Source organism: Streptomyces europaeiscabiei (genome assembly GCF_036346855.1).
GTDB classification, from domain to species: Bacteria; Actinomycetota; Actinomycetes; order Streptomycetales; family Streptomycetaceae; genus Streptomyces; species Streptomyces europaeiscabiei.
Map to the genome: position 1 here is coordinate 8,326,420 of NZ_CP107841.1, position 115,343 is coordinate 8,441,762.

99 protein-coding genes and 3 pseudogenes (2 of these 102 only partly in view) are annotated in these 115,343 nt (G+C 70.8%); 47 read left to right on the forward strand and 55 right to left on the reverse strand.

Annotated features, from left to right (window positions below; genetic code table 11):
* The 7 genes from OG858_RS36215 to fxsT all read left to right on the forward strand — a co-directional run.
* Positions 1-1,040, forward strand: the 3' portion of a protein-coding gene (locus OG858_RS36215; RefSeq protein ID WP_327748244.1) for an ABC transporter permease. 37 nt of this gene lie to the left of the window's left edge; 1,040 of the gene's 1,077 nt are visible here — the last part of the coding sequence; its start codon lies beyond the left edge, outside the window; the stop codon is at positions 1,038-1,040.
* Between the two features lie 8 nt (positions 1,041-1,048).
* Entirely contained in the window at positions 1,049-1,999 is a 951-nt protein-coding gene (locus tag OG858_RS36220; RefSeq protein WP_319064250.1) for an ATP-binding cassette domain-containing protein, read from the forward strand.
* A 344-nt stretch (positions 2,000-2,343) separates the two neighbouring features.
* Positions 2,344-2,499, forward strand: a complete 156-nt coding sequence (fxsA, locus tag OG858_RS36225) for an FxSxx-COOH cyclophane-containing RiPP peptide (protein ID WP_063649857.1) — start codon at positions 2,344-2,346, stop codon at positions 2,497-2,499.
* Between the two features lie 33 nt (positions 2,500-2,532).
* Positions 2,533-4,992 carry an FxsB family cyclophane-forming radical SAM/SPASM peptide maturase gene (locus OG858_RS36230; RefSeq protein ID WP_319321958.1) on the forward strand — a complete coding sequence of 820 codons (2,460 nt, stop codon included), beginning with the start codon at positions 2,533-2,535 and terminating at the stop codon, positions 4,990-4,992.
* A gap of 175 nt (positions 4,993-5,167) precedes the next feature.
* On the forward strand, positions 5,168-5,818 hold the full coding sequence (locus OG858_RS36235) for a TIR-like protein FxsC (RefSeq protein WP_086751870.1): 651 nt from the start codon (positions 5,168-5,170) through the stop codon (positions 5,816-5,818).
* Positions 5,819-5,837: 19 nt separating this feature from the next.
* The gene (gene fsxC, locus OG858_RS36240) at positions 5,838-7,163 is read left to right on the forward strand and encodes an FxsC protein (protein WP_256960873.1); all 1,326 of its coding nucleotides are present in this window, start codon (positions 5,838-5,840) and stop codon (positions 7,161-7,163) included.
* Positions 7,160-11,149 (forward strand): FxSxx-COOH system tetratricopeptide repeat protein, encoded by a 3,990-nt coding sequence (gene fxsT, locus OG858_RS36245; protein WP_319064247.1) that lies wholly within the window; start codon positions 7,160-7,162, stop codon positions 11,147-11,149. The genes fsxC and fxsT overlap by 4 nt, the downstream gene beginning before the upstream one ends.
* 67 nt (positions 11,150-11,216) lie before the next feature.
* On the opposite strand, the gene OG858_RS36250 is transcribed toward fxsT, so the two are convergent.
* Positions 11,217-12,155, reverse strand: coding sequence for an alpha/beta fold hydrolase (locus OG858_RS36250; protein WP_086751867.1), 939 nt, complete (start codon positions 12,153-12,155; stop codon positions 11,217-11,219).
* An 827-nt stretch (positions 12,156-12,982) separates the two neighbouring features.
* On the opposite strand from OG858_RS36250, the pseudogene OG858_RS36255 reads away from it, so the two are divergent.
* Positions 12,983-14,320: pseudogene (locus tag OG858_RS36255) on the forward strand (hypothetical protein).
* Positions 14,321-14,385: 65 nt separating this feature from the next.
* Here the strand turns inward: OG858_RS36255 and OG858_RS36260 are convergent.
* Complete coding sequence (locus tag OG858_RS36260; protein WP_319064245.1) at positions 14,386-16,131, reverse strand: serine/threonine-protein kinase; 1,746 nt, start codon at positions 16,129-16,131, stop codon at positions 14,386-14,388.
* Positions 16,132-16,645: 514 nt separating this feature from the next.
* On the opposite strand from OG858_RS36260, the gene OG858_RS36265 reads away from it, so the two are divergent.
* Positions 16,646-17,077 carry a PPOX class F420-dependent oxidoreductase gene (locus tag OG858_RS36265; protein ID WP_086752336.1) on the forward strand — a complete coding sequence of 144 codons (432 nt, stop codon included), beginning with the start codon at positions 16,646-16,648 and terminating at the stop codon, positions 17,075-17,077.
* 54 nt (positions 17,078-17,131) lie between these two features.
* Positions 17,132-19,555, forward strand: coding sequence for a SpoIIE family protein phosphatase (locus OG858_RS36270; RefSeq protein ID WP_328544050.1), 2,424 nt, complete (start codon positions 17,132-17,134; stop codon positions 19,553-19,555).
* Positions 19,556-19,773: 218 nt separating this feature from the next.
* Here OG858_RS36270 and OG858_RS36275 read toward each other — a convergent pair whose 3' ends face one another.
* Together OG858_RS36275 and OG858_RS36280 are read right to left on the reverse strand one after the other, a co-directional pair.
* Entirely contained in the window at positions 19,774-21,285 is a 1,512-nt protein-coding gene (locus tag OG858_RS36275; protein WP_328544049.1) for an MFS transporter, read from the reverse strand.
* A gap of 122 nt (positions 21,286-21,407) precedes the next feature.
* The gene (locus OG858_RS36280; protein ID WP_328544048.1) at positions 21,408-22,604 is read right to left on the reverse strand and encodes an oxygenase MpaB family protein; all 1,197 of its coding nucleotides are present in this window, start codon (positions 22,602-22,604) and stop codon (positions 21,408-21,410) included.
* A 149-nt stretch (positions 22,605-22,753) separates the two neighbouring features.
* Here OG858_RS36280 and OG858_RS36285 point away from each other — a divergent pair, with 149 nt between their 5' ends.
* Positions 22,754-23,419: a TetR/AcrR family transcriptional regulator gene (locus OG858_RS36285; RefSeq protein WP_319064242.1), complete on the forward strand. Its 666-nt coding sequence runs from the start codon at positions 22,754-22,756 to the stop codon at positions 23,417-23,419.
* 258 nt (positions 23,420-23,677) lie between these two features.
* Here the strand turns inward: OG858_RS36285 and OG858_RS36290 are convergent, their stop codons facing one another.
* Positions 23,678-24,541 carry a PaaX family transcriptional regulator gene (locus tag OG858_RS36290; protein ID WP_319064241.1) on the reverse strand — a complete coding sequence of 288 codons (864 nt, stop codon included), beginning with the start codon at positions 24,539-24,541 and terminating at the stop codon, positions 23,678-23,680.
* A 396-nt stretch (positions 24,542-24,937) separates the two neighbouring features.
* Here OG858_RS36290 and OG858_RS36295 point away from each other — a divergent pair, with 396 nt between their 5' ends.
* From OG858_RS36295 to OG858_RS36310, 4 genes are all read left to right on the forward strand, one after another.
* Complete coding sequence (locus OG858_RS36295; protein WP_086750520.1) at positions 24,938-25,606, forward strand: SDR family NAD(P)-dependent oxidoreductase; 669 nt, start codon at positions 24,938-24,940, stop codon at positions 25,604-25,606.
* 265 nt (positions 25,607-25,871) lie between these two features.
* On the forward strand, positions 25,872-26,684 hold the full coding sequence (locus tag OG858_RS36300) for a VOC family protein (protein ID WP_319064240.1): 813 nt from the start codon (positions 25,872-25,874) through the stop codon (positions 26,682-26,684).
* A gap of 190 nt (positions 26,685-26,874) precedes the next feature.
* Positions 26,875-27,807 carry an alpha/beta hydrolase gene (locus tag OG858_RS36305; RefSeq protein ID WP_086747736.1) on the forward strand — a complete coding sequence of 311 codons (933 nt, stop codon included), beginning with the start codon at positions 26,875-26,877 and terminating at the stop codon, positions 27,805-27,807.
* Between the two features lie 322 nt (positions 27,808-28,129).
* A complete protein-coding gene (locus OG858_RS36310; RefSeq protein WP_319064238.1) occupies positions 28,130-28,825 on the forward strand; it encodes an alpha/beta fold hydrolase in 696 nt (231 codons plus the stop codon).
* A gap of 103 nt (positions 28,826-28,928) precedes the next feature.
* Here the strand turns inward: OG858_RS36310 and OG858_RS36315 are convergent, their stop codons facing one another.
* The 3 genes from OG858_RS36315 to OG858_RS36325 form a co-directional block, all read right to left on the reverse strand.
* On the reverse strand, positions 28,929-29,714 hold the full coding sequence (locus tag OG858_RS36315) for an MBL fold metallo-hydrolase (RefSeq protein WP_086747734.1): 786 nt from the start codon (positions 29,712-29,714) through the stop codon (positions 28,929-28,931).
* A 356-nt stretch (positions 29,715-30,070) separates the two neighbouring features.
* Entirely contained in the window at positions 30,071-31,057 is a 987-nt protein-coding gene (locus tag OG858_RS36320) for an amylo-alpha-1,6-glucosidase (protein WP_328544047.1), read from the reverse strand.
* Positions 31,058-31,284: 227 nt separating this feature from the next.
* Positions 31,285-31,497, reverse strand: a complete 213-nt coding sequence (locus OG858_RS36325) for a hypothetical protein (RefSeq protein ID WP_086747740.1) — start codon at positions 31,495-31,497, stop codon at positions 31,285-31,287.
* A 381-nt stretch (positions 31,498-31,878) separates the two neighbouring features.
* On the opposite strand from OG858_RS36325, the gene OG858_RS36330 reads away from it, so the two are divergent.
* The 3 genes from OG858_RS36330 (at position 31,879) to OG858_RS36340 (ending at position 33,095) form a co-directional block, all read left to right on the forward strand.
* Positions 31,879-32,157: a hypothetical protein gene (locus tag OG858_RS36330; RefSeq protein ID WP_037692413.1), complete on the forward strand. Its 279-nt coding sequence runs from the start codon at positions 31,879-31,881 to the stop codon at positions 32,155-32,157.
* A 181-nt stretch (positions 32,158-32,338) separates the two neighbouring features.
* Complete coding sequence (locus tag OG858_RS36335) at positions 32,339-32,695, forward strand: PRC-barrel domain-containing protein (RefSeq protein ID WP_086747731.1); 357 nt, start codon at positions 32,339-32,341, stop codon at positions 32,693-32,695.
* A gap of 40 nt (positions 32,696-32,735) precedes the next feature.
* Positions 32,736-33,095 carry an ANTAR domain-containing protein gene (locus tag OG858_RS36340; RefSeq protein ID WP_086747730.1) on the forward strand — a complete coding sequence of 120 codons (360 nt, stop codon included), beginning with the start codon at positions 32,736-32,738 and terminating at the stop codon, positions 33,093-33,095.
* Between the two features lie 102 nt (positions 33,096-33,197).
* Here OG858_RS36340 and OG858_RS36345 read toward each other — a convergent pair whose 3' ends face one another.
* The 8 genes from OG858_RS36345 to OG858_RS36380 all read right to left on the reverse strand — a co-directional run bounded on the left by OG858_RS36345 (position 33,198) and on the right by OG858_RS36380 (position 40,155).
* On the reverse strand, positions 33,198-33,914 hold the full coding sequence (locus OG858_RS36345; protein WP_086747729.1) for a GAF and ANTAR domain-containing protein: 717 nt from the start codon (positions 33,912-33,914) through the stop codon (positions 33,198-33,200).
* A gap of 79 nt (positions 33,915-33,993) precedes the next feature.
* Positions 33,994-34,755, reverse strand: coding sequence for an ANTAR domain-containing protein (locus OG858_RS36350; protein ID WP_327745249.1), 762 nt, complete (start codon positions 34,753-34,755; stop codon positions 33,994-33,996).
* Positions 34,745-35,317 (reverse strand): hypothetical protein, encoded by a 573-nt coding sequence (locus OG858_RS36355; RefSeq protein WP_328544046.1) that lies wholly within the window; start codon positions 35,315-35,317, stop codon positions 34,745-34,747. Before OG858_RS36355 ends, OG858_RS36350 begins: the two co-directional genes overlap by 11 nt.
* A 95-nt stretch (positions 35,318-35,412) precedes the next feature.
* Positions 35,413-35,862 carry an STAS domain-containing protein gene (locus OG858_RS36360; protein WP_328544045.1) on the reverse strand — a complete coding sequence of 150 codons (450 nt, stop codon included), beginning with the start codon at positions 35,860-35,862 and terminating at the stop codon, positions 35,413-35,415.
* Positions 35,863-37,085: 1,223 nt separating this feature from the next.
* Positions 37,086-37,433 carry a hypothetical protein gene (locus OG858_RS36365; RefSeq protein WP_319064235.1) on the reverse strand — a complete coding sequence of 116 codons (348 nt, stop codon included), beginning with the start codon at positions 37,431-37,433 and terminating at the stop codon, positions 37,086-37,088.
* A complete protein-coding gene (locus OG858_RS36370; protein WP_328544044.1) occupies positions 37,430-37,612 on the reverse strand; it encodes a hypothetical protein in 183 nt (60 codons plus the stop codon). The genes OG858_RS36365 and OG858_RS36370 overlap by 4 nt, the downstream gene beginning before the upstream one ends.
* Before the next feature lie 142 nt (positions 37,613-37,754).
* Complete coding sequence (locus tag OG858_RS36375; protein WP_328544043.1) at positions 37,755-38,834, reverse strand: fatty acid desaturase family protein; 1,080 nt, start codon at positions 38,832-38,834, stop codon at positions 37,755-37,757.
* A gap of 520 nt (positions 38,835-39,354) precedes the next feature.
* Complete coding sequence (locus OG858_RS36380; RefSeq protein WP_319064233.1) at positions 39,355-40,155, reverse strand: hypothetical protein; 801 nt, start codon at positions 40,153-40,155, stop codon at positions 39,355-39,357.
* A gap of 163 nt (positions 40,156-40,318) precedes the next feature.
* On the opposite strand from OG858_RS36380, the gene OG858_RS36385 reads away from it, so the two are divergent.
* The 6 genes from OG858_RS36385 (at position 40,319) to OG858_RS36410 (ending at position 43,281) form a co-directional block, all read left to right on the forward strand.
* Positions 40,319-40,753, forward strand: a complete 435-nt coding sequence (locus OG858_RS36385) for an Asp23/Gls24 family envelope stress response protein (protein WP_319064232.1) — start codon at positions 40,319-40,321, stop codon at positions 40,751-40,753.
* A 37-nt stretch (positions 40,754-40,790) separates the two neighbouring features.
* Positions 40,791-41,018: a hypothetical protein gene (locus OG858_RS36390; protein WP_086747721.1), complete on the forward strand. Its 228-nt coding sequence runs from the start codon at positions 40,791-40,793 to the stop codon at positions 41,016-41,018.
* Entirely contained in the window at positions 41,015-41,461 is a 447-nt protein-coding gene (locus tag OG858_RS36395) for an Asp23/Gls24 family envelope stress response protein (RefSeq protein ID WP_319266830.1), read from the forward strand. Before OG858_RS36390 ends, OG858_RS36395 begins: the two co-directional genes overlap by 4 nt.
* Positions 41,458-42,147 (forward strand): DUF6286 domain-containing protein, encoded by a 690-nt coding sequence (locus OG858_RS36400; RefSeq protein ID WP_319266828.1) that lies wholly within the window; start codon positions 41,458-41,460, stop codon positions 42,145-42,147. Before OG858_RS36395 ends, OG858_RS36400 begins: the two co-directional genes overlap by 4 nt.
* A 10-nt stretch (positions 42,148-42,157) precedes the next feature.
* Positions 42,158-42,751, forward strand: coding sequence for an alkaline shock response membrane anchor protein AmaP (gene amaP / locus OG858_RS36405; protein WP_319064229.1), 594 nt, complete (start codon positions 42,158-42,160; stop codon positions 42,749-42,751).
* A gap of 359 nt (positions 42,752-43,110) precedes the next feature.
* The gene (locus tag OG858_RS36410) at positions 43,111-43,281 is read left to right on the forward strand and encodes a hypothetical protein (protein ID WP_179200908.1); all 171 of its coding nucleotides are present in this window, start codon (positions 43,111-43,113) and stop codon (positions 43,279-43,281) included.
* Positions 43,282-43,688: 407 nt separating this feature from the next.
* Here the strand turns inward: OG858_RS36410 and OG858_RS36415 are convergent, their stop codons facing one another.
* A complete protein-coding gene (locus OG858_RS36415) occupies positions 43,689-44,930 on the reverse strand; it encodes a PP2C family protein-serine/threonine phosphatase (RefSeq protein WP_327748231.1) in 1,242 nt (413 codons plus the stop codon).
* 1,243 nt (positions 44,931-46,173) lie between these two features.
* Here OG858_RS36415 and OG858_RS36420 point away from each other — a divergent pair.
* A pseudogene (locus OG858_RS36420) lies at positions 46,174-46,407 on the forward strand (ECF transporter S component); the annotation flags it as partial.
* Between the two features lie 34 nt (positions 46,408-46,441).
* Here OG858_RS36420 and OG858_RS36425 read toward each other — a convergent pair.
* The 10 genes and pseudogenes from OG858_RS36425 to OG858_RS36470 form a co-directional block, all read right to left on the reverse strand.
* Positions 46,442-46,975: a GNAT family N-acetyltransferase gene (locus OG858_RS36425; RefSeq protein ID WP_086747717.1), complete on the reverse strand. Its 534-nt coding sequence runs from the start codon at positions 46,973-46,975 to the stop codon at positions 46,442-46,444.
* Between the two features lie 356 nt (positions 46,976-47,331).
* Positions 47,332-47,523, reverse strand: a pseudogene (locus OG858_RS36430) (CorA family divalent cation transporter); the annotation flags it as partial.
* 374 nt (positions 47,524-47,897) lie between these two features.
* A complete protein-coding gene (locus OG858_RS36435) occupies positions 47,898-48,347 on the reverse strand; it encodes a hypothetical protein (protein WP_086747716.1) in 450 nt (149 codons plus the stop codon).
* Positions 48,348-48,365: 18 nt separating this feature from the next.
* Complete coding sequence (locus tag OG858_RS36440) at positions 48,366-49,448, reverse strand: hypothetical protein (protein WP_327748230.1); 1,083 nt, start codon at positions 49,446-49,448, stop codon at positions 48,366-48,368.
* On the reverse strand, positions 49,445-51,442 hold the full coding sequence (locus OG858_RS36445) for a hypothetical protein (protein ID WP_086747715.1): 1,998 nt from the start codon (positions 51,440-51,442) through the stop codon (positions 49,445-49,447). Before OG858_RS36445 ends, OG858_RS36440 begins: the two co-directional genes overlap by 4 nt.
* Positions 51,439-52,194 carry a TIR domain-containing protein gene (locus OG858_RS36450; protein ID WP_086747714.1) on the reverse strand — a complete coding sequence of 252 codons (756 nt, stop codon included), beginning with the start codon at positions 52,192-52,194 and terminating at the stop codon, positions 51,439-51,441. Before OG858_RS36450 ends, OG858_RS36445 begins: the two co-directional genes overlap by 4 nt.
* A gap of 13 nt (positions 52,195-52,207) precedes the next feature.
* Positions 52,208-53,500 carry a helix-turn-helix domain-containing protein gene (locus OG858_RS36455; protein WP_086747713.1) on the reverse strand — a complete coding sequence of 431 codons (1,293 nt, stop codon included), beginning with the start codon at positions 53,498-53,500 and terminating at the stop codon, positions 52,208-52,210.
* Positions 53,501-54,239: 739 nt separating this feature from the next.
* A complete protein-coding gene (locus OG858_RS36460; protein ID WP_179200907.1) occupies positions 54,240-54,908 on the reverse strand; it encodes a nucleotidyl transferase AbiEii/AbiGii toxin family protein in 669 nt (222 codons plus the stop codon).
* 5 nt (positions 54,909-54,913) lie between these two features.
* A complete protein-coding gene (locus OG858_RS36465; RefSeq protein WP_086747711.1) occupies positions 54,914-55,306 on the reverse strand; it encodes a hypothetical protein in 393 nt (130 codons plus the stop codon).
* A 721-nt stretch (positions 55,307-56,027) separates the two neighbouring features.
* Positions 56,028-57,209, reverse strand: coding sequence for a magnesium and cobalt transport protein CorA (locus tag OG858_RS36470; protein ID WP_319064225.1), 1,182 nt, complete (start codon positions 57,207-57,209; stop codon positions 56,028-56,030).
* 434 nt (positions 57,210-57,643) lie between these two features.
* Between OG858_RS36470 and OG858_RS36475 the strand changes: the two genes are divergently transcribed.
* Positions 57,644-58,861 (forward strand): winged helix DNA-binding domain-containing protein, encoded by a 1,218-nt coding sequence (locus tag OG858_RS36475; RefSeq protein WP_328544042.1) that lies wholly within the window; start codon positions 57,644-57,646, stop codon positions 58,859-58,861.
* A gap of 124 nt (positions 58,862-58,985) precedes the next feature.
* On the opposite strand, the gene OG858_RS36480 is transcribed toward OG858_RS36475, so the two are convergent.
* The 3 genes from OG858_RS36480 to OG858_RS36490 all read right to left on the reverse strand — a co-directional run bounded on the left by OG858_RS36480 (position 58,986) and on the right by OG858_RS36490 (position 64,144).
* The gene (locus tag OG858_RS36480) at positions 58,986-59,786 is read right to left on the reverse strand and encodes a S1 family serine peptidase (RefSeq protein ID WP_319064223.1); all 801 of its coding nucleotides are present in this window, start codon (positions 59,784-59,786) and stop codon (positions 58,986-58,988) included.
* Between the two features lie 352 nt (positions 59,787-60,138).
* Entirely contained in the window at positions 60,139-62,997 is a 2,859-nt protein-coding gene (locus tag OG858_RS36485; RefSeq protein ID WP_086752219.1) for a helix-turn-helix transcriptional regulator, read from the reverse strand.
* A gap of 274 nt (positions 62,998-63,271) precedes the next feature.
* The gene (locus tag OG858_RS36490; protein WP_406199884.1) at positions 63,272-64,144 is read right to left on the reverse strand and encodes a response regulator transcription factor; all 873 of its coding nucleotides are present in this window, start codon (positions 64,142-64,144) and stop codon (positions 63,272-63,274) included.
* Positions 64,145-64,245: 101 nt separating this feature from the next.
* On the opposite strand from OG858_RS36490, the gene OG858_RS36495 reads away from it, so the two are divergent.
* Both OG858_RS36495 and OG858_RS36500 read left to right on the forward strand, forming a co-directional pair.
* On the forward strand, positions 64,246-65,925 hold the full coding sequence (locus OG858_RS36495; protein ID WP_086752215.1) for an AMP-binding protein: 1,680 nt from the start codon (positions 64,246-64,248) through the stop codon (positions 65,923-65,925).
* Positions 65,922-67,511 (forward strand): AMP-binding protein, encoded by a 1,590-nt coding sequence (locus tag OG858_RS36500; protein ID WP_086752213.1) that lies wholly within the window; start codon positions 65,922-65,924, stop codon positions 67,509-67,511. Before OG858_RS36495 ends, OG858_RS36500 begins: the two co-directional genes overlap by 4 nt.
* Before the next feature lie 21 nt (positions 67,512-67,532).
* Here the strand turns inward: OG858_RS36500 and OG858_RS36505 are convergent, their stop codons facing one another.
* The gene (locus tag OG858_RS36505; protein WP_319064221.1) at positions 67,533-68,237 is read right to left on the reverse strand and encodes a hypothetical protein; all 705 of its coding nucleotides are present in this window, start codon (positions 68,235-68,237) and stop codon (positions 67,533-67,535) included.
* A gap of 259 nt (positions 68,238-68,496) precedes the next feature.
* Here OG858_RS36505 and gcl point away from each other — a divergent pair, with 259 nt between their 5' ends.
* A complete protein-coding gene (gcl, locus tag OG858_RS36510) occupies positions 68,497-70,281 on the forward strand; it encodes a glyoxylate carboligase (protein ID WP_086754528.1) in 1,785 nt (594 codons plus the stop codon).
* A gap of 1,385 nt (positions 70,282-71,666) precedes the next feature.
* Here the strand turns inward: gcl and OG858_RS48305 are convergent.
* From OG858_RS48305 to OG858_RS36525, 4 genes are all read right to left on the reverse strand, one after another.
* On the reverse strand, positions 71,667-72,023 hold the full coding sequence (locus tag OG858_RS48305; protein WP_406199889.1) for a catalase: 357 nt from the start codon (positions 72,021-72,023) through the stop codon (positions 71,667-71,669).
* Positions 71,962-72,852: a 2-hydroxy-3-oxopropionate reductase gene (locus OG858_RS36515; protein ID WP_319064219.1), complete on the reverse strand. Its 891-nt coding sequence runs from the start codon at positions 72,850-72,852 to the stop codon at positions 71,962-71,964. The genes OG858_RS48305 and OG858_RS36515 overlap by 62 nt, the downstream gene beginning before the upstream one ends.
* A 49-nt stretch (positions 72,853-72,901) precedes the next feature.
* Positions 72,902-73,741, reverse strand: coding sequence for a TIM barrel protein (locus tag OG858_RS36520; RefSeq protein WP_086752858.1), 840 nt, complete (start codon positions 73,739-73,741; stop codon positions 72,902-72,904).
* Between the two features lie 714 nt (positions 73,742-74,455).
* Positions 74,456-75,376 (reverse strand): hypothetical protein, encoded by a 921-nt coding sequence (locus tag OG858_RS36525; RefSeq protein ID WP_319064217.1) that lies wholly within the window; start codon positions 75,374-75,376, stop codon positions 74,456-74,458.
* 775 nt (positions 75,377-76,151) lie between these two features.
* On the opposite strand from OG858_RS36525, the gene OG858_RS36530 reads away from it, so the two are divergent.
* The 6 genes from OG858_RS36530 to OG858_RS36555 all read left to right on the forward strand — a co-directional run bounded on the left by OG858_RS36530 (position 76,152) and on the right by OG858_RS36555 (position 80,487).
* Entirely contained in the window at positions 76,152-76,403 is a 252-nt protein-coding gene (locus OG858_RS36530) for a hypothetical protein (RefSeq protein ID WP_086752862.1), read from the forward strand.
* Positions 76,400-76,798 carry a helix-turn-helix domain-containing protein gene (locus OG858_RS36535; RefSeq protein ID WP_086752864.1) on the forward strand — a complete coding sequence of 133 codons (399 nt, stop codon included), beginning with the start codon at positions 76,400-76,402 and terminating at the stop codon, positions 76,796-76,798. Before OG858_RS36530 ends, OG858_RS36535 begins: the two co-directional genes overlap by 4 nt.
* 384 nt (positions 76,799-77,182) lie before the next feature.
* The gene (gene uraD, locus OG858_RS36540) at positions 77,183-77,707 is read left to right on the forward strand and encodes a 2-oxo-4-hydroxy-4-carboxy-5-ureidoimidazoline decarboxylase (RefSeq protein WP_086752866.1); all 525 of its coding nucleotides are present in this window, start codon (positions 77,183-77,185) and stop codon (positions 77,705-77,707) included.
* A complete protein-coding gene (uraH, locus tag OG858_RS36545; RefSeq protein ID WP_086752868.1) occupies positions 77,704-78,117 on the forward strand; it encodes a hydroxyisourate hydrolase in 414 nt (137 codons plus the stop codon). Before uraD ends, uraH begins: the two co-directional genes overlap by 4 nt.
* A gap of 5 nt (positions 78,118-78,122) precedes the next feature.
* On the forward strand, positions 78,123-79,025 hold the full coding sequence (gene pucL / locus OG858_RS36550) for a factor-independent urate hydroxylase (protein WP_086752870.1): 903 nt from the start codon (positions 78,123-78,125) through the stop codon (positions 79,023-79,025).
* Positions 79,026-79,107: 82 nt separating this feature from the next.
* Complete coding sequence (locus OG858_RS36555; RefSeq protein ID WP_086752872.1) at positions 79,108-80,487, forward strand: 8-oxoguanine deaminase; 1,380 nt, start codon at positions 79,108-79,110, stop codon at positions 80,485-80,487.
* A 140-nt stretch (positions 80,488-80,627) separates the two neighbouring features.
* Here OG858_RS36555 and OG858_RS36560 read toward each other — a convergent pair whose 3' ends face one another.
* The 4 genes from OG858_RS36560 to OG858_RS36575 all read right to left on the reverse strand — a co-directional run bounded on the left by OG858_RS36560 (position 80,628) and on the right by OG858_RS36575 (position 85,084).
* Positions 80,628-81,509, reverse strand: a complete 882-nt coding sequence (locus OG858_RS36560) for a chitosanase (protein ID WP_408059449.1) — start codon at positions 81,507-81,509, stop codon at positions 80,628-80,630.
* 96 nt (positions 81,510-81,605) lie between these two features.
* On the reverse strand, positions 81,606-83,804 hold the full coding sequence (locus OG858_RS36565) for an alpha-N-acetylglucosaminidase (RefSeq protein ID WP_328544041.1): 2,199 nt from the start codon (positions 83,802-83,804) through the stop codon (positions 81,606-81,608).
* Between the two features lie 175 nt (positions 83,805-83,979).
* Entirely contained in the window at positions 83,980-84,594 is a 615-nt protein-coding gene (locus tag OG858_RS36570; protein WP_086749385.1) for a 3'-5' exoribonuclease domain-containing protein, read from the reverse strand.
* A 43-nt stretch (positions 84,595-84,637) separates the two neighbouring features.
* On the reverse strand, positions 84,638-85,084 hold the full coding sequence (locus tag OG858_RS36575) for a helix-turn-helix domain-containing protein (protein ID WP_319266811.1): 447 nt from the start codon (positions 85,082-85,084) through the stop codon (positions 84,638-84,640).
* Positions 85,085-85,310: 226 nt separating this feature from the next.
* On the opposite strand from OG858_RS36575, the gene OG858_RS36580 reads away from it, so the two are divergent.
* Positions 85,311-86,999 (forward strand): peroxidase family protein, encoded by a 1,689-nt coding sequence (locus OG858_RS36580; protein ID WP_319064214.1) that lies wholly within the window; start codon positions 85,311-85,313, stop codon positions 86,997-86,999.
* An 83-nt stretch (positions 87,000-87,082) separates the two neighbouring features.
* Here the strand turns inward: OG858_RS36580 and OG858_RS36585 are convergent, their stop codons facing one another.
* The 5 genes from OG858_RS36585 to OG858_RS36605 form a co-directional block, all read right to left on the reverse strand.
* Positions 87,083-87,505, reverse strand: a complete 423-nt coding sequence (locus OG858_RS36585) for an acyl-CoA thioesterase (RefSeq protein WP_086750437.1) — start codon at positions 87,503-87,505, stop codon at positions 87,083-87,085.
* A gap of 61 nt (positions 87,506-87,566) precedes the next feature.
* Positions 87,567-88,217, reverse strand: coding sequence for a hypothetical protein (locus tag OG858_RS36590; RefSeq protein ID WP_086750436.1), 651 nt, complete (start codon positions 88,215-88,217; stop codon positions 87,567-87,569).
* A 47-nt stretch (positions 88,218-88,264) separates the two neighbouring features.
* The gene (locus tag OG858_RS36595) at positions 88,265-88,864 is read right to left on the reverse strand and encodes a histidine phosphatase family protein (RefSeq protein WP_319064211.1); all 600 of its coding nucleotides are present in this window, start codon (positions 88,862-88,864) and stop codon (positions 88,265-88,267) included.
* Positions 88,865-88,908: 44 nt separating this feature from the next.
* Entirely contained in the window at positions 88,909-89,442 is a 534-nt protein-coding gene (locus OG858_RS36600) for an HAD domain-containing protein (protein ID WP_086750434.1), read from the reverse strand.
* 581 nt (positions 89,443-90,023) lie between these two features.
* A complete protein-coding gene (locus tag OG858_RS36605; RefSeq protein ID WP_037703889.1) occupies positions 90,024-91,232 on the reverse strand; it encodes a pyridoxal phosphate-dependent aminotransferase in 1,209 nt (402 codons plus the stop codon).
* Between the two features lie 85 nt (positions 91,233-91,317).
* Here OG858_RS36605 and OG858_RS36610 point away from each other — a divergent pair, with 85 nt between their 5' ends.
* Positions 91,318-91,959, forward strand: a complete 642-nt coding sequence (locus OG858_RS36610; RefSeq protein ID WP_328544040.1) for a winged helix-turn-helix transcriptional regulator — start codon at positions 91,318-91,320, stop codon at positions 91,957-91,959.
* A 331-nt stretch (positions 91,960-92,290) separates the two neighbouring features.
* On the opposite strand, the gene OG858_RS36615 is transcribed toward OG858_RS36610, so the two are convergent.
* From OG858_RS36615 to OG858_RS36625, 3 genes are all read right to left on the reverse strand, one after another.
* Positions 92,291-93,085 (reverse strand): hypothetical protein, encoded by a 795-nt coding sequence (locus OG858_RS36615; RefSeq protein WP_408059503.1) that lies wholly within the window; start codon positions 93,083-93,085, stop codon positions 92,291-92,293.
* Positions 93,086-93,156: 71 nt separating this feature from the next.
* Positions 93,157-94,425, reverse strand: a complete 1,269-nt coding sequence (locus OG858_RS36620; RefSeq protein ID WP_328544038.1) for a VWA domain-containing protein — start codon at positions 94,423-94,425, stop codon at positions 93,157-93,159.
* 123 nt (positions 94,426-94,548) lie between these two features.
* The gene (locus OG858_RS36625; protein ID WP_328544037.1) at positions 94,549-96,057 is read right to left on the reverse strand and encodes an IucA/IucC family protein; all 1,509 of its coding nucleotides are present in this window, start codon (positions 96,055-96,057) and stop codon (positions 94,549-94,551) included.
* 321 nt (positions 96,058-96,378) lie between these two features.
* On the opposite strand from OG858_RS36625, the gene OG858_RS36630 reads away from it, so the two are divergent.
* Positions 96,379-98,019, forward strand: a complete 1,641-nt coding sequence (locus OG858_RS36630) for an IucA/IucC family protein (protein ID WP_328544036.1) — start codon at positions 96,379-96,381, stop codon at positions 98,017-98,019.
* 279 nt (positions 98,020-98,298) lie between these two features.
* Here OG858_RS36630 and OG858_RS36635 read toward each other — a convergent pair whose 3' ends face one another.
* Both OG858_RS36635 and OG858_RS36640 read right to left on the reverse strand, forming a co-directional pair.
* Positions 98,299-99,027 (reverse strand): polyamine aminopropyltransferase, encoded by a 729-nt coding sequence (locus OG858_RS36635; RefSeq protein WP_086750899.1) that lies wholly within the window; start codon positions 99,025-99,027, stop codon positions 98,299-98,301.
* Positions 99,028-99,131: 104 nt separating this feature from the next.
* Positions 99,132-100,817, reverse strand: a complete 1,686-nt coding sequence (locus tag OG858_RS36640) for a ribonuclease J (protein WP_086750898.1) — start codon at positions 100,815-100,817, stop codon at positions 99,132-99,134.
* 482 nt (positions 100,818-101,299) lie between these two features.
* On the opposite strand from OG858_RS36640, the gene OG858_RS36645 reads away from it, so the two are divergent.
* Both OG858_RS36645 and OG858_RS36650 read left to right on the forward strand, forming a co-directional pair.
* Positions 101,300-102,214, forward strand: coding sequence for a HipA family kinase (locus OG858_RS36645; protein WP_086750897.1), 915 nt, complete (start codon positions 101,300-101,302; stop codon positions 102,212-102,214).
* A complete protein-coding gene (locus OG858_RS36650) occupies positions 102,211-102,522 on the forward strand; it encodes a SelT/SelW/SelH family protein (RefSeq protein ID WP_086750896.1) in 312 nt (103 codons plus the stop codon). The genes OG858_RS36645 and OG858_RS36650 overlap by 4 nt, the downstream gene beginning before the upstream one ends.
* A 9-nt stretch (positions 102,523-102,531) precedes the next feature.
* On the opposite strand, the gene aceB is transcribed toward OG858_RS36650, so the two are convergent.
* Both aceB and OG858_RS36660 read right to left on the reverse strand, forming a co-directional pair.
* The gene (aceB, locus tag OG858_RS36655; protein ID WP_319266803.1) at positions 102,532-104,157 is read right to left on the reverse strand and encodes a malate synthase A; all 1,626 of its coding nucleotides are present in this window, start codon (positions 104,155-104,157) and stop codon (positions 102,532-102,534) included.
* 283 nt (positions 104,158-104,440) lie between these two features.
* Positions 104,441-105,166: a nucleotidyltransferase family protein gene (locus OG858_RS36660; protein ID WP_086750894.1), complete on the reverse strand. Its 726-nt coding sequence runs from the start codon at positions 105,164-105,166 to the stop codon at positions 104,441-104,443.
* Positions 105,167-105,403: 237 nt separating this feature from the next.
* On the opposite strand from OG858_RS36660, the gene OG858_RS36665 reads away from it, so the two are divergent.
* On the forward strand, positions 105,404-105,718 hold the full coding sequence (locus OG858_RS36665; RefSeq protein WP_037703899.1) for a DUF5955 family protein: 315 nt from the start codon (positions 105,404-105,406) through the stop codon (positions 105,716-105,718).
* 209 nt (positions 105,719-105,927) lie between these two features.
* Here OG858_RS36665 and OG858_RS36670 read toward each other — a convergent pair whose 3' ends face one another.
* Complete coding sequence (locus OG858_RS36670) at positions 105,928-106,731, reverse strand: IclR family transcriptional regulator (protein WP_319064205.1); 804 nt, start codon at positions 106,729-106,731, stop codon at positions 105,928-105,930.
* A 272-nt stretch (positions 106,732-107,003) separates the two neighbouring features.
* Here OG858_RS36670 and allB point away from each other — a divergent pair, with 272 nt between their 5' ends.
* On the forward strand, positions 107,004-108,344 hold the full coding sequence (gene allB / locus OG858_RS36675; RefSeq protein ID WP_086754128.1) for an allantoinase AllB: 1,341 nt from the start codon (positions 107,004-107,006) through the stop codon (positions 108,342-108,344).
* 52 nt (positions 108,345-108,396) lie between these two features.
* On the forward strand, positions 108,397-109,530 hold the full coding sequence (gene alc / locus OG858_RS36680) for an allantoicase (protein WP_328544035.1): 1,134 nt from the start codon (positions 108,397-108,399) through the stop codon (positions 109,528-109,530).
* Positions 109,531-109,770: 240 nt separating this feature from the next.
* Here alc and OG858_RS36685 read toward each other — a convergent pair whose 3' ends face one another.
* Positions 109,771-110,574, reverse strand: coding sequence for an SDR family oxidoreductase (locus OG858_RS36685; RefSeq protein ID WP_319064203.1), 804 nt, complete (start codon positions 110,572-110,574; stop codon positions 109,771-109,773).
* Positions 110,575-110,815: 241 nt separating this feature from the next.
* Here OG858_RS36685 and OG858_RS36690 point away from each other — a divergent pair, with 241 nt between their 5' ends.
* The gene (locus OG858_RS36690) at positions 110,816-111,442 is read left to right on the forward strand and encodes a dihydrofolate reductase family protein (RefSeq protein WP_086754596.1); all 627 of its coding nucleotides are present in this window, start codon (positions 110,816-110,818) and stop codon (positions 111,440-111,442) included.
* Between the two features lie 150 nt (positions 111,443-111,592).
* Positions 111,593-111,790 carry a hypothetical protein gene (locus tag OG858_RS36695; protein WP_319064301.1) on the forward strand — a complete coding sequence of 66 codons (198 nt, stop codon included), beginning with the start codon at positions 111,593-111,595 and terminating at the stop codon, positions 111,788-111,790.
* Positions 111,791-111,940: 150 nt separating this feature from the next.
* Here the strand turns inward: OG858_RS36695 and OG858_RS36700 are convergent, their stop codons facing one another.
* Positions 111,941-112,144, reverse strand: a complete 204-nt coding sequence (locus OG858_RS36700) for a hypothetical protein (RefSeq protein WP_086753050.1) — start codon at positions 112,142-112,144, stop codon at positions 111,941-111,943.
* Between the two features lie 179 nt (positions 112,145-112,323).
* Between OG858_RS36700 and OG858_RS36705 the strand changes: the two genes are divergently transcribed.
* Together OG858_RS36705 and OG858_RS36710 are read left to right on the forward strand one after the other, a co-directional pair.
* The gene (locus OG858_RS36705; protein WP_179201407.1) at positions 112,324-113,589 is read left to right on the forward strand and encodes a sensor histidine kinase; all 1,266 of its coding nucleotides are present in this window, start codon (positions 112,324-112,326) and stop codon (positions 113,587-113,589) included.
* Between the two features lie 406 nt (positions 113,590-113,995).
* Positions 113,996-114,841 carry a hypothetical protein gene (locus OG858_RS36710; protein WP_319064202.1) on the forward strand — a complete coding sequence of 282 codons (846 nt, stop codon included), beginning with the start codon at positions 113,996-113,998 and terminating at the stop codon, positions 114,839-114,841.
* A 74-nt stretch (positions 114,842-114,915) separates the two neighbouring features.
* Here OG858_RS36710 and OG858_RS36715 read toward each other — a convergent pair whose 3' ends face one another.
* On the reverse strand, positions 114,916-115,343 hold the 3' end of the coding sequence (locus OG858_RS36715) for an aldo/keto reductase (protein WP_086747503.1). It continues 601 nt past the right edge of the window; only the last 428 of its 1,029 coding nucleotides appear in the window; its start codon lies beyond the right edge, outside the window; the stop codon is at positions 114,916-114,918.

Here is a 115,343-nt window from a genome sequence, read left to right on the forward strand (position 1 = left end):
CGCCGGCTCCGCCGGCCGGCACGCAGAAGGACGGGCGCACCGTACAGCGCTCGCTCGGGCGTCGGCTGATGGCCCGCCCCGAGGTCGGCGCGCTGATCGCCGCGATCGGTGTGTACGTCTTCTTCTTCTCGGTGGCCCCGTCCTTCCGTGAGGCCAGTTCGCTGGCGACGGTGCTCTACCAGGCCTCCGTCATGGGCATCATGGCGATCCCGGTGGCCCTGCTGATGATCGGCGGGGAGTTCGACCTGTCCGCCGGTGTCGCGGTCACCACCTCCGCGCTGACCGCCGCGATCATCAGCTTCCAGCTGACGGTGAACGTGTGGACCGGTGTCTTCGTCGCGCTGATCATGTCCCTCGCCGTCGGCGCGTTCAACGGCTGGCTGCTGATCAGGACCGGGCTGCCCAGCTTCCTCGTCACGCTCGGGTCGTTCCTGATCCTTCAGGGCTCGAACCTGGCGGTCACGAAGATCTTCACGGGCAATGTCGCGTCCGACTCCATCAGCGACATGGACGGCTTCGACCAGGCCAAGAGCGTCTTCGCCTCCGAGATCGGCATCGGCGGTGTCGACGTCAAGATCACGGTCTTCTACTGGCTGGCGTTCGCGGCGATCGCCACGTGGCTGCTGTTGCGCACCAAGTTCGGCAACTGGATCTTCGCCGTCGGCGGCAACAAGGACTCCGCCCGTGCGGTCGGTGTGCCCGTGAACTTCACGAAGGTCGCCCTGTTCATGGGCGTCGGCGTGGGTGCCTGGTTCGTCGGTATGCACCTGCTGTTCTCGTTCAACACGGTGCAGTCCGGCGAGGGCGTGGGCAACGAGTTCCTGTACATCATCGCCGCCGTGATCGGCGGCTGTCTGCTGACGGGCGGTTACGGCTCGGCCGTGGGCCCGGTGATCGGTGCCTTCATCTTCGGCATGGTCTCCCAGGGCATCGTCTACGCCAACTGGAACCCCGACTGGTTCAAGGCCTTCCTCGGCGTGATGCTCCTGATCGCCGCCCTCGTCAACTTGTGGGTCCGCAGCCAAGCGACCCGGAGGTGAACCACCCCATGACCAACACCAACGGATCAGCAGCAGACGGTGCGCCCGCGAAGGACGCCGGCGACGCCGAGAAGGACGTCGTCCAGGACGCGGCGGCGCCCGGCCAGGACACGCCGATTGTCGAGCTGCGCGACGCGGGCAAGGCCTACGGCAACATCCGCGCCCTGCACGGTGTGAACCTCACCGTCCACCCCGGCAAGGTCACCTGCGTGCTCGGCGACAACGGCGCCGGCAAGTCCACCCTCATCAAGATCGTCTCCGGCCTGCACCAGCACACCGAGGGCGAGTTCGTCATCGACGGCAGGCCCGTGCGCTTCTCCACCCCGCGCGAGGCCCTCGACGCCGGTATCGCCACCGTCTACCAGGACCTGGCCACCGTGCCCCTGATGCCGGTATGGCGCAACTTCTTCCTCGGCTCGGAGATGACCAAGGGCCCCTGGCCGATCCGCCGCCTCGACATCGAGAGGATGAAGAAGACCGCGGACGAGGAACTGCGCAACATGGGCATCGTCCTGGACGACCTGGACCAGCCCATCGGCACCCTCTCCGGCGGCCAGCGCCAGTGCGTGGCCATCGCCCGCGCCGTCTACTTCGGCGCCCGCGTCCTGATCCTGGACGAGCCCACCGCCGCCCTCGGCGTCAAACAGTCCGGCGTGGTGCTGAAGTACATCGCCGCCGCCCGCGACCGCGGCCTCGGCGTCATCTTCATCACCCACAACCCCCACCACGCCTACATGGTCGGCGACCACTTCAGCGTCCTGCGCCTCGGCACCCTCGAACTCAGTGCCGCCCGCGACCAGGTCAGCCTCGAAGAACTCACCAACCACATGGCCGGCGGCACCGAACTCGCCGCCCTCAAACACGAACTCGCCCAAGTACGCGGCGTCGACGTCGACGAACTCCCCGAAGCGGAAGACCTCACCGCATCCGTGGTCACCTCGAAGGACGGGGCCGCGTAACACCGGCGGCCGCTCCCCGCGAGCGGCTCACACCGCCGACGACGGCCGGGTCGTCAGGACGACTCTCCTGGCACGACGGCCCCTTCGACCGAAGGGGCGTCCAGGAGGGGCATCCTGACGACCCCGGCCGTTGGCGCCGAGCGTGCTCCGGGCGGCGGATCCGTCGCCGATCACTGCGGCTCAACAGCTCAACACCTCAACACCTGCGTATCAGCGCATGCCGCCACGGTCTTTGACGGTGGCTCTTTGACGCACGGACTTGGCTGGTGATGGCCTTGCCGTTCGGTTACCGGGCCGTCACCATGAGGTGTGCCGCCCGGAGCCGTACGCTCGAGGAGACGCCTATGGACAGGTACGAGCAGCCCTTCGCCACGAGCGTCGTCAGGGACTTGCACGACACCTCACTGGACGAGGTGCCGGAGTCCGCTCAGGAGTCGGCCATGGCAAGGACGCTCGCAGGTGGCGGAGAGCCGGTGGCCGCCTTCCAGTCCTCGCTCTGACCGGCCTGGCCGGAACGACGAGGGATCGTACCGGTGACGGTGACGGTGACGGTGGCGGCGCGGCCCTTCCGCCAGTTCGTGATCAAGGTGCACAGCCGCTGCGATCTGGCCTGTGACCACTGCTACGTCTACCAGCACGCCGACCAGAGCTGGCGCGGGCGTCCCGGGACGATGTCCGAGCGGACGTTCCGTCGTACGGCCGACCGGATCGCCGAGCACGCCGCCGCCCACCGGCTCACCCGTGTCCATGTCGTGCTGCACGGCGGCGAACCCCTGCTCGCCGGGAGGGAACGGCTGCGCGGCTTCGCCCGCGCACTGCGCTCGGCGCTGCACGGCGTGGCCGAACTCGATCTGCGCATGCAGACCAACGGGCTCCGACTGGACGACGAGTTCTGCGCCATGCTCGTCGACGAGTCCATCGTCACCAGCATCTCGCTCGACGGGGACGAGACGTCCAACGACCGCCACCGGATCAGGCGGGACGGCTCCGGCTCCTACCAGGACGTGGTGCGCGCGGTACGCCTTCTGGGTGCACCGGCCCACCGCGGCGCCTTCGGCGGGCTGCTCTGCACGATCGACGTCGAGAACGACCCCGTGGAGGTCTACCGGGCGCTGGCCGAACTCCGCCCGCCCGCCATCGACTTCCTGCTGCCGCACGCCACCTGGGAGTACCCGCCGCCCCGCCCCGGCTCAGAGACCGGCTCCGAATACGCCGACTGGTTGATCGCGGTGCACAAGCAGTGGACCGCGGACGGCATGCCGATGCGGATCCGGATGTTCGAGTCGATCAGTCGGCTGAGCCGAGGCCGCGGCAGCCTCACCGAGGCACTGGGGCTGGGCAGTTCGGACCTGCTCGTGGTCGAGACCGACGGCGCCGTCGAGCAGGCGGACTGGTTGAAAACGGCCTATCCGGGAGCTCCCGAGACCGGCATGCACATCACCACCCACCGTCTGGAGGAGGCCGCCGCACACCGGGGCATCCAGGCCCGCCGCGCCGGACTGGACGGGCTGAGCGCGCAGTGCCGCGCCTGCCCTGTCGTATCGGTGTGTGGCGGCGGCCTCTACGGACACCGCCACCGTGGGTCCAACGGTTTCGACAACCCCTCCGTCTACTGCGCGGACCTGTTGAAGACCATCGAGTACGTCCAGGCCACGGAACGCGACGACGCCGACGTCCGCCACGGTTGGCACGGCCTGTCCTGGACACACTTCGACGAACTGGCCGCCGGACACGGCAGTACGGCGGCCGTCCGGTCGCTGGCCGCGGCACAGAACAGCCAGCGGCGGGCGCTGCTGGCGGCTGCCCGCCGCGCGGACATCCAGGGCCCGGGCCCCGACCCCGGGCTGGGGGCAGGTACGGCCACGGGGCCGCGCCCGGATCCGGGGATCGGCCCGGGGCTCGGCGGCTCGGCGGATTCGGCACCCGGCTGGGAGGCGGTCCTCGCCCTGCCCGCCGCCGCACTGGACGTGCTGCTGGCCGACCCCTATCTACGCGTGTGGGCCCTCGCCTGCGGCCAGTCGGTGCGCCGACGGGCCGAGGGCCATCCGGCCGAGGCCGCGCTGGCGGCCGTCGCGCGCACCGGCGGCCGGCTGACCCTGGCCGTCCCGTTGCGCCACGGGCCCGAGGGCGCGGCGGTCCATCTGCCCGGCATCGGGCGGCTGTTGCTGCGCGGCGACAGTGGCGACCGGCGGTCCGGAACGCTCACCCTGACGGCCGCGGACGGCGCGCTCACCGTCGAAGGGCGCACCCTGGGCCGGGAGCAGCCACCCGACGGCATGACCTGGCAGCCGCTGCGACACCTGTCCACGGACGGGCCGGAAGTTGCCCTGGACGACCTCGACCCCGCCCGTGACTGCTACGGATACAAGCCCCTGCCCCGGCTGCCCGAGGCCGAATTCCGACGCTGGGAGGCGATGTTCGCGGAAGCCTGGCAGCTGATCCGAACCGAGTACCCCGACTACGCCCAGGGGATCGCCGCCGGCCTGACCACGGTGACCCCGCTCGCCCCCGCACCCTCCGGGGACGACGTCAGCGCCACCTCCCGGCACGCCTTCGGGGCCGTCGGCATCGCGCTGCCCCGCTCGGCCGAGGACCTGGCCATGCTGCTCATCCACGAGTACCAGCACGTCAAACTGGGCGCGATGCTTGACATGTTCGACCTGCTCGACGGCCTCGACGACCGCCGCCACCGAGTGCTGTGGCGGCCCGACCCCAGGCCGCTCGACGCCATCGTCCAGGGTGCGTACGCCCACCTCGCGGTCGCCGATGTGTGGCGGATCAGGGTCCGCCGCGGTGCGGCCGATGTCGGCACCGCCCTGTACGAACGCTCCCGCGTGGAGGCGGACAAATGGCGTACGGCGGTGCTGGACGCCCTCGACACCGTGGCCGGAACCGGCTCCTTGACCGCCCTGGGGCACCGCTTCGTGCGCGGGCTTCGGGGCGAGGCCGAAACACTGGGCGGAGTGGCTGAAAGCGGCCCGATCGCGGTCTAATGGTGGGCCAACTCCCGTTGTCCGTACCGGTGTCCGATGCAACTTGCTCTGGCCCGACCCCTGGCACCCACAGTGGTTTTCGCGTTCCAATGGATCCTGGAGAAGATCCAGCTGTGATGTTCGGGGCCTGGGAGGGGGCCCGCGGTGGGCTACGGGGGAGGGGAAAGGCGAGTCCATGGTTCAGGCGGCTTCTCAGGCGACCCGGTCGACGGTCTCCTCCAATCCTTATGTGTTCTTCATGAGCTATGCCCGGACGCCGCTGAAGGGGGCGCGGGGCATGAAGGACGAGTCGGATGTGGCGCTGGAGTCGTTCCACGCCCAGTTATGCAGCGCCATCATGCAGTTGACGGACCATGACGGCTTGGAATCGCCCGGTTTCCTCGACAAGGGAATGGACCCCGGCGACGACTGGGAGAGCAGGCTCAAACATGCTCTGGCCACCTGCCGGGTCTTCGTGCCGATCTATAACAGGCGGTACTTCGGAAGAGAATGGTGCGGAAAGGAATGGGACGCCTTCGCACGGCGTCAGCAGCTCCGTACCAGGCCGTACACGGGCAACGCGATCATCCCCGTCCTCTGGGTGGGGGAGCAGCATCTGACGCTGCCGTCCATGGCGGCCAAGGTGCAGTACGCCCACCCCGATCTGGGTAAGGATTACCTGCAGTCCGGCCTCTACGGACTGAAGCAGGCGGGCCGCCACGCCAAGTACCGCAGCTCCGTGTGGGTGCTCGCCCAGATGATCGTCAAAGTGGCTCAGCAGACCAGCCTTGAACCGTGTGACGTGGAGCTGTTCAGTGACCTCCGGAATGTCTTCGAGGGGGAATAGCGGGATGCCGATGTTCTTCATGAGCTATGCACGGGTTCCTGCTCCCCGGCACCGGGACATCTCGCAGGACCCCAATCGCCTGGTTTTCCAGTTCTTCGACGAACTGTGCGGGAAAGTCGCGCGCCACGCGAGAGTGTCGCGGGAGGAGGCCGGTTTCGTCGAGCGGCCCGGGGCACCGGGAGAGAAGTCGATCAAGGCGCTCCTCGACTGCCAGGTCTTCGTCCCGCTGTACTCGCAGCGGTACTTCAGCAATCCGCAGTGCGGGCGTCAGTGGACCGCCGTCACCCAGGCAACGGCTCAGGGGGCCCGGCCCGGCATCGTCCCGGTGCTGTGGACGCCGTATTCGCCCACGTCGCTCCCCGAGAGGGTCAAGGAGCAGTACCCCGAGATGCCGGAAGGCTTCGGAGAAGCCGCCGAGAACTACGCCTCCATGGGACTGCACCGGCTGCTCGACCAGGTGCTCGACCTGACCGAACGGCCGGACCCGGAGGACGAGCACACGGCGGCGCAGTTCTCCGCCCAGGTCGCCCAGATGACCGACTGGCTCGCCAGGCGCATAGTCGACGAGGCGGCCACCGTGCCCAGGCAGTCCCGTCCGTCCTCCGGCGGAGGACGGACGGCCGAACCCACGACACTGGCCGGGCTGGACGACGCCTTCGCCGACCCGCCCTTCGCCTCCCCGCTGCACATCACCGTGCTCGCCCCGACCGAGGAACAGTTACCGGTCGGTCGTGACAACACGCGCTACGGACCCCGTGTCGACGACTGGCGACCCTACGGCCAGGCGGTGGGACCGCTGGTCGAGCAGATGGAGGCCCTGGCCCGCAACCTCGGCTTCGAGCCCACCGTGCATCCCTTCCACAAGCACCAGGCAGAACTGAGGAGCACGGAGATCCCGACGGCTCCCTGGATTCTGGTGGTGGACCCCTGGGCCCTGGAGAATACCCAAATGGCCGGCCAGGCAAGGGAGTTCGACAGGGCCCGGCGACCGTGGACGGCGGTGCTGAGTACCCTGGCGGGGGACGATCTGCAGACCAAGGAGCAGTCCGATCGACTGCGTGGACTGCTGCTGACGCACTTTCCCCGCTTCCTCAGCGAGGGGCGGGCGGGAGAGCAGGACGCGGTGCGTGGTCTGGCCGGGGCGGATGTCTTCACCCGCTGGTTCAGCGAGCTGGCCGAGGCAACCAAGATCCGGTATCTACGGTACATTCATTCGCAATTGTCCCGGAGCGGCGCTGACGCCCGGGATGTTCCGGAATCCGGTGCGGACCTGCCCCGACGGCCCGACGCCGGCAGGGACAACGGGGCACCTAGCGACGGACGTCGCGTGGAGGGCAGGCCATGACCGGCGACGACGCGGGCAGGATCATCACGTTCTACTCGTACAAGGGTGGTACGGGACGGACGATGGCGCTCGCCAACACGGCCTGGATCCTGGCCTCCGCGGGCAAGGCCGTCCTGGTCGTCGACTGGGACCTCGACGCTCCGGGCCTGGACCGCTTCCTGCATCCCTTCCTCAGCGAGAGCCAGCTGCGCTCCACGCCCGGGGTGCTCGAACTGGTCAGCCGTTCCACCCAGTCCATGCGCCAGTCCACCACCATCGCGGAGCAGAAGCGCCAGGGCGAACCGGACTCCGAACCGTCGCTCTCGGTCGACATGTGGGCGGCGGACGGCATCCCCCTCAACAGCTGCCTGATCCAGGTCGACTGGGACTTTCCCGAAGGGGGTCAGCTCTACTACCTCCCGGCAGGAACGAAGAACAAGGGCTACCTGTCGGCGTTCTCGCAGTTCGACTGGAAGCCCTTCATGGACGGGCCGCTGGCCACCAGGTTCCTGGAGGCGCTCAAGCGTGAGTTCGTCGGGAACTTCGACTACGTCCTCATCGACAGCCGCACCGGGCTCAACGACATCTCCGACATCTGCACCGTCAACCTGCCGCACACGCTGGTGACTTGCTTCACCCCGAGCAGCCAGAGCATCGAGGGCGCGGCCGGCGTGGCCGAGCGCATCGACGGGATGTACGGCAACCGGGACATCCGGATCCTGCCCGTCCCCATGCGGGTCGAGAACGCCGAGGCCGATCGGCTGGACGCGGCCCGAGGGCAGATCCAGTACCGCTTCGACCGGATCGTGCGCAAGCACATCGCTCATCAGGACCCGGAGGACTACTGGGGGCGCGTGGAGATCCCCTACCGGCCCATCTACTCCTACGAGGAGACACTGGCCCCCTTCCGCGAACAGCCAGGGGACCCCAAGAGCCTGCTCGCCGCCTACGAGAGACTCACCGAAGTCATCACGGAGGGCCAGGTCGACTCGATGCCGCGCATCGACGAGCCGCTGCGGCGCAAGACCCTGGAGCGGTACACCCGGCACCGGCCCCCGCGCATCTCCGATGTGTACGTCAGCTTCGTTCCACAGGACCGGAGTTGGGCCCACTGGGCGGGCGCGGTCCTGGAGCAGGCCGGTTTCAAGGTGCACCTGGCGCAGGAGGGAACGGTCGAGAGCACGCTGCGCAGGGACGAGATCGAACGCGGCGTCGAGTCGGCCTCGCACACCCTGGTCATCTTCTCCGAGGCCTATCTGAGATCGTCCCGATTCCGCACGACCTGGGAGGCGGTATACGCGGAGGGAGACCGCCGTGCCCACCAGCTGGTCTCGATGCAGGTCGACCGCAAGCTGTCGTTGGACGCGCCCTTCACGGAGCAACTCGCCGACATGACGCGTTGCGACACCGGAGAAGCAGGTCGCGAGGCGTTGCTGAGCAGCTTCGGCCGGTCGGTGGAGTCGCTGACCCGTAACCACTTCACGGGTGCCGAACAGAAACTGCCCCGCTTTCCGGGGGCGGAACCGCCGATCTTCTCGGTCCCGCTGCGCACCTCGTCCTTCACCGGCCGCACGGAACTGCTGGAGGGCATCCGCGGCAAGCTGTGGAGAGAGGACACCAGGGCCCTCGTCCTCAAGGGCATGGGCGGGGTGGGGAAGACCCTGCTGGCCCAGGAGTTCGCGTACCGCTACAGAAGCGACTACGACGTCATCTGGCACATCCAGGCCGAGCAGCGGATTCTGGCGGTCGAGCGGTACGCGGGCATGGCCGAGTCGCTGGGTCTGCCGGAGCGGACGAATCCCACGGACACGGCCAAGACGGTCTACGAGGCACTCAACCACGGTGAGCCCTACGGAAGTTGGCTGCTCATCCTGGACAACGTGACGGAGGCCGACCACCTCCCCGAGTTCATGATGGACGGCCGGGGCGGCCACATTCTGATCACCAGTCAGCGCTCCGAGGGCTGGGGACGGTTCGTGGACACCGTCGACGTCCCCGTGTTCGAGCGGGACGAGAGCATCGCCCATCTGCACAGCCGCCTGCCGGACTGCGGCTGGCCGGAGGCCGACCAGATCGCGGAGGCGCTGGGCGACCTGCCGATCGCCATCGAACGGGCCGCGGCCTACATCGAGCAGACCAGGGTCGACGTCCGTGGTTACATCAAGCAGCTCCAGCCCCAGGCCACCGGGGCCCCCGCCGACAACACGGTCGGGGAGGTAGTCAAGTCCAGCACCAACACCTGGGAGTTCGCCCTCGGACAGCTCAAGGAGAACTTCCCGCCGGCGGTGAAGCTCCTGCAGATCTGCTCGTACTACAGTCCCGAGCCGATCTCCATGGACCTGCTGGAGGGCGTCGAGGTCTCCCGGGCCCTGGGCGGGGCCCGCACGGTCTCCCGCGCCTACAAGGAGCTGAGCCGCTTCTCGCTGGTCACGGTGGACCGGAAGGCCCGCAGCCTGACGGTGCACCGGATGATGCAGATCGCCATGCGGGAGGAGATGACCGAAGCGGAGCGCGAGGACGCCCGTGAGGTGGTCTATCGCTCGCTGATCGCCGCCAGGCCCAACGGGGACGACCCCGAGAACCCCAACACCTGGGAGAAGTACCGCATCATCTGGCCGCACCTCGGTACACCCTGGGCCGAGACGTCGTCGGACGAGGGCATCAGGGAACTCTTCGTGGACCGGGTCCGCCAGCTGCGCCGCAGGGGCGAGCTGACCCAGGCCATGGACTACAGCGTGCGACGGGTGGATGCGTGGACCGCGCAGGGTTCGCCGGACGAACGCTGGACGCTGCACATGCGCTTCCAGATCGCCAACATCCTGCGGGCGCAAGGAAGATACGAGGAGTCGCTCTCGCTGGACCAGGAGATCCTGGAGCGACAGCTCGCCGTGCTCGACGACGAGGACGACCAGCACATCCTCATGACCACCAGTAGCATCGCGGCCGACCTGCGCGGTCTGGGCCGGCTGACGGAAGCTCTGCGGTACGACGAGGAGACGTACCAGAGATACGAGCTGATCTACGGAGAGGACCACGCCCGCACCCTCAGCGCGGCCAACAACCTCGCCGTCGCCCTCAGACTCTCCGGCGACTACTACAAGGCTCGTGAGCTGGACCGCAGGACACTGGAACTGCGTGAGGCGATCCAGCTCCACGACCATCCCCTGACCATCGAGTCGGCGGTCAATCTGGGCCGAGACCTGCGTGACTGCGGGGACTACGAGGAATCCGTCACCCTGCTGAAGCGCGCCTACGAACGCTGTCTGCGCAACCCGCGCCTCACCCAGGGCTCACCGACGGTACTCAACACGGCCAAGGGCCTGGCCGGTTCACTGCGCCGGGCGGGCCAGCCGGTGGAGGCCGAGGAACTTGTGCGCCATGTGCTCAGGAGCATGCCCGAAGGAGAGAAGGGATCGTCCTCGGAACGATCGCTGCTGGAGATGAGCCTGGCGGGCGACATGGCCGCCCAGGGCCGCGTCGATGATTCGCTGAGCCTGATCCGCAGGGTTCTGGACGACCTCAGGGACAACCTGGGAGACGGGCACTCCCAGACGGTGTCCTGTTCGGTCAACTACGCGGTCCTGTTGCTCGACGACATGGCCTCCATCCGTCCGGAAACGGCGTCCAGGGCATGGGAGTTGCTGCTCCGGGCCCGGACGGCGTTCTGTGAACTCAACGGCGACCACCATCCCTATGTGCTCATCTGCCGCGCGAACCTCGCCGTCGCGGAGGCGGCGCTCGGCAAGTGGGAGGAGGCCAGGCAGACCAGCCACGACGCCTACGAACTGCTCAAGGAGGTTCTCGGACCCACGCATCCCTCGACGCTGACCTGCGCCGGGAACCTGGCCGTCGTCCTGAGCCACCTGGGCCGGGCCGACGAGGCCCGCACCAAGCACCATGACACTCTGGCAGCGCTGAGCAAGCGCATCGGCCGGGAGCACCCCCGCGTGGTGGCCCTCCAGGAGTGGAAACTCAGCTGTCTCGACCTGGAGCCCCACCCGATCTAGGAGTCACGAGCCCCGTATGTGCGGCCGGTGCCGGTATCGGCAGCGGCCGCAGGCACTGCGGGGAGTATCAGCGCCCGGCCGTGTCCCGAGCCCAGGCGAGCACCTGGGGCAGGGCCGGCAGCGCCGCGAAGTGGGCCGCGGACGGCTGCAGTACGGCCTTGGCCGCGGGGATCTTCTTGGCCAGGTAGTGGAAATGGGCCACGGGGGCGAAGACGTCGTGCTCGCCGTGCCAGAGCATCACGGGCACGGAACCGTCGATGGCCTCGAGGTCGAACCCCCAGTCCGAGCGGAACGCGACCAGGTCGTCGACCCAGCCCATCGGGGCACGTGGATCGACCGTGGCTCCCTCGCCCTCCTCGGCCTGGCCCACCGCCGACAGATAGTTCCTGAGGAGATGCTGGCGGATTCCGGCGTCCTCCACGATCACCCGGTCCACGCTCGGCATCTCCTGGCGCAGGGACGCGAGGAACACGGTGGGATCGCGCCGGATGGTCTCGGCGTTACGGGCCAGCAGCGCACCCAGCTCGGTCACATCGGGGGCATGGCGGTCGAGCAGGTCATAGGTCGACACATTGGACTCGGACATCTCCTTGTGCCAGTCCAGTCCGTCGCGCTCGGCCTCCCGCGGGGCGAGCGAGACCAGCGCGGCGACGCTCGCCACCTGGCTGCCGATGTTCCGGGCCGCGCAGGCCAGGGCGTGTGGTGCGCCACCCGACCTGCCGACCACGGAGTACTTCTTGAGATCCAGGTCCTCGGCGATGGCACCGACGTCCTCGGCGGCGTCGACCACCGTGCGATTCTCATGGCGGTCGGAGTCGCCGTACCCCGGTCGGTCGTACGCGATGAGCCGTACGCCGAGCTTGTGGAGGTCGAAGGTGCGCAGTCGGGGCCCGAGTCGGCTTCCGGGAGTTCCGTGCAGCAGAAACACCGGGTGTGCGTCCGGATCGCCCCAGGTCTCGTAGGCGATCGTCCGTCCGCCGGACGGCGTCTTCACTGTCTTGACCACCCGATGCCCTCCCGTGCCAGCGGCTGTGGAGTGAAGCGCGGGACCTCCCAGCATTACGCATGGGAAGCCCCGCTCCTAGTAGCTGCTCAGCCGTTCTGGCTTCATGTGGCAAGAATTGGGTAAATGTGGGCCGCTCGGCTGTTCACGCCCCAAGGTAGTGCACCGGGGCACGGGTCGCCGGATGAGGATGGAATTCGTGGTGACCGAGTGAGTCATGGGGTATGCCACCTCATCGCGCTTCCGACAACCGTTCCGCACCTTCGTGATGCCCGGCACCTGGGCGAAAACACATCCACCCGTTCGGAGCAGGACGGACGCTGACGTTCCGGAAAGTGGCGCGCGTCACGCCTCTCCCGCCGGTTCGACACCGTGCGCACCACGCGGCCGACGGCCCGGGAGGCCGGAGCGGCCCGGCGGATCGGCCGGCAGCCGGCCGATGGCCGATTGACGGCCATCCGCATCTCCGTCTCCCGCAACCCTGGTTCGGTGCCCGGCCCCGCCGTACCCGGTCCGAATTCGAACACCGTGCAGTACGGGGGTGCCCGGGAGAACGTCTGCGATGTATGCGGGCCGACTGGGCCGGGTGGGTGGGCAAGGGCGGCCGCGCGGTGCGTCGTGGCGTCCGAGTCCTGGTCGGCGCCTCATCCTTTTGTCTCTTTAGAGGCTTATCGTTATCGCTCCGGGATGGGTTCACGCGTATGAGTTCGAATGCCGCTCCCGTCGTCACGCGGGTCCCCGTTTCCGAGCCCGTCACGCCGGTCCTCGGCCCCCTCGCCGTGGTGGCCGGGGCCTTCGTGCTGGCCCAACTTCTTCTCGTACCACCGGGGATGGGGCTCGGCTGGGACGAGACGGTGTACGTCAGTCAGGTCAGCCCTCATGCGCCGGCGGCGTTCTTCAGTGCGCCACGGGCGCGGGGGGTGCCGTTGCTGGTGGCGCCGGTCGCCGTGTGGTCGTCGTCCACCGAGCTGCTGCGGGTGTATCTGGCGGTGCTGTCAGGGGTGGGGCTGTATCTCGCCCTGCGCGCCTGGCGGGGGCTGTTCCCGGTGCGGGTGACGGCGGTGGCGGGAGCGCTGTTCGCGTCCTTGTGGGTGACCCTCTTCTACGGGCCGCAGGCCATGCCCAATTACTGGGTCGCGGTCGGAGCGCTCGGCTGAGTGGGGTGCTTTCTGCGGGTCCGGAACGATCCCGGGGACCGGGCGGCGGTGTGGGGCGCGGGCGCCGGTACCGCGCTGATGGCGTGGATGCGGCCCACCGACACCGTGTGGGTGACTCTCCCGCTGTTCGTGCTGCTGGTGGGCGTAAGGGAGTGGCGGCGGCCACGGCTCCTGGGGGCGATGGCGGTCGGGCTCGGCACCGGGGCGGGGGCGTGGGTCGTCGAGGCGTACGCCCAGTACGGCGGGCTCGTGCGGCGCCTGGCCGACGCGTCGCGGGTGCAGGGCGGGCTGGGCTGGAACATCGCTGTCGACGACCAGTTGCGGAGTCTGGTGGGGCGTACGTTGTGCCGTCCGTGCACAGGTGACATGCCTCATCCGGCGATCACCGCGTGGTGGTTCGTGCTGCCGGTGCTGGCCGCGATCGGGCCGGCGGTCGCGGTCAGGGCCGGGCGGGCGACGCCCACGGTGGTGGCGCTGGTCTGCGCCGCCACGGCCGCCGTTCCGTATCTGTTCCTGATCGGGTACGCCGCTCCGCGCTTCCTGCTGCCCGCGTACGCCCTGCTCGCGATCCCCGTCGCCGACGTGCTGCTGAGTCTCGTCAGGGGGCCGGGCGGGGCCTGGCGGCCTGTTGTGGGAGCCGCCGTGGTGCTCGGAGCCGTCGGGCATCTGGTGGTGCAGCACGCGGTGCTGGCGCGCACCGTCGAGCGCACCACCGCCTCCCACCGCGACTGGGACCGCACCGCCGCCGAGCTGCGGCGCCTCGGCGTACGGCCGCCCTGTCTGCTGACGGGCGACTACGCCATCCCCATCGCGTACTACGCGGGCTGTGCCTCCGCCCACACCCGCGGCAACAACGCCAACACCACGCGTGAAGGCATCCTGGAGACCGCCGAGCGCATCCCGGTGGCGGCCCTCGTCGCACCGGGCGGCGGCCCGCCCGAGTACGCCCGGACGTGGCCCGCGCACGAAGTCGCCGGGTTCCGGCTGCACGTGGCACCGGCTGGGCGCTAGGTGAGGAGCCGGCCGGAGGTGCGGGCCGCCTTCCCGTACGGTCTCGCGGGCTCCACGCTAGGACGCTAGGAGCGGGGGGACACCATGAAGCCGTCCCTGACCTTGTCGAAGGTGGGGCGGTAGGTGTCCCAGTCGACGTCCGGGGCCGAGAGGTAGATGTCGTACTCGCGTTCGCCTTCCCGGCCGTAGCCGAGGTCGATGGCGCGGAAGGCGCGGGCCCGTCCCTGGAAGGTGAACTCCCACACCGCGGCAGGCTGCCCACGGAAGGTGGTCTTCTGCATGCGGAGCTTCCGGTAGGAGGTGGGGTAGTTGACCTTCGTGTTCGCTTCGATGTCCTTGAAGTGGGCCATGGGGTGCGAGCCGGCGGGGTCCACGATGCCGATCGTGAGTTCGACCAGTCCTGTCTCGTCGGTGTAGGTGACCGACTCGGCCGTCCGCTTGCCGGCCTTCCAGCCGTCCGGGACGGGGAAGGAGATGCCGAGGGCCTCGTCCGTGACCAGGTGGAAGCCGTCGGGGAGGGGGGAGGGGGAGTAGGAAGGGGTGGCGGAGGTTCCGCTGCCCGGTGAGGCGGTCTCCCCGTCGGGGTTGGACGTCACGTAGAGCGCGACCCCGACGACCAGGGCGGCCACGGTCACGGCGGCCGCGACCGGCACGAGGATCCGGCTCTTCTTTCGGCCCTGGCGGGACGGTTGCCCGCCTTCGGCGCCCGCGCCTCCCGGGGAACCGGGGAAGCCACCTCGGCCGCTGTCGGGGCCCGTCCTCGGGAGCGTCACCCGGCCCGTGTGCCGGCCAGTTGGTCCCCACCCGTCGGACGAGCCCGCGGTGGGCGAGACCTCGACCGACAAGCCCGCATCGATCGCATTCCGGTTGACCGTGTCCCCGTCGAACGGCCTCGCGGCCCCCGGCATCGGCAACTCGGTCGTCGCCTCTCCCGACACCACGGCCCGCAGTGCCCGTTCCGCCTGTTCGGTGGTGGGGCGGTCGGCGGGGTCCTTGGCGAGGAGGGCCTCGATGAGGGGTGCCAGGGCGCCACCCTGCTTGAGTGGCTCCAGGGGGTCCACGGCAATGGCGTACGCGGCCTCCATCGCGGTGAGGCGGCGGAACGGCGGGCGCCCCTCGACCGCCTGGTAGAGGGTCGCGCCCAGGGCCCACAGGTCCGACGCGGGGCCGGGCTTCTGGCCGCGGATCCGCTCCGGTGCCATGTAGTGGATGGAGCCGACCATCTCACCGGTCTTGGTCAGGGTCGAGGCGTCCGCGGTCATCGCGATGCCGAAGTCGGTCAGGACGACCCGGCCCTCGGCGCCGAGCAGGACGTTGCCGGGCTTGACGTCGCGGTGCAGTACGCCGGCGGTGTGCGCGGCGCGCAGCGCGGCGACCATGCCCAGACCGATCCGGGCCGCCTCCTCGGGCGGGAGGGTCCGGCCGTCCGTGAGGCGATCGGCGAGCGTGGGCGCCGGGACGTACTCCATGACGATGCAGGGCCGGCCGTCACCGGTGCCGCTCTCGTGGCCGCCCCGAACACCGTCCACGTGGCCGTCCGCACGGTCGTCACGGTCGTCGACGACGTCATGGACGACGATCACGTTCGGGTGCGCGATCCGGGCCGCGCTGCGCGCCTCGCGGCGCGTGCGCTCGTACAGGGTCACGAGGTCGTCGGGGGACAGATGGGGCTGGACATGCAGCCGCTTCACCGCGACCTGGCGGTCGAGGACCTCGTCCCCGGCCCGCCACACCGTGCCCATGCCGCCGCGGCCTATCTGCTCCGTGAGCCGGTAGCGCCCGGCGACGAGCCGCCCTACGTCCGACACCACGTGCCCTCCGCCAGCCCTGCGTACGTTCGATTCGCCCCGTCACAATAACCGGCCCCGGGTAAGGGACAGGGAGGAGGCCGGTCCGGGGACGCGCGGTGAGCGGCAGAGCGCCGTTCCGAGCACCAGCCCGGTCGGGAAGTGAGCAGTCGGCGGATTCACGGTGCGTGCAGTGGTGACCCGGGCGGGCCGAACCGTCGGGTGACCTGCTGATGGACACGCCGGTGCGGCCACCGGAGATCCGGTGCAGCGGCCGGACCCGCGGGGTGCAGCGGCCGGACCCGCCGGTGCGGCCACCGGAGATCCGGTGCGGCGGCCGGACCCGCGGGGTGCAGCGGCCGGACCCGCCGGTGCGGCCACCGGAGATCCGGTGCGGCCGCCGGACCCGACGGCGCAACCGCGTCGCCGAGCCACATCGCCTCAGGAGAGAGTCAGGGGCCGTGCACCGCAGGACGGTCCGCCGGTGCGTGCACCGCAGGACGGTCCGGCGGTGACGGAAGAGGCCGATGATGTTCGTATGACCACCACACCGTTCAACCCGCATGCCCTGTTGGCCAAGAGCCGGCTCGGTGTCCTCGCCACCCTCAAGTCGGACGGCCGCCCCCAGCTGTCACCCGTCATGCCCGCCTACGACGAGGAGGCCGGAGTCATCCGTATCTCCACCACCGAGGCGACCGCCAAGACCGCCAACCTGCGCCGGGACCCGCGCGCCGCACTGGAGGTGACCAGCTCCGACGGCAGGTCCTGGGCCACCGCCGAGGGCACGGTCCACCTCACCGGACCGGGCACCGACCCCGAGGGCCCGGAGGTCCAGGCCCTGGTGGACTACTACCGCGCCGCCGCCGGGGAGCACCCGGACTGGGACGAGTACCGCTCGGTGATGGTCGCCGACCGCCGGGTCCTCATCACCCTCACGGTCGACCACGTGTACGGCGCCGCGATCGGCTGACGACGACCGGCCAGCGGTGGGGCGTAAGCGGTTGTTCGGCGTACCGTCGTGACTGTGGACTCCACGGCTGACGGTCTCGTGTCCCGAGTCGCGCGTGAGCTCGCCCCCAGGGCGGACGAGCTGATCGCCGAGGTGGAACAGTGCCTGCGCCGCGAAATGCCCGAACTGTGGGAGCGCCCCGACGCCAGGGTCTCGGACAGCGTTGCCGAGCACGTCGTCGCGGTGCTGTCCGCCCTCCGGCACGGCGTCGACCCGGGCGGCATCCAGGTACCGGCCACCGAGGTGGAACGCGTCCGCCGCGTCGCCCGGCACGGCATCCCCGTCAGCGCGGTGCTGCGGGCCTTCCGGCTCGCCCAGGGCATCCTCCTCGACCGCCTGCTCGAAGAGATGGCCCGGCGCACCGACGACGCGGCCCTGATCAGCGAGGCCACGCGCAGCCTGATCGCCACGGCGACCGGGTATGTGGACCGCACCTCCGAGCAGGGCGTCGTGGCGTACGAGGAGGAACGGGACCGGCGGCTGCGGTGGCGGCTGTCGATGGTGAACGAGGCGAGCATGCGCATCGGCACCACCCTCGACATCGCCCGCACCACCCAGGAACTGGCCGACTTCGCCACCGAGCACTTCGCCGACCTCGTCACCGTCGACCTGCTCGATTCCGCGCTGAACGCCCATGACACCCCGACGGGCGACCCGACCTCGTCACCCGTACTCCGCCGGGTCGCCCAGCGATCGGCCGCCCACCCCGACAGGGCGCCCGCCCGTCGGCAACGCCACAGCTTCCCGCCCGGTTCACCACCGGACCGCGCCCTGACGACGGGCCAGCCGACCAGGCACCGCCTCGACGGAGGCCGCCGGGGGCGCCACGAGGCGTCGGAGCATGCGACCGGTGGGTGCGCCGAGAAGGGTGGCCGGGACGCGAGCGGCGCCGGCGCCGTGGGCGGTGGCCTGCGCGGTGGCCGGGCGGCCCCGGACGGTGGCCGGGCGCCCGTGGACGGCAGTCCCGACGCCCGTGCCCGCCCGGTCCACTCCACGCTGGTGGTGCCGTTGCGTGCCCGGGGCGCCACGCTCGGTGTCGCGCAGTTCTGCCGGGACCGCGACCCCGACGCGTTCGACGACGAGGACCTGCTGCTGGCCCAGGAGATCGCGGCGCGGGCGGCGGTCGCCGTGGACAACGCCCGCCGCTACACGCACGCCCGCGCCACCGCCCTCACCCTGCAGCGCAGCCTGCTCCCGCGCCGTACCCCGAGGCAGTCCGCCGTCGACGTCGCCTTCCGCTACCTTCCCGCCGACGCCCAGGGCGGTGTGGGCGGCGACTGGTACGACGTCATCCCGCTCTCCGGGGCGAGGGTCGCCCTCGTCGTGGGCGACGTCGTGGGCCACGGCATCCACGCCGCCGCCACGATGGGGCGCCTCAGGACCGCCGTACGCACCCTGGCCGACATCGACCTGCCGCCCGACGAACTCCTCACGCACCTGGACGACGTGGTGATCCGCCTGGCCGCCGAGGCGGAGGAGAACGACGCGTACGACGAGGCCGGGGCCGGCAGGGGCACGGGCACGGACGCGGGACCTTCCGGCGCCCCGGACACCGATTCCGCCACCTTCGCCGACACCGGGCCCGCCGATGCCACCGCAGCCGCCGCCACCGGAGCGGCCGGTGCCGACGGAGGCGGCGGGGACATCGGTGCCACCTGCCTCTACGCCGTGTACGACCCTGTCTCGCGTCGCTGCACTCTCGCCCGCGCGGGGCATGTGCTGCCCGCCGTGGTGACCGTGGACGGTGCCGTCGACCTCCTGGACCTGCCCCCGGGCCCGCCGCTCGGCCTGGGCGGGCTGCCGTTCGAGACGGCGGAGGTCGAACTGCCCGAGGGCAGCCTGCTCGTGCTCTACACCGACGGTCTGATCGAGGCACGGGACCACGACGTCGGCGCGGGCCTGGACCGGCTCCGCGACGCCCTCGCCCGGCCCGCCCCTTCTCTGGAGGCCACCTGCGACGCCGTACTCGAAGCCCTGCTGCCCGACAGGCCGCCCGACGACGTCGCCCTGCTCCTGGCCCGGACCCGAGCCCTCGGCGCGGGCCAGGTCGCCACCTGGGACCTGGAGGCCGAGCCCGCCGCCGTTGCGCGGGCCAGGGCGGACGTCACCCGGCAGCTGAGCGACTGGGGCCTGGCGGAGCTGGAGTTCACCGCCGAGCTGGTGGTCAGCGAGCTCGTCACCAACGCCATTCGCTACGGCCGGCCCCCCATCCGGCTGCGCCTCATCCATGACCGCACCCTCATGTGCGAGATCTCCGACTCCGGCGGCACCACCCCGCACCTGCGCCGGGCCCGCGTCTTCGACGAGGGTGGCCGCGGTCTCCTCCTGGTCGCCCAGCTCGCCGAACACTGGGGCACCCGCCGCGCCCGCCAGGGCAAGACGGTGTGGGCCGAGCTGAACGACTCCGCCGCCGCGTTCCCGGCCCTGGCCGGCCTCTAGCCCACGCGCACGGCCACCTTCCGCCGACGGTCACCCTCCACCCACGGCCACCGCCACCGCCGGCCCGTGTCGCCGTGTCGCCACTGAGCCCTGCGCCTGCCGGAGAAGGTGCTCGCCGGCAGAAACCGAAGCGGCCCGCCGGGGTGTCCGGCGGGCCGCTTCGGGGGTGTCAGGGCAGGGGGAGGAGGCCGCCCCGACGGGCTTGGGGAGCCGGCACCTCACATGTGGACCACGGGGGCGGCGTCCGGGTCGTGGACGGGGGCGCCGCGCCGGTAGAGCAGAAAGCTGACGACCAGGCCGGCGACGAAGAAGACGGCGGACCACCAGTAGGCCGTGGAGTAGGCCTCCAGCCCGGCCTGCGCGACTACGGCGGGGTCCTTCGGGTTCCTGCCGACCAGGTAGTCCGCGGCGGCGCTGGTGGAGAGCGTGTTGAGGAGGGCGGTGCCGAGGGAACCGCCGATCTGCTGCATCGTGTTGACGGCGGCGGAGGCGACACCGGCGTCCTCCGCGGCGACACCCTCGGTGGCCAGGCTCATGGCGGGGGCCATGATCAGACCCATGCCGAGTCCGGCGAGAACCAGCGGCGGCAGGATGCCGGTGGTGTAGGAGCTGTTCATGTCGAGGGCGGTCAGCCAGACCATCGCGGCGGCGGCCATGCCCATGCCCAGCGGGACCACCGGCTTGGGACCGATGCGCGGGACGAGTGTCGTGGAGGCCAGCGTCGAGGTCAGCATGAGTCCGGTGATCATGGGCAGGAAGGCCAGCCCGGTCTCGATGGGCGTGTAGCCGAGGCTCTGCTGCAGGTAGTAGGTGAGGAAGAGGAAGACGCCGAACATGCCCGCGCCGATGATCAGGACGGAGACGAACGACGCGCCGCGGTTCCGGTCGAGCAGGACGCGCAGGGGCAGCAGCGGATGCGGGGAGCGGGTCTGCCACACCGTGAACGCGGCGAGCAGGACGGCCCCGGCGAGCAGGAAGCCCCAGGTGGCAGGCGAACTCCAATCGTGGCTCTCGGCGTTGGAGAACCCGTAGACCAGGCAGAACAGTCCGGCGGAGACCAGGAGGGCACCGGGCACGTCGATCTTGGCGGTCTTGTCGCGGCTGCTGCGGCCGAGCAGGATCATCCCGCCGACGAAGGCGACGGCGGCGAAGAAGAGGTTGACGTACAGGGTCCAGCGCCAGTCGAGGTGCTCGGTCAGTACGCCGCCCAGCAGCAGGCCGACGGCGCCGCCGGCCCCCGCGATCGCGCCGTAGACGCCGAAGGCCTTCCCGCGTTCCTTGGGGTCGGTGAACGTCGTGGTCAGCAGCGACAGCGCGGCCGGCGCGAGGAGCGCCCCGAACAGGCCCTGCCCGGCCCGGGCGGCGACGAGCATCTCGAAACTGCCGGCCGCGCCGCCGATGGCGGAGGCACCGGCGAAGCCCACCAGGCCGACCAGGAACGTCAGCTTCCGCCCGAACAGGTCCGCTATTCGCCCGCCGAGCAGCAGCAGACTGCCGAAGGCGAGCGCGTAGGCGGTGACGATCCACTGCCGGTCGCCGTCCGAGAAGTCCAGGTCCTGCTGGGCCGAGGGCAGCGCGATGTTCACGATCGTCGCGTCCAGCACCACCATCAGCTGCGCCAGGCCGATGACGGCGAGGATCCACCAGCGATGGCGGTGCGGTGGGTCGGTGGTCGGCAGCGGTGCTGTGGGAGCCGTGCCGGTCGGTGTGTCGGAGACGGTGGAAGACATGACGAAACTCCGGAGAAGGTGCGGAAGTGGCTGGGTGCTTCGGTGGTGCGGGGTGGACGGCTGCGTCGATGGAGCTCGTCACGAGTGGGGGGAGGCAAGAGCGCGCGAGCGGCGCGGGTGGGTCAGGCCGCCGGAACCCCGGACCGATCGGCGGCTTCCCGGTTCCGGCGACCGACGGGGAGAACGGCCGCGATCAGTTCGGGGCCGGGTCCCTGGAGCGCTCGGCGTCGGGCCTCTCCCGCCGAGGCCGGGGAGAACGTCTGCCAGTACCGGGACTGGCGGTTGAGCTTGCCGATCAGCGGCATCAGGTGGGTCGCGGCGGGGACGGGGATGCCCAGCCGGTCCGCGGTCCCGTCGCCGAAGGTCTGCCGGAGCACGCTGTGGATGAGGTAGCGCAGTTGCTCCTCGGAGAGGACGGCACCCGGCGCCCCGGCCATCGCACGGGCCTGCGCGTCGACCATGGCGGTGGTCAGCACGCGTGAGTTCTCGTCGGGCGCTGCCGTCCTCGCGTCCAGCAGGCCCCGGAGGCGCTCGGCGTCGGTGTGGTCGAGCACGTTTCCGTAGAGGCTCTCGTCAAGGCCGAGCAGATGGGCGACGTACGACCAGTAGCGGTAGAGGTAGCGCTCCTCCTCGGGACCGATCTCGATGCCGACGGCGGCCAGGGCGCGGAAGGACACGAGGGTGAGACCGAGCCACGTACGGGCCAGGTCGTCGTCCTGCGCGAGCGGGGATCGCCGCCGGGCGAAGGAGGGCCGGCCGGACGCGCCGCCCTCGGCGGATTCGGTGGGTTCGCGGTCGCGCTCGAACGCCGTGATCCGTATCCGGGCCTGGAGCAGCCGCAGTTGGACGGTGGCCAGGTGACCCGGGGCGCCGCGCAGCAGTCCTCCCGGTCGCATGGTCTGACGTGCCCAGACGCCGGTCCCGGCGAGTCGGCGTGGGGCCATGGCCGCCGGAGTGCCCGCGCGGGCGAGGCGGCCCGCGACGGCCGGGGACGCGTAGGTGTGGGCGAGCGTGCCGGTGATGGAGCAGAGCCCGAACCACAGCGGAGGCACGGACAGGCTCACGACATCACCGCGGTGCAGCATCAGAGGGTCCACGCCCGAGGGGGCGGATTCCAGCTGCCGCAGCAGCGCGGCCACCGCCCGGGGCGGCGGCTCGTGCAGGCTCGCCAGGCCGTTGCGCAGGCCGGCGTCGAGGGCCTGGCGAGCCGGTGTGCCGAGAAGGTCCAGTTCGGCGACGACGGCGTCGGCGAGCGCGTCGCCGGCCGTGGGGCCGATCGCCCGCTCGGTGGTCGTGGGGGATGTGTGGGGTGCGGTCATGGGGGTTCTCCATGCGAGAGAAACGCTCTGACACCTGTCAGATTAGCGGTAATCTGACAGGTGTCAAATAAGATTCCGTGGGTCCTTAGACTGGGCCCGGGACCGCCCGCAGGGCCGGTGGGCGCGCATCGGAAGTGATGGAGGCAAGCGTGGGAGCAAGAGCCGAATCCACTCGAAGGCCGGGGCGCCCCGGCGCGGACACTCCCGCGGTGCCCGAGGAGGAGAGCGTTCTGCAGCGCGGCCTGGAGGCCTTCGCGGAGCTGGGCTACGACCGGGCGTCCGCCCGCGAACTGGCCCGCCGCCTGGGCGTCAGCCACAACTTCATCAACGACCGCTACGGCTCCAAGGCGGCGTTCTGGCGTGCGGTGGTGGACTCCGCCCTGGGGCCGCAGCTGGCCCGCCTGTCCGAGCCCGACCCCTCGGCCGACGACGCGGAGAACCTGCGGCGGCTCATCACCGCCTTCTACCGGTCCTCCGCGGACACCCCGCTGGTCGGCCGGCTCTTCGTCGACGAACTCAACCAGGACACCGAGCGGTTGGACTATCTGTACGACAACTACATCGGCGTCGTCGTGGGGAGGATGGCGTCCAGTGTCGACCGGCTCGTCGCCGCCGGACGCATGGCCCCCGTCCCGATGGACGTGCTCTTCTTCGCCATCGTCCCGACCGTCTCCGGCATGCTGGACGTCCCCCTCGCCCGCCGCCTCGGCCGCACCGAACACTCCTCGCCGGAGCGAACCGCGGCCAGGGCGGAGTCGCTGGCGGCACTCGTGCTCGACGGGTTGCTCGGGACGGGCCGGGAGGCCGGGGCCTGAACCGGAGGATGTGACGCGGCTCGTCGAGCGCGTGGACCGTGGGCTCGTCGAGCGCGTGGACGCCGAGCGGCGGACGGCGCGGACTCCCTCGCGGCCGTCTTCGCGACCCGCTGTGATCCCGCCTCTTCCGCCTCTTCCGCCTCTTCCGTTCCGCCTCTACCGTCGCTTTCGGCGTCACGGAGCGGCTGCTCGGCAGGGACACCGGGTCCGTGGAGCGGCTCCGTCGGCCGGTGCCGCCGCCCCGGCCGGGATTCGGGATCAGCGCAGCGGCACCGTGTCGAGGTGCTCGCCGGCCATCCGCCGGGCGGGCGTCGCGGTCTGTTCGGCGACGTGGCGGAAGGTGTCCTCGGCGGGGCGGGCCGGCCAGGCGGCGGGAAGGTGGCGGGCGGGGAGGCGAGGGTCGGCGCGGATGGTCCAGAGCCACTCGCTGACGAGCCGCAGACGGGTCCCGATCGGGTCGTCACCGCAACCGGCTCCCAGGTGGGCGGTCCAGCGCTTGTCGAAGGTGACGTAGCGGGCCGCGACGCTCTCCAGGTCCCAGGTGTCGCGGATCATCAGCTCGATGTCGGTGGCCACGTCGGCCCGGGCGTGGAAGACCTTGACGTGGTCGGTGAGCCCGAGCTCCGCGACGACACCGGTGATGTCGACGTTCCCCGGGGCGATCCACAGCCCGCTGTACAGGGCCCCGAACCCGGACCACGTCAGCCGCGAGCGCAGGTCGTGGCGCTGGCGTTTCCAGGAGTCGGGGAGGGAGAAACCGAGCAGGGTCCAGGTGCCGTCCCAGTCGTCGTTGACCGCGCCCTGCTTCCAGATGCGGGTGCGGCCGTCCCCCAGGACGCGTGTCGCCTGCGGGGTGAGACCGAAGTACATCCTGCGGCCCTCGCGCTGGCGCCGCAGCAGACCGCGGTTGACCATGCGGGTCAGCGTGGAACGTACGGCCTGTTCACCGACGCCGACCCGGCCCAGTACGTCGATGATGCTGCCCGAGTACACGCACAGATCACGGTCGCCGTCCTCCAGCACGTGGTTGCCGAAGAAGGCGAGCATGAGCGACTGCGGGCGCGGCTGCGGGCCGTCCGTGGCGTCGCTGTCCGGGGTGTCCAGGATGTCGTAGTCCTCCACAGGGGCAAGCGTACGGCCGCCCGTCGGCACCCCGGCGGGCGGCCGACCAGGTCAACGGCCGTCGGCGGGGTGGGCGAGGCCGTACGGCCGCGGGCAGGGGTCGGTCGATACGGCACGGAGCGGGCGGGGGGTCGTGGAATCGGCAGCCGCCGCACGGGCGTTGAGGGGATCCGCGTCCGTGTCGCCCCACAGCGCTCCTCCAGGGTGTCCTTGTGTGACCACCGTTGACAGGTGCCCACCACGGACCGTCGCGGAGAGACGCGGCCGAGGTGGCCGAGGCGGCCCGGAACCTTGCCGTCGCCGACGCGCGTTACGTCACGATGAGGACCGTCAAGCACGTTGCGCGGGGCCGGACTCGCACGAGGCCGCCCCCTCCGCCAGGAAAGCTGGGAAGCCATGACCACCATCGCCGTCATCGGAGCCGGGCCAGGTCTCGGCGCGGCCGTCGCCCGCCGCTTCGGCCGTGAGGGGTTCGCCGTGGCGCTCGTCGCCCGCGACCCCGAGCGCACGAAGGCACTCGCCGCCGATCTGACCGACCAGGGTGTCACGGCCCAGGGGTTCGCCGCCGATGTGCGCGACCCGGAGGCCCTGACCGCCGCACTCGACGCGGCGCACACGGCGCTGGGGCCGGTCGAGGTCCTGCAGTACAGCCCGCTGCCGCACCGGGACTTCATGCTGCCGGTGCTGGAGACCGGCCACACCGACCTCGTCGGCCCGATCGAGTTCTCCGTCTACGGCGCGGTCGCCGCCGTACGGCAGGTGCTGCCCGGCATGCGCGACCTCGGGCGCGGCACCGTCCTCTTCGTCAACGGCGGGACGGCCGTGGTCCCGCACCCCGACCGGGCCGGCACGTCCATCGCGTTCGCCGCGGAGAGCGCGTACGGCCACCTGCTCCACGACACCCTCGCGGCCGAGGGCATCCATGTCGCCCAACTGGTCGTCCCGGGCGCGATCGTCCCCGGACACCCCAGGAAGGACCCGGCCGTCCTCGCCGACACCCTGTGGGACATCCACCGGGACCGCCACGGCTTCCGGCACTTCGCCGACGACCTCGACGCCTCGTAGGGGGACCCGCGACGCGGCCGACCTGTGATGGTGCCCGGGTCCGCGACGCGGCCGTCGGGTGGTGCCCGGGTCCGCGACGCGGCCGTCGGGTGGTGCCCGGGTCCGCGACGCGACCGTCGGGTGGTGGTTGCCCGGGTCCGCGACGCTCCGGCCCGCGGCGGCCCGACCTCCGGCGTGGCGCGCTCGGGCACCGCGCCGACGCGCGGTCGTCCGGGGCGGGTGTCACGCTGAGATCACCGGATCCGCGAACGCGAAGGGGAATCCAGTGATCACCACCGACCTCACTCCCGGCTCCCCCTGTTGGCTCGACCTCGGCGTCCCCGACGTGCCGGCCGCGGCGGCCTTCTACCGCGCGGTGCTCGGCTGGGAGTACGAGCCCATGGGCGACGGTGACGGCGGGGAGGATGCGCAGGGCGAAGGCGGAGCCTTCCGGAAGGACGGCAAGATCGTCGGCGGGCTCGGCGAACTCACCGAGAAGGGTGCGCGTCCGGCCTGGATGATCTACTACACCGTCATGGACGCGGACGCCACGACCCAGGCCGTGGAGCGCGCCGGCGGCACGGTGCGGGTGGCGCCGAGGGATCTTGGCGACTGGGGCCGGATGGCACAGTACAGCGACCCGCTGGGCGGCCAGTTCGCCGTCTGGCAGCCGGGCCGGAACGAGGGGTTCGAGCTGGCTGACGAGCCGGGCTCACTGTCCTGGACCGAGCTGTTCACCACCGACACCGCGGCCGCCAAGGAGTTCTACGGCACCGTCTTCGGCTGGCAGTTCGGAGACATGTCCCTGCCGGGCGACGCGGGTACGTACAGCCTCGTCACCCCCGCAGGGCTCCCCGAGGAGCGGATGCAGGGCGGCCTGATGGAACTCCGCGCGGACGACCTCACCCTGACGGACGGACGGCCCTACTGGCACCCCGTCTTCGCCGTCACCGACTGCGATGCGGGGGTGGCCGCCGTCACGGGGCACGGCGGCAGCGTCCAGATGGGACCCGAGAACGTGGAGGGTGTCGGCAGGCTGGCCGTCTGTCTCGACCCGTCGAACGCGGATTTCGTGCTCCTCGCGCCGGCCGAGAGCTGACCCGCGCCCCGCGAGGCTCCGTCCCTTCACCACCCTTCACCACGCCTCACCGACCCCTGCCGGACGCCACCGGAAGCCGTCCCGTTCGGCGGTGGCGCGCTCACCCATTGCGCAAAACAGGATTCGAGTCCATCATCCAACCAACAGGAATCCTGTTAATTCAACGTTGTAGCGATGGGCGGGGCCGATCATGCCGTTCAGTGCCAATATCCAAGCCAGAGGGGTCAAGCTGCTGCTCAGCGGCGTCATGACCCGTGTCCACAAGGACCTGCGCTTCACCGACATTCCGAAGCGGACGGAAACCCTTCGGGTCGAGACCGGCGCCGGGCCTGTCGACTGCACCGTCTACCGCCCGCCGGTCGGCACCGCCACCCCCGCTCCCGTGTACATCAACTTCCATGGCGGCGGCTTCATCGTGGCCCGCCCCGAGCAGGACGACCACATCTGCCGCTACATAGCCGCCAAGGCCGGCTGTGTCGTGATCAACGTGGACTACGCCGTCGCCCCGCAGCGGACCTTCCCCACCGCCGTCACCCAGGCGTACGACGTCACCGCGTGGGTCGTCGAGCACGGCGAGGCCCACGACTGGGACGGCTCACGCGTCGCCGTGGGCGGACACAGCGCGGGAGCCAACCTGACCGCCGGGGTCTGCCGTACGGCCCGCGACCGGGGCACCTTCACACCACGACTGCAGATCATCGACTCAGCGCCGCTCGATCAGGTCGCCGACCCGGGCACCAAGCAGTCCCGCATCGCCAAGCCGCTGCTCAGCCCCCAGCTCATGCGGATCTTCACCGCCGCCTACGTCCCGGACCCGGCCGACCTCGCCGATCCCCTGGCCTCGCCGGGACTTGCCGACGACCTCGCCGGACTGCCGCCCGCCCTCGTCATCACCGCCGAGAACGACCGCCTGCGCGACGAGGGCGACGCCTACGCCAAGGCCTTGGAGGCCGCGGGCGTGCCGGTCACCCACCGCGTCTTCGAGGGCGTCGACCACTACTTCACCCACACCGGCCCGGTGCCGGCAGGCAAGGAAGCGATAGGGCTGATGGCCGACGCCCTGCGCACCGCCCTCGACACGGCCGTCAGCACGCCGCCTGACAGCGACGTGGCGGGGCGCTGACGCCACCCGAAGGCGACGCGCAGGCGCCGACACAGGGCGCGGCGACGGCGACCTCCTGGGCGGAGCGGAGGAGCGGGAGCGGACGGTGGGAGTGGTCGGCGAGGTCGACGGTGGCAGCGGACGGTGGGAGTGGTCGGCGAGGTCGACGGTGGCAGCGGACGGTGGCAGTGCGCAGCGAGGTCGACGGTGGCTGGGAAGGGCGTCGAGTGCGCAGCGAGGCCGAGGTGGCTGGGAAGGGCTTCGAGAGCGCTCGCCGCCGCCGATAGTCTTGGGCGAAGCACGAGACCGACACCCTGATCACCACACCGGCGAAAGGCGCGACGTGCAGCTCAGCACCCGCGAATGGGGCGCAGGTGACCGGACGGCTCTGCTCGTCCACGGCATCATGTCCGACTCCCGCACCTGGCGACGGGTGGCCCCGGCGCTCCTGGAGCGCGGCTACCGCGTGATCGCCGTGGACCTGCGCGGCCACGGAATCTCGCCGCGCGGTGAGTACAGTCCGCAGCTCTTCGCCGACGACCTCGTCGACACGCTGCCCCGGCAGGCCGACCTGGTCATCGGCCACTCCCTGGGCGGGCTCGCCCTCTCCCTCGCCGTGGAGCGGCTGCGGCCCGCGCGCGCGGTCTACTCGGACCCGGCATGGTCGTCGGCCGACCCCGGCCGGCGCATCGGCCCCGAGGTCTTCGCCTCCTTCAAGCGTGCCACCCGCAAGCAGACCGCCGCGCTCAACCCGCGCTGGGACAGCGAGGACGTCGACATCGAGATGGCCACGCTGGCCGCCTGGGACGCCGCCTCCGTGAACTTCCTCGGCGGCCGCCCCCTCTCGGGCTTCGTTCCCGACCGTCCGGCCGTGCCTTCCCTCGTCCAACTCGCCGACCCCAGCTCGCTGGTGGGGACGCAGGACGCGGACCGGCTCCGGGCGAGCGGCTTCGAGGTCCGTACGGTCACCGGCGCGGGACACACCATCCACCGCGACGACTTCGACGGCTTCATGAAGTCCCTGGACGGCTGGGTCTGACATCTTCGCCGCCGACTGGCAGGTGCCCCCGACTCGTACGCGACTCCGACTCGTACGCGACTCCGACTCGTACGCGACTCGGGCTCCTACGCGACTCCGGCTTCTATGCCGTACCGCGAGCCCTCTCGTACAGGACGGGGTCGTGCGCGTTGACGACGGTCAGGTCGGTGTCGCCACGCCGGTGCAGCTCGGCCAGGCGGGCGTGGTTGTCGCGGACCATCCTCAGGTCGTACGCCACCAGGTTCTCCATGGTGCGAAGGGCGCGAGGTACCGGGGAGTGTCCGTCGAGCGTGCCGCGGTGGTAGAAGGCGTCGCCGGCGTGCAGGATCCAGCGGGTTCCGGTGTTCACCGCGACGCAGGCGTGGCCCCGGGTGTGTCCCGGCAGGGAGACCAGGACGATTCCCGGGGCGATGGTGTCGAGTTCCCTGGCGGCGGCGAAGCCGCGCCACGCCTCGCCGTCCGGGGTGTGCTCGACGATCTTCGGTCCGTGGGCCCACTGGGCCGGCCGGTAGCGGATCCGTTCCCGCCGGGACGGGGAGATCACGGACCCCAGGGCCTCGGCCGCGGTCGTGTGGACCTGGGCCTCGGGGAAGTCGGACAGCCCTCCGATGTGGTCCGAGTCGAAGTGTGTGACGACGATGTGGCGGACGTCGTCGCGCTGGAACCCGAGGGCCTCGATCTGACGCGCGGCCGTCTCCTCCGCCCGGAGTACGGGCCTGATCAGCCGCCGGGCCGGCCCCACACGGCGCCCGGGATCGGCGATGTCGTGCAACCCGAACCCGGAGTCCACCAGAACCAGTCCGCCCGGCGCCTCGACGAGCAGGACGTGGCAGACCAGCGCGCCGGTGGGCGGGAGCATGGTCCCGCAGTTGAGGTGGTGGACCTTCAAGGCAGTACCGCTTTCGGGGTGTCGACGGCAGAAGGACGCGACGCGCTCCCGGTCCTCCGTCCAGGAGGCCCGGCGGACAGCGTACGGCCAGCATCCCGCTCTTCGACTGCCGAGGGCCGGACCACCGACGAGCAGCCTGAACCGAGCCGCCCGTTCCGCACGGTGGAGACTGTCGATTCTCCGGGCGGCAGGTGGGCGACGGGGAACCCCTTCGCCGGGCGGCGACCGGAACCCTGGATCGCTCAGCCTGAGTCGTCCGAGGTGATCGCTGCTCAGGCTGAGCAACTGGCCGTCGGGCCGGCGGGGCTGACGCCGAGTCGCCGCCGGCTTGTCGGACAGGCCGCCCGCAGTGGTTCTCAGGCCCGCAGCGCCGCGTGTTCTTCGACGGCCAGTCCCGCAGGGGCTGTTACCGACTCGACCCGGCCTCCGGAGTCGATGGTGAGGTCGAGCCGTTCTCCAGCGACGGTGAGCCCTGCGACGCTGAGCGCGCCCACGGGGAGCGGACCGGTCGGCCGGAAGCGGAGGCGGCCGGCGGGTACGTCGGGATCCAGGCCGGTCATCGCGGTCACGAGGGCGATGGCAGCCGCCGCCGACCAGGCCTGTGGGCGACACGCGGCCGGGTAGGGGACAGGTGCGGGGGTGTCCGTGCGGGCGTCGCCGCCCCAGAGTTCGGGCAGTCGGTGGTCGAAGGCGGGTGCGGCGGCGAGGACGCCCTCGATGAGGCGGGCGGCGGCGTCGGAGTGGCCGCTGCGGGCGAGGCCGGTGACGGCGATGGCGGTGTCGTGGGGCCAGACGGTGCCGCAGTGGTAGCGCAGGGGGCCGTAGCCTCCGGACTTCGACGACATGGTCCGCAGGCCGTAGGCGTCGGACGTGTCGGGGGCGGCGAGCCGGGCGGCGACGGCGGAGGTCTCGTCGGCGTTGAGGATGCCGGTGGCCAGGAGGTGGCCCATGTTGCTCGTGACGGAGTCGGCGGGGCGTCCCGAGGCGTCGAGTGCCATGGCCGGGTAGGGACCTTGCTGGTCGGAGACCCAGAAGCGGGCGCGGAAGCGGTCGGCGAGGTCGGACGCGAAGGTCCGCCGGTGTTCGCCGTCCGGCAGGGCGAAGGCGTCGAGGAGCGCTGCTCCGGCGAGGGCCGCCTCGTAGGCGTAGCCCTGTACTTCGGCGAGTGCCAGGGGCGCTTCGGCGAGTCGGCCGTCGGTGAAGCGGACGGCGTCGGCGGAGTCCTTCCAGCCCTGGTTCGCCAGGCCGGTGCCGCGGTGGTCGATGTACTTGAGGAACCCGTCTCCGGCCTGGGCGGCGGTGTCGATCCAGCCGAGCGCGGCCTTGAGCGCGGGCAGCAGCACCGCTGGACAGAGCCGGGCTACTGTCCCCCGGCACCACGGCCCTGCTGCACCGGGACTGGCGCTCGGCAATCGGGCATCACTCCGGCCCACCTCCCCGCGCCCCGTCGCGCCCATATCCGCCGGGGCCTGTCCGGTGTTCCTCCCGGCCGATCGGACAGGCCCTGGCCCCTGTCCAGGAGCCCGGTGGAATGGCCGCAGACGAGGACGGCCCTACGTCGTGCTGCCGGTCAACGCCCGGCGACGTCCCGTGTCGACGCGGTGTCGACACGGACGGGTTCGGGGAACTGGGCAGGGGCCGTCGGGGTGAGCGGAGCTTCGGTGGGGGCTTCGGCCGGCTCGGCCGGTGGCGTCGGCAGGATGCGGTCCTCCCACCAGGACAGGGCCATCACGACGCCAAGCAGCACGAAGGGGGTCGAAGTGGAAAGGATCAGCGCGTACATGGGTTGCCGCCTGCGGGAAACGTGCGACGCGGCGGGCAGCAGATCGGTGCCCGCTCGGAGCACATCGGGAGCGCGTCAGGATCACATGACGACGGACGCGTGCGGGAACGGCTCACTCGTGGCGACGCGGCTTCCGGCACCGATGCGCAGGGTGCGCCCCCTGGGGAGCGCGTGGGCGGTGCGACGCTGCCGGGGGCACGGGCGGCATGTCGCACGCTAGCCCTCGCGGCGGTTTCCCGACAGGCGTCAAGCAGCCATTCACGCGAGGCAGGACGCGTTGACACCGCACGGTATCCGCAACCCTTGGGCAGGACTACGCTGTGGGGTGAGGCCCCAGTCCCCGGTATCGATGCTGTGTCCCGTTCCCGGGGGAGGCCCACCATGTTCGTTCCGCTCCTCGTCCTCAGCGCGGCCCTGTTCGGCCTAGGCTTCCTCGACCCCCTCTGGTGGGTGGCGGCGGCGGTGCTGGTCTTCGTCGCCACCCGCCACGGTCGCGATCGCGGGGGAGGCTGGATCCGCGGCGACGGTTCCGATCTCGGTGACTATCGGGACTACGAGAACCGCCGGGATCGTCAGGACCGCTGGGATCGCCGCTACAGCCGTCAGCACCGGGCGCGTTGGCGGCGCGAGGACCGTCGAGACCGCGAACGCCGCGGATGACCCGTCAAATGGCCGGAGCGGCGGGATCTGCGGGCCGAGGCCATGCGGGGGACGCGCCTGCGGCACCGGACGCCGGGTGCGGATGCAGCGGGAGCCGCATCGTGCGCTGCGGAGCTTTCCCGGGCGGGACCTGGGGCGCGACGCACGACCCCCACGCAGGTCGTCCAGGTAGGGAGAGACCATGATTCACGCAGCCGACGTCCGAGAATGGCGCAACCGCGATGTCGTTGACGCCGAGTCGCGCAGGATCGGTGTCCTTGAGGCGGTCTATGTGGACACCACCACCGACGAACCGGCCATGGCCACGGTACGGACCGGACTGCCCACTCGGCACCGTCTGCTCTTCGTCCCCATCGAGAACGCGATCGTCGGGCCGGACTATCTCAGGGTCGGCTATGTCAGAACGCTGGTGAAGCGGGCCCCTTCGATCGGAACCGACGACGTACTGCCGGCCGAGCAGGAGGAAGCGATCTTCAACCACTACGGACTGGCCTACCAGCCCGGTGCGGCCGGAGAACGGCAACTGGCGCGTCGCTGACCACCTATGGACGGGATACCCGCTCTGTGAAGTACGGACCATGCGCCAGATGACCCCGCCCGGTGTGGAACACCGGTTGTCGAGGACCGCGCCGTCAGCGGGCCATGTGGCTCTGCTGGCCGAGGTCGTCGAACTGCGCGCCAGAAACCAGCAGTTGGGGCAAGCGATGGAGAGCCGGGAGGTGATCGACCAGGCGCGCGGCATGCTCATGGCCCTGGCGCCGTGTTCCAGCGAGAGAGCCTGGGACCTGTTGGTGGGCGTGTCGCAGCACAGCAACACCAAGCTCCGGGACGTGGCCGCCGCTCTGGTCGCCACGACGAGGGACCGGACGCTCCCGGAACCGATACAGCGGGAGCTGCGCCGAGCACTGCGGCGCTTGCACGAGGCGGACCGGAGATGACGGCGTACGTGCCCGGCGGACGGCACCGGGAGCTTGTCGGCCCAACTCTCCGGTGCCCTCGTCACTCGTCCAGGACAGCCGTCGGCGTGTCTGCCGCGCGGGTCAGGACCCCAGGCCTGCGAGGGGTTCGGAGTTGTCGATGAGGGCGCGGGCCACGTCGGCCAGGCGCCGGTTGTGGGCTCGGGCGTAGCCGCGCAGCGCGCGGAACGACTGCTCCATGTCGATGCCCTGCCGTTCGGCGAGTTTTCCCTTGGCCTGTTCGATCAGCACCCGGCTGTTCAGCGCCGTCTGCAGCTGCTCGTTGAGCACCGTGCTGCGCTGAGCGGTGCGTTGTTGCAGCAGGCTGATGGTGGCGACGTCCGCCAGCGCCTGGGCGATGAGTGTGGCGGCCGGGTCGAAGGGGCCGGGGGCGGCGCGGAAGAGGTTCAGGGCGCCCACGGTCTCCGCCCGCAGACGCATGGGCAGGGCCTGGACCGCCCCGAAGCCGCTGCGGTGGGCCGCCGTGGCGAAGCGCGGCCAGCGGTCGATCTCCCGGGTCAGGTCGTGGACGATCACCGGTGTGTTGGTGCGGAAGCACTCCAGGCAGGGGCCCTCGTCGTTCTGCAGCTGGAAGAGCTCCAGCAGGCGCACCTGTTCGTCGGAGGCGGCCATGAGGCGGAGTTTGCCGTCCTGGTCGGCAAGCAGCACGCCGGCGGCGCTCGCGTCGAGAATGCCGACGCAGCGGTCGGTCAGCAGGCACAGGAAGTCGATGAGGTCGAAGTCGGCGACGAGGTTGTCGGCCAGCTCGACGAAGGTCTTGGCCAGAAGTTGTTGATCCATGGTGGGCACCCTCGATTGAGACTGTTCCCTGCCTGAAGGGGCGGGAAGGACGGCACGTTCCTGGGTCGGCACCGATACGTCAGATTTCCTCATCGGACTGCTCCGGCTCCGTGTCCGGTGAGAAACGAAGCCGACGGGCCACCACATCAGCCGCCACGTCGGCGAGTCGGTGTCCTCGTGCGTAGGCGTAGGCGCGGAGCCGGACGAAGGCTTCTTCGATGCCGACTCCGAGCTGGACCGTGAGCATCCCGCTGGCCTGGTCGATCTCCGCCCGGTACGCGCCCAGGTCCTCGAAGCAGTGGTCCGGCATCGGCCCGTCGGCGGGTGCGCCCGTCTCGTCGATCCTCGTATCGAGCAGGAGCAGTGTCGCGAGATCGGCGAACGCCAGCGCGTCGGCCAGTTGCTCCGTGTCCAGCACGGTCGGAATGTCGGCGTACAGGTCCAGGACTCCCGGGCTGATCGCGCCCTTCTGCAAGGGGAGGGAGAACACCGCGCGGGCTCCTGCTTTCAGGGCCGCATCGGTGAACACGGCCCAGTGATCCTGAAGTTCAGCGGTGAGCAGATCGGGTGCCAGGACGGCCGAGCCGCTTGCGAAGGCGTCCACGCAGGGCCCCTCGCCGAGCGTGAGCTGGAGCTCTTCCAGTTGCTCGCTGATGTCGTCGGTGCTGCACAGAGGATGGCTCGCCGCGGTCCGTGACATCGCCGACAGCCCGGCCCCGCCGACCGGCAGCGCGGCCACGGCCGCGGTGCACACATCCACGACACCGACCCGGGCACCTCGTCGGGCCGCCTGCTCGGCCACCAGCAGCCGTATCCGGTCCGACCGCCTGTCAGGTCCCACCCGGGTCACCGCCCCCGGGCATCGTGACGAGGCTCTCCGCCGCGCCGTGGCGTGTTCCCGGAGGGGGATGGACAAGCGCGCGGAACGTGGTGGTACCCAGTGGCCTGCGAAGCTCTCCGATGTCCAGCCACCCCCAGGAGCGGAGCGCGGCGAGAGTCGGGCGATCGGCCTGGTCCACCAACGTCGCGCCGAGCGATGCCTGACGGTCGGTCAGCAGTCGCTCCTGCACACGACGGGCGATCCCCCGGTCCTGCGGCTGTGGCCGGGTCATGATGCCGGCGAACGCGAAGACGCCGCCGGACACGGTGAGTTGCCCGACACCGCGCGGCAGTGTTCCCTCGAAGCCGAGCCACCAGGGGCCGTCGCCGCCCACCGGGAATCCGAAGGCGCACCCCGTCAGGCCGTCCGTCTCGGCGACCACCATGGCGAATCCCGGTCGGTGCATGTCCGTGGTGAGACGGTCCGAGAAGTTCTGACGGCTGGGACAGCGGTACGGATCACCCGGCGCCGTCGCGCGGGACTCCCCGTACAGATCCATCAGATCCTCGCGAAGGCTCTCCACCAGCCAACGGTTCAGCCGGCGCGGCCGCGTCGGAGCCATGGCGGAGGGCTCGCCGACCCTCGGTTGCCGTGACTGCCCCTGCCCGGGTTCGGCCGTCATCGCGCATCGCCCGAGAGAACAGGCACAAGCGGGCCAGAGCGGTGCGGCGGGGCCGGCCGGGGCACGGCCGCGGTGTCGCATCCGGGAGGAGTGTCGTCGCATTCGCGAGGAGAGGGCAGGTGGCCGAACGGAAGGCCGAGGAGCAGGGTCCCGCAGTCGGCGAGGTCGAGGATCCGAGCCAGGCCGGTCGGCGGGTGGTGCAGTCGAAGGGTCCCGCCGGCCAGGGCGGTCTGCCGCGCGGCGTGCAGGAACGCGCTGAGTCCGCTGCAGTCGCAGAAGGCGACGGGGGTGAGGTCGACGTCGATGGTGCGGATACCGTCTCGCAGGCATCGGGCCAGGGACACGCGCACCAACGGCGCGGAGGCGAGGTCGATCTCACCGGCCAGGGTGATCAGCGTCCGTGTCCTTCGGTCGTGACGGTGGACGGAGAGCTGTGGCAGGGGCATGACGCCTCGGTTCGGAAGGCCATCCGGCGGCGGACGCCCGGGTGCCACAGTTCCGGCTCCCGGGGCGCGCTCCCGGCAGGGGCGAATTTCGGCGGAGGCAGAGCAACGGCCGGCCCGGCAGCCTGCGCAGCAGGGCAGTGGACCCACCCGGTTCCCTCCAGGGATGCCGCCGGCGACGGACGAAGTCCGCATCCCGCAGCCATCTGTGTTCAGCAACAGCATGCCGCCGGGGTCTGGGGCGTCTCCATACCAGCGTATGCCTCGCGTCGAGTGACGGACGGTCCGAAGCAGCCCGATCCCAGGATGCGGACGGTGCGGAGGACACGGTGACGCGTGTATGCCCGAGGAACCGCACGGCACTCGGACACGAACACTCCTGACTGCCCGCCCGCGCACGGCACTTCGTGCACCGACCCGGGATGCGGCTCGAACGACCGAGCGGTGGGCGGGGCGGGCCGGGGCGGTGGCGCGGTGCGTGCGCCGGGCTACGACGGTCAATCCGGAGCGGCGGCCCCGACGAGGGCGGATCCCTCGCACCGCAGAAGCCACGCGCGACCGGATCCCGGGCGGGCTCCCGAGCCTGAGGGCACGGCGTCAAGGCGGAGGCGGTCGGTCAGAAGTGGACAGCCGCCGACCTCCAACTCGCCCCTGGAACACGGGGCGAGCATCGTCGACGTCGCCGCAGAGGTCCGCGAGAACATACCGTGCCTCGTCCACGGCGATGAGCGCGCCCGCGGTCGGTGGCGGGCCGTCGTGGTCGGACGCGGCTGTCATGAGCCGATCCACCGACTTCGCCCGGTCTCGGGCGGGATGACCAGCAGGTCTCAGCGGCAGGGGCCGTGGGGAGAAGCAGCAGCGGCTTGTGCGGGTCGATCTCCGGGTGAACCGACCGACTTTGGCGAAGTGGCCGTCCACGGGAACCCTGCCGGGGATGACGGCCGGTACATCGGGTTGACGGCGGTGCGGGTGATGCGGCGCCGGCCTCACGCAGGGCGGGCCCACCAGGGGCCAACACGTCGGTCAGCGGGGGCAGTTCGACCAGAGGATCTCGGGAGCGGGGTCACCAGGGCACCGGCATGATGCGTACCCGTCTCCGGCCCGGCTCCGCGGCGGCCCGGTTTTCATCTCTCGCCGAGAACGCCCCGGCGGAAGCCGGTGTGCGAAGTGCCCTCGGTGGTGTCCACGCTCCTCCGCGCCCCGCCGGGACGTGGACCCACGGCCGCCTAGAGGTGGAGCAGCCGTTGGGTGATCTCCCGGTACTGCCTCAGCGCCTGCCGGAGTTCCTCGGGCTGTGTCTCGGGGTCTCGGTCCTGCCACCCGGCGCGCAGGACACGCCGCCGTGCCGCGAGGGCGCTCACGAGCTGTTCGGTGACCTCGTCGTAGGCGCTCTCGGCCTCTTCCAGCGCCTCGCGCGGAGTGTCGGCGAAGGTGTTGAGGACGTGTCGGAGGCGCAAGAGGATCTTGTCCTTCTCAGCCGACGGGAGCAGTGGCTCCGTGCCGGGGGTACGACGTTCGGAGGGGGCCGGCGTCTGGTCCGCGGGCTGCTGGGCGCGAGTCTGGTCGTACATCATGGGGTGCCGCTTCCGTCTCGTCCGAAGGCGTCCTTGGTGTTGTCGGCGGCCTGCCCCAGGCTCTCGGAGCCCTGGCCGATCCTGTCCCGGCACCGCGGTCGCCCGTGGCGGGCGAGCCGGTCGAGGTCTTCGGCGATCCGCCCGTCCAGCGTCCCCGCTCTGTTCCCGGTCCGGTCCACTGCCTTGGTTTCGCGGTGCGTCCGAGCCGGTCCACGGCCGGTGATCGCAGGGGTGTTCCATCCACGTGTCCCAGGCTGTGGCGACGCCGAGCCGGCAGCGTCGCCTCCTACGGCTCTCGACCGGGCGGGTGTGTGCCGTCCGCTACACATCACTGCCACCGATGGGCGCCGGACGTCCCTGGGCCGGAACGCGGGCGTGTCGGAGCGGTGCTCCGGCCTGGTGGAGACTGGCGAGGGCCAGCCGGTAGGAGGTGAGCAGCCCGGTCTCCACGTAGTCCAGACCCAGTTCCTGGCAGTAGCGCCGCACGATGGTCCGGGCCTTGCGCAGGTTGGGGCTGGGCATGCTGGGGAACAGGTGGTGCTCGATCTGATGGTTCAGCCCGCCCAGCGCGATGTCGGTCAGCCTGCCGCCGCGTACGTTGCGTGAGGTGAGCACTTGGCGACGGAGGAAGTCCGGGCGGTCCTCGCCCGTCAGGATCGGCATGCCCTTGTGGTTGGGTGCGAAGAGGGAGCCGAGGTAGACGCCGAACAGGCACTGGTGGACGGCGAGGAAGGCGATCGCCAGGCCGGGCGGCAGCAGCCAGAGCAGGGCGGTCAGGTAGAGCGCGAAGTGCGCGAACAGCAGGGTGCCGTCGAGCCTTCGGTGCTTGAGCGAGGGATTGGCCAGCGCCATCACGCTCGACACGTGCAGGTTGAAGCCCTCCAGTGTGAGGAGCGGAAAGAACAGGAATGCCTGCCAGCGGCCGATCAGACGGGGGAGCCCTTTGGCGGCCCGGGCCTGCTCCTGGGACCAGACCAGCAGGTTGGGGTCGAGGTCGGGGTCGAGTTCCTCATGGTTGGGGTTGGCGTGGTGGCGGGTGTGCTTGTCCTGCCACCACCCGTAGCCCATCCCGATACCGGCGCCGGCGATCCGTCCGGACACCTCGCTGGCCCGGCGTCGCCGGAACACCTGACGGTGGGCCGCGTCATGGGCGAGCAGGGCGACCTGCCCGAAGACCACGGCCAGGAAGGCGGCGGCCGCCAGGGTCCACCAACTGTCGCCGACGAGTGCGACGGCGGCCCACCCACTGACGTAGAGCCCGGCCACCCCTGTGATCCGCAGTGCGTAGTAGCCGGGACGGCGTCCCAACAGGCCGGCATCAGCGATCTTTCTCGACAATCGGGCGAAGTCACTGCCGGACGTCTGCGAGGGCGGGGGACGGACTGGCGAATTTCTGCTCATGACGATGAAACTCTCTCCGAAGGAGGCAGTGGCTCGGCGTCGCCTTGAGAGCCGCTGAGACCGGGCCGCAGCCGGGTATGCGCTGCCTCCACCGGGGAAGCGCATCGCGCGACCGCGGAGCGAGGACGACGTCTGCTTCGTCGACCAGAGGCCGCGCAGACCTCCTGTCGGGCTGCGAGTTCCCTGCCGGGCAGGTCTCACACCGTGACAGGGCAGGGCTTCTGGAGCGATCCGCGCGCTTTCATGGCAGAACGACACCGGCCGGGTCCGTGCGGTCCGCACGGACCGGTACAGGTCCGTGCGAGTCCTCTCCCAGCCGACGGACCGGAGTCGAGGCCGTTCGGGCCGTTCGTCGTCGAGGACACCGCCGCCTGGCACCGGCGGCCGTTGCGGCCCGGCCGGCCAGGGCGCTTCTGATGGCTCTTGGCCGGAGACCATCCGGCCGATCGGCGCCGCCCGAGGTGACTCGTGAGGCGCCGGCCGCCTCACCGGACTCGTCCGTGACCGCTCACCGAACGGTTCAAGAGCTGTCGGAAACGGCCTGGGTCGCGGTTTCCGTGATGAGGACGGCGACGGTGACCGGGCCCGCGGTGCCGGTGGTGGCTGCGGCGCCTACGGCCTCCCGGACGGCGCGGGCGACTTCCCGCGGATGGTGTCCGGCGGCGACCGCGAACTGGATCTCGACGTGCCGGCCGGGCGGATCGTCATGGTCCTCCATCCTGACCGGGCGGCTTCCCAGCGCGGCGGTGAGGCGGGCGACGCCCGGAACGCCCGCTGCGACGTCCGCGAGCTCTCCGACGAGCCCCTGCATGGACCCTGCTCCGGTCGCCGGGGGTGAGCTTCGCGCGGCTGCGGACGCGGCTGCGGCTTCCGACGCAGGCCTCATGGGCCTCGCCGCGGTCCGCGACTTCGCACCTGTCTCAGGGCCCTCATGAAGATCCGTCACCCGCAGGTCAGCCGTCACGGTGGCCAGGCCGAGCCGTTCGGCGGCCGTGTGGAGCAGTGTGCTCCTCAACTGGTCGGCGGTCTCGGGCAGCGGCTGCCCGAGGGGCGCCGTGAAGGCGGCTTCGATCCTGAGCGGGCCGGGCGGCAGCGCGCTGACCGGCGGAGGGACGGCCGGCTCGGACACGGGCTCGTGCGGTGCCGAACCGATGCGCAGGGTCCCCAGCCGGACGCCGGGAATCCCTGCGGCCGCGTGCCCGAGGGCCCGGACGGCCGCTTGCTCGGTGATCCATGTCCCGTCGTCGGGGCCACCGAGCGGGAGCAGTCTGCCCAGGCCGAGCCGGTGCCGTACTGCCTGCGTCCACGCCTCGGTCGTCACCGTCCTCTCACCCTCCTTCTTCCGTGGGATGAGCGGGGCAGGGGCGCTCAGGTCGCTCGTCCGACCACTCCACCTCGCGATCCGCAATCCTGTCAAAAGGTACTAAAACGACTATACTTTCACTGGTGAGTGCTGTGTGAGCCTCAGAGGGAGGAATGTCCCGATGACTGAGAACACCGGCGTAAGGGGCGGCGGCGCGCCCGGCTCTCGTGGCCGGACGTCCATCGCCGATGTGGTGGTGGAGAAGATCGCCGGAATGGCGGCACGGGACGTGCTCGGCGTCCATGCCCTGGGCAGCGGATTCGCGCGCTCGATGGGATCCATGCGGGAGCGGATGCCCGGCGCCGGTAGTGGCAAATCCGTCACGCGCGGGGTGGGCGTCGAGGTCGGAGAGCTTCAGGCGGCCATCGATCTGGAGATTGTCGTCGACTACGGCGTCTCGATCACGGACGTGGCCGGTGAGGTGCGGGAGAACGTGATCTCCGCGGTGGAGCGGATGGCGGGTCGGGAAGTCGTGGAAGTCAACATCACGGTCAGCGATGTGAAGCTGCCCGACGACGAGGAGGACGAAGGGGTGGAGCGGCAGCGGATCCAGTAGTCGGGTCGGAGCAGCCCGCTGAGCGAAGGAGCGCGTGATGAGCAGGGCCGTGGTGGGCTTGACAGCCGGAATGGCACTGGGTTTCGCCGCGTATTTCGGTGACTTCTGGGCTTTCTTGCTGGTACTGGTGCTGGGCGTCGTCGGTCTCGTGATCGGGCGGCTCTTGGAAGGTGATCTCGAACCGGGCGACTTCGTCCGCCGCCGGGACCGACAGGAGCGGATCCGCGATGATCGGCGAGGGGCTCGGGGAGACTGGCGGCAGTGACCGGTGAAACGGATCGGCGTCCGGGCATCCCCCGCGGGGAGCGCGGCGCGATCACCGTCGCCGACCGGGCCGTGGCGAAGATCGCTTCCCGGGTGGCGCGCGAGGCGCTGAGCCGGTTCACCGAGTCGACCGGCCACGTACCACCGGGACGCCGGACACCGCGCGTGACCACATCCGTGCGGCGGGCACCGGAGCGGAACACCGCAGGACCGGATGCCGAATCCGCCGCCGGACGGCAGGCGGTGCTCGGCGAGGCATGGATGCGCATCACCGTCGAACTCGGCTACCCGTCGGACATCGGGGCGCAGTGCGCCGCAGTGCACCGGGAAGTCACCGAACGACTCAGGACCTGGGCCGGCATGGAGGTGTACGACCTCGTGGTGTCGGTCGAGAGGCTGCACTCGGTGCACGCGCGGCACACGGACCAGGAGAGGGTGAGATGAGCGCGAACACGACGCGGCAGCCGACCGGCGACAGCGCCCCTCCCCCCGATTCCGGACCGGCAGCGCCGTCCGCCGACGGCACCCCGGGGGCGGGCGCGGGTGCGACGACGGCGAGGGACGAATCAGGCCGGTCGGAGCGCCGCTCCTGGTCGGCGCGGCGGATTCCCGCGGCCTTGGTGGCCCTGCTGTCCGCCGCTGCCACGGGACTGCTCCTGTACGACGTGATCGCGGTGCGGGCAGGCCGTACCGCGATGGGCTGGAGGAGGCGGCTCGCCGAGGAACTGGCCACACGGCCACTGGACGACACCTGGATGATCGTCGGGGCCGCAGTGGCGATGGTCCTCGGCCTGTGGCTTTTCCTGCTGGCGGTGACGCCGGGTCTGCGCAGGCTGCTGCCCATGCGCCGGCCCACCGGTATCCCCGGGACGGAGGAGGTCCGGGCCGGGCTCGACCGCCGCGCGGCCGCCCTGGTTCTGCGCGACCGGGCCGTGCGGGTGCCCGGTGTCCGGTCGGCACAGGTCGCTGTCGGCCGCCGGAAGGTCAAAGCCCGGGCACGGGCCCATTTCCGCGATCTGGAGGAGGTCCACGCGGACCTGGACGCCTCGCTGGGGGAAGCCCTTACGTCCCTGGGTCTCGCCCGGCGACCCAAGCTGACCGTGCACGTCCGGCGCCCGAAGAAGGGCTGAGGTGATCCTGATGCTCAAGACGGTGAACCGGGTGCTGCTGGGGCTTCTCGGCCTTGGACTGTTCGCCCTGGGCGGCGGCGTACTGCTGGGCGGGCTGGATCTGCAACGCCACTGGGATTTCGGCATGCCGGGCTGGTGGCCCTTCCTGGGGCCGGACGATGTGGTGCTGGGCGTCGAGGGACGCACCCGGTGGCGGGAAGAGGGCTGGTGGTGGCCGACCGTCATCGCGGTGCTCGCGGTGCTGCTGGCCCTGCTGCTGTGGTGGCTCCTCGCGCAACGCAGACACCACCTGGGCCAGGTCCTCGTCCACGGCGAAGACGGCGTGGCGGCCCGGCTCAACGGCCGCACGCTGGAGGATGCCATCGAGGAAGAGGCGCAAGCCCTGGACGGGATCGCGCGGGCTCATGTCCGGCTGACGGGCCGACGTACCGCTCCCACCGCACGCGTACGGCTGCTGCTGGAGCCTCACGCCGATCCGGCGCGGAGTCTGGGGCGGCTGAGCCGGGAAACGCTCGCACACGCACGAGACTCGGCCGGCCTGGACCGCCTCCCGTCGAAGGTCCGACTCCGGGAAGTCCGCCACCGCGCCCAACGCGCCGCCTGAGACCCCCGGACCGAAGCCCCACAGGGGTACCGGCTGCGGGGCGTCCGGATCCCGGAACCCGAACGTCCTGGCATGCAGAAGATCAAACGAACCGCACGCCGCCCGGTGGCGCACCCGCTTCGCCGTCGGCGGGTTCGAAGGCACCGGCCTCGGTTGTCGTCGGCATCATCCTGAAAGCCCCGGGGCCGGTGGGCCCGCCCTCGGCGGACGCGGCAGCCACAGGCAGCGGCCCTTGTGCGCCCGCGCCGTCGCCCACCACTCTTCGGTCGACGCGAGATCGAGCACGGGCACAGCGTGTCCCGCCATAGCCGGGAGACCACGCGGATCCCGCACGGTTCCTTCCCAGGAGGCATCCCGTCATGATCGTTTTCCTGATCCTGGCCATCGCCGGAATCGCTCTGGTCGTCATCGGCGCGGCCGTCGACGGCCTGCTCCACCTGATGTCCGTCGGCGTACTGCTTCTCATCGCGGATCTGCTCTACCTGGCGGCCCGCTCCTTCTGGCGCTCCCCCCGGCGCCCAGCCCGCTGACCGGCTCCCGAATGCCCCGGACCCGTCCGGGCCCGATCCGTTCCACACGTCACCGGCAGGCCCTGAGCGGTTCGACGACCACCGAGGCCTGCCCGCCCACGGCTACCGATTCCTCAGCCTGACGGCCAGGACACGTCCCATCCGCCGCCGGCTCCCGCACTCGGGAGATCGCCGCGCGCCTGTCCGCCCGACCGCCGTCCCATCGGGATCCCGCCGCCTCGGTTCGGTACACCGTGACGGCCCCGCCCCCGATTCCGCCATCGGTTCGGCACCACGAGGGAGTGCTTCCCGAGCCGGAGACGTAGCACGCTCGACCGGAGGCCGACGCCTGCGGCATGTGCGACCTCGGGTACGAAACCCCAGGTCGGAGGCAGGCTTCAGCGAGGGGGCGGGTGCATTGTTGCGGCTCAGTCGAGGATGGTGAGGTGATCGGCGTCGCCCCCTCGCCACTCGACGAGGAAGATGGTCGCGTCGTCGGTCGTGGCGCCGCCGCGTTCGTGTTTCAGGGCGTGGGAGAGCGCTCGCACCACCGCCCGTACCTCCGCGCGCTCGCGGAGGATCCGGTTGGTCCACTCGATGAGCTGCTCCTCGCCGAACTGGTCCCCGCCGGCCTGGTGCTCCTCGATCAGGCCGTCGGTGAAGCACAGCAACCGGTCGCCGGGCCGCAGCATCCGCTCGCTGACCACCGGCTCCTCACCGCCGAAGCCGACCGGCAACGTGGTCGGGCTCTCCAGCCGGTCCACCACGGCGCGGTCCCGGATCAGGAGCGGGGCCGGGTGACCTGCGTTGACCCACTGCAGCCGGCCTGTGGTGATGTTCAGAATCATCATCTGCGCGGTGACGAAGTGGTCGGGGCCGAACTGCTCATCGATGGCCCTGTCCATGAACGCGTACACCTGGGACAGATCGGTGTGGGCCCGTCGCGTGTGGCGATAGGCGCCGATGGCCACCGTCGCCATCGTCGCCGCGTCCAGCCCGTGGCCCATCGCGTCGATCATGGCCACGTGCAGGATGTCACCGTTGAGGGCGTAGTCGAAGCTGTCGCCGGCCACGTCGTAGGCGGGCTCCAGGATTCCGGCCACCTCGACCTGCGGAACAGTCATCGACAGCGGAGGCAGCAGCGACCACTGGATCTCCGCGGCCACACTCATCGGGGCGCTGCGGCGGGCCTGGAAGAACTGGTCGGTGTAGGCGTCCTTGGTGACGATCATGTCCGCGACCAGACCGGCGAGTCTGCGGAGCAGTCGCCGGTCGTCGTCATCGACGCTGTCCAGGGTGACGGCCATCACCCCGATCTGGTCGCTTCCGTCCAGCAGCGGCAGATACATCCGCACACTGCCGTCCTTCGGCACCTCCACCGTTCTGCGGCCCAGGAACGCCTCGCCGGCGGGGGAGCCCTCGACCGGCTCGGGGCCGCCGACCCTCAGCCTCCTTCCCGGCAGCGGCACCAGCAGCACCTGCTCGTAGTCCTGCAGGAGGATGGAGACCTCCCGCCCCCCGACCCTGGCCACCTCTTCCGCGACGAGCGGGGCGATCAACTCCGGCGGCATCTCGTGGGCCCGGTCCAGCAGTACGCCCAGCAGCCGTTCGCCGAACCCCTCCGAGCGGTCCACCCCGACCCTGTCCGTCCTACCTCCGCCGTCCGTCATGGCTTCTGCTTCCCTTCGGCCCCTGACATGGGGAACTCAGCGGGGTGGCGCGTCCACGCGGTGTTCGCCGGGCGGCCCGGTGCCCCGGCCCACCGCAGCCGATGCGGGGCGGCGCCGGCCGGAACGACGCCGCCGGCACCGCGACGACGTATGCGGACGTGGTGCCCCGACGCGACGCACACCCTGTCCCTCTCGGATCCACCAGCAGGCGACCGCGATCAGCGTGGGACGACGCCATCGACCGGCACAGGCTCGCATCGCCGACCGGTCGGACGAGCCGATTGCGCCATGGGCAGCATGTCGCCCCCGAGGCCGTTCACCACAAGGGGCTTGGGTCGACGGAGACAGGGGGGCCGACCGGCCGGCGGGGCGGGTCCGGGCCACCGGTCCTGATCACACGGGGCCGACGAGGGTCATGGCCGGCCGGTCGGTCGCGGTGTTCGTGACCGCTTCCGGAATGCCGGTCCTGCGCCACTTCGGGTCCACGACGTCGTGGTCGCGCCACTTCGGACATCGGGGGAACGGGTCACGCCGATCTTCGGGCGGCCGCGTCCGCCGTACGCCAACGACCCCGGCGTATCCATACACCGGGGTCGCCCTTCCGGGCCGGTCGCACGTGAGAGTGTGCCGACCCGTTTTCATGCTATGCCTGGCGCACATTTCGGGCATCCGGTGTTTCCCGGTTCGCACCCGTGCCCGTGTCGCCACAGGACGCGGCCGGGAGCCGGCCGGACACGGCAGAAGTACTGGTCCGAGAAGCTGTCATCGACCTGTCCGACACCGGCATGGCCCGGATGATCCTTACCGAGATCCACCGCCGAGGAGAGGGCCGACAGCGGAAGTGCCGTCGGGCCGGGCTACGACCACGACCTGGCTGACCTCGTTCGCGGCCACGGAGTTGACGTCGCCGAATGACCGACGGGCCCGGTGAGGGAGGGGCCGGCCCTCAAGGAGCTGTCATTCGTACGTCTCTGTACAGGGTGCGACGGAGCGGGCGCGGTGGGGGAGGGCGTCGAGTACGTCGTCGGCGGAGCCGGCAGCAGACCCATACGGACGGGGACGCCGGCATGCCGGTCGCGGTACTCCTCGGCATCGCTGCGGGCGTCCATGTACTCGGCGGTGGGGCGTGGTGGTTCAGGTGGCTTCGGGCCGGGACCGCCTGAGCCCCCGGGCGGCTGACGTCGGGGCCGGTGGGTCACATGGGAAGCCGAGGCCCAGGAGCACCCCCCTCCTTCCGGCCCTTTCCCTCGCCCCCGACAGTTCCATCGCCGACCTGCCCGGTCTGCCCTGCACCCAGCAGCGGCAGCGCTGCATCGCCTTCGACCTCGCGACCTCCCTGGGCCGGGACACCGGCCGCGCGGCCACGAGCCTCGTCTGCGTGACGCTCGCCGGCCCGGCGGCCCTGACCACACTCCGCCGAGCGGCCCGCCGGGCCTGCTCCCGGGCCCCGGTGCGCTTCGGTGCATCCCGGACGGGGGAACCCGAACGCCACCGACCGGGCTTCCACAGGATCAGCCCGGTGTCCGGAACACCACGATGTCGGTCTCGGAGCCGGGAAGCGGGTCAGGCTCCTGCCAGCCGAGGCGGCGGTAGAACGCGAGGGTGTCGAGTGCCTCGCTCCAGGTCAGCAGCCACGCCCGGCCGTGGGGAGCGGTGCTGGTGATGGCGGACAACAGGCGTCGTCCCAGACCTGTGCCCCGGGCCCGCGAACGGACACCCAACTCGTCGATTTCGAAGGCGCCGACCAGAAACTCCTCCACCCGGTCCGCGCCGAGTCGACGTGTCACCTTTCCGTAGGCCCGATCGGTGGGGAACGGGGCTTGGGTGAGCCAGCCAGTGGCGAAACCGTCCACCTCGCCGTCAGCCGATACAGCGAGAACCGCCCGGAATCCCGAGCGGCGGGCATCTTTCTCCAGACGTTCCCGGAACGCCGAGCGTGTCGCATCGGGATCCCGCTGATGCCAGGGCGGGGCCGTGAAGATCTCGACATACGCGTCGGTGAGCTCGTCGGCCACGGTGAGGATGTCCGAGTCGAAGTACCGCATGGGTCAACCTGTCTGCCGATGGCACTGTCCGTGCCGGGCAGAGTATGCCGAGCGACGAATGTGGAGCCGACGCCCTGTTCACTGTGCCTGGACAACCTGACGATCGTCATGATCGGCTGGAGGGCGAAATGACAAGTCACACGGTCCAAGGCTCCCCAGCACTCCGATGCGTTTCTCCCTGGATTCTCCCCAGCGCTTGCCGACGCCCAAAAGACCTGGTCACCGGCTTGTCGGGGGCAAGGCGAGGAGACCACCCGCATCCCTTCTCCCCAGGGACTCCCCACGGCCGTTCCTGGCGCGATCTGCAAGGGATGCGCGAGCAAAGCGTGAACAAGAACTGAGCGTCACGCGAGGGCCTAGAGCCAGTCCCGCCGCTTGAAAATTAGGTACAAACTGACGCAAACCACCCCCATCAAGCCGATGGCGAAGGGGTATCCGAAGCTCCAGCCCAACTCCGGCATGTGCTCAAAATTCATGCCGTAAATGGTTCCGACGAGTGTGGGAGCAAACAAAATCGCCGCCCACGACGAGATCTTCTTGAAGTTGTCTACTGGGTGGCGCTGACCTGCGGCAATGCGGTCATCCACGTCCCTGACCTGCCCGGATGAGCCTTTCGGCGTCTTTCAGGACCGTGCCGCGTTACGCAGCAGATTCTCCCCACGCGCTTCCCAGCACCGCCCGAAACTCCCCAGATTCTCCCCAGAGGAGGCCCGTCTTGCTGCCAGAGGGCGGAGTGGTAGGCCGTCCGTTCCAACACCCCAGTGGGCACGCCGTTTGGCTGTAGGGGGCGGGCCCCTGGTGGGTCGCGGGCCGACAGCCTCGTCGTCGGCGGAGCATGGACGCCGTTGTCTCGGCAGCTGCGGGACCACTTCTGGCACCTCGGCCTGCTCCAACTTGCCTGCACCATCACACCGTCCCGGCCTCAGCCCGGCTTGGACGCTGGGGGGTGGTGGACGTGGAAGGTGAGCCCGGTGATTCGGCCTGACTGGATGACGGGACCGTGCTGAACGCCGCCGTTGATGTCGTTGCGCACGGTCTCCCGACGCGTCGCTGGGGCAGCGTCGAGCCGGTGCAACGAGGTGAGCAGGACGCGAAGGTCGTCGCTGGTGAGAGATCCGGCTTCGACGAGCTGTTGCAGGTGGACATGCCACCGAGCTCTGACGTCGGAGGCGGCCTGCTCGTCTTCGGTGGTGGTGGCGGTGAGCAGCCGGGTCCGTGCACTGTCCAGCTCGGCGATTGCGGCGGCATCCGAGCCGGTACGAGCCAACAACCGTCCGACAAGTTCACGGGCGTGCGTCCAGGAGTCGGTGACCATGAGGGAAACCAGGGCCGTTGCTCCTGACGCGGCGAGAGCGGCCAGCTCGCTGTCCATCGATTCCTCCAAGATGTGTCAGGAACCCGATGTCTCATCGGGCGCACTGGTGGTGAGATCCGGCCCGTCGCCGTTGTTCGGCGTGAAGGTCGCAGGAGGGTCGAACCGGCGTCGCAGGTCCTCGGCCGTCTCGTGGCGGTCCTGCGTCTCGATGATGTCGGAGATCTGTTTGGCCAGCATCGCCCGTCGGACGTCTCCTTCCGTGAGGCCCATGGCGTCGAAGAAGCCCGAGAGATGATCCGCAGCCGTCCGTTCCTGTGTGGCGGGAGCGGGGCGCTCCTCCAGGAACTCGGGAGTGGTTCGTTCGCCGGGCTGCTGGGGAACGAGGTTCTGAAGTCGCTCGGGAATGTCGGTGTCATTGGCTGCGGACGTGAGCTGCGCGAGGAGGGCAAGGTCTGCCACTGTCCGTTCCACGTGCTCGTCGTTCTTGGCGAGCCACCAGACCACCGCACTGCCGGTGTCCTTCAGTACGTCCTCCCCTAGGTACTGGCGCTTGCTCTGCTCGTATTTGCGCTGGTGCTCCCAGACGGCCTTGTCCTTGCGCACCTTTGCGAGTCTGTCCAAGCGCTCCTGGTCCTGCTCGAGCAAGGTGAGGCTGATGTTCTCCGCCATGGCCTGGAGGTGTCCTGTGGCGTCGGGACACATACGGCCGAGGACACCGCTGATCTCGTGCTGGACGAGTGAGGCTCGGTCCGGCTCCCGCTTCTCGGTGATGGCGCGGGCACGGTTCAGGACTGCTTCGACGGCGACTCCGGCCGGGTTGAGGACGGAGCCGCTTCCGGATGGTTCGACGAGGTACCACCGCACGGTCGCCGAGAACATGAAGCTGTAGTCCTCCCAGTGGCTGGGTAGCGCCACCTGGCTGACGTGGCACTCCGTGCGTTCCACGGGGGAGGCTGTGAGTTGTTCCTCGAAACTGACCGGCATGGAACCGCGGCGCAGCGAAGCGATCCGGAAGGCCGCTGCGGGGACAACGAGGAGGAGCACGGCCAGCGTCGGCCATATCCACGTAGGCCACCGCTGTGTCAGGCCGACGATGGTCAGCAGTAAACCGCACAGGATGGTGAGGAAGACGGTTGTCGTCTTTCGTGCGGTCGTCACGGTTGAGCTCCCTTGGCTGGTGCCGGCGGCGGGGTGGCATGGCCGAGGCCCTGGGCCACGCTGATCTTCTGGAGTAGCAGCTCAGTGATTTCGGCGGAGCGCGCGGGACCTCCCGGAGCAGTGCGCTCGGCTTCGCGGGCACTCGCGTACAGCGCGGCGAAGACCGCCCCCCGCCTGTTGTCGCACCGCTCAGCGGCGCGGACGAGGACGTCGAGCAGAAGTTCACCCCGGTGTCCGGTGTCGTCGGCCGCCCAGTGGAGCCAGCGTTCCGCGTGTGGCTGCCACTCTGCCCGCGGCATCCGGGCCAGTACCGCATGCCAACAAGTGGTCAGGGAACGCTGAACACCGTTCGTCTCCACCAGCGCGCATGTGATGTCGAAGGCATCCGTCAGCGGCACAGGATCGCAGACGCGCAGGAAGATGCCTAGGTCGGGCGGCGAGAGGTTGGATCGTGCGAGGCGGTCGAGCAGCCTTCGGCGTAGCCGACGACTGCGTGCCACCAGGTCGCACAACGCTTGCACGGCGCGGACGGTGTCGCGCTCGCGCTGAGCCAGGTAGTACAGCCGGATCAGGGCCTGGTCGGGATGGCTGGACGCGAGGACATCGGCGCAGAGTTGGACGAGGACCTGCGCGAACTCTCCCTTGAGGCGCCGGTATGCGCACCACTGATAGATCCGTTCGCGGAACTCCCTGCCGTGAGCGGGATCGTTGAGAGCACAGGTGAGTGCGTGTACAGCGGCTTCCAGCCGCGCCCTGCTCGCGGCCTCGGAACTCCATCGTTCGGCGAGAGACGCCAGACCGTCCCCGCGCCTGGTCCGCAGATACTGATCGGCTATACGCGCCACCAGATCGTCACGAACGGCAGGGATGAGGTGCGGATCGTTCAGATCCACGACCCTCGCGGCCCAGGTGCCGAGGTGGTGGCGTAGGTCAGGCATGTGATCCCAGAAATGTGCGCGGACGGCGGAGTCGTAGTCCAGCTCCCTGAACTGGATGTGCCCGTCCGGTCTTGTTTCGGCTGAGATCTCTGCGAGCCGCTCAGCGAGGTCCTTGTGTTGGAGCAGAGGGAGCCCTTCGGACGGAGAGTCGAGAGTGCTCAGCAATAGCTGAGCCGCTCGGTGGACGACGTCGGCGTGCGCCCCATGGAGCATGGAGACGGCGATCAGCAGTGCCCGCTGAGGTGCCTCGCGCAGTTCGGCGACGCGTGCGGCGACTTCCTTCCGCCGGTCGTTCCGTGCTCTCTTGGCTGCTGCGCACCACTGCGCGAACCCTTCGTCCCGTCGAGCGGTCTCGCGGGCGCGGCGCACCAGGTCGGCGAAGTCCGCGATCTCCCGCATCGGCCTTTGGCCAGGCCGGAACTCGGTGACGGTCACGTCGGGCTGGATGTATTGCTCGTACGGTACGCCGTGCACGCGGAGGTGCCGCCGGAGAACGTTCAGGCCCGGAGGGGGCTCGATTTCGACCCGGTAGTACTGGAGGTCGGGATCGACGGCGCCGCCGCGCGGCATGACGACCACCAGATGGGCGTGCCGTTCGTGGACGGCCCTACGGAGGGCAGGGAGGTCGGCCCTTGCCGCGGACCACTGGCGGTCGTCCGCGGCAGACAGGTCCAGCAGCAGGCGGTCACCGGTTTCGACCAGAGCCGGGTCGTGGAGGGACAGTTCCCCTTCCTCGCCGGGAAGAAGTTCGTGGAAGACGCCGCTGTCCCGGTGGTACTCGCGCAGGAGTACCCGGGCCGCAGCGGTGCGGCCGCTGCCTGGGGCACCGTCCAGGATGACGGTGCCAGTGTCGGCGAGCGTGGAGCGGGCCTTGCCCATGTTGACGGGGTCGACCAACACACGTCGCAGCCAACGCAGTTGGTCTTCAGCGACGCGCCGGAAGGCCGGCTTGTCCGAGTCCTGTAGTTGGGCGCCGACGTTGACGTAGATGTTGCCCGGCCCTGTGTGCGTGAACCCGTGTGGGTTCTCGACCCGTGTGCTGCTGTGCTGGTTCACCGGCTGTCGTCTGCGGAGCGATCGGGTTCGCCGAACCGATGCTGGACGGTGCCGTGGTTGTCGCCTTCGAAGTACGTCATCCCGTTTCCCGAGATGTGCCGGTCGCCCGACACATGACGGGAGTTCTGGTAGATGTGGCCGTTGCCCGTGTGGACGGGGCCGTGGGCGCCTTTCACGATGGTGCCGCCGACGTCTCCGGTGAAGTCACGGCTCTGTACGGCTGTTCCGCTCACGTCCCCGATCGAGTTGGTCACGGTGTCCGACGCGGGCGACGTTTTGTCGGCTTGGGTCAGGTCGCGCAGCCCGGGGACCATCTCGGCCACCAGATCACCGATGCGCCTGACACCCGTCTCGGTGTCGTGGGTGTCGAACGGAATGGTTTGGAGGTCGGCGAGCCGTGCCAGTTCGGTCGGCAGGTCGATTTTGCTCAGCCGGTTCGTCTTCCGGCCGTCCAGGATGGGAACGACCGGAAGTTCACACGTGAACGCCTCCTCGATCTCCCGGCGCACCCAGTCCTCCGGATCGTGCAGCCGGGTTTGGAAGTTCGTCCAGTCGGGTCCGACGACGGCCAGGAGGAGGGAGCTGTGTCGCAGTGCCGCCAGCAGGGCGTCGGGGTAGGTCTCACCGGGGGTGATGGACCTCGAGGCGCGGAAGATGTGCTCCGGGCCGAAGCGACGCGACAGTTCCTGGTCGATCAGGGCGGCGGTTTTTTCCCCGTCGCCCGTACGGTAGTTGATGAAGACCTCGCGCATGGTGACATCTCCTTCAGAAAGTGGACAAGCGCGATAACGTGCCGAGCCGCGGCCCCAGCCGACGTACCGATGGGTGATCCGAATGGCGAGCCAGGACCCGGGCGAGGCGCCGCAGGTCGGTCGTGACGGTCGCTGAGCGCACTGCCGCCACGCCGTCGAGCAGTGGTGTCGTCAGCGCACATGCATGGTCGATCTCGCCGGCCGAGGCATAGGCGAGGGCACGGCGTACGCCGTATCGCACCTGTGTACGCACCGCCTCCTGGCCTACCAGGGCAAGTTGCCGATCGAGTTCCTCGCTCGCCTCCCGTGGCCGACCGAGATCGACCAGGCACCAGCCCGTGACCATGCCGACTGGGTCGGGAAGGTGCATTGTGCCGATCACCGGCTGCTCGGAGCCGTCGTCCTGGCGGGCGAGGAGCGTACGAGCGCGCTCCAGGGCACGCTGACAGGCATGACGATCGCCTGCGAGGGCGTGCCCTTGCGCTTCGCGCTGTGCGGCCAGCCCGCGGATCCGCGGTGGCAGCGTGCCGCTCTGCGCGCGACGGGCCAGCGCGATCGTCTGCTCGGCGTCGTCCCGGTACAACGTGACCAAGGCCCTACGGACGAGTGCGTAGCCGGCCAGCGCCGGGTCACCGCCGGCGGCTGCCAGATCGACCGCACGCTGTGTCCACCACAGTGCCGCACGTTCGTCCCCGGTTTCCTGCACCAGCCAGCCGACATACTCGGCGTACCGGGAACCGAGTGCCAGCAGTTGTCGGCGGGTGCCGGTGTCGGTTTGAGCGGACAGTTCCCGCAGGGTGTGCGTCTGAGCGATCAGAACGGGCAGGAGCAGACCCGGTTCCACGGTTTGGCCGAGTCTCCGGTAGTGCGTGAACAGTGAGCGGGACGCTTCCAGCATGCCGACGCCCGCGGTCGGGGACGCCGTGCCCGTTCCGTCCGACCGCCAGGACATCAGCGATGCGGCGCCGGCGCTCATCACTTCTCGTCGGCCCATGGGCTGGAACCGGTTCGGGCCGTCCGGCGACAACTGCATGATCCAGTCCTCCTCGTTGGCTTGGGACGACGCTGGTTCGGAATGGGGTTCAGCAACGACCTGGGTGACCAGGGCGATCAGTGATCCGTCGGCACCGAGGGCGGCGTCGCACAGCCGAACGAGATCACGGCTGGGTGCCTTGATACCTCGCTCGACTTTGCTCAACTGCGCCTTGCTGTAATGCACGGCGCAGGACAAGGCCGTCAGGCTCAGTCCGGCCTCCAGGCGACGCTTCCTCAGTTCCTCGCCGAACTCGGTGGACGGCAGCGGCACGTAAACCTCCAATGACCATCCGTCCAGGCCGAGGTGCGCTGCACGAAAGAGTGCGGCAATCCCGCCCGGACGGACAAGGCGATCGATGCTGTTTCCCGTTTCCTTCTCCTACGGCGGGGCGCAGCATTCGCGGGGCAGGAAGTTGTGCCAGTCACAGAGCCAGGCCAGCCTGCTTCACCATGTTGGGGCCGAGCCGCAGGGCTCCTCGCCGGCAGGCCGGACTCACCCGGTGTGATGTCGGCCCATACAGGGCTGAGGTTGCCGGTCGAGCGCGGGCCGGAAGCGGGCGTCGGTAGCGCTGGCCTGGCCTGGCCTGTTCCGGTGACCGCGGACGTATAGCGGCTCCGGCCGCACCGATTTGGACAGTGGCGGGCAAGAGGTGCTTGCCGGAAAGGGCACCAGCCACGGTGAGCTGGTCGTTGGCGGGTGACGAGCGCACCGTGCGCTGTGGATGATCTTCTGCCAGCAGCTGTCCGAGGGGCCGGCCGTGCGGTGTGCGGCCGTGGCCGGCCTCCTGGCGCCGGTCACATGGCGCCAGGGCACCGTCGGTGGTGAGAATGAACCCGGCATCGGCGGGCCGCAATGCTCCAGGCCGCCGGGGCGGCCCACGCCGCATCGCGATGGTGCTGGGATCCGCCCTTCGCCCGGTTGCTGACCTCCTTCCTACCTACTGGTTTCCTGGCTCCTGCCCTGGTCGGCATCCCCGGCAGTTTGGAGATCCGGTTCCGAGCGGACGTGATCAGTCGATGTCCGGATCATCGGATGCTTCGAGGAGGCGGGTTGCGAGGTCGTCGGCCCACTCCACGGCCCACGTGCGGAGAGCGGCGATGGTGGCATCGTCGAGACCGTAGGCCGCGAAGGCTTCGTCGTCGGTCCACTCGGCGCCCGTAAGGTTCGACTGCAAATCCTCGCGCTCAAAGCGGCCGCGGGCGTGGCGGCGGCCGAACTCTTCGAGCTCGGTATTGGTCCAGCGGCGGGAGGCTGCGAACACGTCGATCAGGTCGCGGGGCGCTCCGCGGTCGGCGAGAGCGCGGACCTTGGTCCCGATCACGTCCTCCTCCGCGAGGACGGGCCCGTACGGGCTTTGGGTGACTGGCCGCCAGAAGATTTCCTTGAGGATGTCGACTTCGCATTCTTGCCCGGTGGCCGGGTCGGACACGGTGAAGCGGGCGGACAGCGGGGCGGTCTCCAGCGCGTGCACCTTCCAGCCGCGGGCTTCCAGGCCGGCGCGGAGCGTGGCGGCGATGTCGGCCATGGGAGCCGGGTTCTCGGTGGCGACGTCGAGGTCCTGGCTGGGGCGGTTCACAAGGCGGTGGGCCCGCACGGCGTATCCACCGGTGAGAACCAGTGGATACGGGGAACCGAGCGCGATCACATCCGCCAGGAGCCGCGTGTGCAGCTCCGGCATGTCCGTCACGCGGCTGCCCGGGCGCGGGAGGCGAGCTGGGGGAAGGCGTCTTCCCATACGGCGCGCACCGTGCGACCGACGAGGGTGCGCAGCACCGGCCACAGATGGACGAGCAGGTCCTGGTCGAGGTAGCGGGGCAGGTCGTCGTGCAGGCCCTCGTGCAGGACAGTGCGGTACAGGCCCATACGCTGGCGCGGCTTGCCCAGGTCGTATGAGGTCATCCCGGACCAGGCCATGTGCAGCGGCAGATCCACGACACCGCGGGTCGGCCCGCGCAACTCGTCCAGCGACTCCGGCAGACGGCGGCGGAACTTCTCCCGGTACAGCGCGAGGTCCTCGGCGTCCGCGCCCGAGACGTCCGTCGGGGTGGGTGCGGGGGGCTGTGGGCTGGAGGGCATGACTCCATTATGGCGGCCGGGGAAGTGGTGCGGGTCATGATGTGCGAGCCGGCATCCGGAGTGAGCGGGGCGGACCCTGCTGAGTGAGCTGGTTGGGGCAGCCTGATCCGCCCCGAGCAGGAAGGACGGACTGTCGCTCATGACGCTCTCAACGCCCGCACGCGGGACAGCGAGCCGAGAAACCGTTTCTGACCTGTGCTTTTCCGCGCCTTGCCTAGGCCGACATTTGGAGAGTTACTGAAGCCCTCGCGACGGGCGTCGCTCGCACGGACGACGTTTGCGACAGTGCAGGACCGGGCGTTCAGGACGGCGCGCCGATGATCCCGCGGGCCGCGAGTGGTCGCGGCAGGACCGGGAAGCCTCCGCCCAGGTGCGTTCCCATGCCGGACGGTACGACCTCGGGGCTGCTGGGGACGACAAGCACATGGATGTCACTGTCGGTGATCCACCGCAGGGTCGGCGGGCTCTGCAGGGAGCGCTGAACAGGAAGCCAGGCGGGCTCGTTGTGGCGGGCGCAAGGCGCGGGATGCCATTTGTTTCTCCCTGGATTCTCCCCAGTGCTTGCCGACGCCCAAAAGACCTTGTCACGGGCTTGTCGGGGGCAAGGCGAGGAGATCACCCGCATCCCTTCTCCCCAGGGACTCCCCACGGCCGTTCCTGGCGCGATCTGCAAGGGATGCGCGAGCAAAGCGTGAACAAGAACTGAGCGTCACGCGAGGGCCTAGAGCCAGTCCCGCCGCTTGAAAATTAGGTACAAACTGACGCAAACCACCCCCATCAAGCCGATGGCGAAGGGGTATCCGAAGCTCCAGCCCAACTCCGGCATGTGCTCAAAATTCATGCCGTAAATGGTTCCGACGAGTGTGGGAGCAAACAAAATCGCCGCCCACGACGAGATCTTCTTGATCTCCTCGTTCTGTTCGAAGCCCGCCTCCGCCAACGCCCGCATCTCCGCGTTCTGTTGCTGGGTGACGAGTGTGGCGTTCACGGTGAGGATGTCGGTGAGGGCCTGGCGGTAGCCGTCGACGCGTTCGCTGGTGTGGGTGACGTGGTCGGCGACGTCGCGGAGGTAGCGCTGGAGCTCGTCGTCCGTCTCGTACTTGGCGAAGCCGGCCATGAGGCCGTGGAGCATGCCTACGAGGGGGCGGGTGGCGCGCTGGAACTCGACCATCTCGCGGGAGAGTTCGTAGATGCGGCGGGAGACCTCCGGGTCGCCGCGGAAGACCTCCGTCTCGATCTCGTCGACGTCGTTCTGCACACCGGCGACGACGGGTACGTACCCGTCGACCACCGCGTCGAGGATGGCGTAGAGGACCGCCTCGGGGCCGAGCTTCAGCAGCTCCGGGGTCTCCTCCATCCGTCGGCGGACGGCCGACAGGTCGGGTGCCGCGCCGTGCCGGACCGTGATGACGAAGTCCGGCCCCACGAAGACGTGCAGCTCGGCGAAGTCGACCTCCTCGGAGGCGTCGAGGTAGCGGGCGGCGCGCAGGACGACGAAAAGGGTGTCGCCGTAGCGCTCCAGCTTGGGGCGTTGATGGGCCTCCATCGCGTCCTCGACGGCGAGCGGGTGGAGGTCGAACTCGGCGGCCAGGGAAAGGAGTTCGGCCTCGGTCGGGCGGGCCAGCCCGATCCACGCCATGCCGGCCGGTGCCTCCCGCAGCTCGCGGAAGGTGTCCGCGAGCGTGGCGGGGGAGGAGACGCGTACGCCGTCCTGGTACAGGGCCGCCTCCACCACGCTGGCCGCCCGCTCGGCCGTGGTCGCCGCCGGATCCGGGTTCGGTGCCGTGGGCTCGGCGGGTGGTGTCGACGGAGGTGGCAGGGCGCGGCGCCAGCCGGACTTCCGGCCGCCCTTCGAGGCTGGACCGGCGCTCTTCGCGGCCGGGCGGGCGCGTCGATCGGCCATCGTGGATGCCTCCCGAGTTGCGCGTACACGTACGACTGTGTGATCACCGAGCAGGATATACGGGGCAAACGCCGCGGGAGTCGGTGAGGGGTGGACGGGAAGTCGAGGGGTGGGGAAGCAGGGGAGGCGGGGAGTTGGGTGTCCGACCGGATCGGAAGTGGGGCCGGATCGGAAGTGGGGCCGGGCGGGAAGTGGGGCCGGATCGGAAGTGGGGCCGGATCGGAAGTGGGGCCGGGCGGGAAGTGGGGCCGGATCGGAAGTGGGGCCGGGCGGGAAGTGAGGCCGGACGGGAAGTGGGGCCGGGCCGGAAGGGAAGTACGGAGCGAAGGGAATCGCGGGCGGGAGGCGCCGTGGCGCTCCCGGCGGTGGGAACGCGGACCGAACAGGACTGTCGCGGACAGAACCTGTCCGCAATCCCCGCTAGCGTGCGCACCATGACGAACAAGGCGAACCAGACCGCTCCCCGGCTCGGCACCCACGCCCTCAACCGCGCGACCCTGGCCCGCCAGCTCCTGCTGCACCGGGCGCCCATGTCCGCACCCGCCGAGGCCGCCCCTGCCAAGGCCACCTCCACCAACGCCACCCCCACCAAAGCCACCGGCTCGGCGCCCCCGCCCATGTCCGTGCACGCCGCCGTCACACACCTCCTCGGGCTCCAGGCGCAGAACGTACGGCCGCCGTACTACGCGCTCGCCGCCCGGCTGGACGGCTTCGCGCCCGAGCAGTTGTCGGCGCTGATGGCCGACCGGGACGTCGTACGCATCGTCACCATGCGGTCCACGATCCACACGCACACCGCAGAGGACTGCCTCACCCTGCGGCCGTTGGTGCAGCCGGCCCGGGAACGGGAACTGAACCTGTTCCGCAAGGGGCTGGCCGGGGTCGATCTCGACCGGCTCGAAGTGATCGCGCGGGAACTGGTCGAGGCCGAACCGCGCACCCTGAAGCAGTTGCGTGAAGCGTTGATCGTGGAGTGGCCGGGCGCGGACCCGTTCGCCCTCGGTGTCGCCGCGCGCTGCCGGCTGCCGCTCGTCCAGGTCACCCCGCGCGGCCTGTGGGGAAAGAGCGGGCAGGTCGCCCTGACCACCGCCGAGCACTGGCTCGGCCGCCCCGCCGAACCCGCCCCGGCGCCCGAGACCGTCGTCCGGCGCTATCTCGCCGCCTTCGGGCCCGCCTCCGTCAAGGACATGCAGACCTGGGCCGGACTGACCCGCCTGCGCGAGGCGTTCGAGCGGCTGCGCCCGGAGCTGCTCGTCTTCCGCGACGACAGCGGCACCGAACTCTTCGACCTGCCGGACGCGCCCCGCCCCGACCCGGAGACCCCGGCCCCGCCCCGGCTGCTCCCCGAGTTCGACAACCTGCTCCTCTCCCACGCCGACCGCTCCCGCGTGGTGCCGCCGGACCTCAAGGGCCGTTCCTGGCAGGGGAATCAGGCCCACCGCACCTTCCTCGTCGACGGCTTCCTGGCCGGCCTCTGGAAGCTCGACGCCAAGGTCCTCACCCTCGAACCCTTCGGCCGCCTCACCCAGCGGCAGCGTGCCGATGTGGTGACGGAGGCGGAGCGCACGCTCACCACGCTGCACGGGGACGAGGGCGGCGCCCACGACGAGGGCGGAGCGTACGACATCTGGTTCGGCACCGTGGCCACGTGACACCCGGTGTCCGCCCCGACATTGGAGAGAGGGCGCCGCGAACCGCTCGTGGCAGGTTCGCGGCGCCCTCTGGCAGTTCCTGAGGGAGTACCTCAGGAGTCTGTCGGCTCGCGCCCGGCCTCGGCTACGAGGCGATCTGGGCGGCCACCGTGTTGGAGAAGGTGGTCAGCCGGGTGTAGATGCCGGGGTACTGCGCGTCGGCGCAGCCGTAACCCCAGGAAACTATGCCTGCCAGGACGCCCCCGATCATCAGGGGACCGCCGCTGTCGCCCTGGCAGGTGTCAACGCCGCCGGAGGAGTAACCGGCGCAGACCATGGAGCTCGCGACGAACTCGGAGCCGTACGAGCTGGAGCTGCCGCAGACCGAGTCGGCCACGACCGGAACGGTCGCGGTGCGCAGCTGGTTGGAGGAGGAACCGCCCGAGGACGTGGTGCCCCAGCCGATGATGCGGGCGGTGGTGCCGGCCGCGTAGACGCTCGTCTGCGAGGCGCTGACGTAGGACGCCGTGGTGTACGGCTGCGCGACCGCGAGCGTCAGCACGGCCACGTCGCTGGTCATCGTGGAGCTGTTGTAGCTCGGGTGGATCCAGATCTTGCTGAGCGTGCTGACGGTGCCGTTCGTGCCGTTGCGGTAGGTACGGCCACCGACGACACGGGTGTTGGAGGTGGTTCTGCCGACCATGCAGTGGGCGGCGGTGATCACCTTGGTGGGGGACACGAGGGTGCCACCACAGAACTGGCTCTGCGAGGCGTTCGTGATCTGCATGACGTACGGGTACGCGCTCGCGGTGGTGGTCGTACCACCCACGATGGGCTGGGGAGCGGCGACGGCGCCGGGGGCGGTGAGCAGCGCGGCTGCGGCGGCGGCAGCGGTGGCCGCCGCGGCGGTGATCATCGACTTCTTGACGCGGTTGAACCCGAACATGGTTCTCCTTGTGGGGGAGTTGCCGGTGGGGGACGCGCGGGTGGGGGGTTCGGTGCACAGAGCCTGCGGTGCAGCCCCCGCTCGGGGGAGCCGAGCGGGGGCTGCGGGCCGGTCTGTGTGCCCTGGCGTGCGGCACGTCACAAAAAATAGGAGCCGGAGTGATCCTCTCCCAAGGGGGGATCCCCCTAGGCGAGTTGGGGAGGGAAAACCCTCGATGACCCGGGCCGGGGTTTGAGCCTAGGCTGGAGCCGCAAGGTCGCTGCGCGCACTTGGTCCGTCGAAGCGTGACGGACGGGAATGTGACGACAGGGCCCAGGTCCCGGGAGGGGCTCGTCAGCCGGTCCCGGGGAGGTCAGTTCGTACGGTGTCCCGCCGCCAGACGCACGATGTCCACACGCGACCGGATGCCCAGCTTCCGGTAGACGCGGGTGAGTGTCGCCTCGACCGTCTTCACGCTGATGTACAGCCGGCCGGCGATCTCCCGGTTGGTCGCCCCCTCCATGACCAGCTCCGCGACCTGGCGTTCGGTCGCCGCGAGCACGGCGAGGGCGTCCAGTGCCGACGGAGCGATCGCGGGCTGCTGCGGGGGCGCAGGGGTGATCGAGGCCTCCTCCACCTGACGCAGCCACGGCAGCGCACGGCAGCGGCGGAACAGCCGCGACGCCTCGTCGTACGAGCCCGGACCGGACACGGGCGTCGCTCCCGGACGGGCGAGACCGAGAGCCTGCGGGGGTGTGCGCAGCCCCGCCAGGGCGTACGCGGCCCGCGCCTCCTCCAGGCCGTAGCCCAGCTTCGCCAGCCGGTCCTGCGCCGACATCAACTGCCGTACGGCGGCGTCCTGTTCACCTCGCGCCGCCCGCACCAGCGCCTCGCCCCGATCGAGGACGGCGAGCACGCTCTCCCGCCCGAGCCGCAGCGCCTGCTGCCGGGTGACGTCGATGACGTCCTGCGCCTCCGCCAACTCGCCCACCCGCACCAGGGCTTCGGCGAGATCGCCGTGCCACCGGCCGCGCGCGGGGTCGTTGATGCCGAGTCCTTCCTCCAGCTCCCTCACCCGGCGCAGGGACTGCACGGTGCCGGGTGCGTCCCCCGCCACCAGCTGGGCGTGCCCCAGGGCGCCCAGGGCGCGGGAGAGGTACATCAGGTCGCCGTCCTGCTCGGCGCGGTCGGCGGCTTCGCGGGCGAGCGCCCGGGCCTGCTCCACGTCACCGCCGGCGGCCTCCGTGAGCGAGGTGAGCATGGCGGACGCGCCCTCGCCGATGCCGGAGTCACGGGCGAGGACATAGCCCTCGCGGGCGAGGTCGAGGGCCCGGCCGCAGTGCCCGGAGCGCAGTTCGGTCTCGGCGAGGAAGCGCACGTAGTGCACCTCGCTCTCGACCATGCCGCGCCGCCGCACCTCACGCAGCAGCGAGGTGATCGTCGCGCGGGCCTCGCCGAGCTGGTCGCTCATCATCAGCCAGCGGAAGCGGGTCGCACCCGCCCCGTTGTGGTGGCACGCGAGCTGCGGATCCTGCGGCTCCTTCAGGGCGCGCTTGATCGTCATGGGGGCGTCCCGGTGGCCCATCAGTATCTCGGCCTGTGCCTGGAAGGCGAGCGCGAGCAGCTCGGTGCGCCGGTCCTCGGCCCGGGACGCCAGCTCCGCCGCCCGCGCGGCCTCCTCCCGGCTCTGGGCGAAGTCGCCTTCGAGGACCAGGGCGCGCCAGGCCAGCTGGTAGCGGACCAGGCCGAGCAGCCGCGGGTCGTCGCCCGCATCGGCGAGGACCTGCGGGTAGACGGCGTCGACCTCGGCGAGCGACTGCCCGGCCGCGTCGATCACCACCATCCAGGCCCGGACCCGCTCGGCCGGGTCGGCGGCCCGGCTCAGCACGTCACGGGCGAGGTCCCGGCCGAGGTCGTTCTCCCCGGCGGTCAGCGCGTCCTCGGCGGCCTGCAACCGCCGCTCGTCCGGGCCCGGCGTCGCGTCCGCCGGAGTGTGCCGGGCCGAGAGCAGCCCCAGCTCGGCGGCGACCGAGGGCGCGCCCCGGTCCCGGGCCACGGCCGCGGCCTCGCCCAGCCGCGCGGCGACCAGGGGATCGGTGCCGTGGGTGGCCAGCGCCAGATGCCGGGCCCGCTCGATGGGGTCGACGGCGGCGGTGGACAGCGCGGCGTGAGCGGCCCGCCGCTCCTGGGCGGTCGCCTCGGCGTACAGCGCGGCCGACACGAGGGGATGAGCGAACCGTACGTACGGTCCCTCCCGCTCCGGTGCGAGCAGCCCCAGCTCGACGGCCTGCGCGGTCTCCGCCTCGGCGTTCTCCCGCCCGGCGGCGTGCAGCAGCGCCCCCGTGGGCCGGGCACCGGCGCTGGCGACCAGCAGGGTGCGGCGGGCCTCGGCCGAGAGCATGTCCAGCCGGTTCAGCACCAGGGTCCGCAGCGAGGTCGGCACGGGCAGCGGTTCGCCCGGACGGGGCGGCGTCGGGCTGTCGGCGAGGGCACGGCCGAGCTCCAGCGCGAACAGCGGGTTGCCGCCGCTGGTGCGGTGGATGTCCCGCACGGTCGAGCGGGGCAGACCGGTGTAGCCGCGGTTCTCCAGCAGCTCGGCGACGTGCGTCCTGGACAGCGGGGTGACCCGGAGGGCCAGGGTGTCGGGAGGGGACGCGCGTAGATACCTGTCCTGCTCGTGACCATGGGGGTCCGTCGAGGTACGTACGGCGCACAGCATGCGCACCGGCAGGTCGCCCAGCCGCCGCGCCGCGAAGCCGAGCAGCTCGACACTGGCCGGATCCAGCCACTGGAGGTCGTCCGCGACGATCAGCACCGGGCCCTTGGCGGCCAGGGCGCGCAGGGTCGACAGGACGGCCAGCCGGAGCGCGAGCCCGTCGCGCTGGAGGGTGGACTCACCCCGGCCGGTGAGCGCGGACTCCAGCGCGGTGCGCTGCGGGGCGGGCAGCTGGTCGGACACCTCGTCCAGGACCAGCCCGAGCAGATCGGTCAGGGCGAGGAACGGCAGGTGCGACTCGGACTCGGTGGCCGAGCAGCGCAGCACCGTCCGTGCCGACTCCTCGTATTCCGCGGCGAGAGCCCGCAGGACCGTCGATTTTCCGATACCGGCGGAGCCGTGCACGAGCACGCTGCCGCCCCGCGCGAGCTGCTCACGCGCCCCCGCGAACAGCTCCTCCCGGCCTATGACCAGGTCGGGGCGGGGTCTCCCAGGCTCCTTGAACTCCCGCTGCACGGGCCACCGCTCCCCTCGAGTGTCGTGTCCGGGCCAATATTAGGCGTCCAGTCTTTGAATTTCGGAACGTAGGCCCGGTGTGGGAAATAACAGGAAGGGTACGGCATAAGGAATTTCACATGCCCGTTACATGAAACTCGTTGTCCGTCGCGCCCCGGTCGGGGTGCGCGGCCTGTGACGTCTGCGGTTCCGCCGCCTGTGCACGACCAGCCCCACAGGCCGGCAGTGCGAAGGAGGCCCGTGCGGATCGCTAGGGGGAGGCCCGTGCGGATCGCTAGGGCAGCAGCCCCGCCCTGCGGGCGGCCACCACCGCCTCCAGACGCGTATGCGCCCCGAGCTTCCGCATGGCCGAGCGCAGATAGGCCTTCACCGTCTCGGGGCGAAGCCCCAGACGATCCCCGGCGACGGTGTTGGTCGCACCCGTCGCGACGCAGGCCAGCACGTCCGTCTCGCGCGGTGTGAGGGCGACCCGTGCGACGCCGTCCGGCCCGGTGTTCTCCCCACCGGCGACGCCGGCCAGGCGTCCGCACACTCGCAGCAGCTCGGCCCGCAGATCCGGATCGTCGATGCGCGGGGCGAGCGCGCGGAGTGCCCCGTGCGCCTCCCGGACCTCCTCCCATGCCCCGGCCGACTCGCCCTCGGGCGCCCGGGCCGCGGCCAGCAGGTTCCGCGCCTCGTCCCGCACCACCAGCGCCTGTTCCATGTCCCGCGCCGCGTCCAGCGCGGCTCCGACCGTGCGGTCGCCCAGTGGCTGGGCCGTGCGCAGGGCGCCGTACAGCACCCCGCGCACCCGACGCCGTACGACGACGGGAACCGCCAGGACGGAGCGGATGCCCTCGGCGGCGACCGCGGCGTCGTACTCGTGGCTGATCTGGCGCGATGCGGAGTAGTCGGTCACGCAGCACGGCCGGGCAAGGGCCACCGTCTTGCCGCCGAGGCCGTTCCCGGAGTGCACGGCGAGCCCTTGGAGCGCGGTCGTCCGGTTGCCCTGGAGTTCACTGATGCGCAGTTGCCCGGCGCCGGGCTCGACCAGCCCCGCGAAGGCGAGCGGCAGCCCGGTGGCCCGGCGCAGCCGGGCCAGCGCGCCGCGCATGTCCGCCGGTCCGGACAAACCCGCCCCGACGGAATCCGAGGGATCAAATGCCACGAACTCGCCCCTTCCGTGCGGCGCACCCCCGTTCGGGGGTAGTGAGACGTGTATCACGCATTACACGATGTCAGGCAACGGTCCGGCAATGAGGAGGACACATGTCGGCGAGGACGAGCGCCACGGACGAGTTCCGGGCGGCCCGGGACTTCCTGTTGGCTCATCGTGAGGACTACGCCACGGCCTACAAGGGCTTCACCTGGCCGCGCCCGGAGTACTTCAACTGGGCGCTCGACTGGTTCGACGTGATCGCACGTGGGAACGACCGCACAGCGCTGCACATCGTCGAGGAGGACGGCACCGAGGCCGTGGTCTCCTTCGCCGAGATGTCCGAGCGCTCGTCCCGGATCGCCAATTGGCTGCGGGACCGGGGCGTCCGCGCCGACGACCGCATCCTCGTCATGCTCGGCAACCAGACGGAGCTGTGGGAGACCGCCCTCGCCGCGATGAAGCTGCGCGCCGTCGTCATCCCCGCGACCCCGCTCCTCGGCCCCGCCGACCTGCGCGACCGGGTGGAGCGCGGCCGGGTCAAGCACGTGATCGTACGGGCCGAGGACGCCCCCAAGTTCGAGGACGTGCCCGGCCGTTACACCCGCACGACGGTCGGCGGGACGGTGGACGGCTGGCGGCCGTACGAGGAGGCCCGCGCGGCTGCCGCCCGTTTCGAACCGAACGGCGCGACCAACGCCACCGACCCGCTGATGCTGTACTTCACCTCGGGTACGACCGCCCGGCCCAAGCTGGTCGAACACACCCATGCGTCGTACCCCGTCGGCCACTTGGCGACCATGTACTGGATCGGCCTGCGACCCGGCGACGTCCATCTCAACATCTCCTCGCCCGGCTGGGCCAAGCACGCCTGGTCCAACCTCTTCGCCCCGTGGAACGCGGAGGCGACCGTGTTCATCCACAACTACACCCGCTTCGACGCGAGCCGGCTGCTCTCGGAGATGGAGCGCGCGGGCGTCACCACCTTCTGTGCCCCGCCCACCGTGTGGCGGATGCTCATCCAGGCCGATCTCACGCAGCTGAAGACCCCGCCCCGTGAGGTCGTCGCGGCCGGTGAACCCCTCAACCCCGAGGTCATCGAGCAGGTGCGCCGCGCCTGGGGCCTGGACATCCGCGACGGCTTCGGCCAGACCGAGACCGTCGTCCAGGTCTCCAACAGTCCCGGCCAGCGACTGAAGACGGGCTCGATGGGCCGGCCCGGCCCCGGCTTCAAGGTCGTCCTCCTCGACCCCGTCTCGGGCGCCCCCGACGCCGACGAGGGCGAGATCGCCCTCGACCTCTCCAACCGCCCGGTCGGCCTGATGACGGGCTACCACGGCGACCCCGACCGTACGGCGGAGGCCATGGCCGGCGGCTTCTACCGCACCGGTGACATCGGCGCACGGGACAAGGACGGCTACATCACCTACGTGGGCCGCGCGGACGACGTGTTCAAGGCGAGCGACTACAAGATCAGCCCGTTCGAGCTGGAGAGCGCCCTGCTGGAGCACGAGGCGGTCGCCGAGGCGGCCGTGGTGCCCGCGCCGGACGAGGTGCGGCTCGCGGTGCCGAAGGCGTACATCGTGCTGGCCGCCGGCTGGGAGCCGGGCCCCGACACCGCGAAGGTGCTCTTCGAGCACTCCCGGACCGTCCTCGCGCCCTACAAGCGTCTGCGCCGCCTGGAGTTCGGCGACCTGCCGAAGACCGTGTCGGGCAAGATCCGCCGCATCGTGCTGCGCGAGGCCACGGCCGCGGGCTCGGACGCGGAGTACCACGAGGAGGACTTCCGGTGAGTGAGCTGTCCTATACGCACGGCACAGGCGGGACTCCGCTGCTCGGCGACACCATCGGCGCCAGTCTCGACCGGGCCGTCGCGGCCTGGCCGGACCGCGAGGTCCTCGTCGACGTGCCGTCCGGCAGGCGCTGGACCTACACCCGGTTCGCCGCCGACGTCGACGAGCTGGCGTACGCGCTGCTCGCGAGCGGCGTCGCCAAGGGCGACCGGGTGGGCATCTGGGCGGTGAACTGCCCCGAGTGGGTGCTCGTCCAGTACGCCACCGCCCGCATCGGCGCGATCATGGTGAACATCAACCCCGCCTACCGCACCCACGAGGTCGAGTACGTCCTCGACCAGGCCGGTGTCTGCCTGCTCTTCGCCTCGCTCAGCCACAGGACGAGCGACTACCGGGCGATGGTCGAGCAAGTGCGCGCCCAGTGCCCGAAGTTGCGAGAGGCCGTCTACATCGGGGACCCGAGCTGGGACGCGCTGATCGCGCGCGGCACACCGGTGCCGTACGAGGACCTGTCCTGCGACGACCCGATCAACATCCAGTACACCTCGGGCACCACGGGCTTCCCCAAGGGCGCGACCCTCTCCCACCACAACATCCTCAACAACGGCTACTTCGTAGGGGAGTTGCTCGCCTACACCGAGCAGGACCGGATCTGCGTGCCCGTGCCCTTCTACCACTGCTTCGGCATGGTGATGGGCAACCTCGCGGCGACCTCGCACGGCGCCTGTGTCGTCATCCCGGCCCCGTCCTTCGACCCGAAGGCCACCCTGGAGGCCGTCCAGCGGGAGCGCTGCACCTCCCTTTACGGCGTACCGACCATGTTCATCGCGGAGTTGAACCTCCCCGACTTCGCCGCGTACGACCTCTCCTCCCTGCGCACCGGCATCATGGCGGGCTCGCCCTGCCCGGTGGAGGTGATGAAGCGGGTGGTCGCCGAGATGCACATGACGGAGGTCTCGATCTGTTACGGCATGACGGAGACCTCGCCCGTCTCCACCCAGACCCGGCGCGACGACGACCTGGAACACCGCACCGGCACCGTCGGCCGCGTCCTCCCGCACATCGAGGTGAAGATCGTCGACCCCGCGACCGGGGTGACCCGGCCGCGCGGAACCGCGGGGGAGTTGTGCACCCGTGGCTACAGCGTGATGCTCGGCTACTGGGAGGAGCCCGAGAGGACCGCCGAGGCCGTCGACGCGGGGCGGTGGATGCACACCGGGGACCTGGCGACGATGCGCGAGGACGGGTACGTCGAGATCGTCGGCCGGATCAAGGACATGATCATCCGGGGTGGCGAGAACATCTACCCGCGCGAGATCGAGGAGTTCCTGTACGGCCACCCGAAGATCGCCGACGTCCAGGTGGTGGGCGTTCCGCACGAGCGGTACGGCGAGGAGGTGCTCGCCTGCGTCATCCCGCGCGAGGCCACCGAACCGCTCACGCTGGAGGAGCTACGGGCCTTCTGTGACGGGCAGTTGGCGCACTACAAGATCCCGAGCGCGCTGCGCGTCCTGGACTCCTTCCCGATGACGGTGTCGGGGAAGGTGCGGAAGATCGAGCTGCGGGAGCGGTACGCCGCCGGGTAGCGGTTTCGCGCGACTGCCGTCTCAGGCCCCCGCACCCAGGGTGACCAGCTCCGTCGCCGCGCCGTTCACCGGCTGCGGGGTGCCGGTGAGGTCCAGGACGAACAGGGAGACGCCCAGGCCGTCGGCGCGGCCGCGGGCGTCGTTCGCGTACCCGGCGAGGGAGAAGTAGACGCAGTCGGTGGCTTCCGTCATGGCGGTCAGCCACAGGCACTCGACGTCGCGCAGCGAGGCCGGGCGGACCGACGGATCAACCTGGGCCAGGACGCCCCGCGCGGCGAGGCCGATCCCGGTCGGCTGGCGCTGGTCGGCACGGCGGATCTCCCGGTAGCCCAGCCAGCGCAGGTAGAGGGCGACGGCGGTGACCGCGTCGCGGGCGGTGCGGATGGTGACGGGCCTGAAGGTCGCCCGGGGGCCGGCGGGCGCCACGGGTGCGTGCGGGGCGTCGCCGGGACCCGCGGGCCGCAGGGCGCCGGACACGGGCACGCGCAGCACGGTCCCGCAGGAGCAGCCCAGCTCCGGGTGGGGCCACTGGTCGGCGCGACCGCAGCCTTCGCAGCGGACGGTGACCCAGTCCTCGTCCCAGGTGTGGTGGGTGACGGAGGTCGGGGCGGCGCGGCGGTTCAGGGGCGGGGCGACCGGGGTGCCGCACACACAGGGGTAGGCCGGCGGGGCGTACTGATGTTCGCGCCCGCAGTCCGGGCACCGCACCGCCATGCTCTCGCCCATGCTCCCCACCCCACCGTCGAGCCACATCGAAAACGCCTTCTCATCGTCCTCCAGTCAGGGCTGTTCCGGCAGGCAAACACCCTGAGACGCCCCGGTGGATTCCGCTGCCCACGCCCTTGACGCCCCCTACCTCTCTCCCTACGCTGATTCCAGATAGCAGAAAAGAATATCCACAATACGGAAATGTCTGACGGGATGACGGAAGGCTCACCGCGGGGCGCGACGGGAGCGAGTCCGGCAGCTGAAGCAGGAGTACGCAATGGCCCGTATGACCGCTGCCCGCGCGGCAGTCGAGATCCTCAAGCGTGAGGGTGTCCGCGACGCGTTCGGTGTCCCCGGCGCGGCGATCAACCCCTTCTACGCGGCCCTCAAGGCCTCAGGCGGCATCCAGCACACCCTCGCCCGGCATGTCGAGGGCGCGTCGCACATGGCCGAGGGCTACACCCGCACCCACCCCGGCAACATCGGTGTCTGCATCGGCACCTCCGGCCCCGCCGGGACCGACATGATCACCGGGCTCTACTCGGCCATCGGTGACTCCATCCCGATCCTCTGCGTCACGGGCCAGGCACCCACGGCCGTGATCCACAAGGAGGACTTCCAGGCGGTCGACATCTCCTCCATCGCCAGGCCGGTCACCAAGATGGCCGTGACCGTGCTGGAGGCCGCGCAGGTTCCCGGCGTCTTCCAGCAGGCCTTCCACCTGATGCGGTCCGCGCGACCCGGCCCGGTCCTCATCGACCTCCCCATCGACGTCCAGCTCACCGAGATCGAGTTCGACCCGGACACGTACCAGCCGCTCCCGGTCTACAAGCCGGCCGCCGGTCGCGCCCAGATCGAGAAGGCGATCGGGCTGCTCAACGCGTCGGAGCGGCCACTGATCGTCGCGGGCGGCGGGATCATCAACGCCGATGCCGCCGAACTCCTCGTCGAATTCGCCGAGTTGACCGGAGTCCCGGTCGTGCCCACCCTCATGGGCTGGGGCGTCCTGCCCGACGACCACGAGCTGAACGCCGGCATGGTCGGCCTGCAGACCTCGCACCGCTACGGCAACGCGACCTTCCTGGAGTCCGACTTCGTCCTCGGCATCGGCAATCGCTGGGCCAACCGGCACACCGGCAAGCTGGACGTCTACACGGCCGGCCGGACGTTCGTCCACGTCGACATCGAGCCCACCCAGATCGGCAGGATCTTCGCCCCCGACTACGGCATCGCGTCCGACGCCAAGGCCGCGCTGGAGCTGTTCGTCACGGTGGCACGGGAGTCGAGGGCGGCCGGCCGACTGCCCGACCGCTCCGCGTGGGCGGCCGACGCGCAGGACCGCAAGGCCCGGCTCCAGCGCCGTACGCACTTCGACGACATCCCGATCAAGCCGCAGCGCGTCTACGAGGAGATGAACAAGGCGTTCGGCCCCGAGACCCGGTACGTCTCCACCATCGGGCTCTCGCAGATCGCCGGCGCCCAGATGCTGCACGTCCACCACCCGCGCCACTGGATCAACTGTGGCCAGGCCGGCCCGCTCGGCTGGACGATCCCGGCCGCGCTCGGCGTGGCGAAGGCCGACCCGGAGGCGTCCGTCGTCGCCCTCTCCGGCGACTACGACTTCCAGTTCATGATCGAGGAGCTGGCGGTCGGGGCGCAGCACCGCATCCCGTATATCCACGTCCTGGTCAACAACTCCTACCTGGGCCTCATACGCCAGGCCCAGCGCGCCTTCGACATCGACTTCCAGGTCAACCTGGAGTTCGAGAACGTCAACTCGCCCGAGCTGGGGGGCTATGGCGTCGACCACGTCAAGGTCGCCGAGGGCCTGGGCTGCAAGGCGATCCGGGTGACCGACCCGGCCGAACTGGGCGCCGCCTTCGAACAGGCGAAGAAGCTCGCGGCGGAGTACCGGGTGCCGGTCGTCGTCGAGGCGATCCTGGAGCGCGTCACCAACATCGCGATGTCCACGACGAACGACATCGGCAACGTGGTGGAGTTCGAGGAGATCGCGACGGAACCGGGCCACGCGCCCACGTCGATCAAGACGCTGCGGGTCTGAGACGTACGGCGTCGGCGGCGGCCCATGGCGCCGGCGGTGCCCTACGGCAACCGACGGTGACGTCGGCGTACGGACATCAGGGGCGGTTCATCCGGGGGGTGAGCCGCCCCGTCCCCGCGCCCGAAGCCGTCGCGCCGCTCGGGCATGCTCGGAGGCGTGCACCGCGTTGTTCCAGCGGGAAGAGCGGGAAGAGCGGGCGGGGGAGGGGAGGCCCTGCGGCAGCGCGACCTCGCTTGGCGCGAGCCGCTTTGTCGCGCTGCCGCTCGTGGCCTCCCCCGTTTCCCCCGCTTCCCCGGTTCTCCCCCGATCACCGGGCCCCCGTTTCCCCCGATCCCGCGTTCCCCCGTGCCCCCGTGTTTCCCCCGTGGGGGCTTCCCCCGTCGAGGCCCGCCGCCCCCGTGTCGGCGGGCCTCGTGTGTCGAGAATGTGCCCTGACCCAGGGGTAGTTGAAGCCCCCACGCACTGGTTCAGAGGTTGATTTGAGGGTTCCGTAGACGGTCTACGCACGCTTGCGTAGGCGGGAAGCCGTTTCGGTAGCCGTCGATCAAGTTGTCAGACCCTGATCGCGCTCTCTCCAGAGCAGCCTGATGCGCAGGCCGCAGCGCCCGGGGGGCGGCGAGTGGAACGCGGTGCGCACGCTCCAGGACTCCCCGGGCCCAGGGAAGGGATTCGCTCCCCAGGCCGTATCGACATCGAGTACCGCGCCGCAGCGCCGGGCACATCGCCACCTCCCCGGCGGCCTCGCCCTGCTCGCCACCGACGCCAAGGGCCAACTCTTCGGCCGGTCGGCCGAGTCGTGTCGCCGTTCCGTCGGTCCCGAAGAGCTTCGCGCGGTCGTCGAGCACCCCGAACGCCCTGGAACGGTACCTCCAGTGCGCGGCGGAGGGGGCGGCGCCCGATCTTCGGTGGTGGTTCCGTCGGCGAGGCCGCGCACCGCAGGCTCGTGCCCGGCACGAGAGCAACCGCGCTGACACGCGGCGACGGTGCCCTGCACACAGCTCGTCGCGGATGCGGTACCGGCCCTCGTCGAGCCCACCAGGTCGTTGACGGCCGCCCCGGGCCCTGTGAACCCCTCAACGGGTCGGACCGCGGCGGATGCGACGGCGCCGGTTCCGCGTCCCTCACGTCGAGACGCGGGCCGGAGCCTGCACCACCGCACTGGCGCGCACGCCGCCGCGGTCCGTGCCCTGCCCGCTCGCGCCGACGGCCACCTCTCATCCGGGTCGGTCGGCGGCGGTCGCGGGCGGTGCGTCCGGTGGCTGATGGGTGTCACCAGGGACCGGACGCGGCTCGGGGAGTGTGTGAAGTCAGGAACTCGATCAGGAACAGGAACTCGATCAAGGAGCTGATCAAGGAGCTGATCAGGGAATCGGTCCGGGACCTGGTCAGGAGATTGGTCGAGGTCTTGATGAAGACGACCGGGGTGTGGTTCCGGCGAGGCTGTAACTGACCTCTTCTGTGCAGAAGTTGATCGCCGGTCCGGACGGGGCGCGCACGACGTCGGCGTCGGCCAAACCCTCACCCACCGTCGACAGGCGTACGAACATCGTGGTGCGCCCGCCGACGCCCCTCAGGAAGTCGGCGTACCCGGAACGGCGGTTCCGGTCCGTGGCGGTGCCTGGGCGCGACAGGACAGATGTCAGCGCCGCCACGGACCGGAAGTTCGGGAGGCGATCCGCCTCAGACCTGGGCGCCGGAGAGGCGGTCCACGGCCCGCAGCAGGGCCGAGTGGTCGAGGCCACCGTCGCCCTGGGCGCGCAGCGAGGCGACCAGCTGGGCCACCACGGCGCCTACGGGCAGGGCGGCGCCCACGGTGCGGGCGGCGTCGGTGACGATGCCCATGTCCTTGTGGTGCAGGTCGATGCGGAAGCCCGGCTTGAAGTCCCGGTTCAGGAAGTTGTCCTTCTTGCGGGTCAGCACGGTCGAGCCCGCGAGGCCGCCGCCCAGCACGTCGAGCGCCGCCTTCAGGTCCACACCCGACTTCTCCAGGAACACCACGGCCTCGGCGCACGCCTGGATGTTCACGGCGACGATCAGCTGGTTCGCCGCTTTCACGGTCTGCCCCGAGCCGTGCGGACCGCACAGCACGATGGTCCTGCCGAGCGCCTCGAAGACCGGCTCGGCCCGGTCGAAGTCGGCCTGCTCGCCGCCGACCATGATGGACAGCACGGCCTCGATCGCGCCCGCCTCACCGCCGGACACGGGGGCGTCGAGCACCCGGATGCCCTTCTCCTTCGCGGCTTTCGCCAGGTCGACGGAGGTCTGCGGGGTGATGGACGACATGTCGATCAGCAGGGCGCCGGGCCGGGCGTTCTCCAGGATGCCGTCGGGGCCGTACGCGATGGCCTCGACCTGCGGGGAGGCGGGCACCATCGTGATGACGACGTCGGCGTCGCGCACGGCCTCGGCGACGGAGGTCGCGGCGGTACCGCCGGCGGCGGTCAGCCGGTCGAGCTTGTCCTGCTCCAGGGTGTGCCCCGTGACGTCGTAACCCGCCTTGATCAGGTTCTCTGACATGGGGGAACCCATGATGCCGAGGCCTATCCACGCGACCTTGGGAAGATTGCTCATGGTGAGAGTGCCTCTCTGACTGCTCTGCTACGTCGGTGGGGTGGGGCGCTCAGCGCGTCGCGCGGGCCTCACGGGGGAGCCACTCGAACGCTTCGGCGCTCGGCCGGTCGCCCGGCTTGTACTCCAGGCCGACCAGACCTTCGTAGCCGGCCTTGCCCAACTCGTCGAGGAGGTCCTCCAGCGGGACGGTGCCGGTGCCGGGCGCGCCGCGGCCGGGGTTGTCGGCGATCTGCACATGGCCGGTCCGGCCGGAGTACTCGGTGATCACCCGCGGCAGGTCCTCGCCGTTCATGGACAGGTGGTAGAGGTCCATCAGGAAGCGCGCGTTGCCGAGGCCCGACGCCTCGTTGACCTTGTCGACGACACCGACGGCGGCCGGGGCCGACACCAGGGGATACAGCGGCGATTCCACCTTGTTCAGGGCTTCGATCAGCAGGATCGCGCCGATCCGGTCGGCGGCCTGAGCCGCCAGGACCAGGTTCCGCAGCGCGAGCGCGTCCTGCTCGGCCGGGTCCGCACCGGCGACGCGGTTGCCGTACAGGGCGTTGAGCGCCTTGCAGCCGACGGACCCGGCGAAGTCCGCGGCCACGTCGATGTTGAGACGGAACCTCTCCGACTCCTCGCCCGGGATCGACAGGGCGCCCCGGTCCGGGCCCGGTAGTACACCGGAGTAGAAGTTCAGCCCGGTCAGTTGCACGCCCGCGCTCTCCAACGCGCCTCGCAGGGCGTCGAGTTCGGACTGCGCGGGGGTGGGGGAGTCGACCCAGGGCCACCACAGCTCGACCGCGGTGAAGCCCGCCGCGGCGGCGGCCGCGGGGCGCTCCAGGAGCGGGAGTTCCGTGAAGAGGATCGACAGGTTGACGTTGTAGCGCTGCTCCGCGAATCCCATGGGGCCTCAGGCGCTCCCTTCCCTGTATTTCCGTATTATGGAACTTGTTTTCTGCTTAATGGAAGACTGCCGTCGACTGTCGGAGCTTGTCAAGAGGGCTCGGTGAAAACGGCACGCGCGTTGGGTTGTGCCCGTGAGATCGCGTGGAAGCCCTGCGGCGCGGCCCTGACCTGCGGGAACATGCGCGAATCCGCACTGACCTGCAGAAACGCCCCTCGTCCGGTCGTGTGGCGACGGCCCGACTTGATGCAGGTTGCAACGGCCGTCCAGGGGCGTCCGGCCGATCCGGGGCAGGGGTTCGATGCCAGGGCAGGGCCTCGCGGTCTGGTGAAGTCCGCGCGGTCGATGAGGCCTGTGGGGGGAGTGCGGGAAGCGGTGAGCCCCGCTGGGATGCTCCGGCGGGGGTTCGTGCGCGCGGTGGGCTACGGCGGCGTGCGATGTCCGGCGCGGATGCCGCCGCGCTCGGTGCTCTGCAGCGATTCCGCACGGAGAAGCTGGGCCTTGGTCATGCGGTTCGACCCCAGCCGGGACCCATCAGGTACTGACGGCGAGACCCGGCAGGCAACGTCGCACGGAGGAAGGGGTCCGGGATCACCCGGACCCCTTCGGCGGCTCCTGCCCCCTCCCCCCGATCGAAGCCGGGCGTCGCCTTCTCCTTGCCTCCGCCCCGCAACGACTCCGAACTGATCCCGAGGCCCTGGACGGCTGCAACCTCTAGGGGTGGGTGGTTGCCCCCGGCGGTGCGGGGTCGGGGCTGATGATGAAGTCCTCCGGCCAGACCGTGAGTTGAATGTCCTGGCCCGCGGCCTCGATCACGTCGTGCAGGTTGCCGTGCTCGCCTCGCTCCAGGAGGAAGAGCGGATCGTCGCGGTGCACCGGGTCGCTCCGCAGCCAGGCGTCGAAGCCGTTGAAGTCGGTGGCTCCCGTCGCGAGATAGGGCACGATCCGTCGGAAGAGCTTGGGCCACATCACCAACTGCTGCAGTGTGTCGAGGTCCGGGACGTCGGCCTTGCCGTTCGGGTCGGCCTTCGAGCGGGGCCATACCCCCACTGCCGCAGCTCGCGCCGCCCGGGACTTCGTCGCCAGGTGGATGCGGAGTGAGGCGGGCAGGGTCGCATAGAACGCCGGGTAGGCCAGGCCCTCCGTGAACAGCGTCGTGTTGGCCGACTGGTCCACCCTGGCTTCGTCCAGGAAGACGTCCGACCCGTCCGGTTCGGTCGGATCGCCCGGGTAGACGAACCCGATCATGCGGCCGTCGGCGTCGATCCCGTTGGAGAGTACATATCCGCGGATGCTGTCCTGGTCGGCCGACTTGACCTTGTTCGGAAGGTCTTCGAAGAAGGTGACGTTGGTGAACCCGAGGAACTGCAGCAGCCTGTGACGGGCCGCGTTGGCGCCGTCCAACTCCTGGTGGGTCTCGCCGAAGTGCGTCTCCAGCGCGTCGATCGCCTCCAGGCGCACCGAGATGCCCCGGGCGTTGATGTCCGGCGGCGTTCCCGACGGTCGGGGCAGGCCCTCGACGAGGGCGGGTGAGTCCGGCTTGAACTTGACCGTGTCGCCGTCAGGCTCCGGTCCCTGCCGCGGCAGGTCGGGATAGCGGATGACGAACAGGCCGCGCAACAGCGTGTAGCTCATGGCATTCCTCCCGTCGACGATTAACCAGACAATAACCCAGAGGGAGCATATGTGCGCTTTCTGTGACAAGTGGGCTTGGGTCGGACCTTGCTGGGGGTCCCGGACGTGCAGAAGTCGCAATGGGGTCAAGGTCGCGGACCGGGTGACGCTCGTCGAGGGCAGCGGATCTCGCGGAGGAGCCTTCCGGCTCTTCACGTGGGCGAAGGCCGGCTCGAGCCGCGACGGGGCGCCGCCGGCGGAGCCCCGTCGAATCGGCGATGCACGGCAAGGTGCGGAGAGGTACTCCTGGCACTCGGTCTTTTCCAGCCTGAGGTTCCAGGTCACGGCGTTGGTGTGGGACGGGAGCGGCGTGCTCGGACTGGTCGGAGCCTTGATCGTTAGCAGATGATCGCCCGGCGGGAGGTTGCGCCGACACCTGGTACTGCTGTTCCGCCGCCGGGAGTTGCTCGCTCCGCTGATGCCGCAGGCCGTGGCGGGCGGACCGCGTCTCGCGGATCGGCAGGTCATCAACGGCAGGTCCGCAAGATGACGACCAGCCATCGGGTCGTGGCGCTGCTGGGGCGGCCTGGCCGCGTGCAGGGCGAAGGGATGCCCTGGTCGGTTATAGGGTCGGCTCGTGGCGGACGGATCGACTCCGTCCCGGTGAAATCGATTGGTCTGGGGTGCATCGCGGCCGCGAGGCGGTCGGCCGATGCATTCCCGTTGTGCCCTGATCTGCCCTCGCAGAAGGTGATCTGGGTAAAGGTGCAGGTCAGATGCGTGTTCTGGGGGCGCAATGCGATTGAGGGTGGAGTTCACGACCGAGCCCTTCGACCTGGACGAGGCCCCGGCGCACGCGCTCGTGGCCCGCGAGGTGGTCGAGGCGGCGGAGCTGGACGCGGTCGACGTCGGCCCGTTCGGCAACACGGCGGAGGGGGATGCCGACGCCGTGCTGACCGCCGTGGACACCCTGTTGCGCCGGACCCTGGAGTCCGGCGCCACCCGGATCTCGCTCCAGGTCAACGTGGTCGGGGAGGGCGGCGCGTGACCGGCGTCGGCGACGAGCCCTTCGTCGCGGCCGTGAAGCCGCTGGTCGACGCCATGGGTGGGGTCATGCTGCCGCCGGACGAGGCCGGACCCGACGATGTCGTCCTCTCCTGGGAGGGTGCCGAAGTCGTCGCCGTACGCCTGCCGCAGCTCGCCGAGTCGCTGGATCACATCCTGGCCGCGATGGAACGCCGGAAGGGCAAGCCGCTGGCGGACCTCGACCGCAAGGGCAAGCAGGAGGTCGTACGGATACTGGAGGCGCGCGGAGCCTTCTCCGTGCGCCACGGCGTGGAGACCGTCGCGAGCGCGCTCGGCGTCAGCCGCTTCACCGTCTACAACTACATCAACGCCCAGGAAGAGAAGCGGGCCCGCGAAGGTGGCTCGACGGCGCGCTGACCTGCGTAAACGTGCCACATGGGCTCGCGGCGCGTCCGGTGTGATTGGGTTGGTTCTCGGCCGCGTGCACTTGCATCCGGGAGAAGTCGCGGGCCTGCGAGGGTGACCCAGGGGGGTCTTGTCTGAGCGCCGGGGGCGCCCGTCCCGTCTCCGGTGCAATCGGTGTAGTTCTGGGTCTGCAACTACCTCAACCGCGAGAAGGGGGCCTGAGGGGGCGCTCGGTCCGGAAGGGGTGCGCGTCCAGGGGCCCCGGTTCGGCCGAGGCCGGAGACTTCTTCGAGCGCGCCGCCGTAACCGCGATTTTTCAACAAACTGTTGACGCGATGTCGTCGCAGGGCGTTAGCTTGCCGAAGTCAGTCCAGCACCACGGCCACGGAGGCTCCCGTGACTTCGCGTTCTTCGACACCGGGCCTCGCCCGTTTCAACACCCTGGAGGAGCACGCGGCCGCCGCGGCGCTCCACGAGGTGTGCGCCTCGGCGGAATGGGGGCGCAGGCTCCTCGCCGACCGCCCGTGCGCCACCGTCGAGGAGCTCTTCGCCGCCAGTGACGCAGCCATGGCCGAGCTGACCGACGGGGATCTGGCGGAGGCGATGGCAGGACACCCACCGATCGGCCGCCCCAAGCCGGGCGACCCGGCCTCGGCCCGTGAACAGCGCGGGATGGCAGGCGCCTCCGACCAGCTCAAGGCGGAGATGCTCGAACTGAACCTGGCCTACCAGGAGAGGTTCGGCCATGTCTTCCTGATCTGCGCCACCGGCCGGACCGGCGAACAGATGCGCGACGCGCTCAGGGAGCGGATCGGCAACGCGCCGGAGCGGGAACGCGAGATCGTCCGCACCGAACTGGGCAAGATCAACCGCATCCGCCTGGCCCGGCTCGTCGAAGTGGAAGAGGAAGCCCGATCATGAGCACCGCCACGACCGCCTCGGTGTCCACACACATCCTGGACACCTCCGTCGGCCGCCCCGCCGAGGGCGTCGCCGTCCACCTCTCCGCCCGCTCCGGGCGTGAAGCGGACTGGCAGGCGCTCGGCGGCTCGGCGACCGACACCGACGGCCGGTGCAAGGACCTCCCGGCGCTGCCGGAGGGCACGACCCACGTCCGGCTCGACTTCGAGGTCGAGCCGTACCTCGCAGGAACCGTCGCACAGACCGTGAACAAGCAAGCCGATGCGCAGCAGGACGCCCCCGCGAATCGGGACAGCGGTGCCGTGTTCTTCCCCGAGGTCGTCATCACCTTCGCGGTGACGCCCGGCGAGCACTACCACGTACCGCTGCTGCTCAACCCGTTCGGCTACTCCGTATACCGAGGGAGCTAGCACCCATGCCCATCCTGGGACCGAACCAGTACGGCAAAGCCGAGAACCGGGTCGTCAAGATCACGCGGGACGGCGCCACCCACCACATCAAGGACCTGAACGTGTCCGTGTCGCTCTCCGGCGACATGGCCGAGGTCCATCTGTCGGGCTCGAACGCGAACGTCCTGCCGACGGACACCACCAAGAACACGGTGTACGCCTTCGCCAAGGAGCACGGCATCGAGTCCGCCGAGCAGTTCGGCATCCACCTGGCCCGGCACTTCGTGACCTCCCAGCCGGCCATCCACCGGGCCCGTATCCGCATCGAGGAGTACTCCTGGGAGCGCATCGAGCACGGCAACGAGGGCGCGCACTCCTTCGTCCGCAAGGGCCAGGAGACCCGGCTGACCCAGATCACGTACGACGGCTCGTCGTGGGAGGTCGTCTCCGGTCTCAAGGACCTCACGGTCATGAACTCGACCGACTCCGAGTTCTGGGGCTACGTCAAGGACAAGTACACGACCCTCCCCGAGGCGCACGACCGCATCCTCGCCACCGAGGTCTCCGCCCGCTGGCGCTTCAACTGGACCGACGACGAGCGGGACATGCCCGACTGGGAGGAGTCCTACGGGCAGGTGAAGCAGCACCTGCTCCGGGCCTTCGCGGAGACGTACTCGCTCTCGCTCCAGCAGACCCTGTACCAGATGGGCGCGCGGATCATCGACAACCGCGACGAGATCGACGAGGTCCGCTTCTCCCTCCCGAACAAGCACCACTTCCTGGTGGACCTGGCGCCGTTCGGCCTCAAGAACGACACCGCCGACGGAGCTGTGTACTTCGCCGCCGACCGCCCCTACGGCCTCATCGAGGCCACCGTCCTGCGGGACGGGTGCGAAGCGAGGATCCCGGCCGACCTCACCAATCTCTGACGTGACCTCTGACGTGACCTCTGACGTGACCTCTGACGTGACCTCTGAAGCGACTTCTGAAGCGACCTCCGAAGGACGAACCATGGCAGCAACCCAGCGCATCGTCATCGAGAACGCGGCGATCGCGACCGTGGACGCGAGGGACACCGAGTACGCGTCCGGTCATGTGGTCGTGGCGGACGACGTCATCGAGTCGGTCGGCGAGGGCCGGGCCCCCGAGGGACTGACGGACGTCGTACGCCGGATCGACGCGAGCGGGCACCTCGTGACCCCCGGTCTGGTCAACACGCACCACCACTTCTACCAGTGGATCACCCGGGGCCTGGCCACGGACCACAACCTTTTCGACTGGCTCGTCGCGCTCTACCCGACCTGGGCCCGCATCGACGAGCGCATGACGTACGCGGCGGCCCAGGGCTCGCTCGGCATGATGGCCCGCGGCGGTGTGACGACCGCGATGGACCACCACTACGTCTTCCCGAAGGGCTCCGGCGACCTGTCGGGCTCCATCATCCGGGCGGCGCGCGAGATGGGCGTCCGCTTCACGCTCGCCCGCGGCTCCATGGACCGCAGCGAGAAGGACGGCGGCCTGCCCCCGGACTTCGCCGTCGAGACCCTGGAGGGCGCGCTCGCCGCCACCGAGGCGACGGTCGACGAGCACCACGACGCCTCCTTCGGCGCGATGACCCAGATCGCCGTCGCCCCCTGCTCGCCCTTCTCGGTCTCCACCGAACTGCTGCGTGAGGGTGCCCAGTTGGCCCGCCGCCTCGGTGTACGGCTGCACACCCACGGCTCGGAGACCGTCGAGGAGGAGAAGTTCTGCCACGAGCTGTTCGGCATGGGCCCGACCGACTACTTCGAGTCGACGGGCTGGCTCGGCGAGGACGTGTGGATGGCCCACTGCGTCCACATGAACGACTCCGACATCGAGGCCTTCGCCCGTACGAGGACGGGGGTGGCCCACTGTCCGTCGTCCAACGCCCGGCTGGCCGCGGGGATCGCCCGAGTCCCGGACATGCTGGCGGCCGGCGTCCCGGTCGGCCTCGGCGTCGACGGCACCGCGTCCAACGAGTCCGGCGAACTCCACACCGAGCTGCGCAACGCCCTCCTCATCAACCGCCTCGGCAGCCACCGCGAAGCGGCGCTCAACGCCCGCCAGGCACTGCGCCTCGGCACCTTCGGCGGTGCCCAGGTCCTGGGCCGGGCGCACGAGATCGGCTCCCTGGAGCAGGGCAAGCTCGCCGACCTCGTCCTGTGGAAGCTGGACACCCTCGCCCACGCGTCGATCGCCGACCCGGTGACCGCCCTGGTCCTCGGCGCGGCGGCCCCGGTGACGGCGTCGTTCGTGAACGGCCGGCAGATCGTGGAGAACGGCCGGCTGCTGCACGTCGACGAGGACACGATCGCCCGCTCGACGAGGGCAGAGGCCCGGCGGCTGGCGCGGATCGCCGCCGAAGCGTGACCCGTTGAACTCTGGTCGAGGGGGACGGCCCTCGACCAGAGCCGTGGACCCGAGCGGTCCACGGCAGCCGTCTCCGGGGCGCGCGCGCTCGTGCGCGCCCCGGAACGGTCCTGCAGCGCGGAAGGGTGGCCCGTGTCCGGTCAGCTCAGTGTGTAACTGTCCCCGTACACCTGCCAGTTCAGCGGCGGCTCCAGAGTGAGGTTGCCCGCCGCCAGGAAGACCCGCTGGGCCGTCTCGACGCGGCTGACGTCGCTGTGGGCGTCCTCCTGCTCCATCGCCCACACCCGGGCGTCGAGGAAGGCGTGCAGGAAACCGGTCTCGTCGCCGCCCTCCGCCGGGGCGGCCGCCTGGAGGAGGGCCCGGTCGCGGATGCCGCCGAAGCTGAGGGCGTCGGTGCCGGGGCCGTGCATGACCATGGCGTCGTAGTAGACGAACTGGCCGAGGGCGCCGAGACCGTCCTCCTTGGCCCGAGCCACCGCCGGGTCGAAGTAGACGCGGTCCCGCTCGTCGCGCTGGGCCGTGCGGAACGCGGCGGTTGCGGCGGCCTCGCGCCAGGCGTCCGGGAAGCCCGGGTCCAGGCCCTCGTGGGAGTCCGTGCCGTTCACCGCGCGCAGCGCGGGCAGACAGCCGGCCAGCGGATTGTCCGCGACGCGCGCGGTGTACAGCTCGACCAGGGCGAGCATGTCGCTCGTGCCGGAGCAGAAGCCGATGATGCCGCCCGTGTAGCCACGGCCGTCGCCGATGTCCTCTACGTAGTCGTACTGCTCCTCCCACTCCAGCGAGGAGTTCTCCGCGCTGGACACCAGACGCATGGCGATGTCCTTCTTCGCCGGGTCGTCGAGCCCGGCGTCCGCCTTGGTGCCCGCCGCGGGTTCCGCTGTGGTGGCCGCGTCGGCCGCCTGGTACGCCAGGGCGGGGACGGCGAGCAGGGAGGCGCCGAGGGCGGTCAGCAGCAGACGGCGTGAGGTCGGACGGTGCGAGGCGGGACTCGGTGATGCGGCTCGGGCGGGCTGCAACGGCACGTGTGATCTCCAAGTAAGCGCGCTGTAAACGTAGTTGAGGGTCGCGCGATCGACTGGGAAAGTCGTGGGCGTGCCGTGGCAGCGGGCTGTGATCCTTCAGGAGAGAGCTGTGAGCCGGTCCCGGACCTGCGCGGCGACCGTGTACGTGTCCCCGGTCGGCTCGGTCGCGAGCGGCCCCGGGTTCCGCGCCCAGCGGTCCTCCAGGGCGAACCAGTCGATCTTCTTCGGTGCCCGGCCCGCCGCCAGCGCGGCCCGCAGCTCCCCGAAGTACGTCGACCAGCGCAGCCGGTACAGTCCGCCGACCAGCCCCGCCCACTCCCGGTTGGCGTAGTCCCGCAGCCCCGCGTCCGCACCCTCCCGCGTCCCCCACACCGTCAGCAGCGACAGGTTGTCGTACGCCAGCTCCGTCCGCTCGGCGGCACCCGCACCCCAGGAACGGGCATCGGCGACCCAACGTCCCAGCAGATGACGGGAGTCGGTGGCCATCAGCTCGTCCAGCAGGTCCATGAGGGAGAGCCAGTCGCGGCTCGCCCTGTCGAAGCGGGCCCTGTCGCCGGCGTCGTACGCCGCCTTGATCTGCGGCAGCATGACCCGGCTGCGGTTGGAGAGGGTCTGGCGGGCCACGTCGAGGAGGTCGCGACGGTATGCCGACGAGGCCCGCAACTCGAGCCGCACCTTGAGCAGTTCGCCGAGCGACGGCTCGAAGTCGACAGCGCTGTACCGGAGTTGCTTCGGCGACCAGCGGCCGGCCCGAACGGCGTTCAGTGCGGGCCGGGCGCCGAACAGGCCGTCGGCGCCCTCGCTCCACGAGTCCGCGCGGGTGGTGCCGTACGCGGTGCGCCGCAGGATGTCCCAGGCGGCCTCGGCATGCGGATCACGGGCCCCGTACCGGGCGTGCGCCCACTCGGCGAACCAGGTCTTGAGGTCCAACTCGCCCTCCCGCCAGGCAAGTTCGGAGAAGAGGGCGAAGGCGGCCGGGTTGTTGTCCGCCGCCTCCGGCATCAGGGCGATCCCGTGCAGCCCGCTGCCGTCCTTGGTGCGCCACTTCTCGTACAGCGCGGCCCAGTCGGGGGTGTTCGCACCGAGCGCGGTGTGGCCGCCGAAGTTCCAGATCGACCCGAAGGCGTACGGGGTGTCGCCCCAGTCGGCCTCGCGGTCGGTGACCGTGGGGAAGCGGTCGGAGAGGCCGTCGACGACGAGCATGTGCTGCTTGTCGACGGCGTCGACGATCGCCCGGGGCGGGTTGTGCTGCCAGCCGAGCATCACCCAGGTGGCTCCCGGGTGGGACCGCTGGAGCGCCCGCTCGACGCCCTTCGCCGCGTCGGCGACCGGCACGTCACCCGGGTCGCCGCCCTCGTGCAGCAGGTCCATCTTGTACAGGGTCGACGGGCCGAACATCTCGTCCTGCACCCGGTAGAACGCCGCCGCCACCCGTGCGAACTCGTCCGTGCGCGGGTCCAGCCAGTCGGGGCGTGCGAAGCCCATCCAGTCGCCCTGCGGGACGGTCCGCGCCCCCGGAACGCGCTCCGCGAACCCGGCCGGAACCGTCCCGAAGTAGCCGGGGAACACCGGCGTCATCCCCAGCTCGCGCGCCCGGTCGGCGATCCGGCGCCCGAGGACGGCCCGCGCGTCCAGGAGCTGGGAGGAGACGGGGGAGGGGAAGGCGGACAGGTTCTGCAGCAGCCACCACGGCTGATGGGCCGGTCCCGGGACCCACTCCCGCAGCTCCTCCTCCCCGTACCCGAACTCCTGGAACACCCGGTGGTACAGCGCGTCCGCGCCCGCGTAGACGAGAACCTCGTTGTAGCCGTGCAGCGCCAGCACGTCCAGCTCGCGCTCCCAGTACGCCCAGTCGAGGTACGCCCCCGTGTAGCCGTCATTGGTGTCGTTGAGGGCGAAGCGGTGGGTGACGTTCGCCCGGCGGTCGACCGCCGCGTCGAGTCCGGGCAGCTCGCGCGGCAGAAGGTTCGTCTGCTCGCCCGCCCAGTTGATCTCGGCGTACGCGACATGCCTCAGGTACCAGTTGAGGCCGGTGAGCTGGGTGGCCGGTGTGTCACCGGCGACGGTGATGCGCCCGGTACTCCCCGACACGCGGAAGGCGTCCCGTTCCTGGCCTTCCGTGAACGTGATCTGCCGCCAGTGGTCCGGCAGCAGTCGCCGGGCCGCCGCCGAGGCCGTACGCAGCGCCTTGTCGGTGCGGGGCGCGTCGTCCGAGGGGATCGCGCGGGCCGGGGTACAGGCGACCGCGGGACCGGCGGCGAGGGCGGCGAGCAGGGCACGGCGGGCGAGCGGCATGGTGTCTCCGGGGTGCGGTGGGGGTACGCCGTGGGAGGAATACCCGCCGTAGCCGCACTTGTGCACCGACACAGGGCCACACGGGGGAGAACCCGGAGCGAACGGCTCCTTCCACCACGGCAGCCCACCTTCGGCCCGGGCCATGGCCGGATCAGCGGGGGCCACCGGGTGACCGTCAGGTGGCCGATGGCCGGCTGGGGGTGGTGCCGTCCCAGGCCATCAGGTTCGCGAACAGATCCGCCTGCTCGATCGCGTCGTCCAGGGCATGGTGTGTGTGGCGACGGCGGGAGAGGAGATGCCGGGGCATCGCACCCTTGGCGACCGACCGCAGCGGGACCCCCGCCTTCGTCGCGTACAGCGTCTTCATGTCCAGGCACCCCGAGTGCCCGAACGGGCTCTCGCCGGTGAAACGGATCAGATACCAGTACAGGAACGTCCAGTCGTACGACGCCGGGTAGCCGCACATCACCGGCTGCGCACCGGTACTGACCTCGCGAACCCAGGAGCCGAACTGGCGCAGCGCCGCCCCCGGTTCGGTGCCCTCCGCGGCCAGGTGCTCCCGGTCCAGCCCGCTCACCGCCAGCGCCTCCGGCACGAACTCCGTGCTGATGGGCCGCAGTTCACGGTAGAAAGTGTGCGCCTGCGGGTCGGCCGCCGTGAACCCGTCCGCGTCCTGCCGCCCCGCGACGGCCGCACCGAAGCTGAGCATCGAGTACGGCCCCGGTATCGGCCCGTCGGCCTCGACGTCGACGGAGATGTACAGACTGGGCTTGATCCTTCGTGCTGCCATGTGGCGATCATGACGGCCGGACTCCGCCCGGCGCATCCGGATTTCAGGGCCGGGCGAACGCCTGGCAGGGCTGGGAGGCCGGCAGCCGGCCCGTGAAGAACGACGTGGGGGGCACACCCATCAGCGCGCGGAGGTCGGCGGTGAGGTGCGACTGGTCGTAGTACCCGCAGGCGGCGGCGAGCTGCGCCCACGGGACGGCGGGGGAACGGTGGGTGAGGACGTGCCGCACCCGGGCGATGCGGGCGAAGTGCTTCGGGGAGACCCCGACGCCGTCCGCGAAGAGACTGCGCAACTGCCGCTCGCTGACGGCGAGCCGCCGAGCCAGCCCGCCCACCCCCTCGGGGAGCCGCCCGCCACCCGCCGACACCGCGCGCACCGCGGCCCGCACCAGCGCGGTACGGCTGTCGACGGCGGGGCCGAGGTCACCGAGGACGTGCCCCGGGTACTGGGGCGCCCGGCACGGACCTATCGGGAGTGGGCGGACGGCCATCGTGGGGCCTTCGCCTGGAGGCGTGGGCGGTGTACGTCGTCTTGCGTACCGCAATATGAGCAGATTTCCCGGTTCGGGAACCCCTCGTCGTGCACGACACGTTGTCGGGAAACAGTGATTTATCCGAATGATCGCTTCGCGTCCGGTGGGGGCCGGTACCGACGGGGAGAACCGGTAGGTCCGGTTGTGACCGTTCGCGGGGCAGGGGGACAGAACGGGGACACCCATGGTGCATCGACACCATCGAGAGACCTACTACGTCGTCGACGAGGGCCGGATCCTGGAGTTCGAGAAGGGGGACGCGGTCGCGCGCGTACCGAGCGCGACCGAGCAGCAGATGGCCTTCCGCTTCTCCCGGTTCGGGGAGAAGGGGGTCCAGCTCGACGAGGCGCTGCGCGTCAAGCTGGCCGAGGCCATGACCACGGGCACGGGCGGCGCCGACCCCGACTCGGGGGAGCCGGGGACATCGGTCCCGGCGGGCTTCACGTACCTCGGCCAGTTCGTCGACCACGACCTGACCCTGGACCGCACCCAGGTGGGGCTGGGTGAACCCGTCCCGGTCGAGGACCTGGTACAGGGGCGCAGCCCCGCCCTCGACCTGGACTCGCTCTACGGCCTGGGCCCGCACCACGCCGGCAGCGCCCGCTTCTACGAGTCCGACGGCCGCCTCAGGACGGGCACCACGCTCGGGGTGGGCTTCCCGCCAGAGTCGCCGTCCAACATCGACCACGAGGGCTTCGACCTGCCGAGGGCCGGCGAGGCGGCCGGCGGCACCCGGGCGGACCGGCGTGCCCCGCTCATCCCGGACGCGCGCAACGACGAGAACCTGGCCGTCGGCCAGCTCCACCTGGCGTTCATCCGCTTCCACAACCGTGTCGTCGACCTCCTCGCCGAGCGCGGAGTGCCCGAGCACCGGCTGTTCAAGGCGGCCCGGGACATCGTCGTGAAGCACTACCAGTGGATGCTGCGCACCGACTTCCTGCCGCGCATCGTCGACCCGGACATCGTCGAGCGGGTCTTCACCCGGGGGCGCAGGCACTTCGAGCGTCCCGGGTACACCCGCCCCGGCGACCTGCCGACGATGCCCATCGAGTTCTCCGTCGCCGCCTACCGGCTGGGCCACAGCATGGTGCGCGGGGCCTACCAGTGGAACAGCGTGTTCCGCGCGGGCGGACCCGGCCCGATCGCCTCGCTCGGCCTGCTGTTCCGCTTCAGCGGCACGGCGGGCAACCTCACACCGGGCCCGGACGACCTGAGCGACCTCGACGACCCGAACGCGGGGGAGAACCTACGGCTGCCGAGCAACTGGATCGTCGACTTCCGCCGGCTGTTCGACTTCGGCGAAATCGGCCGGAGTGATCTGGTCGTGCCCGAGGGTGAGTTCAACGTGGCCAAGCGCCTCGACACGCTTCTCGTCGACCCGCTGGCCACGCTGCCCACCGGCACCTTCGACGGGCGTGGCCGCCCGGCCCCGCCGCCGATCCAGCGCAACCTCGCGTTCCGCAACCTCGCGCGCGCCGCCATGGTCGAGCTGGCCACCGGGCCGCAACTGGCCGCCCAGATGGGCTTCAAGCCGCTGACGGAGGACCAGATCCTGCAGGGCGACGGCGGCGCCGTCCTGGAGGGCCTCTCCGGCACCGAGCGCGCACAGCTCGTGGAGCACACCCCGCTGTGGTTCTACGTCCTGCGCGAGGCCGAGGTGAACGAAGCCCGCCCCGGCAGCCTCACCGGCGTCGGCGGCACCCTCGTCGCCGAGGTCTTCCACCGCGCGATCGAGGGCAGCCGGAGGTCGATCGTGAAGCACCCGGGCTGGCGCCCGAGCCTCCCGTCCCACCGGAAGGGTGCGTTCACGATGACGGACCTGCTGCTCTTCGCCTTCGAGAACGACCCGGAGCTGCTCAACCCGCTGGGCTGACCGACGGCCGGTCGTGACTCACCCGGCATTCCGGACCGTGGGCGTGTGCCCGAGGTCCGGAAGGCCGGGGCCCGTCGCCGCCCTCACAGGCCGAAAAGCGTGGGGTCCGTCGCCAGTGCCCGGAAGTACTCCCGCGGATCGGCCACCAGCCTGCGGATCCTCAGGTCCATCAACCCGCCCACGCCGGTGATCTCCGCAGCCACGGTGCCGTCCGTCAGGCGTACGGTCTGCTCGATGCGGAACGTCTTGCCCTCACCCCACACGAAGACACACGTCACCTCGACCTCGTCACCGGCCAGCAACTCCCGCCGATAACTGATCGTCGTCTCCAGCGCCACGGGCCCGACGCCCTTCGCCATCAGGTCGGCCTGACGTATCCCGGCGGCCTGCAACAGTGACCACCGCGCGTGCTCGCCGTACTGGAGATACACGCTCTGGTTCAGGTGCCCCTGCACATCGGTCTCGTACCCGCGCACGGTCACCGGAACGGAAAACGGCTCGGCCATGACTTCCCCCTACCTGAGGCGAACGCAAACCACATCAGCTTACTGAGCGCTTGCTCAGCCACTAGGTCCGCCTCGGCGAGGCGAGCAGATACCGCTCCCGCTCACGGGGATCGGTGTGCTCGCTCACCTGCCAGCCTGCCTTCTCCAGAGTCGCCGCACAGGCCCTCAGCGCCTCCGCGGCGGGCTCCCGTACGGCGACGGCCTCCGGCTGGGGCGTGGCCCGCACGCGGTAACCGCCGCCCGTCCCCGTCTCTGCCCCCGCATCCGCAGGCCGGTGGCCCGCGGCCTCCAGCGCCAGAGCGGCGGCCCGCACCAGATGCGTGCGCTCCCAGCCGCACGGGCGGTCCACGATGCCACCCGGATTGGTCATCCGGCGCAGCTCCAGGAGCCCCTGCCAGGCGCTGTGCACCTCACGGGTGCGCGCCGGCCCGGTGGCGGCGGCCTCCTCGCCGCCGACCCGCGCGGCGAAGACACCGGCCTCGGCGGGGGCGGCGCCCTTCGCAGCCGTCTGCGTGACGTCGGCCGGTGCCGTGTCCCGTACGCGATGCCCGGCCGGTGTCAGGAAGTGGTCGTGCGGCGGACGCGGATGCCGGAAGGCCAGCCCCCGCTTCACCAGCGCCGCGAGCTGCGCATCCGTACCCGTCAGCCGCCCGGTCACCGGCTCGGCGGCGTCCATGATCCGTCGCTGGGCAGCGGTCGGCGGTCGTGTCACGGCACCCTCCCTCACCCGAGCCGACTGTGGGTCGACCCACTCGAAGACTACGAGGAGGGTCTGACATTCCACCCCGCGATGACCGGACGCCCATGTTCCGTGCCGAGCCGGCAGACCGTGCCCGTGGCCAGCTGGAACAGCGCGCCTCCGGAGGCGGGCAGCCCGAGATAGCGGGCCGTCAGGACGCGCAGGAAGTGCCCGTGCGCCACCAGCACCACGCTCCCGTCGGTGTTCCCGAGCGCCGCGTGCGCCTTCGCCAGCATCCGGTCGGCGCGCGCCCCGACCTCCTCCGGGCTCTCCCCGGGATGCTCCGGCGGTCCGGGCGCGACCCCGTCCGTGAACAGGAACCAGTCCGGCCGGGTGCGATGGATCTCGACGGTCGTGATCCCCTCGTACCCGCCGTAGTCCCATTCGACCAGATCCGAGTCGACGCGCGCCCCGGTGAGCCCGGCCAGCTCCGCGGTCTCCCGGGCCCGCTTCAGGGGACTCACGAAGACGGCGCCGATGCGGTGTGAGCCGAGCAGCGGCGCGAGGCCGCTCACCTGCTCACGGCCGTGGTCCGTCAGTGAGAGGTCGGTCCAGCTGGTGTGCCGGCCGGACGCCGACCACTCGGTCTCACCGTGCCGCACAAGAAGAAGATCACCCATGCCCCCAGGCTACGAGCCCGCCGCACCGACGACGCCTCCACGCCTCACAGGGCACGAGCCCACCGCTCCAACTCCGCGAACTCCTCCTCCCGCAGCCCCCGGCGCGGATCGATCCGCAGCAGCAGCGCCGGCGTGTCGTGGTGCTCGGCCACATGCCGTACGTCGACGTCGGTGATCATGTCGTCGACCCAGACGAACGGCCGTCCGGCCGCCCACTGAAGAACCCGCCGGGTCTTCCAGTACAGGCCGTCCGCATCCGCGGCGAAGAGGTTGTCGAACTCGATGACCGGCAGATCGCGCGGCAGCCCGATCACCGGCCCGATCATCTCGTTGGCCTCGTGCATCCACGTCGTCGCCCACGCCAGTTCGTACGGCAGCGCGAGCAGCCGCTCCCCGTGCGCCGGATTGAGCCGGATCCGCAGGCCCCGGCGCAGCCGTCGGGATCCCGGTTCCTGCCGTGAGGACCAGTTCGCGGGGTGCATCCGGCGGGTCACATAGCCGCGTGGACGCCACCACCGGGCGCCGAAGGGGTTGAGGGGGCCGTCGACGTCGAGGAGGAGCAGCGGTCGGTCAGTCATGACAAGGAGTTACCCATGCCGGCGTGTTCACATCTGGCCCGGTCGTCCTCAACCCGGGGCGCGGCTGGGCGGAGGAGCAAGGGCCCTGCGTGGGGCACGTGTTGCAGGCCGGTGTCGGGCCTGGCGGCTTGTGGAGGGTGAGCCGTCGTCGGCCGAAGGCACCCCGGTCTGTCGGGCCCTGCGCGAACTCGGCGCCCTCACCGGTGAGCGGGACGACGAATTCACCAGTGTGGGCCTCGGCGTGCACCGGGACACCGAGAGGTGGCCGACGTGACGGCCTGAGCGTCGTGCGTCGCGGGAGCCTGTGTCGTTCCTCCGCCCCGGTCGGGTGTGGGCCGGGGTTCGGAAATGCCGTGGCTCGCGCGGCGCCAATCGGCCGGATGATCTCCGACCAGGAGCCATCACAAGCGCCCTGGGCCCAGGCCGGGGCTGTGTACGAGCACGCGCTATCGAGCACGCGACCACATCCACCCCGCCGGCCGGGGGAGTCGTCAGGCTCCGCGCGTCCGTTCCGGCTCCGGGGGTCGCGTACCCCGAGGTCAACTACCGGGAGTCGGGCGACTGTCGGCCTGCCTCGCCCCCTACTGCCGGTACCCGCTCAGGAACCGGCCGATCCGGCTGATCGCCGCGTCCAGGTCGTCCGCGTACGGGAGGGTGAGGATGCGGAAGTGGTCGGGGGTGGGCCAGTTGAAGCCGGTTCCCTGGACGACCTGGATCTTCTCCCGCAGGAGCAGGTCCAGGACGAACTTCTCGTCGTCGTGGATCTTGTGGACCTTGGGGTCGAGCCGGGGGAAGGCGTAGAGGGCGCCCTTGGGCTTCACACAGGAGACGCCGGGGATCTCGTTGAGCTTCTCCCACACCACGTTGCGCTGTTCGTGCAGGCGGCCGCCCGGCGTGGTGAGGTCGGTGATGGACTGGCGGCCGCCGAGCGCGGCCTGGATGGCGTACTGGGCGGGGGCGTTGGCGCACAGTCGCATGGAGGCCAGCATCGTCAGGCCCTCCAGGTAGTTGCGGGCGTGCTGCCTGGGGCCGGTGACGACCAGCCAGCCGGAGCGGAAGCCCGCGACGCGGTACGTCTTGGACAGCCCGCAGAACGTGAGGACGACCAGGTCGGGGGCGAGTGCGGCGGCCGAGTGGTGGACGGCGTCGTCGTACAGGATCTGGTCGTAGATCTCGTCGGCGAAGACCATCAGGCCGTGGCGGCGGGCGAGGTCGAGGATGCCCTCGATGATCTCCTTCGGGTAGACCGCGCCGGTGGGGTTGTTCGGGTTGATGATGACGACGGCCCTGGTGCGGTCGGTGATCTTCGACGCCATGTCGTCGAGGTCCGGGTACCAGTCGGCCTGCTCGTCGCACAGGTAGTGGACCGCCTTGCCGCCGGCGAGGGTGGTCACCGCCGTCCAGAGGGGGAAGTCGGGGGCGGGGATCAGGATCTCGTCGCCGTCCTCGATCAGCGCCTGTACGGCCATGGAGACCAGTTCGGAGACGCCGTTGCCGAGGAAGACGTCGTCCACGTCGACGTCGAGGCCCCGGTCCTGGTAGCGCTGGGCGACCGCGCGGCGGGCCGAGAGGATGCCGCGCGAGTCCGTGTAGCCGTGGGCCTGCGGGAGCATCCGGATCATGTCCTGGATGATCTCCTCCGGCGCCTCGAAGCCGAAGAGGGCGGGGTTACCGGTGTTGAGGCGCAGCACGCTGTGGCCCGCCTCCTCCAGTGCGTTGGCGTGCTCGATCACGGGGCCGCGGATCTCGTAACAGACCTCGCTGAGCTTGCTCGACTGCCGGAACTCCATGCGCCTAGCCCTCCGGTTCGTTGTGTTGCTTGGTTTTACCAAGTAGGTGCTTGGAAAGTCCAATGACATGTCTAGACTGCGTCCCATGTCACCTCGTCGAAGCTACGACCAGTACTGTTCCGCCGCGCGGGCGCTCGACCTCGTCGGTGACCGCTGGACCCTGCTGATCGTGCGTGAACTGCTGGCCGGGCCGCGTCGCTACACGGACCTGCACGCGGACCTGCCGGGCGTCAGCACGGACGTGCTCGCGTCGCGGCTGAAGGGCATGGAGCGGGACGGGCTGACCACACGGCGGCGACTGCCGCCGCCGGGGGCGGCCTATGTGTACGAACTGAGCGCCCGGGGACGGGAGTTGCTGCCGGTGCTGCAGGCGCTCGGGGCGTGGGGGGAGGGTGCGCTCGGGGAGCGGCGGGCGACGGATGCGGTACGGGCGCACTGGTTCGCGTTGCCGTTGTTGCGGGGGCTGGAGGGTTGGGTCGCGGGGAGTGCCGGGCTTGTCGAAGTCCGGTTGGAGGAGGGGGAGTTCCACGTGTGGGTGGGCACCGGAGAGGGGCCGGTGTACGGGGAGGGGCCCGCGCCCGGGGAGGCGGATGTACGGCTGTCTCTCGACGCGGGCACCTGCGGTGCGCTCGGGCGGGGGGAGTTGGGGCTGCGGGAGGCGGTGCGGCAGGGCCTGGTCGAGGTGGCGGGGGAGGGCGCTCTCGCCAAGGAGCTGCGGGAGGCCTGAGTGAGGGGGACGTGGGTCCTTCGTCGGCTGCGGGTCCGGTGGGGGCTGGTCGCGCAGCTCCCCGCGCCCCTGAAAGACCAGGCCCTGCGGGCCTGAGGGCAGCGGCTCTGCGGGCCTGAGGACAGCGGCCCTGCGGGCCTGAAGGGCAACGGTCCTGCTGGCCGAGAAGCACGGGGCGCAGCCCCTGCTTCTCAGGGGCGCGGGGAACTGCGCGACCAGCCCCCACCGGACCCGCGGACGGGGTCGACGCGGACTGGGTCGGACGCCGGCACGGCCGGCCGCGCGAAAGGCCCGCCGAACCGGCATGGTTCGGCGGGCCTTCGACGAGCGGTCAGGCACCCGGCGGTGGCACCCGGGTCGGTCGGCCCGCGCCCCGGGTCAGGGAGTAGCCGCCGATGCCCGCCAGTGCCGCCAGGGCCGCGCCGAGCGCCGTCCAGACCCAGCGGTCGCTCCACCAGCCGGAGGCCCAGCCGTCGTCGGGTTCGAGGGAGGACAGGACGGCCTCGGTGGAGGTGTCCTCGTCGTCCTCCTGGGACGAGGTGACGGCGATGCCGGGTACCAACGGCTGCGCCAGCGAGCCGTCGACGGCCGCGGCGCCGCCGATGTCCTTCGAGTCGGCCTTGACCTCGGTGTCGACGGGCAGCCCCAGGTCGGCCGTGGCCAGCCGGGTCGTGGTGAGGCGGACGTAGTACGTGCCCGGCAGCGGGTCGTCGGCCCACTGCTCCGACCAGGCACGGACGGTGCGCAGGGTGCAGGACAGCTCGACCGAGGCCGCCCCCGCGGCGGCGGTCCGGGTCTGCGCGCCGTACTGGCAGGCCTGGCGGCGCCTCAGCCCGTCGTACACGTCGATCTGCCAGGTGGAGGAGGACTCGGCCCCCTCGGGCAGCCTGACGGTCGCCCGCACGGTGGGCCGCTGGCCGGCGTCCGCCGGGAACGACCAGTACAGGTAGTCGCCGGTCGAGGCGCTCGCCGTGGCGGTCCGGCCCTGCTCGAACTCCGTGGCCGTACGGAAGGAGGTGCCCGCCTGTGTGGGCGCGTCACCGTCCTCCGAGGGGCTCGCGGAGGGGGTGGAGTCGGCGACGGCGGGGGAGACGGCGGTGCCGAGCAGCAGGAACCCGGCCGTCATCACCTGGGCCAGCGCCCTCTTCGTAGCGCTCTTGGCGCCGGTCCTCGTACGCGACATGCTTGTGATCCGCATCAGTTGGTCCTCCAGACCGCGACCCGCCAGCGCGACAGCCAGCCCCACAGCACACCCGTCAGGAATCCGACGAGTACCAGCACACCGAGCAGCCACCAGCCGCGGCCGAGGCCGAACGAGGCCACGTCGCTCGCCCGGTCGGGCCCTTCCACGACGTCGACGGTGATTTCGAGCGGCAGACCGGGCGTGCTCTTCACACCGCTCGCCGGCGAGTAGGAGTGGGTCACCTGGAGACACACGGACTCGGCGGTGGACTCGTCCTCCTTGTCCTCGGCCTCCGCCTTCGGATAGCGCAGACCGGTCGAGATGACGTCGGTACGGCCGTTGCCGGCCGCCTCGCCGCGTACGATCTCGCGGTTCTTGGCGGTCACCGCGCGCAGCAGCACGCCGTAGTCCGGGTTGACGTCACGGTCGGCCGCGACGCTCACCGAGGCGCGCAGTTCCTGGCCCGGCTCGACGTCCACGCGGTACCAGCGCTGCCGGCCGAACTCCTCGCGGTCGGTGTACAGACCCGACGTGAGGGTGGGCGCCTGCGCGCACGCCTCGGCGCCCTCGACGGCCTTCGGCACGACCACCGGGTCGGCGGCACGGTCGACCAACTGATTGACACGGTCGGTGAGTTCGTCGCGGTGTTCGATCGACGTGTACGTGCCCCCGGTCGCCTCGGCGATGCAGCTCAGCTGCAGGCGCATCTTGGCGTTCGGGACCAGGCCGAGTGTGTCGATGGTCAGGCCGATGCCCTTCGCCGCGATCTCGCGGGCCACCTCGCACGGGTCGAGCGGGGCGCAGGTGTCCTCGCCGTCGCTGATCAGCACGATGCGCTTGGTGCCCTCGCCGCCCTCCAGGTCGTCGGCCGCCTTCAGCAGCGCGGGGCCGATCGGGGTCCAGCCGGTCGGGGTGAGCGTCGCCACCGCCGTCTTCGCCTCGGTGCGGTCCAGCGGCCCCACCGGGTAGAGCTGCGCGGTGTCCTTGCAGCCCGTCTTCCGGTCGTCGCCGGGGTAGTCGGCGCCCAGGGTGCGGATGCCGAGCTGGACCTCCTCGGGCGTGGCGTCCAGTACCTCGTTGAACGCCTGCTTCGCGGCGGCCATGCGGGACTGGCCGTCGATGTCCTTGGCCCGCATCGAGCCGCTGACGTCCAGCAGGAGGTTGACCTTGGGCGCGGTGGCCGTGGTCTCGTCGGCGACGGCCGTGGAGGGGACCGCGATCCCGGCCGTCAGGACGGCGAGCAGGACGAACACCCCTGCTGTCAGCCGTTGTCTTGTGATCATCGGCGGATCCTATTGATCCAAGGGGTCACGCTTCAAAACGAGACCACCTGTTCATCGGGCGGACAACGAGTCAGGGCCCCCGGACTCCGCCGCTCGCCGCCGATCCCCCTCGCACCCCGCCGCTCACCGCAGCGGACTGGGTACCTCCGCCCAGATGTCGCCGGGCCGCTCCGGCGAAAGACGCATCAGCGTCAACGCCTTCGTCGGTACGGGCCCCTCCAGCAGCGTGCGGAGATCGGGGGTGTGCGGCAGCTCCCGTACGGCGGTGGAGAGCGCCTCGCGCAGGACGGGTGTCGAACCGGCCGTGGCGCCGAGCGTGCCCGTGAGCAGGGCGCCGAACAGCTTGCGACGCAGGGTGGTCTCGTCGTCGGTGATGATGCGGCCGGTCATGGCCGGGGCGGAAATGCCGTGCCGGGCGAGCCGGGCGGGGCTGACCCGGATGTCCGCGAGGTCGCGGTAGACGAGGCGGCGGGGGGCACCCGACGGGGACAGAACCACCAGAAGGTTCTGACCGTGCGCCTCCAGGGCCACGCCCAGGTCGAGCAGGCGGAGGGAGACCGTGAGCGCGAGCCGGGTGAAGTCCGCCAGCCAGGACGGCGACCGGGGCAGCTCGGTCGTCGCGAGCGCGGCCACCGGCAGGACCCGCTCACCGGTCGCCGTGTCCGCGTACGTCTCCGGCGACTCACGCAGCACCGCCGCCAGATCGGGCGAACCGGCGGTGACAGCGCCCAGCGTCCGCGTCACGTGCAGCAACCCGTCGGTGCGGCCGGCGACCTCCGCCATGAAGTCCGACACGATCGCCGACGTCTCGATCGAGTAGACCGAGATGTCCCGCACGGACGAGGTCAGCCGGGCGCTCAGCGCGGTCTTGACGTGCGGCCCGCCGTCCGCGAGGGCGAGGGTGCGCAGGGACATCAGCGGATGGGCCTCTATCACCTCCCCCAAGGGGCACTTGAGCACATGGGCCGCCTGCCACGGATGCACCGGAACCAGCACCCGCCCGCCGTCCCGCAACTCCGCCGGCCACTCCCCGACGACCATCGCTTCCTCCACCGGCGCCAGCCCCAGTCGTACGACCTGCCGGTGCTCCGGCCCGTAGGCGAGCTGGTCGCATGCCGAGAAGCCGGGCCGGGAACGGCAGTTGGGGTGGAAGGGATGTCCGTCGACGATCAGCTGCTCCCACCCCCAGCTGGTCACCGGTGACTCCGCGGCCGCCGGCTGACCGGCGCGGGACAGTGCCAACGAGGCGACGCTGTGGTCGAGTTCGACGGCGAAGGCGGCGCTGTGCGGAACGGCCAGGGCGGTCATGAGCCGCGCCGGACGATCGTAGGACCGCTCGTCGAACCAGACCTCCTCGACGTGCGCGGTGGTGCCGTACGGGTCCGAGGCCGGGCCGTGCAGCCGACGGCCGTCGGCGAGATGGAGCGTGACCCCGTCGCCCCCGGCCGCGTCCCGGCGCACCACCCAGGGCAGCGGCTCATGGACCAGGCCCCGCCACAGCCGGGACAGTACGGCCGCTCGGGCGCCGGGCAGTGCTGCCGTGTACGGCAGCGTCAGATCGGGGCGTACGGCGCCCAGCTCGGCGCCGAGCGCCGCCTCGGCGTCGGCGTCGGACAACGGGTGACGGTCCACGGACGGGCTCCTCGGGTGCGGGACGGGTGCGGGTGCGGGTGCGAGTACGGCTGTCGGGGCTGGGGCTGGGGCTGGGGCTGGGCAGGGGCGGTAGCCCTATCGGCATCGACATCGGCGTACGACCACTGCCCGCCCGTCTCCGACACGACGCATGCGGCAGCGCGACGAATCGCCGTGTGGCCGCTTCGCGACGGCGGCGACCCGTCCCTCCCCACCGAACGGGACCGGTCACGGCCGATTCCCGCCTTAACGGCGCACGACCGCTTCACGGAGAAGCCCGGCGGGCAGACATACTGATCACGAGTGCACCGTAAGGAACGAATGGACCCCGTGGACGCCAACCCGCCCCGCGACGACGCCAACGCGTCCCGCGATGTCGATTCGTCGCGCGACAGCATCGGCACCGCTGCCGACGCCCACGCCGCCGCACCGTTGCTCAACTGTCTTCTGCGGGAAGCGGGAGCACCGGTCGAGTCGTCGGGCGCGACCGTGGTGCACCGGCTGAGGGCCGACGGCCGCCTCCTGCGCGTACGCGGCACCCGGCGTCCCACCCGCCCCGAAGTGCGCACGGCGGGCACCTGGCACCCGCTCACCCACACCGAACTCGTCAAGCTCGTCGCCGAGGAACTCCGCGCCCTCACCGGCCTGTCCAACTCCGAACTGCCCGCCGAGATGCTCGACAGCCGCGAGGCCGTGGAGGCCATCCTGACCGCGCGCGCCCACACGCCGGCGCCCGAGGACCCGTACCGGCGCTCCGAGCAGTCCCTGATCACCGGCCACCCGTTCCACCCCGCCCCCAAGGCCCGCGGTGGCGGCCCGGTCGCCGGATGGCTGCCGTACGCGCCCGAGGCGTACGCCCACTTCCCGCTGACCCTCCTCGGGGTCCGCGAGGACACGGTGGTCGAGGAGGGCGACACCACCGCCCTCGACGCGCTCGGCACGGCCCCGCCCGGCTACCGGCTCCTTCCCACCCACCCCTGGCAACTCGACCTGGTCGGCCGGGGGTTGGCCGAAGCCTTCGCCGACGGCCGCCTCGTACGCCTGGGTCCGGCGGACGGCGAGGTGTGGCCGACGGCGGCGATCCGCACGGTGTACGTACCCGGGGCCGCGTCCGGGGCCGTATCCGGCGCTACATCCAGGACCGCGCCCGAAGACGCCATGGCCGCCGCCTCCGACCTCTTCCTCAAGTTCAGCCTGGACGTGCGGATCACCAACGACATCCGCCGACTGTGGCGCCACGACCTGCTCAAGCTGCGCCGGACGGACCGGGCGGTCACGGAGGCCTTCGCCGGGGCGCCTGGAGCCTGGCTGAGCGACCGCGGCTATCGCACCGCCGCCTTCGCCTTCGAGGAGCTGGCGGTACTGGTCCGGGACGGCCTGCGCGGCCATGTGCCCCCCGGCACGACCCCCTTCCTCGCCGCCGCCCTCACCGAGGGCACCGGGGCGTTCCCGGGCAACCCGCTGGCCCACGCCGCCGACCCCGAGGCCTGGTGGGAGGCGTATCTACGCGCGGTCGTACCCCCGGCTCTCGCCGCCTTCCACGGCCACGGTGTCGTCCTGGAGGCCCATCTGCAGAACACCCTCATCGCCTGCGACCCCTCGGGCGTCCCCGTGCGGGCCGTCTACCGGGACGCCGAGGGCGTGAAGCTCCTTCCGGACGTGACACGCGAGGCAGGTTGGGAACGGCTGGTCTACTGCCTCTTCGTCAACAACCTCCTGGAGGTCGCGGCGGCCCTTGCCGAACACCATCCGGAGGTGGACCCCTGGCCCGCCGTACGCGGGCAGTTGGTGCGCCACGGCGAGGTACCGGAGATCGCCGACCTCCTCGACTCGCCCACGCTGCCGGGCAAGACGAATCTGCTGCTGAGGTGGACGGGCGCGGACGGCGCGGACGCACGGTACCTTCCGCTGCCCAACCCGATCAGGCGGACGTCCGGCCGAAGCGGTCGATCGCCTGCCTGACTTGCCGCGGTCGGTGGTCGGTGGTCGGCGGTCGGCGGTCGGCCACCGGTGTCCAGCGCGAAGCGACCGCGGTTCGACACGCGCCCCCGCTCCGGGCAGACGGCTTCGTCCCCCCCGGTCGTCGAAGCCGACTACCGGGGGACCTACGTCGTGAAAGCGTCCACGGGGTGGCACGGACCTGCGGCGATGCCGTTGCACACGTGGCCGGCCGCCCGCGCGGATGAGTCCTTCGGTGTCTCTCCGTGCGATCGGCAGCCGCAGTCGGCCGCCGCGTACCTCCTACGGCGTGTCCGGTGCCTTGCCGGCCAGGTAGACGGTGTTGGTCGAGGTGCCGCCCTGCAGGGGGTTGTCGAACTCGACGACATGGGCCGCTGCTCGTGCGAAGACCTCGGTGAGCACGGAGGTGAACAGGTCGTCGGGCGGGTCGTTGGACCACAGGGCGAACACCCCGTCGGGGTGGAGGTGCGCGGCGAGAGCGTGGAGCCCGGCGGGCTGGTAGAGCGCCGCGTGGCGCGGGTGGAGCACATGGCGCGGTGAATGGTCGACGTCCAGCAGGATGGCGTGGAAGCGACGGCCCGGCTCCTCGGGGTCCAGACCGCCGGGGTCGGCGGCCAGCGCGAAGAAGTCGCCGTGGACCAGACGGCAGCGGTCGTCCGACGTGAGCCGGGCTCCGAGCGGCACCAGGTGCCGTCGGTGCCAGTCGATGACCTCGGCGAGCGCGTCGATCACGGTCAGCGAGCGCACCCGGGGGTCGTCCAGGGCGGCCTGGGCGGTGTAGCCGAGTCCCAGTCCGCCGACGGCCACGTCCAGTCCGGTGTCCGGCAGCTCCGCCAGGGCGAGCTCGGTGAGCGCGATCTCGCCGCTGGTGAAGAGGCTGGACATCAGGAACTCGTCGCCGAGTTTCACCTCGTAGACGTCGCTTCCCGAGACCGGGTCGCGGCGTCGGCGCAGACTGATCTCACCCATCGGGGTCGGTTGCCAGTCGATCTCCTCCAAGCGCGGGCCCATCCGTTCACCTTTCTGACGTTCGTGGATGCACGGGGCTGGGCCCGGCGTGGCTCGACGCATGTTCCGCCGCCGTGCGGGGGCGCGGATTCGGGGTGGTGGCCCGGTCAGGCGTCGATGATGACGGGGATGATCAGCGGCCTGCGGCGGTGGGTGCGGAAGGCCCAGTTGGCCACGGCGCGGGCGATGAGCTGTTCGAGCTGGTGGGCGTCGCCGACGCCTTCCTGGGCGGCGGTGGCCAGCGTCTTCTCGATGACGGGGATGACCGGCTCGAAGGTGGTGTCGTCGTGGACGAAGCCGCGAGCCAGGAAGTCGGGGGCCTCGGCCAGCCCGCCGGTGTCGGCGTCGACGATGGCCACGACCGTGATGACGCCCTCCTGGGCGAGGGTGACCCGGTCCTTGAGGGACGCCTCGGTGGCGCCGCCGACTTCCATGCCGTCCACGTAGACATTGCCCGCGGGCACCTTGCCGGTGATGGAGGCGCGGCCGTCGACGAGGTCGACGACGACCCCGTCCTCGGCGATGACGACCCGGTCGGGGTCGACGCCGGTGCGGATGGCGAGGTCGGCGTTGGCCCGCAGGTGGCGGAACTCGCCGTGCACGGGCATGACGTTGCGGGGGCGGACGATGTTGTAGCAGTAGACGAGTTCGCCGGCGCTGGCGTGGCCGGAGACGTGCACCTTCGCGTTGCCCTTGTGGACGACGTTGGCGCCCCACCGGGTCAGGCCGTTGATCACCCGGTAGATGGCGTTCTCGTTGCCGGGGATGAGGGAGCTGGCGAGCAGGACGGTGTCGCCCTTGCCGATGCGGATCTGGTGGTCGCGGTTGGCCATCCGGGACAGGGCGGCCATCGGTTCGCCCTGGGATCCGGTGCACACCAGGGTGATCTTGTTGTCAGGGAGCTTCTCCAGCTCCTTGGTGTTCACGATCAGGTTGGACGGGACCTTGAGGTAGCCCAGATCGCGGGCGATGCCCATGTTGCGGACCATGGAGCGGCCCACGAAGGCCACCTTGCGGCCGTGCTGATGGGCGGCGTCCAGTACCTGCTGGATGCGGTGCACATGGCTGGCGAAGCTGGAGACGATGACCCGCCGCGGCGCGGTGCGCATCACTTGTTCGATCGCGGGGTTCAGTTCGCGTTCGGAGGTGGTGAAGCCGGGGACCTCGGCATTGGTGGAGTCGGTGAGGAACAGGTCCACACCCTCCTCGCCGAGGCGGGCGAAGGCACGAAGGTCGGTGATGCGGTCGTCAAGGGGGAACTGGTCCATCTTGAAGTCACCGGTGTGCAGCACCATCCCGGCTCCGGTGCGCAGGGCCACCGCGAGGCTGTCAGGGATGGAGTGGTTGACGGCTACGAACTCGCAGTCGAAGGGGCCGAAGCCGCGCCGGTCGCCCTCGCGCACGCGCACCGTGCGGGGCCTGATCCCGTGCTCCTTGAGCTTGGCCTCGATGAAGGCGAGGGTGAGCTTCGAGCCGACGAGGGGGATGTCCGCCCGCTCCCGCAGCAGGTAGGGCACGCCGCCGATGTGGTCCTCGTGGCCGTGGGTGAGGACGACGGCCACGATGTCGTCGAGGCGGTCCCGGATGGAGGTGAAGTCGGGCAGGATCACGTCCACGCCCGGCTGGTTCTCCTCGGGGAACAGCACACCGCAGTCCACGATCAGCAGCTTGCCTGCGTACTCGAACACGGTCATGTTGCGGCCGATTTCGCCCAGGCCACCCAGGGCGGTGACCCTCAGTCCTCCGTCAGGGAGCGGCGGGGCGGCTTTTAGTTCTGGGTGCGGATGGCTCATAGCCCCACGTTATCGAAGAGTGCGCCGTGCTGATCCACTGCCTGCACGGTGGACGCGAGGCGCGGTGCGCTGTCGGGCACCTCGGCGATGCCCCGGGGGAGAGACAGGTAACGGGGCGTGGGTGGCTCGGGCACTCCGCATCCTAGGGCACTCCGCATCAGCGATCACCCTCGGTTACTATGCTCACTTCATACCGGAAGTCGGAAGCCGGAAGTCGGAAGCCGGAAGTCGGAAGCCGGAAGCCGGAAGCCGGAAGCCGGAAGCCGGAACCCGGTGGCCGGAACCCGGAACCCGGTGGCCGGAGGCGGGGGCCGGAAGCAGGGGGCGGACGGCCATCGACGGACTGCTGGGGAGGCAGGGGATCCGCATGTCGGTCCAGACTTCCCAGGTTTTCCCCAGGGCTGACGACGGGCAGTTCCCCTGTTCGACGCCTCGAAGGCGATCATGAATTGCAAGGTCAATGAATCGGGTGGCCTGAGAAAATGCTGAGGGAAGTCAACGCAACCCGCTACATCGAACCCCTCCGGGCGGGCGGCTCCGTCCCCGGGATCGTCGAAGCGGACGACCTGGGCACCTACGTCGTGAAGTTCACCGGCTCGGCGCAGGGGCGCAAGGCGCTGGTCGCCGAGGTGATCGTCGGTGAGCTGGCGCGGGCGCTCGGCCTGCGCTTCCCCGAACTGGTCCTCGCGCACTTCGACCCGGCGATCGCCGAGAGCGAGCCCCACCAGGAGGTGCGGGAACTGCACGGCGCGAGCGCCGGTCTCAACCTCGGCATGGACTATCTGCCGGGCGCGAGGGACTTCACCCCTGAGGTAGCGAAGGCGTTCCGGGTGGACCCCCTCGAAGCCGGCCGGATCATCTGGCTCGACGCCCTCACGGTCAACGTCGACCGCACCGTGCACAGCTCGAACCTGATGATCTGGCCCACGCTCGGCATCGCGCCCGCGCGCCTCTGGCTGATCGACCACGGCGCGGCCCTCGTCTTCCACCACCGCTGGGACGCCTCCGACCCCACCAAGGCGTACGATTTCCGCCACCACGCCCTGGGCCACTACGCCCCCGACGTGCGCGCGGCGGATGCCGAACTCGCGCCGAAGGTGACGGAGGAACTGCTGCGGCGGATCGTCGCCGAGGTCCCGGACGCCTGGCTGCCCACCGAGGACGGCTTCGCGTCGCCCGCCGAGGTCCGGGACGCCTACGTCCGCTACCTCCGCGCGCGTGTGGAGGCCTCCGCCGCCTGGCTCCCCACCGACTTCCCCACCCGGGAGGAACTCGCCGCCGAGGAGGCCCTCCGTGCGGCGAAGACACAGCGAGGCCGTCCGAACTGGCTCAAACGGGTCCCCGACCTGCACGGCCAACCGGCGGCGGAACAGGATTGGTCGGTGCACCTCGGATGAGTCCCGTCGTACAGATCGAGTACTGCACCCAGTGCCGCTGGCTGCCGCGTGCGGCCTGGCTGGCGCAGGAACTGCTCACCACCTTCGAGACGGAGCTGACCGAGCTGTCGCTGAAGCCCGGCACCGGTGGCGTCTTCGTCGTCCGGGTCGACGACGAGGTGGTGTGGGACCGCCGCGACCAGGGCTTCCCCGAGCCGACGGCCGTCAAGCAGGCCGTACGCGACCGAGTGGCCCCGGGAAAATCCCTGGGCCACTCGGACAGGGCCGCGCCGGACAAGGACGCGCCGGAAAAGGACGCGCCGGTATAGGGCAGTGGGTCAGCCCTTGAGCTGCTCGTACGCCGGGAGGGTCAGGAAGTCGGCGTAGTCCTCGTCGAGGGCGACCTGGAGGAGCAGGTCATGGGCCTGCTGCCAGTGGCCGGCCGCGAAGGCCTCCTCGCCGACCTCGGCGCGGAGGGCGGCCAGTTCCTCGGCGGCGACCTTGCGGGCCAGCTCCGGCGTGGCCTTCTCGCCGTTCTCGAACTCGACGCCCGCGTTGATCCACTGCCAGATCTGGGAGCGGGAGATCTCTGCGGTGGCCGCGTCCTCCATGAGATTGAAGATCGCGACGGCGCCGAGGCCGCGCAGCCAGGCTTCGATGTAACGGATGCCGACCTGGACGGCGTTGACGAGACCGGGGTACGTCGGCCTGGCTTCGAGGGAGTCGACGGCGATCAGGTCGGCGGCCTTGACGTCGACGTCCTCGCGGAGGCGGTCCTTCTGGTTCGGCTTGTCGCCGAGAACCGCGTCGAAGGAGGCCATCGCGATCGGGACCAGGTCGGGGTGGGCGACCCAGGAGCCGTCGAAGCCGTCGTTCGCCTCACGGTCCTTGTCGGCCTTGACCTTCTCGAACGCGACCTTGTTGACCTCCTCGTCGCGCCGCGAGGGGATGAACGCGGCCATCCCGCCGATCGCGTGCGCGCCGCGCTTGTGGCAGGTGCGGACGAGGAGTTCGGTGTACGCCCGCATGAACGGGGCCGTCATCGTGACCGCGTTGCGGTCCGGGAGGACGAACTTGGCGCCGCCGTCGCGGAAGTTCTTCACGATGGAGAAGAGGTAGTCCCAGCGGCCCGCGTTCAACCCCGAGGCGTGGTCGCGGAGTTCGTAGAGGATCTCCTCCATCTCGTACGCGGCCGTGATCGTCTCGATCAGGACGGTCGCGCGGACGGTGCCCTGCGGGATGCCCACGTAGTCCTGCGCGAAGACGAAGACCTCGTTCCAGAGGCGGGCCTCCAGGTGCGACTCCGTCTTCGGGAGGTAGAAGTACGGGCCCTTGCCGAGGTCAAGGAGCCGCTGGGCGTTGTGGAAGAAGTACAGGCCGAAGTCGACGAGCGCGCCGGGGACGGGGGTGCCGTCGGCGTCGACGAGGTGGCGCTCGTCGAGGTGCCAGCCGCGCGGGCGCATGACGACCGTCGCCAGCTCCTCGTCGGGGCGCAGGGCGTACGACTTACCGGTGCGCTCGTCGGTGAAGTCGATGTTCCGGGTGTAGGCGTCGGCCATGTTCACCTGGCCGAGGACCACGTTCTCCCAGGTCGGCGCGGAGGCGTCCTCGAAGTCCGCGAGCCAGATCCTTGCCCCGGAGTTGAGGGCGTTGATCGTCATCTTGCGGTCGGTCGGGCCGGTGATCTCGACGCGGCGGTCGTCCAGGGCGGCCGGGGAGGGGGCCACCTTCCAGGAGTCGTCAGCGCGGATCGCGGCGGTCTCCGGGAGGAAGTCGAGCGTGGAGGTGCGGGCGATCTCGGCACGGCGCTCCGCGCGACGGGCCAGCAGCTCGTCACGCCGGGGCGTGAACCGGCGGTGCAGTTCGGCCACGAAGGCGAGGGCGGCGGGGTCGAGGACCTCGTCCTGGCGGGGCAGGGGCTCGGCGTCGACGATGGCCAGCGGGGACGGCGCTGGTGCGGACATGAGCTGTCACTTCCTTCAGCGGGCGTGGCACCGGGTGTCGGTCGACCCGGGTCGGGCTGTGAACGCCCTCGGATGAGTCGGGCGCTTCTGAGCAGTGGATACTAGTTTCCTCATGGTGGAAGTTCAATGTTTTGTTGATGTCGAGATTCTTCGGGTCGAGGGGTAGTGGCGCTCGATGTCATCGCGATCACGCAACGTGCCATGACGTGCCATGAGGTGACGTGACGTGCCATGGGGTGACGTGACGTCGTCGGGCCGCTCGGGGCCCTTCGCGCGTGGCGGCTCACTCCAGGTGGACCAGATCGGCCTCCGTGTCGATGTCGTACGGCAGTGCCACGTCCCCGCACTCGACGAGCGTGATCACCTCCTCGTGCGCCCGCAGATAGGCACGTGCCCCTCGGTCGCCGGTGGCAGTCTCCGCGACGGCGGCCCAGTGGGCGGAGCCGAGGAGGACGGGGTGGCCGCGGCGGCCGTCGTAGGTGGCCGCGACGAGCGCGCCGCCCGGTCGGCGAGGCGACGGGTCCGGCGGGTGTCCGGCCCGGTTCGGTGACGGCTCCGGCGGGCTGATGGGCTTGCGCGCGGCGAGGACGCGGGCCACCGCCTCCGGGCCGATGCCCGGCTGGTCGACGAGCGAGACCAGGACGGCGTCGGCGCCCGTCCCTGTCAGTGACTCCAGTCCGGCCCGCAGCGACGAGCCCATGCCCTCGGCCCACTCAGGGTTGTCCACCAGTACGCAGCCGGGCAGTTCGGCCCGGGCGCGTACGGTCGCGGCCTCGGCGCCGAGGACCACGTGGATCCGGGCGCAGCCGCCCGCCCGCAGCACCCCGACCGCGTGTTCGACCAGGGGGCGGCCGTGGTGGGTCAGCAGGGCCTTGGGCCGGCCGCCGAGGCGCCGCCCGCCCCCGGCGGCCAGCAGCAGCCCGACGACCTCGCTCCCGCCGGCCGTCGCGTCAGGGGCTGTGGGCCGGGCCGCGTTCCGGGGTGGGCTCTGGGCCTCGTGGTGCGTCATGTCCCCCTGCATACCCGACCCGGCGTGGGTGGCCGGTGAAGCCGGACGGGCCGGGCGTCGGCATTGTGGTGCCCGGGGACTGAATTTTCGTTCCCCGTAGTGGCGTTCGACACACGGTTGGCGTTTACTGGCCCGCGCCACCCCCGGCGCCCGACCGACGCCACCGGGTGGCGGGCCGTGCTCGGGTGCACGGCCGTGACTCGCGCACGAGGGAGTGGGCGAGAGGGGGAGAGGGCTGTGTTGCGGAGCTTGGGGCAGAGGCCAGTGACCGGCAGTGACGAGGATCCGAAAGTGGCGGGGTTGCGCTCGGCCGTGTCCCGGCTGCGTCGTGAACTGGCCGCGCATCCGGCGGAGTTCCCCGACCGGGGGATCGCGGAGGACGAGTTGGCGGCGCTTGCGGCGATGGCTGTCACCGGTATGCCCGAGGTTCCGCGGTTGCGGCGCTCCCTGTTGCTGATCGCGGGGTCCATCGGGTCGGTGAGTGCGTTGGCCAGAGGCCTCGCGGACGTCCGTACGGCGGTGGAGCTGTTCGGGGAGCCGCCGCGGCGCTGAGTGCGTTTTCTTCGCCCTCGCTGCCCTCGCTGCCCTCGCCGCCCCCGCCCGTCCCTGCCCGTCCCATCCTCAAGGGGTGGTGCCCCTTTGTCCCCGGGCGTGGGTTCGCCGTGGTTGCTCGCGCGGTTCTCCCGCGCCCCTGAAGTGCGGGGCTGCGCCCCGTGCTTCTCGGGGCGTGCCCGTTCACCAGCGGCCGGGCACCGGGCCCGTCAGTTTCCCGCGGTTGAACTCGCCAGTGCCTCCGACAGTTCCACCGCCACCTGCTGCAGCACCGGCACGATGCGTTCCGTCGCCGACTCGGTGACCCGGCCCGCCGGGCCGGAGATGGAAATGGCCGCGGCGGTGGGGGAGTTGGGGACGGAGACGGCGAGGCAGCGGACGCCGATCTCCTGTTCGTTGTCGTCGACCGCGTAGCCAAGGGCGCGTACGTCGTGGAGGGCGGCGAGGAAGCCGTCGGGGGTGGTGATCGTCTTGTCCGTGGCGGCCGGCATGCCCGTACGGGCCAGCAGGGCGCGGACCTCGTCGGCCGGGAAGTCGGCGAGGAGGGCCTTGCCGACGCCGGTGGAGTGGGGTAGTACCCGGCGGCCCACCTCGGTGAACATTCGCATGGAGTGCTTGGACGGCACCTGGGCGACGTACACGATCTCGTCGCCGTCGAGGAGCGCCATGTTCGCCGTCTCGCCGGTCTCCTCCACGAGGCGTGCGAGGTAGGGGCGCGCCCAGGTGCCGAGCAGTCGGGACGCGGACTCGCCGAGGCGGATCAGGCGCGGGCCGAGGGCGTACCGCCGGTTGGGCTGCTGGCGCACGTATCCGCAGACGACCAGTGTCCGCATCAGCCGGTGGATGGTCGGCAGCGGCAGCCCGCTGCTCGCGGACAGCTCGCTGAGACCCACCTCGCCGCCCGCGTCCGCCATCCGCTCCAGCAGATCGAAGGCGCGCTCGAGGGACTGGACACCACCGGAGGACGACTTGGGGGAGTCGGTCGTGTGGGCGCTGGCGCTGGACGTCGGCACGGGCGCGGTCCTTTCGGATGGCAGGGGAGGTCGCAGCCTACCGGGCAGTTCATTGACTACTCGCTTGCGCGTCACTACGTTCTGCTCAGTGGAAGTCTAATTCCGTCTTGTGAAAACATCCAGAGTGGATGCGGTGGGGGCACAGTGGAGGGGGTGCCCTTGACGGGGTGGGGGCGGGGGTGAAAACTCCTTCAACAGAACGTTGAATTCCGTTAAGCGGAGGTAAATTCCGTTACGCGGAAGTGAACAGCGGTACGGCGAGAGGGGTCCCGGTGTCCGAGGCTGAACTGGTGTTGCGCTCGACGCGCGTCATCACCCCCGACGGATCGCGCCCCGCCGCGGTCGCCGTCGCGGACGGCACGATCACGGCCGTACTCCCGTACGACACCGCCGTACCGTCCGGTGCCCGTCTGGAGGACCTCGGCGACCACGTCCTGCTGCCCGGCCTCGTCGACACCCATGTGCATGTGAACGACCCCGGCCGCACGCACTGGGAGGGCTTCTGGACCGCCACACGCGCCGCGGCGGCCGGCGGCATCACCACCCTCGTCGACATGCCGCTCAACTCCCTCCCGCCGACCACGACGGTCGACCACCTCCGCACGAAACGCGAGGTCGCCGCCGACAAGGCCCACATCGACGTCGGCTTCTGGGGTGGCGCTCTGCCCGCCAACGTCAAGGATCTGCGTCCCCTGCACGACGCCGGGGTGTTCGGCTTCAAGGCGTTCCTGTCGCCGTCGGGCGTGGACGAGTTCCCGCACCTCGACCAGGACGGGCTCGCCCGGTCCCTGGCCGAGATCGCCGGCTTCGGCGGACTCCTCATCGTCCACGCCGAGGACCCGCACCACCTCGACGCGGCCCCGCAGCAGGGCGGCCCCAGGTACGCCGACTTCCTCGCATCCCGCCCGCGCGACGCCGAGGACACCGCCATCGCGACCCTCATCGCCGAGGCCCGGCGGCTCGACGCGCGTGTCCACGTCCTCCACCTCTCCTCCAGTGACGCGCTCCCGCTGATCGCCGAGGCCAAGCGGGACGGCGTACGCATCACCGTCGAGACGTGCCCGCACTACCTCACCCTCACCGCCGAGGAAGTCCCGGACGGGGCGAGCGAGTTCAAGTGCTGCCCGCCCATCCGGGAGTCCGCCAATCAGGACCTCCTCTGGCAGGCCCTCGCTGACGGCACGATCGACTGCGTGGTCACCGACCACTCCCCGTCGACGGCCGACCTGAAGACCGACGACTTCGCCACCGCCTGGGGCGGCATCTCCGGCCTGCAGTTGAGCCTCGCGGCGGTCTGGACGGAGGCCCGCAGGCGCGGCCACGGCCTGGAGGACGTGGTCCGCTGGATGTCGTCACGCACGGCCGAACTGGTCGGCCTGGACGACCGCAAGGGCGCCATCGAGGCGGGCCGCGACGCCGACTTCGCCGTCCTCGCCCCGGACGAGACCTTCACCGTCGACCCGGCCGCACTCCACCACCGCAACCGCGTCACCGCGTACGCCGGCAGAACCCTGTACGGCGTGGTCAGGTCCACCTGGCTGCGCGGCGAACGCATCGTCGCGGACGGCGAGTTCACCACCCCGAAGGGACAACTCCTCACCCGCACCCACTGATTCACCCTCCGCACCCGCAGCGGCCGACAACCGAAAGGCAGACCTGATCATCGTGACGGCGCAGCAGCACTCCCCGTTGGCGAGCTTCACCGGCGACGCGAGCCCGTACGGCGGCGGTGACCCGTACGCGGACTACCGCACCGCCGACTTCCCCTTCACCCGGTACGCGGACCTCGCCGACCGCAGGCTCGGTGCCGGTGTGGTCGCCGCCAACGACGAGTTCTTCGCCCAGCGCGATAACCTGCTGGTGCCCGAACGCGCCGAGTTCGACCCCGAGCACTTCGGGCACAAGGGCAAGATCATGGACGGCTGGGAGACGCGGCGCCGCCGGGGCGCCTCGGCCGACCACCCCTGGCCGACGGCCGACGACCACGACTGGGCCCTGATCCGCCTCGGCGCGCCCGGCGTGATCCGAGGGATCGTCGTCGACACGGCCCACTTCCGCGGCAACTACCCGCAGGCGGTCTCCGTCGAGGGTGCGTCCGTGTCCGGTTCCCCGTCGCCGGAGGAACTGCTCGCCGACGACGTGAAGTGGACGACTCTCGTCCCGCGCACCCCGGTCGGCGGCCACGCGGCGAACGGCTTCCAGGTATCCGTCGAGCAGCGCTTCACCCACCTCCGCCTGAACCAGCACCCCGACGGAGGCATCGCCCGCCTCCGCGTGTACGGCGAGGTCGTGCCGGACCCGGTCTGGCTGGCGGCCCTCGGCACCTTCGACGTGGTCGCCCTGGAGAACGGCGGCCGGGCCGAGGACGCCTCCAACCTCTTCTACTCACCAGCCACCAACACCATCCAGCCCGGCCGCGCCCGGGTGATGCACGAGTGCTGGGAGACCCGCCGCCGCCGCGACCAGGGCAACGACTGGATCCGCTACCGCCTGGCCGCCCAGTCCGAGATCCGTGCCCTGGAGATCGACACGGCGTACCTCAAGGGCAACGCGGCCGGCTGGGCCACGGTCTCGGTGAAGGACGGCGAAGACGGCGGCGACTGGACCGAGATCCTCCCCCGCACCCGCCTCCAGCCCGACACCACCCACCGCTTCGTCCTCGACGCCCCGGTCGTGGCCACCCATGCCCGCGTCGACATCTACCCTGACGGCGGCATCTCCCGCCTGCGCCTTTTCGGCTCACTGACGCAAGAGGGCAAGACCCGCCTGGCGGCCCGCCACCAGGAACTGGGCGGCTAGGAAGATCAAGGGGCGTACCCCCTCGCACGCAGGGGCGCGGGGAACTGCGCGACAAGCCACGACGCTCCGGCACGTAGGCAGGTAGGCAGGTAGGCAGGTATGCGGGCCGCCCCCTCACCCCCGGCGGGGGTGAGGGGGCGGCAAGCCCCCAGACGCAGTCCGGGGTCGAAGGGCAGCGCTCCTGGGGGACAGGACAGGACGGGGCGGGGCGGGGCGGTTAGGGGCGGCGGGGCGATCCCCTCACGCCGCATGCCCCCCGTCCACCGAGAACTCCGCCCCGGTCACATACTCCGCCCCCGCCAGATACACCACCATCGACGCCACTTCCGCAGCCGTCCCGAACCTCCCCAGCGCGGTCATCCCCGCCTGCCCCGCCGCATACGGCCCGCCCGCCGGATTCATGTCCGTGTCCGTCGGCCCCGGATGCACGACGTTCGCGGTGATCCCCCGCCCACCCAGCTCCCTGGCCAGCGCCTTCGTCAACCCGACCAGCGCCGACTTGCTCATCGCGTAGAGCGTCCCGCCGGGACCGGGCACCCGCTGCGTCATACACGTCCCCACGGTGATGATCCGACCGCCGCGCCCCATCCGGGCCGCGGCGGCCTGGGACGCCAGGAAGACCCCCCGCACGTTCACGGCGAGCACCCGGTCCACCTCGGCGAGCGGCAGGCTCTCCAGTGGCCCCAGCACCCCGACGCCGACGTTGTTCACGAGCACGTCCAGCCGCCCGCCCAGCGCCTCGGCCGCCAGGCGCACCGCGCCCGCCGCCTCCTCGGGGTCCCCGGAGTCCGCGCGCAGGGCCACTCCCCGCCGCCCGAGCGCCTCCACGGCCCGTACGACCTCCTCGGCCCCCTCCTTGCCGCGTATGTACGTGACCGCCACGTCCGCGCCGTCCCGGGCCAGCCGCACCGCCGTGGCGGCACCGATGCCACGGCTGCCGCCGGTCACGAGTGCGACCTTGCCGTCGAGGGGCCGGCCGCCCCGCGAGAGGGCGCCGTCGTTCGACGGGCCGCCGTCGTTCAGATTTCCGTTCGCTTCAGTCATGCCCCCATCCCACTCCCGACCCCGCCCGACCGCTGGCGGGGAACGGACGTCGAGGTCCCGCCCGGGTGTTCCGCGGCATCGGATCCTCGGCCCACCGATGAGTTGCGGGCACTACCGGGGTCTGCCCTGATGACAAAAGAGCTCACGGACACGGACCCACCGGACAACGGACCCACCGGACAACGGACGCTCGGCCGGACAACGGCCCTCCGCCCCCGCGCATCGAAAGCAGGCACCCACCATGGGCAAGCTCTCCCTCACCTCCTTCGTCACCCTCGACGGCGTCCACCAGGCCCCCGGCGGCCCCAACGAGGACCGCCGCGACGGCTTCGAACAGGGCGGCTGGAGTGTCCCGTACGGGGACGAGGACTTCGGACGGTTCATCGACGGAGTCTTCGGCCGCGTCGGCGCCTTCCTGCTGGGCCGCAGGACGTACGAGATCTTCGCCGCCCACTGGCCGAAGGTCACCGACCCGGCGGACCCTGTCGCGGGGAAGCTCAACTCCCTGCCCAAGTACGTCGTTTCGAACACCGTCACCAACCCCGAATGGAAGGGCACGACCGTGCTCTCGGGCGACCTCGCCAAGGAGGTCACCGCCCTCAAGGAGCGCACCGACGGCGAGGTACAGGTCCACGGCAGCGGAGACCTCGCGAGGTCGTTGCTCGCCCTCGACCTGGTCGACACCCTGCACCTGCTGACGTTCCCGGTCGTCCTCGGCGCGGGCCGCCGCCTCTTCGCCGAGGGTGCTCTCCCGACAGCGTTCCGCCATGCCGGGGGCAGCATCACGAGCACCGGCGTCTCGATCCAGTCCTACGAGCGTGTGGGTCGCCCCGAGTACGGCACATACGAACTCCCGGAGAACGCCTGACCTGCGACGGGCCGCCCGCGGTCGACGGTGTGAAGATCGTGGGTGCCCTCGTGAACTCAGGTCGACTCCCTGAGGACTTATCGGACGCGCCCGAAGAATCATGGAACTTGTCATTGACATGTCACTGTCTACGCGCGTCATCATGTGGCCATGCGATTCCCCCCACGAGCAACACGCTCACGAGCAACACGCTCACGAGCAACACACATCGGAGCGGCAGCCGCCCTCCTGTCCGCCCCCCGGGCCGGCGGCACCGTCGCCGCCGCCCTGGGGGGCGCCGCCACGACCGCCGTCGGCGGCACCGCCGCCCCCTACGCGTCCTTCGACCTGGCCGACCACGACTGCTGAGCCCCAGCCCCAGCCCCGGACCCCGTCGGGTCCGGCGTCATCCGTCCCGGCCGTCTGTTCATCCCCCACCGGGCAGACGGCCGGGCGGGCCGCCGCTCACCGGACGGTCGCCGCTGTCACCACGTCACCCGGGCTTCCGGCTCTCCGGTATCAGCCGGACTTCCGGCTCTCGGCCGCCGCGAACAGGGCGAGCGCCAGGACGATCAGCGCGATGCTCACATAGATCTCGTAGCCGTCCAGGGTGCTCCACCGCTGTGTCACCCCCCACCCCAGCTTGCCGGTGAGTTCGTACACGAGACCGCCGGCGCCCTGCAGCAGGGCGAGGACGCCGAGAAACTCCAACAACTGCTTCATGTCCAGGATCCTCGCCCCGCGGTCCGCCCACATTCATCGGCCGCGGGGCGGGGCCTGTCCGACGGGAGTACCGATCCGCGGCGCGGCGGGTCGCCGAAAGTCGACGAGCCCACGACTTTGGTCGCGATCACCGGCGGAGGGGAGGTGGCGGCGGCCGTCTCTGCGTAGATTTGTCGACCGTGAGTGGTGACAAGCCGGCGCAGGAGCCCCCGACCTTCCCGAGGCGGAGCTGGCTGTTGCCGTCGGCCCTGCTCGACCCCGACCCCGGCCGGGGTCCCGGCCACGACTCCGACCGCCCCGGAAGGCGGCCCAAGCGGACCGCGCGCGACTGGGTCGTCGACTTCACCTGCTTCCTGCTGGCCGTGCTCATCGGTCTCCTGGGTGCGGACACGGTCAGGAACGAGCCCGACCTGCCGCAGGCCTTCGCCGTCCTCGACCAGGTGCTGGGCGCGCTCGCCTGCGCCGCCGTCTGGCTGCGCCGGCGCTGGCCCGTCGGTCTCGCCGTGGCGATGGTCCCGGTCTGCTTCGTCTCCAACACCGCGGGCGGCGCCGGCCTGGTCGCCCTCTTCACCCTCACCGTGCACCGGCCCTTCCGGTACGTGGCATGGATCGGCGGCGTGTCCCTCGCCCTCAACCCGCTGTTCTTCTGGCTGCGCCCCGACCCGGACGTCACCTACCCCTGGTCGGTCATCCTCACCGTGCTGCTCACCGCCGCCATCGTCGGCTGGGGCATGTTCGTGCGCTCCAAGCGGCAGCTCATGCTGAGCTTCCGGGACCGCGCCCGGCGCGCCGAGACGGAGGCGGCGCTCCGGGCCGAGCAGGCGCAACGCCTCGCCCGCGAGGCCATCGCGCGCGAGATGCACGACGTCCTGGCGCACCGCCTGACCCTGCTGAGCGTGCACGCGGGCGCGCTGGAGTTCCGGCCCGACGCACCCCGCGCCGAGATCGTCCGTGCGGCGGGCGTCATCCGGGAGAGCGCCCACGAGGCCCTGCAGGATCTACGGGAGATCATCGGGGTGCTGCGCGCGGGCGAGCCCGACGACGCGGGGCGCCCCCAGCCGACCCTCGCCGCGCTCGACACGCTCGTCTCCGAGTGCCGCGAGGCCGGCATGAAGGTCGCCCTCGACCAGCACGTCACCGACCGTGCCGCCGTCCCCGCCGCCGTCGGCCGTACCGCCTACCGCATCGCCCAGGAGTGCCTGACCAACGCCCGAAAGCACGCCCCCGGCGCCGAGGTCACCGTCACCGTCGCGGGCGCCCCCGGCGACGGACTCACCGTCTCCGTGCGCAACCCGGCGCCTCCTGGGGAGGTCCCGCCCGTCCCCGGCTCCGGTCAGGGCCTCATCGGCCTCACCGAACGCGCCACACTGGCCGGGGGCCGCCTCGACCACGGACCCGAGCGGGACGGCGGGTTCGCGGTGCGGGCCTGGCTGCCCTGGGTCTGACCACGGGCTTCGACCGGCGGCCGGGCACCGGCCGCGTTCCTGGGCCGAACACGGGCATCGGTGTGCGCGACGCCATCTCGTTCTCCATGATTGCGAGTTGACTCGCACGACCCGTACGACTCGCACAACGCGTAGGCGCGACGTGTACGAGTCGTGCGACGCGTACGAGCCGTGCGAACCGTTCGGCACAGAACACCTGGTGGGTCTCGGGAGGGACAGCAGAGTGAGTTTCGGGGGACAGAACCAGTATCAGCCGCCCTGGCAGCCGAACGGAGGGCCGTACCCCCCGCCTCCACCACCACCCCAGGGTCCGTATGGCCCGCCCCAGCCGGGCCCGCCGTACGGCCCAGGTTCCCCATATCCGTATGGGACTCATCCCTGTGCCCCACAGCCGCCGCCCACGCTCGTGCGGCGGTTGCGGGAGGACGAATGGCCGCCACTGAGGGAGTTCCTGAGTGGGCTGCGGTTGCACGGCTGCCTCTGGGCGATGGCCGTGATGTGCGCCTGGCCGATGGTGTTCGGTCTGCTGGTGGGCTACCCGCTGGCCCGCTCGGCCCGCCGCCCGGCCCGGCGGATCTTCCCCTCCCGCGCCCGTCACCGTTTGCTGGACGACGACGTGACGCGGCTGCAGCGCAGACGGGCCTGGACGGCCACCGTGATGTCCCTGGTGATCCTTGCGGCGTACGGCAAGCCCGAGGACGTGGACCAGGCCCAACAGCAGTTCACGATGCGGCTGTTCATCACCCCCTGGCTGCTGCTCCTCAGCGCGCCCGTGGTCGTCGCGGCCCTCTTCCGCTGGTCGTCGCCGGCCACGCGACGGGCCATGCGCGCCCCGCTGCGCACCGCCGGGAAATCGGCCCTGTGGTACGTCGGCGCCTTCACCGCCGTGCCGCTCCTCGGCGGGGCGATCTACTACACACGCACCTACCCGGGGAAGGACATGAACGTCTGGGCGCCGTTCGCCCTCCTCGTGCCGCTGCTCTGGGTACTGCTCTTCATCGCCTTCGCCTCCGGGCCCGCCGTGCGCAGCGCCTTCAACACCGTCGACGTGCACCCGGCGCTCCCCGCGCTGCTCACCGGCGGACTGGTGTGGGAGTTCTCCGCCATCAACCTGGCCTTCGGCGGGCTGCCGCCGGGCCCGCCCCTGGTCCAGCTCGCCGCCCTCGTCGGCGGCCCGGCCTCGGTGACCGCCGTCGCGTGGTGGGAGGTACGCCGCCTGCGCACCCGGTACGGGGTACGCCTGCGCGGCTGAGGGGCGTCCGGCCGGTACCGACCACGCCGCACTCCGCGGACACAGGCCGGCCGAGGGGCCCTTACACGGTCCGGTCAGGCCGTACGCGGCACCACGCGCTGCCCCGCGGACCCGTACACCCACGCCGACGCCTCGTCGATGAAATCGCCGGGGAAGCCGAGGCGGAAGGCGGTGGTCTCCTCCAGCCGGGCCAGTACCTCCTCGGGGAGGACGAGCCGGGCGGCACCGAGATTGTCCATGAGCTGCTCGACGCGGCGGGCGCCGAGGATGGGGTGCACGGCGGGGGAGTGGGCCATGGTCCAGGCGATCGCGATCTGGGCCGGGGTGGCGCCGAGTTCGTCCGCGGCGCTCTGCACGGCCTCCGCGACCGCCCGCTCACGGTCCCCGATCGACTCGGCGGACAGTCGGGTCGCGGTGCCCGGCGTCACCCCGCCCGGGCGGGTGTACTTGCCGGACAGGACGCCGTTCTGCAGGGGACTCCAGGCCGCCACCGACATGCCGA

What these genes read in the sequence shown, in the direction of transcription:
- OG858_RS36265 (WP_086752336.1), top strand. Translation starts at nt 16,646, where the DNA reads ATGACCACCACACCGTTCAACCCGCATGCCCTGTTGGCCAAGAGCCGG.
- OG858_RS36525 (WP_319064217.1), bottom strand. Translation starts at nt 75,376, where the DNA reads ATGAGCTACACGCTGTTGCGCGGCCTGTTCGTCATCCGCTATCCCGAC.
- OG858_RS36390 (WP_086747721.1), top strand. Translation starts at nt 40,791, where the DNA reads ATGAGCAGGGCCGTGGTGGGCTTGACAGCCGGAATGGCACTGGGTTTC.
- OG858_RS36645 (WP_086750897.1), top strand. Translation starts at nt 101,300, where the DNA reads ATGCTGAGGGAAGTCAACGCAACCCGCTACATCGAACCCCTCCGGGCG.
- OG858_RS36460 (WP_179200907.1), bottom strand. Translation starts at nt 54,908, where the DNA reads ATGCCGGAGCTGCACACGCGGCTCCTGGCGGATGTGATCGCGCTCGGT.
- OG858_RS36220 (WP_319064250.1), top strand. Translation starts at nt 1,049, where the DNA reads ATGACCAACACCAACGGATCAGCAGCAGACGGTGCGCCCGCGAAGGAC.
- OG858_RS36325 (WP_086747740.1), bottom strand. Translation starts at nt 31,497, where the DNA reads ATGTACGCGCTGATCCTTTCCACTTCGACCCCCTTCGTGCTGCTTGGC.
- OG858_RS36495 (WP_086752215.1), top strand. Translation starts at nt 64,246, where the DNA reads ATGTCGGCGAGGACGAGCGCCACGGACGAGTTCCGGGCGGCCCGGGAC.
- amaP (WP_319064229.1), top strand. Translation starts at nt 42,158, where the DNA reads ATGCTCAAGACGGTGAACCGGGTGCTGCTGGGGCTTCTCGGCCTTGGA.
- OG858_RS36695 (WP_319064301.1), top strand. Translation starts at nt 111,593, where the DNA reads ATGCGATTCCCCCCACGAGCAACACGCTCACGAGCAACACGCTCACGA.
- OG858_RS36415 (WP_327748231.1), bottom strand. Translation starts at nt 44,930, where the DNA reads ATGACGGACGGCGGAGGTAGGACGGACAGGGTCGGGGTGGACCGCTCG.
- OG858_RS36685 (WP_319064203.1), bottom strand. Translation starts at nt 110,574, where the DNA reads ATGACTGAAGCGAACGGAAATCTGAACGACGGCGGCCCGTCGAACGAC.
- OG858_RS36640 (WP_086750898.1), bottom strand. Translation starts at nt 100,817, where the DNA reads ATGAGCCATCCGCACCCAGAACTAAAAGCCGCCCCGCCGCTCCCTGAC.
- OG858_RS36295 (WP_086750520.1), top strand. Translation starts at nt 24,938, where the DNA reads ATGACCACCATCGCCGTCATCGGAGCCGGGCCAGGTCTCGGCGCGGCC.
- OG858_RS36690 (WP_086754596.1), top strand. Translation starts at nt 110,816, where the DNA reads ATGGGCAAGCTCTCCCTCACCTCCTTCGTCACCCTCGACGGCGTCCAC.
- OG858_RS36630 (WP_328544036.1), top strand. Translation starts at nt 96,379, where the DNA reads ATGGACCCCGTGGACGCCAACCCGCCCCGCGACGACGCCAACGCGTCC.
- OG858_RS36570 (WP_086749385.1), bottom strand. Translation starts at nt 84,594, where the DNA reads ATGGCAGCACGAAGGATCAAGCCCAGTCTGTACATCTCCGTCGACGTC.
- OG858_RS36435 (WP_086747716.1), bottom strand. Translation starts at nt 48,347, where the DNA reads ATGGACAGCGAGCTGGCCGCTCTCGCCGCGTCAGGAGCAACGGCCCTG.
- fsxC (WP_256960873.1), top strand. Translation starts at nt 5,838, where the DNA reads ATGAGCTATGCACGGGTTCCTGCTCCCCGGCACCGGGACATCTCGCAG.
- OG858_RS36465 (WP_086747711.1), bottom strand. Translation starts at nt 55,306, where the DNA reads ATGCCCTCCAGCCCACAGCCCCCCGCACCCACCCCGACGGACGTCTCG.
- pucL (WP_086752870.1), top strand. Translation starts at nt 78,123, where the DNA reads ATGCCCATCCTGGGACCGAACCAGTACGGCAAAGCCGAGAACCGGGTC.
- fxsT (WP_319064247.1), top strand. Translation starts at nt 7,160, where the DNA reads ATGACCGGCGACGACGCGGGCAGGATCATCACGTTCTACTCGTACAAG.
- OG858_RS36635 (WP_086750899.1), bottom strand. Translation starts at nt 99,027, where the DNA reads ATGGGCCCGCGCTTGGAGGAGATCGACTGGCAACCGACCCCGATGGGT.
- OG858_RS36400 (WP_319266828.1), top strand. Translation starts at nt 41,458, where the DNA reads ATGAGCGCGAACACGACGCGGCAGCCGACCGGCGACAGCGCCCCTCCC.
- OG858_RS36275 (WP_328544049.1), bottom strand. Translation starts at nt 21,285, where the DNA reads ATGTCTTCCACCGTCTCCGACACACCGACCGGCACGGCTCCCACAGCA.
- OG858_RS36660 (WP_086750894.1), bottom strand. Translation starts at nt 105,166, where the DNA reads ATGACGCACCACGAGGCCCAGAGCCCACCCCGGAACGCGGCCCGGCCC.
- OG858_RS36280 (WP_328544048.1), bottom strand. Translation starts at nt 22,604, where the DNA reads ATGACCGCACCCCACACATCCCCCACGACCACCGAGCGGGCGATCGGC.
- OG858_RS36530 (WP_086752862.1), top strand. Translation starts at nt 76,152, where the DNA reads ATGCGATTGAGGGTGGAGTTCACGACCGAGCCCTTCGACCTGGACGAG.
- OG858_RS36600 (WP_086750434.1), bottom strand. Translation starts at nt 89,442, where the DNA reads ATGACTGACCGACCGCTGCTCCTCCTCGACGTCGACGGCCCCCTCAAC.
- OG858_RS36580 (WP_319064214.1), top strand. Translation starts at nt 85,311, where the DNA reads ATGGTGCATCGACACCATCGAGAGACCTACTACGTCGTCGACGAGGGC.
- OG858_RS36515 (WP_319064219.1), bottom strand. Translation starts at nt 72,852, where the DNA reads ATGAGCAATCTTCCCAAGGTCGCGTGGATAGGCCTCGGCATCATGGGT.
- uraH (WP_086752868.1), top strand. Translation starts at nt 77,704, where the DNA reads ATGAGCACCGCCACGACCGCCTCGGTGTCCACACACATCCTGGACACC.
- OG858_RS36595 (WP_319064211.1), bottom strand. Translation starts at nt 88,864, where the DNA reads ATGGGTGATCTTCTTCTTGTGCGGCACGGTGAGACCGAGTGGTCGGCG.
- OG858_RS36385 (WP_319064232.1), top strand. Translation starts at nt 40,319, where the DNA reads ATGACTGAGAACACCGGCGTAAGGGGCGGCGGCGCGCCCGGCTCTCGT.
- OG858_RS36235 (WP_086751870.1), top strand. Translation starts at nt 5,168, where the DNA reads ATGGTTCAGGCGGCTTCTCAGGCGACCCGGTCGACGGTCTCCTCCAAT.
- OG858_RS36305 (WP_086747736.1), top strand. Translation starts at nt 26,875, where the DNA reads ATGCCGTTCAGTGCCAATATCCAAGCCAGAGGGGTCAAGCTGCTGCTC.
- gcl (WP_086754528.1), top strand. Translation starts at nt 68,497, where the DNA reads ATGGCCCGTATGACCGCTGCCCGCGCGGCAGTCGAGATCCTCAAGCGT.
- OG858_RS36340 (WP_086747730.1), top strand. Translation starts at nt 32,736, where the DNA reads ATGCGCCAGATGACCCCGCCCGGTGTGGAACACCGGTTGTCGAGGACC.
- OG858_RS36410 (WP_179200908.1), top strand. Translation starts at nt 43,111, where the DNA reads ATGATCGTTTTCCTGATCCTGGCCATCGCCGGAATCGCTCTGGTCGTC.
- OG858_RS36575 (WP_319266811.1), bottom strand. Translation starts at nt 85,084, where the DNA reads ATGGCCGTCCGCCCACTCCCGATAGGTCCGTGCCGGGCGCCCCAGTAC.
- OG858_RS36650 (WP_086750896.1), top strand. Translation starts at nt 102,211, where the DNA reads ATGAGTCCCGTCGTACAGATCGAGTACTGCACCCAGTGCCGCTGGCTG.
- OG858_RS36615 (WP_408059503.1), bottom strand. Translation starts at nt 93,085, where the DNA reads ATGACGGCCGGGTTCCTGCTGCTCGGCACCGCCGTCTCCCCCGCCGTC.
- OG858_RS36585 (WP_086750437.1), bottom strand. Translation starts at nt 87,505, where the DNA reads ATGGCCGAGCCGTTTTCCGTTCCGGTGACCGTGCGCGGGTACGAGACC.
- OG858_RS36475 (WP_328544042.1), top strand. Translation starts at nt 57,644, where the DNA reads ATGACGAACAAGGCGAACCAGACCGCTCCCCGGCTCGGCACCCACGCC.
- OG858_RS36365 (WP_319064235.1), bottom strand. Translation starts at nt 37,433, where the DNA reads ATGATGTACGACCAGACTCGCGCCCAGCAGCCCGCGGACCAGACGCCG.
- OG858_RS36565 (WP_328544041.1), bottom strand. Translation starts at nt 83,804, where the DNA reads ATGCCGCTCGCCCGCCGTGCCCTGCTCGCCGCCCTCGCCGCCGGTCCC.
- OG858_RS36470 (WP_319064225.1), bottom strand. Translation starts at nt 57,209, where the DNA reads ATGGCCGATCGACGCGCCCGCCCGGCCGCGAAGAGCGCCGGTCCAGCC.
- OG858_RS36555 (WP_086752872.1), top strand. Translation starts at nt 79,108, where the DNA reads ATGGCAGCAACCCAGCGCATCGTCATCGAGAACGCGGCGATCGCGACC.
- OG858_RS36330 (WP_037692413.1), top strand. Translation starts at nt 31,879, where the DNA reads ATGTTCGTTCCGCTCCTCGTCCTCAGCGCGGCCCTGTTCGGCCTAGGC.
- OG858_RS36610 (WP_328544040.1), top strand. Translation starts at nt 91,318, where the DNA reads ATGTCACCTCGTCGAAGCTACGACCAGTACTGTTCCGCCGCGCGGGCG.
- OG858_RS36335 (WP_086747731.1), top strand. Translation starts at nt 32,339, where the DNA reads ATGATTCACGCAGCCGACGTCCGAGAATGGCGCAACCGCGATGTCGTT.
- fxsA (WP_063649857.1), top strand. Translation starts at nt 2,344, where the DNA reads ATGGACAGGTACGAGCAGCCCTTCGCCACGAGCGTCGTCAGGGACTTG.
- OG858_RS36620 (WP_328544038.1), bottom strand. Translation starts at nt 94,425, where the DNA reads ATGATCACAAGACAACGGCTGACAGCAGGGGTGTTCGTCCTGCTCGCC.
- OG858_RS36480 (WP_319064223.1), bottom strand. Translation starts at nt 59,786, where the DNA reads ATGTTCGGGTTCAACCGCGTCAAGAAGTCGATGATCACCGCCGCGGCG.
- OG858_RS36360 (WP_328544045.1), bottom strand. Translation starts at nt 35,862, where the DNA reads ATGCCCCTGCCACAGCTCTCCGTCCACCGTCACGACCGAAGGACACGG.
- OG858_RS36345 (WP_086747729.1), bottom strand. Translation starts at nt 33,914, where the DNA reads ATGGATCAACAACTTCTGGCCAAGACCTTCGTCGAGCTGGCCGACAAC.
- OG858_RS36520 (WP_086752858.1), bottom strand. Translation starts at nt 73,741, where the DNA reads ATGGGATTCGCGGAGCAGCGCTACAACGTCAACCTGTCGATCCTCTTC.
- OG858_RS36505 (WP_319064221.1), bottom strand. Translation starts at nt 68,237, where the DNA reads ATGGGCGAGAGCATGGCGGTGCGGTGCCCGGACTGCGGGCGCGAACAT.
- OG858_RS36605 (WP_037703889.1), bottom strand. Translation starts at nt 91,232, where the DNA reads ATGGAGTTCCGGCAGTCGAGCAAGCTCAGCGAGGTCTGTTACGAGATC.
- OG858_RS36450 (WP_086747714.1), bottom strand. Translation starts at nt 52,194, where the DNA reads ATGCGCGAGGTCTTCATCAACTACCGTACGGGCGACGGGGAAAAAACC.
- aceB (WP_319266803.1), bottom strand. Translation starts at nt 104,157, where the DNA reads ATGTCCGCACCAGCGCCGTCCCCGCTGGCCATCGTCGACGCCGAGCCC.
- OG858_RS36700 (WP_086753050.1), bottom strand. Translation starts at nt 112,144, where the DNA reads ATGAAGCAGTTGTTGGAGTTTCTCGGCGTCCTCGCCCTGCTGCAGGGC.
- OG858_RS36375 (WP_328544043.1), bottom strand. Translation starts at nt 38,834, where the DNA reads ATGAGCAGAAATTCGCCAGTCCGTCCCCCGCCCTCGCAGACGTCCGGC.
- OG858_RS36425 (WP_086747717.1), bottom strand. Translation starts at nt 46,975, where the DNA reads ATGCGGTACTTCGACTCGGACATCCTCACCGTGGCCGACGAGCTCACC.